Here is a 114,212-nt window from a genome sequence, read left to right on the forward strand (position 1 = left end):
CGCCTCTGCCACGAACAACGAACCCGCGACTACCGCGACACCCACCTCGCCGACGGCAAAACCAAGAAAGACATCCTCCGCCTCCTCAAACGAGCCCTCTGCCGCGAACTCTTCCCCCTCCTCTGCCGACCTTGACAAATAGAAGCTTCGAGATCCAGCCTCCAGGCGATCGCGGGTCTCCGAGGAGACATCACCTGGTTCGTATGGGGAAAGCCATGCTGATCGAGTAGCCCGCGCAGCGGGCGTATCGAGATCCACCGTCGTCGGAAGGCGAGTCTGCAGACCCGTCCTGCTGGTGATGGTGGGTCTCGATACGCCCCTGCGGGGCTACTCGACCAGCATGACGGGGCGCCGCCGCGTCCTTTCCCTCACACCACAGAGATGCGAAGCGGCTTCGCGCAGCATGAGGTGCGAGCCGCGCGAGCGTCCTACTTCTTGGCCTTGGCGGCGGCCTTGGCCGCCTGCTTCGTGGCGCGGACCTTGGCGAGGGACTCGGGCGAGACGATGTCGGCGACCGAGCGGAACGAGTCCTCCTCGCCGTAGGCGCCGGCGGCCTCGCGCCAGCCCGCGCCCTCGAAGCCGCGGCGCTTGCCGAGCAGGGCGACGAAGATGCGGGCCTTCTGGTCGCCGAATCCGGGCAGTGCCTTGAGGCGAGCGAGCACCTCGCGGCCGTCGGGGTCGTCGCGGGTCCAGATGGCCGAGGCGTCGCCGTCCCAGTCGTCGACGATCGCGCGGCAGAGGGTCTGCACCCGGCCGGCCATGTTCGCCGGGTAGCGGTGGATCGCCGGGGGCGTCCGGGACAGCTCCGAGAACCGGTCCTCGTCGAAGTCCGCGATCGCGGCCGCGTCGAAGGACGACCCCTCCTCGGCCAGGCGCTGCTCGAGCTTCAGCGGCCCCGAGAACGCCGTCTCCATCGCCACCTGCTGATCCAGCAGCATGCCGATCAGCAGGGCGAGCGGGTCGCGGGTGAGCAGCGCGTCGGCGTCGGCGTCGTCGGTGATGTGCAGGGCGGAGTCGGCGGTCATCCTCCAGGGATACCACGGACGGCGGGACCGCCGCCGAGCAGTGCCCGGACGGTGCGGTCGATCGTGCTCAGCGCGGCGGTCAGCTCGAGATCGCTCGCGCTGCCGTAGCCGAGGACCAGCGCCTCCTCCTCCGCGCGGTCGGCCAGGGCGTAGTCGTCGAGCGGAGCGACGAGGAGCCCCTCCGCCGTGAGCGCCGCCACCACCGCCCTCGCTGTGAGCGGCGCGGGCAGCCCGAGCACGACGTGCAGCCCGCCGTCGAGTCCGCGCGCCGAGCCCCAGTCGATCGCCTCGGAGAAGTCGCGGACCAGCCCGCGACGGTGCGCGTAGCGGCGCCGCGAGCGGGTGAGGTGCCGCCGGAAGCCGCCGCCCGCCATGAAGGCGGCGAGCGCCTCCTGCGTCGGGCCCGAGACGGAGGCGTCGCGCTCGGCGTCGACCTCCCGCACCGCCCCGTGCAGCCACGACGACGGCGGCAGCGCCAGGTACGCCACCCGCAGCCACGGCGACACGGTCTTCGAGAACGAGCCGACGTGCGCCACTCCCCCGCCGCCGTCGAGCGACGCGAGCGCCGGCAGCGGTGCGCCGACGTAGCGGAACTCGCTGTCGTAGTCGTCCTCGATCACCAGCAGCCGCTCCGTCGCCGCGCGGCGCACCAGCTCGAGCCGGGCCGCGAGCGCCAGGCGCCCTCCGGTCGGATACTGATGCGACGGAGTGACGACCACGACGTCCGCGCCGCTCGTCGCGAGCGCGTCCAGGTCGATGCCGTCCGCGTCGACCGGTACCCCGACGACCTCGTGGCCTTCCGCGCGCAGCCGCCGCCGCACCGCCGGGTAGCCCGGGTCCTCGACCGCGACCCGCACCGGACGGCCGAGCGCGGCGGCGGCCGCCCGCACCAGCAGAGCGACGGCGTCCGCGGTCCCGCTCGTCACGAGGACGTCCTCCGCCTCGACGTCGATCCCGCGCGAGCGCCGCAGCTGCTCGGCGATCCGCCTCCGCAGACCCGCGTGCCCCACTGCCGACGGCAGCTCCGAGGGCGGAGCCGAGAGCGCCGGCCGCCAGGCGGCTCGCCACTCCGGCCCGTCGAGATCACGCGTGTCCGGGCGCCCCGGCCGCAGATCCAGCCGGACCGTCGCCGGCATCACCGCCGGCTCCGCCCGCTCGACCCGGGACCGGATCGGCACGACCACCCCGTCGGCTGCCACCGTCACCGCTGCGCGCGGGTGCGCCACGAGGTAGCCCTCGCCGACCAGCTGGTCCACCGCGGCGACGACCGACCCGCGCGAGACCCCGAGCTGCTGCGCCAGCACTCGGCTGGACGGGATGGCGTCGCCGGCCCCGTAGCGCCCGTCGAGCACCGCCGCCCGCAGCGCCTCGGCCAGCCCGGAGCGGACCGCTCCGCGCTCCGGCGCCCGCAGCAGCAGCGGCACCTCGAGATCACCGGACGCCATGGACTCCCCCGTTCTGGACCACTCGACCCGTGGCTCCCTGGCATTCTCGCAGATCCAGTGCAGACGCGATCCTCGGACCATGGACACCCTCGACACCACCGACCGCACCCGCGTCACCCGGCTCCGCGACCGCCAGGTCCTCGACCGCGGCGCCCTGGACGCCCTGCTCGACGAAGCGCTGATCGCGCACGTCGCCGTCGTTCGCGAGGGGGCCGCGATCGTGCTGCCGATCCTCTTCGCCCGCGACGGCGACGACCTCCTCCTGCACGGCTCCAGCGGCGGCGGCCTCCTGCGCGAGGCCGCGCGCGGCTCGCTGCTCACCGTCGCCGTGACCCTCGTCGACGGCCTCGTCGTCGCCCGCTCCGCCTTCGACAGCTCGATGAACTACCGCTCCGCGATGATCCTCGGTCGAGCCGAGCCCGTCGAAGGCCCCAGCAAGGCCCGTGCCCTCGATCTGCTCACCGAGCGCTTCCTGCCCGGCCGCCCCGCCGAGACCCGCCCGAGCACCGCCCGCGAGATCGCCGCCACCCTCGTCCTCCGCCTGCCCCTCGCCGAGGCGAGCCTCAAGATCCGCGCCGCCGGCCCCTCCGACGACGACGCCCAGACCCCCGGCGTCTGGGCGGGCACCGTCCCCCTGGTCACCCGCACCCTCCCCGCGGCGCCGGCCCCCGGCTCCGCTCCCGAGCTGCCCGCGTCCGTGAACGCCTTCACCAGCACGGTCGACAGCACGGTGCCGCCCTTCCGCTGATCCCGCACCGTCCTGGGAGGACGAGCCTGCAGACCCGCCCCGCTGAGGACGGCGGGTCTCGATACGCCCCTCCGGGGCTGCTCGACCGGCATGGTTGCGGCTCTGCGGGGCCACTCGCCCAGCATGCCTGCGGCGCCGTCATGCTGATCGAGTAGCCCGCGCCGCGGGCGTATCGAGATCCACCCGAGTCAGAAGACGAGTCTGCAGATCCTCCCGGTTGACGACCGCGGGTCTCGATACGCCCCTCCGGGGCTGCTCGACCAGCATCGGGAGCCCTCAGCCGAGCACGAGGCGCGGGTGCGGTGCCTCGTCGCGGCTCCTGGCTCGGGTCTGGCGGGCGCGCCGCAGGCGCGCGGGAAGGAGCCGTGGCGAGGTACCGCACCCGCGCCGTCACGCAGTGACGCGCCGCCCCGGCCGCACGTGCACCGTCGCGAAGCGACGCGCCGAAGTGGACCCTACTTCGTGTCCTGCCTCGGGAACACGACCTTCTGCACCACGATGATCACCGACGCCGCCACGGGGATCGCCACGAGGGCCCCCAGCACACCCGCGAGCGTGCCGCCCGCGACCGCCGCGATGACGACGACGGCGCCGGGCACGGACACGGCGCGGTTCATGATCCGCGGGCTGAGGACGTACGCCTCGACCTGCATGTAGACGAGGTAGTAGATCGCCGCGACGAGCGCTGTCACCGGCGAGGCGAGCAGGCAGGCGAGCGAGATGATGACGGCGCCCGAGATCGTACCGACGAGCGGGATCAGCGAGCCGAGGAAGGCCACGCAGGCCAGCAGCGCCGGCACCGGGCCGCCGATGATCAGCAGCAGGATGAAGGTCAGCACGCCGTTGACCGCCGCGAGCGAGACCTGGCCCACGACGTAGCGGCCCACCGCGCCGGTGATCTCCTCGCCGACCTCGCGCGCCTTCGGGCGGTGGGAGGCGGGCGCGAAGCGGTAGGCGACCGACTTCATCGAGCGCAGCGAGGCGAGGAAGTAGAGGGTGAGGATCAGCACGATGATCGCGCCGGTCACGCCGCTCGCGATGCCGCTGCCGACCGCGAGGATGCCGCCGCCGAGCGAGAGCAGGTTGTTCGGGTTGCCGATGAAGCTCTGCACGTTGCCGATGAGCGAGTCGACGTCGACGACGCCGCTGAGCTGCCGCTCCAGGTCGAGCACCCACGGCTGCGAGGCGATGTCGGAGACGATCCGGGGAGCGCTCGTCACGAAGATGGTGAGCTGCTCGATCAGGATCGGGATGATGTAGAGGAGCAGCCCGGCGAAGATCAGCAGCACCGAGGCCAGCACGATCGTGATCGCCAGCGCGCGCGGGATCCTCTTGCTCTCCAGCCAGGAGACGAGCGGGTCGAGGCCGAGGGCGAAGAACAGCGCGACGAAGACATAGGTGAGCACCGTGCTCAGCGAGACGACGAGCCCGCCGACCACGAGGGCGACGAGCACGCCGAGACCGCCGAACAGGCCGATCCGGAACGAGCGGATGGTGAACTGCGGTCGCTCCGGGTCGCTCGACACCACGATGTCGGGTTCGACGACGGGCTGGGCCGGCGCGGCGGCACGCCGGCGGGAGCGGGCGAAGGCGCGCGGGGTGATCATGCGTCGAGCGTAGCGGGGCGCGGACGGCCGCCCGCGCCGCGGGAGAAGGCTTGACGGACGCGCGCGGGAGGGGTGGCCGGCCGCACGGCCGGCGGCCCGCTCAGTGCTCGGGATCGTGCTCGTCGACGGCGGCGTCGTCGCGGTGCAGCTCGGCGTGCCGGTCCCACTCGGCGAGCAGCTGCTCGATCGCCGCGTGGAAGCGGGCGGTCGCGGCTCCGGGGCTCGTGTCGCCGAAGTAGTGGGCGACCCAGCGCTCGAGGCGCTCGACCGCCGCCTCGTCGTGCTCGACGCTCTCGAGCCGGGCGACGATCGCGGCGGCGTCCTCGGCGCGCAGCCACTCCGCATCGCCGAGGTAGCCGGACTCGTCGACCTCGGCCGCCGGGCTGATCGGCCGGGTGACCAGCAGCGGGCGGCCGGTCGCGAGCCGGTCGTAGACCATGGCCGAGACGTCCAGCACCGCGATGTCGGCGGTGAGCTGCCAGCCGAGCTCGGCGGAGGTGTCGTGCACGTGCCGGGCCGCCGGATCCGCCGCGTTCGCCGCCGCGATCAGCGCGACGATCTCGCGGTCAGCCGCCCCGTAGGCCGGGTCCACGGCGCCGCTGCGCGGGTGCGGCCGGTAGACCAGGCGGTAGCCGGGGTCGGCCACCAGGGCGCGGGTGAGCGCGACGCCGTGGGTGCGGATCGAGCCGTAGCCGGCGGCGGGGCGGTCGCCCTCCCAGGTGGGCGCGTAGAGGACGACGCGGCGCCCGTCCGCGGGGTACGGGGTGCGGCCGGAGACGTGGTCGGCCTGCGGGCGGCCGATGGCGAGGGCGCGCTTGTCGAAGTCGAAGTCCCAGAGCACGCGGCGCAGGCGCGCGAGCGCGGCGTCGCCGGCGATGAAGCTGTAGTCGTACGCCTTGAACTGGTTGGTCGTCATGTACATCTTGTCGCTCTCGCCATGGTTGACGAAGACGTGCCAGCGGCGCCCGTAGCGCATCATCTGGAAGTTGCGCGCGTTCTGGTTGACGTAGAGGACGATCCGCAGCGGCTGCTCGTCGATGGCGGTCTCGAGGTCGGCGACGGAGCGCACGTGCGCGACCGGGATCGGGCTCTCGCGCAGCAGCGCCCGGGTGGCGGTGGCGTTCCGGGAGAGGAGGACGACCGGATGGGTCTTCGCTAGCTCCTGCAGCGGCGCGTACCACTGGCGCAGCTGGTAGAGGTTGATGTCGCCGTCGGCGAAGTAGACGCCGATCTCGAAGACGCCGGGTGTCAGCGGCGCGCGGTCCGCGAGCTCGCGGGCGACGTCGCGGCGGGCCCGCCGCGCGGTCAGCAGGTCGCCGGCCACTCCGCGCGCCAGCGTCGCGTCCCGGAGCAGGCGGGAGAGGACGGCGCGGGGTGCGGGTGTCATCGGACCAGGGTACAAGCCGGGTTTGAGCATGCTGATCGAGCAGCCGGAGCGGTGTCCACCATGCTGATCGAGTAGCCCGCGCAGCGGGCGTATCGAGATCCACCGCGGCCTGAAGGTCGGCTCTGCAGACCGGCGTCCGTGCGACGGTGGGTCTCGATACGCCCCTCCGGGGCTACTCGACCAGCATGGATGGCACCGCGTGCTGGGGGACGCCGGGTCTCGATACGCCCCTCCGGGGCTACTCGACCAGCATGTGATGGGCCCCTTCGGGGCTACTCGACCTGCAGGTGAGGGGCCGGGGTCACGCGCAGCCAGACGAACTGCAGGGGGGCGAGGCGGAAGCCCTCGCGGAGGTCGACGGCGATCTCGGTGACAAGGTCGACCGCCTCGGGGGCGAAGCCGCCGAAGCGCTCCGGCGCGACCTCCTGCGCCTCGTCGGAGACGTTGGCCAGAACGAGCACGGCCTCGCCGTCGCCGGGGCGCTGGTAGCCGAGCACGTGGTCGTTGACCGCGTCGAAGACCGTGAGCGCGTTGCCCGCGAAGAGGTCCGTCCGCTTGCGGATCGCGATCAGGTGCAGGAGCCCGCCGAAGATCTCGGCCGCGTCGGCGCCGGGGGTCTCGCGCTCGGCGTAGCGCTCCGCGGGCCGCCGCGGGCGGTTCACCCAGCGGGAGTCGCCCGCGGTGCTCGGGTCGTCCAGGTAGCCGTGGTCGTTCAGCTGTCCCACCTCGTCGCCGAGGTAGAGCAGCGGCAGACCGCCGGTGCTGAGGGCGATGGAGTGCGCGAGCAGCACCCGGTCGATCCCGTAGGGGTCGCCCGCCTCGACGCCCGCGAGCGAGGCCGTCGTCCCGGACACGCGCCGGTCGCCCGTGCGCGGGTTCTCCTGGAACGGCACGCCGCGCGCGAACGTCCCCTCGAATCGGTCGGTGTAGAAGTCGTTGAGGAAGCGCCGGTGCCCGGCCGCGTCGATGCCGAGCTCGGCGGCGTCCTCGTCGGCGAAGGTCCAGCCGATGTCGTCGTGCCCGCGGACGTAGTTGACCCACGCCGTTCCGGCCGGCAGCGCGTGCCGCCGCTCGAGCGCCTGGGCGAGCAGCCGGACGTCGCGGGTCGCGAGCGCCTCCCAGGTCAGCGCCATCTGCAGCGGGTTGTAGGAGAGCTGGCACTCCTCGAGGTCGATGTACTCGATCACCTCGTCGGGGTGCACGATCGCCTCGGACTTGAACAGCAGCGACGGCGCCGCGAGCCGGCAGACCTCGTTGAACGCGCGCAGCAGCACGTGCGCCTCGGGCTGCGACTCGCAGGTGGTGCCGAGCTCCTTCCAGATGAAGGCGACCGCGTCCATCCGCAGCGCGTCGACGCCCTGGTTGGCGAGGAAGAGCATCTCGCCGGCCATCGCGCGGAAGACCTCGGGGTTCGAGTAGTTGAGGTCCCACTGGTAGCGGTGGAAGGTCGCCCACACCCAGCGGCCGTCCTCGAGCTGCACGAAGGAGCCGGGGTGGTCGTCGGGGAAGATCTCGCGGGTGGTGCGCTCGAAGGCGTCCGGCTGCTCGCGGTCGGGGTAGATCCAGTAGTAGTCCTCGTAGCGCTGCTCGCCCGCGAGCGCCTTCCGCGCCCACTCGTGCTCGTTCGAGGTGTGGTTGAAGACGAAGTCGACGACCAGCGCGATGCCGTGCTCGCGCAGCTCGGCCGCGAGCAGGCGCAGGTCGTCCATGTCGCCGAGGTCCGGGCGCACGCGGCGGTAGCTGGACACCGCGTAGCCGCCGTCCGACTCCCCCTCCGGAGCGTCGAAGACCGGCATCAGGTGCAGGTAGTTGAGCCCGATCTGGCGGAAGTAGGGGATCTCGGCGCGCAGCCCCGCGAGGTCGCCGGCGAAGCGGTCGACGTAGCAGACGCCGCCGAGCGCCTTGTTGGAGAGGAACCAGTCCGGGTGCTGCCCGCGGGCACGATCGAGCGCGCGCAGGTCCTCCGGGCGCTCCTGCCAGGAGGTCGCGGCGAGCTCGACCAGGGCGACGATCTGCTCGACGAGGTCGTCGCGATGCGCGTAGACCGCGGCGAGCAGATCGACCAGCCGCGGGAGGCGGGCGTCCAGGCGCGACTGGAACTCCGGATCCTCGACCGGTCCGCCGAGGGCGTCCACGCGGGAGCGCACGTCCGCGATCAGGTCGTCGGGGGTGGGTACCGGCTCGGCCAGCACTGCACCGGGCAGAGCTGTCGAGGGGAGTTGCGTCGAATCGAACACCGTCGTCCTTCCGAGGGGCGTCCGCCCGGCGGGGGCGGATTCCCCGATGCTAGACGATCGGGGGACGCCCGGCGACCGTCATGCGCAGCAGCGTCCGGCCTGCCAGAATGCGGCGCTCCCCGGGGTCGGCGGTCCAGCCCTCGCGCCAGCCGGCGAACCAGGCCCGGAGCGCCGCACGGTCGTTCCGCCAGCGCAGGCACTGGATCGCGGTCCACGAGCCGACGTAGGCGAGCGCGAGCGGAGCCGGCAGCGAGCGGCGGGCGAGCCACACCCGGTTGCGAGCGTTCAGCCGGTAGTAGTCGGCGTGCCGGGTCGGCTGGATCACCGGGTGCTGGGCGACGAGCTCGCCCGCGTACCAGGTGCTGCGCCCGGTGTCCCAGACCCGCCAGGCCAGCTCGATGCCCTCGTGCGCGTAGAAGAAGGGAGCGGCCCAGCCGCCGGTCTGCTCGAAGACGTCGCGGCGCAGCACCACCGCACCCTCCCAGACCGAGAAGACGGGTCCGGAGCGGCGCGGGTCGCCCTTGAGGATGCGCGGGGTCCAGCGCCGGGGCGCGGGTGCGCCGTCGACACTGTCGACGCGCGGCTGCACCATGCCGATCCGGCGCGGCGAGGCGAGCAGCGCGATCGCGTCGCGGAGGAAGCTCGGCGAGGGCACGCGAGCGTCGTCGTCGAGGAAGAACAGGTACTCCCCCGTCACTGCGGGGACGCCGGCGTTGCGGCCGGCGGGGATGCCGAGGTTCTCGGGGAGGGCGAGCGCGCGGACGCCCTCGGGCAGTCCCTCGGGCGTCCAGCCGTTGCCGACGCAGACGACGTCGAGCTCGACGCCCTCCTGGGCGAGGACGCTCGCGAGCCCGGCCGCGAGGTCGTCGCGCCGCGTGCCCTGGGTCAGGACGACGACGCCGACGCGCGGCAGCCCGCCCGGCTCAGGACCGGACACGCTTGGACGCCATGATCGCGACGAAGTGGCCGACGAGCGCGAGGAGCGCGAGCGGCAGCAGCGCCGACACCAGCACCCGGTCGGCCGTTCCGGCGCCGACGACCAGCCCGACCAGGCTCGCGGCGAAGGCCAGCATGGTCAGCTCGACCGAGTGGTACAGCCGGTGGAACGGCAGGAACCGCGCGGCACGGCGCAGGCGGGCGAGAGCGGAGGAGGACGGCGTCGCCTCCCCCTTCGTGTCCGCGAGCTTCGTCAGCCCGGCGTTCGCCCGGGCGACGTGCACCATGTCGTTGAGCGCCTTGTTCAGCACGATCACCAGCGCGAGCGCGAGGCCGATCGAGGTCCAGAGGAAGTCCTCCGGAGCGTCGAAGGGGATCCCGGCGGCGCGCAGTCCGAGCGCGATCGGGATCAGCGACTCGGTCGTGTAGTGGCCGACCTTGTCGAGGAAGACGCCGGCGGGCGACGAGGTGCGGCGCCAGCGCGCGACCTCGCCGTCGCAGCAGTCGACGAGCATCTGCAGCTGGCCGAGGATCAGCGCGAGGGCGGCGCCGGCGATCCCGGGGATCAGCAGCGCCGCGGCCGCGCTCCAGCCGACCAGGATCATCAGCCCGGTCACGCCGTTGGCCGAGATCGAGGTGCGCAGCAGCTGCATGGTCAGGTAGGGCGAGAAGCGCCGCAGGTAGAGCGAGGCCGTCCAGTGCTCGGCGTTGCGCCGCCCGCGGACCTCGGGCGGCTGGGCGACCGCGCGGAGCTCGGCGATCGATCGCGGTCTGGCGGTGCTGGTCATGCGTCCCTCGCGGAGTCGGCGGCGGAGTCGGCCGCGGGGTGGTGGCGGTGCGCCGCGATGTTGCTGGTGAGGCCCGCGAAGCCGAGCACGAATCCGGTGCCCCAGGCCACGTGGATGGCGGGGATCACGACGAGGAACCACAGCATGGCGCGCGGTCCGTCGACGCGGGCGACGGCGATCGTGGCCGCCGCCACGAGGGCGAGGTAGCCGACCGGGACGACGAGGCCGATCAGCAGCCAGGGCGCGGCGCCGAGCAGCGCCTGCAGCGCTCCGGCGACCCCGGCGAGCAGGCCGAGGGCGAGCAGCGCCACGAGGACGGGGGGTGCGAAGTAGCGGAGGGACCGCGAGGCCGGGAACAGCCGGGTCAGCTCGCCCCGCCACATCCCGGTGGAGAGGAACTGCCGCAGCAGCGCCCGCATCGACGGCCGGGGCCGGTAGGTGACCGTGAGCCGCGGCGTGAACCAGACCAGGCCGCCCGCCTCGCGCAGCCGGCGGTTGAGCTCCCAGTCCTGGCCGCGCTTGAAGCGCTCGTCGAAGAGCCCGGCGCGCTCGAGGGCGGAGCGGCGGAAGACGCCGAGGTAGACGGTGTCGGCCGGGCCCTCCTCGCCGCCGACGTGGTGCGGGGTGCCGCCGAGGCCGATCCGCGAGCCGTACGCCCGGGCGACGGCGCGCTGGAACGGCGTCAGCCCCTCGGCCGCCATCACTCCGCCGACGTTCGCGGCGCCCGAGCGCTGCAGCGCCTCGACGGCGATCCGCGCGTAGTCCGGCGGGAGGACGGAGTGCGCGTCGACGCGGACGACGACGGGGTGCCGCGAGGCGCGGATCGCGGCGTTCAGCCCGGCGGGAGTCGAGCCGACGGCATTGGCCACGACGCGGATCCGCTCGTCGGCCGCGCTGAGCTCGGCGACGAGCCGCTCGGTGCCGTCGATGCTGGGCGCGAGCGCGAGGACGACGTCGAAGGGCCCGGTGTAGTCCTGAGCCAGCAGGGAGTCGACCGCCGCCCGCACGTGGGTGACCTCGTTGAGCACGGGCATCACGTAGGAGACGCCGGGCAGATCGGGGAGGTCGTCCGTCGGGGTCTCGGGCTGCATGGGTCCAGTTCGTGAGGCGGGGCCGGGCGTCCTGGCCGGACGCGGGCGCCCCACACTACCAGCGGGTCGCGCACCGCCCCGCGGACGCGGAGCAGCCCCCGGGGACGGATCCCCGGGGGCTGCCGCTCACTGCGGAAGGAGTCAGCTGGTGGCCATGGTGCCGAGCGTGACGTCGACCTCGAAGGTCTTGCCGCTGCGCACGTAGGTCAGCTTCACATCGGCGTTCGCGGCCTGCGCGCGCACCTGGGCGGTGAGGTCCGAGGCGCTCGTGATCGGCGTCCCGGCCACGCCGGTGACGATGTCGCCCGCGGCCAGGCCGGCGGCCTGCGCGGCACCGCCGCTGGTCACCTCCTGGATTTTCGCGCCGAGGACGTCCTGGGTGGAGTCCGAGACGCTCGCGCCGAGCAGGCCGTGCGTGGCGGAGCCGTTCGCGATGATCTCCTTCGCGACGCGCTCGGCGATGGCACTCGGGATCGCGAAGCCGACGCCGATGTTGCCGGACTGCCCGCTCGAGCTCGAGGACTGCCCCGCGCTCGCGATCGCCACGTTGACGCCGATCAGCTCGCCGTCGCTGTCGAGCAGCGCGCCGCCCGAGTTGCCGGGGTTGATCGCCGCGTCCGTCTGGATGACGGGCAGCGAGATGGTGCTCGTGGCCGGCGTCTGCTGGGTCTGGCCGGGGATGTCGAAGTTGAACGGGCTCTCGGTGCTGCCGCTCGAGCTGTCGCCCGAGTCGTCGGGGGCGGCGGAGGAGGCGACCTGGATGCTCCGGTTGAGCGCGCTCACGATGCCGTCGGTGACGGTGCCGGAGAGGCCCAGCGGCGCGCCGATCGCGACGGCGGTGTCGCCGACGTTGACCTCGGTCGAGTCGGCGAAGGTCATCGGGACCAGGTCGGTCGCGTCGGCCAGCTTGATCACGGCGAGATCGAGCGTGGGGTCGGTGCCGACGATGGTCGCGGTGAAGATGCGGCCGTCCTGCGTGGTCACGGTGACCGCGCCGTCCGAGATCTGGCCGTCGAGGGTCACGACGTGGGTGTTGGTGAGGACGTAGCCGTCCTTCGAGAGGACGATGCCCGAGCCGGTGCCGGACGAGGAGCTGCCGGCGACGGCGATCGTGACGACGCTCGGCGTGGCCTTGGCGGCGACGGCGGTCGCGGTGGTCGCGTCCTCGGCGTTGTTCACCGTGATGGTCTGCGAGCCGCTCGAGGAGACGACGCGGGTGCCGGCTCCGTTGGAGGCGGACCAGAGGCCGAAGACGCCGGCCCCGGCGACTCCGCCGACGACCGCGCCGATCGCGAGGGCCGCGACGACGCCGACTCCGGCGCGGCGCTTGGTCGCGGTGGGCGGGCCGACCGGGGGCTGGCCGCCGCCGAACGAGCCCTGCTCGCCGACGGGCGGCTGCTCGGTGCTCTGCACGGTGTGCGCGGCGGGAGGGGCGAACTGGCCGTAGCGCGGGGTCGGCGGGACCGGCTGGGCCTGGTTCCCCTCCGCCGAGTTCGACGTGTAGGACGGGAGGGGCTCGGTGGGCCCGGTGGACGACGACGGCACTCCGGTGCCCGAGGGGTACGTGGGCTGTCCGGGGGTGTGCTCGCCGGAGATGGGCTGGTTCGCCTCGTGGCGGCGATCCTCCGGCGTGCGGGGATCCTCCGGCTGACGAGGACCGTCGTGACTCTCGGTCATGGGTGGTGCTCCTTCCAAGCGGGGATAGCTTGACCAGGGAACCTGTGCGTTCCTTATGACGCGCCTGCGAGCGGCACGCCAATGCCCGCCGGTGCGCCCGCGGGGCCCCAGCCGCCAGACTGGCGGGGTGAGCATCCACGGATCCTGGACCCGCGCCGCCGCCGGCGCCGGTCTTCTCGGCCCGAGCGGCGAGGTCGCCGCCACCGTCTTCAGCGAGATGAGCGCCCTCGCCGCGCGGACCGGGGCGATCAACCTCGGCCAGGGCTTCCCGGACGAGGACGGGCCGCAGGAGGTGCTCGAGGCGGCGCGCGCGGCCATCTCCGCGGGCCTCAACCAGTACCCGCCCGGGCCGGGCTTCCCGGTGCTCCGCGAGGCCGTCTCGGCGCACCAGCGGCGGTTCTACGACCTCGCCGTCGACCCGGACGGCGAGGTGCTGGTCACCACCGGCGCCACGGAGGCGCTGGCGGCGACACTGCTCGCGCTCCTCGAGCCCGGTGACGAGGTCGTCACCTTCACTCCGCACTACGACGCCTACGGCGCGCTGATCGCCCTGGCCGGCGGCGTGCACCGCACGGTCCCGCTGCGGGGGACGGACTTCCACGTCGACCACGAGGAGCTGACGGCCGCGGTGACCGACCGCACCCGGGTCATCCTGGTCAACGACCCGCACAACCCGACCGGCTCGGTGCTGCCCGCTGAGACCCGGGAGCTGATCGTGCGGCTCGCACACCGGCACGACGCGCTGATCGTCACCGACGAGGTCTACGAGCACCTGCGCTTCGACGGCGGCCACGTGCCGATCGCGACGCTGCCCGGCGCCCGGGAGCGCACGCTCACCGTCTCCTCCGCGGGCAAGACCTTCAGCACCACCGGCTGGAAGATCGGCTGGATCACCGGGCCGCGCTCGCTGATCACCGCGGTGCTCGCGGTGAAGCAGTTCCTCACCTACGTCAGCGGGTCGCCGTTCCAGGGCGCGGTCGCCGTCGGCCTCGGGCTGCCCGACGCGTTCTTCACCGGCATCGCGGCGACCCTGGAGCGCAAGCGCGACGTGCTCTCCGCCGGGCTCGCGGCGGCCGGCTTCACGGTGTCGCCGTCGGCGGGGTCGTACTTCGTCGTCGCGGACGCGGCTCCGCTCGGCTGGGACGACGGGGTCGCCTTCTGCCGGGCGCTGCCCGGGCTCGCCGGGGTGGTGGCGGTGCCGGTGTCGGCCTTCTGCAGCGCCGAGGACGCGGACGCCTACCGCTCGCTGGTGCGATTCGCGTTCTGCAAGCGCTTCGAGGTACTGGACAGCGCGGCGGAGCGGCTAGCGGGACTCGCGCGCCGCGGCTGACCGGCGGCCGGCCCGGACGGGGCGGACCTCGAAGCGGCGCAGCGCGAGCGCGGGGTTCTTCTCCCGGGCCGAGGCGATGCGCTCCTGCGAGAGCCAGGCGACCGCGACGTCCTCGACCTCGCCGAGCGTGGCGATCTCGACACCCATCGGGTCGACGATCATGCTCGTCCCGACGCCGATCGGCGGAGTCTGGTCGGCGGCGACGAGGTAGATCGTGTTCTCCAGCGCGCGGGCGGTGACCAGGGTGCGCCAGTGCGCCTCCTTGAGCGGGCCGCGGACCCACTCGGCGGGGGCGGCGACCACGTCGGCGCCCGCGTCGACGAGCCAGCGGGTCATCTCCGGGAAGCGCAGGTCGTAGCAGGTCTGCAGGCCGACGACGAGGCCGCCCACCTCGAAGGTCTGCGGCACGCCGATCTCGCCGGGCGCGACCCAGTCGGACTCGGTCTGGCCGAAGGCGTCGTAGAGGTGCAGCTTGCGGTAGGTGGCGACGACCGCTCCCCCGGGCTCGACCGCGACGAGGGTGTTGGCGATCCGCTCGCCGTCGCCGACGGACTCCACCATGCCCGCCACCAGGTGGACGCCGAGCTCGCGCGCGATCTCGCCGAGTCCCTGGACGAACGGGCCGTCGAGCGCCTCGCCCGCGGCGACGAGCTCGGGGCCGAGCGGGTCGACGAAGAACGAGCTGTACTCGGGCAGGACGACGACGCTCGCGCCGCGCTGAGCGGCGACGCCGGCGAGGCGGCGGATCACCGCGAGGTTCGCCGCGCGGTCGTCGGTCGGAGCGAACTGCGCGACGGCGAAGCCGACGGCCGCCGCGCTCGCGGGCCGAGCGGCCTTGCGCGTGGAGGCTCTGCGCTGCGCCGCCATCAGCTCGGCGGGTAGAGGAAGAGCGGGACGCTCGAGGCCGGGATCGTCCGCGCGTGGTACGCGTGGTCGTTGCCCCAGTTGTACTCCTCGAGCGAGACGGTGCCGTCGCCGTTCACGGACTGCACATAGGCGACGTGGTTGCCGTTGAACCAGGCGACGGCGCCGGGGACGGGCGTGGTGCTGGTCTCCCAGCCGTGCGAGGCCCACTGGCCGGCCCAGGCGTAGGCGCTGCCTCCGCCCGGGGTCAGGTTGCCCCAGGTCCACTTGAACGGGGCGCCGGTGGAGCCCTGGTCGCGGTTCAGGCGCCAGGCGACGAAGTCGACGCACTCGCGGTAGTAGTAGCGCAGCGGCGAGAGCCCGCCGCCCTGGTCGTCGGTCAGCGCGTCGCGCCAGGGGTAGTCGTCGCCCTCCTCGCGGGGGGTGACGGAGCTGCTGGTGCCGCCCGAGCGGCTCGTCGCGGCAGCGCCCGTGGACGTGCCGGAGGCCTCCTCGGCGGCGGCCGCGGCGGCTGCCGCTGCGGCATCGGCGGCGGCCTTCTCCGCGGCGGCGGCCAGGGCACGCGCCTGCGCGGCGGCCTCGTCGAGCTGCGCCTGCGTCGGGGCGGTGAAGGAGTCGCGGATGACCTGCTCCTGCACGGCGGTCGAGGCGACGGTGAGCTTCTGGTTGCCGAGCGCCTGGATGCGGGCGGCGGCCTCGATCGCGGCCTGCGAGTCGGGGGCGGTGTCGAAGGAGTAGGCGGGCAGGGCCATCACGGCGACCATGCCGGCGATCGCGGCGGCCGCGACCGTGCTGACCGTGGTGCGGAGGACTCGGCCACGGCGGCGGCGGACGGGCGCCACCGTCGCGAGGACGGGCGTGCGCACCGCGACGGGAGCGACGGGCACCGGGCGGGTGCGGGGAGTCGGACGCTGAGCCTGTGCGGCGGATTCGGCGTCCCGCCGGCTCCGGCGGGTGAGGTGGATCCCCTCGCTCGGGGACCCGTCCCGGGTCGCTCCTGCGGTCTCGTCCACCTGTTCGTCGCTCACACCAGCACCCTTCGCATCCCGGACGAGGATAGCGTGCGCCCCGGCCCGACACACCGAGCGACTCGGGGCCGGGCCGGAGGTCCGGCGGCGATGGGGCCTCCTGGGAAGGATCAGCCAGTGCGCAGGGAGAAGCCATGCTGATCGAGTAGGCCGCGCAGCGGGCGTATCGAGATCTACCGGCGTCAGAACGAGAGTCTGCAGACCCGCCCTGCTGGTGACGGTGGGTCTCGATACGCCCCTGCGGGGCTGCTCGACCAGCATGCCGGGCCGCGCCGCAGCGTACTCCCGGGCAGAGCGGCCCGCGATGCGGGCCCTTCATCTCGAGCAGCCCGCGATACGGGTCCTCCACGAAGAACAGTCCGCGAAGCGGGTCCTCTACGAAGAGCAGCCCGCAAAACGGGTCCTCCATGCAGCATCCGCGGAGCAGGCATCTCATGCTGATCGAGTAGCCCGCGGAGCGGGCGTATCGAGATCCACCGGCGTCAGAACGAGAGTCTGCAGACCCGCCTGCTGGGGACGGCGGGTCTCGATACGCCCCTGCGGGGCTACTCGACCAGCATGCAGTCGCAGTCGCAGTCGCAGTGCAGCGTGCTCCTCGTGATCCACCTGCCGGCGGAGTAGCGTCGCGCGCAGGACGCGGCGACGGCGCTGCGCGGACGGGAGTGCGGTCATGATCCGGAGCGAGCGGGCCTTCAGCGGGTTCAGTGTGCGGGACGTCGAGGCGGCGAGGGCGTTCTACGGCGACGTCCTCGGGCTGGAGGTGTCGGTCAACGCGATGGGGATCCTCGACATCGCCCTGCCCGGCGGCGGGAGCGCCATCGCCTACCCGAAGCCGAGCCATGTGCCGGCCGAGTTCACGATCCTCAACTTCGCCGTCGAGGACGTCGACGCGGCGGTCGCGGCGCTCAACGAGTCCGGCGTCGTCACCAAGATCTACTCGGACGGCGAGATGCCGACCGACGAGAACGGCGTCATGCGCGGGCGGGGGCCGACGATCGCCTGGTTCCGAGACCCGTCGGGCAACGTGCTGAGCGTCATCGACGCGGCCTCGTAGCGCCGTGGGACGCCGCCGTTAACGACGAAAGCCGGCCGCTTTCGCGACCGGCTTCCGTCTTCTTGTTGCGGGGGCAGGATTTGAACCTACGACCTCTGGGTTATGAGCCCAGCGAGCTACCGAACTGCTCCACCCCGCGGCACAAGAAGAGACATTACACGGGGATCAGGACCGATGCAAATCGAGCGGGCATCCGGAGCGGGCAGCGCCGTGTTCGGCGGCTCAGACGGGCTTCGTCGCCGTCCACGCGACACCGTCGAGGGCGCTCGCGGCGACCTCGAGACCGGTCACCCGGAGAGCCTCCGCGACCTGGTCCGCCGAGCGCTCCCAGGTGCGCACCGCCGGGTCGTCGACGCGCGGCCGCGCCTGCGCGCCGATCACCGCGGTCCCACCCGGTGCGACGAACCACTCGACGATCCGCGCCCACTCCTCGAGATCGGGGAGCCAGGCGACCGCGTCCAGGGTCGTCACGACCGCGTCGAAGGCGTCGGGCTCGGGCAGCATGTGCCGCAGCTCGTACAGGTTCGCGCAGACGAAGCGGGTCCGCTCGGCGAGACCGCGCTCGCGCGCCGCCTCGCGGGCCCGCCGGATCGCCGGCATCGAGAAGTCGACGCCGATGACGTCCTCGCCCCGCTCGGCGAGCAGGAGCGCGTCGGCTCCGGCACCGCACTGCAGGTGCAGGACCCGCGCCCCGGCCGGCACTGCCGCCCCGAACGCCCGGAGGGGCGCGCCGTCGCCGGCACGCCCCTCCCAGTACTCCCGGTTCGGATCGAGCCACTCCCCTGCACGCAGGTGCTCGCCACGATCGACCTGGACCATCGGCCTACTGCTGTCCCTCGGCCGCCAGCGCCCGCTGGAGCGCCTCGGTGAGCTGCTCGTCCGCCGCCGCGAAGGCGGTCAGGTCGCCGGCCTTCAGGGCCGTCTCGCGAGCGGCGAGAGCCGTGCTCGCGTCGCTCAGCGCGGCCTGGAGCTCGGTCTGGTCGCCGGTCGGAGTCGTCCCGCCGGTGCCCGTGTCGCCGGTCCCGGTGCCGCCCGCGCCCGGATCCGCCGTGTCGGTCGGCGTCGGGGTCGGAGTGACCACCGTGCCGGTGTCACCCGCGTCCGCTCCCGAGTCGCCGCCGAAGAGGCTGTCGAGGGCGGCGTCGAGGGTGTCCTCGAAGGCGATGTCGTCACCGAAGGCGACGAGCACCTTCTGCAGGAGCGGGAAGCTCGTGTCTCCGTTCGAGCTGACGTAGATCGGCTGCACGTAGAGCAGACCGCCGCCGACGGGCAGGGTGAGCAGGTTGCCCCGGGTCACCGTGGTGTCGCCGCGCTGGAGCAGTGCCAGCTGGTTCGCGACGGTCGGATCGGTGTTGAACGCGTTCTGCACCTGACCGGGGCCGGGCACCGTGTCGTCGCTCGGCAGCTCGAGCAGCCGGAGCGTGCCGTAGCCGTCGGCCACCGCGCCCTCCGTCGAGCCCGCATCCGAGTCGGCGACGAGGTAGCCGGTGAGCACGTTGCGGCTCGCCGCACTGCCGGGTGTGCTCGCCGGGATGTAGGTGGAGTACAGCGAGTACGACGGCGTCTCGACGTCGGGCGTCTGCAGCGTCAGGTAGTACGGCGGCTGCAGCGTGTCCCCGCCGCCGACGGCGGCCGTGCTCGCTCCACCCGAGGTCGGGTCGTTCGGCGTGGACCAGGCGGCCTCGCGGGAGTAGAACGAGCCGGCGTCGGTCACGTGGTAGGTGCCGAGCACGGCGCGCTGCACCTTGAAGAGGTCCTCCGGGTAGCGGACGTGGCTGAGCAGGCCGGCCGACATCTCGCTGATCGGCTCGACGGTACTCGGGAAGATCTTCTGCCAGGTCTGCAGGATCGGGTCCTCGGTGTCCCAGGCGTAGAGCGTCACGCTGCCGTCGTAGGCGTCGACCGTCGCCTTGACCGAGTTGCGGATGTAGTTGACGTCGTCGGTCGGGAACTGCTGCTGCGTGTTGGTGTCGGCGATCGCCTGCGAGAGGCTCTGCACCTCCGAGTACGGGTAGTCCGCGGAGGTGGTGTAGCCGTCGACCACCCAGACGACGCGGCCGTCGACGACGGTCGGGTAGGCGTCCGAGTCGAGCGTCAGGTACGGCGCGACCTTCTGGACGCGCTGGACCGGGTCGCGGTCGTAGAGGATCTGCGACTGGTCGTTGACGCCGTCCGAGAGGAAGATCTGCTCGGACTGGAACTTGATCGCGTAGACGAGCTTCTTGAAGACGTTGTCGAGCGAGGGGCCGCCGTTGCCGTCGAAGGTCGTGTAGGTCTGCTGCTCGCCCTCGGTGCCCGACGGGTAGTCGAGCTCGATGTTGCGGTCGCCGTCGCCGCCGACGATCGAGTAGCCGGGCGAGTTCTCGCCGAAGTAGATTCGCGGCTCGTAGTCGCCGAGGTCACCGGTCGTCGGGACGCCGGACTCGATGAAGACGGGCTCGCCGTCGGACGAGCGCTGGTTGCCGTAGGCGGCGACCAGGCCGTAGCCGTGGGTGTAGACGAGGGTCTGGTTGTACCAGGTCTGGTTGGTGCCGAGGCCGTTGAGGTTCAGCTCGCGGACGCCGACGACGGCGTCCTGCGTCGAGCCGTCGATCGAGTAGCGGTCGACGTCGAGCGCGTTCTGCTGGTCGCCGAAGGAGTAGTACTGGCGGAACTGCTGCAGCTGCGAGAACGCGTCGGTCACGACGGCGGGGTCGAGGATGCGGATGTTCGCCGTGGTCTCCGCGTCGGAGCGGAGCGCGCCCGGCTCGGCGTCGGTGGTCGCGTCGTACGGGATGACCTGGACGTCGGAGACGCCGTAGGCCTGCCGCGTCATGTCGATGTTGTCCTGGATGTACGTCGATTCGAGCGTGCGCTCGTTCGGCTCCACCTGGAACTTCTGGACGACCCACGGGTAGAGCGAGCCGACGAGCAGGCTCGCGACGATGAGGAGCGCGGTGCCGATGACGGGCAGGCGCCAGCGGCCGATGAAGGCCGTGATGATGAAGAGGACGGCGATCAGCGCGGAGATGGCGGCGAGGATCTGCAGGCCGGGGATCGTGGCGTTCACGGAGGCGTAGGTCGCGCCGGTGATCCGGGTGCCCTGGCGGCTGAGGGTCGCGTACTGGTCGAGCCAGAGGCTGACCGCCTGCACGAGCAGGTAGAGCGCCGCGATGATCGCGAGCTGGATGCGCGAGGACTTCGAGATGCGGATCTCGCGGCCGTTGATGCGGATCGCGCCGTAGAGGTAGCCGGTGGCGAGGGTGGCGAGCGCCGAGATGATGAGCACGGCCGAGGCGAAGCCGACGATGCTCTGGTAGAAGGGCAACTCGAAGAGGTAGAAGGACGTGTCGAGGCCGAACAGCGGATCGACGTCGCCCGAGGGCGTGCGGTTCCAGAAGGTCAGGCTCGTCTGCCACCGGGTGGAGGAGGAGACGCCGGCGAAGAGGCCGAGGACCGCCGGGATGCCGAAGGTGGCCAGGCGCCGCAGCGGCTCGACGACCTGCTGGTAGCGGTCGATCTGCGAGTTGAGCTTCGCGTAGACCGGGCGCAGCCGGTAGGCGAGCGTCAGGCTCACGAACACCGGGACGGCCATGGCGACGAAGCCGATGACGAAGAGCCCGCCCGCGGCGAACCACTGCGTCGTCAGCACCGAGAGGAACCCGAGCTGGTCGTACCAGAGGATGTCGGTGTAGAGACCGGCGAAGACGAAGAACGCCACCACCAGGACGGCGACCACCACGACCGTGACGGCGAGAACGCTCCGTCTCTTGCGCGGCGGGGCTTCGGTTGCTGCAGAACTCACGGATAAGCCTCTTGATGTGGAGATGTGACGGGAGGCTCCCCATGGTAGGCGACGACCAGCGAGGGGACCTGAGCGTCGCCCTCAGGGAGCGGCTCGGCGGCTCCGCCCTGAGCGGACAGGGCGGTTCGGCCGGGCGGTGGATCTCGATACGCCCGCTCCACGGGCTGCTCGATCAGCATGCGGCGGACGCTCGGCGACTCGGTGGCCGCACATGCTGGTCGAGCAGCCCCGCAGGGGCGCATCGAGACCCGACCCGTCAGTTGATCGGGGTCGCGCCGTCGCAGGTCGGAAGGGCGTCGGTGTCGCCCGCGGCGACGCCCTTCAGGGCGGCGAGGGAGTCGTCGAGGGTGGCGACGCTGAAGACCTGGAGGCCGTCGGGCACGTGGCCGACGACCTCGTTGCAGTTGTCGGCGGGCGCGAGGAAGTACTGCGCGCCCGCGTCGACCGCGCCGAACATCTTCTGGCGGATGCCGCCGATCGCGCCGACCTCGCCCGCGGCGTCGATGGTGCCGGTCCCGGCGACGGAGGCGCCGCCGTTCAGCGCGCCCTCGGTGAGCTTGTCGATGATCCCGAGCGCGAACATCATCCCGGCGCTCGGCCCGCCGACGTCGTCCAGTTGGATGTCGACCTCGAACGGGAAGTCGAAGGCCGCTCCGGCGACGATGCCGATCACGGCCGCTCCGTCGTTGTCGACCGGGGTGACCTGCACGTCCTGCTCGGCCCCGCCGCGCTCGACGGTGAGGGTGACCGGCTGCTGGGTGCCCGAGGCCTGGACGGCGGTGCGGAGCGCGGTCACATCGGCGACCGGCTCCCCCGCGACGGCGAGGATCTCGTCGCCGGCCTCGAGCGCACCGGCGGCGGGCGAGTCGTCCGGGATCTGCACGACCGAGACGCGCTGCCCGATCGGGTAGCCGAGCTCGGTCAGCGCCGCGGCGATCGCCTCCTGCTGCGAGTCGGTCATCTCGGCCTGGTTCGCCTGGTCCCGCTCCTCGACCGTGGAGGACGGCGGGAAGATCTGCGCGACGGGCACGACGGCCTTGGTGCGGTCGAACCAGGCGCTCGCGACCTCGATCCAGGTCGGCAGGCTCTGCGGGTTGCCGACGACCGAGACGGTGAGCATGTCGAGAGTGCCCTCGGTGGGATAGGTCGTCTCGTCCGGGATGGAGATCAGCGGAACGTCCTCGCCGCTCGTGCCGAGGGTGTCGAAGACCGGGCCCGGCTGCTCGATCACGTAGGGGGCGGGGGTGACACCGAGCCCGACGACGAGCGCGACGCCGGAGAAGAGGACCGCGGGCCCGACCCAGGCGCGCCGGCCGCGCGGGGAGGAGGGGCGCGGGTCGACGGAGAACAGCAAACGGGGGCCTCTCTGGGGACGTGCGGGGCGGCGGCGCCGGCGTGTTCGCGGCGGGCGGAAGCGGGTCGGGGCCGGGCGGTCGACTTCACGTCGTGGCTCCGGACGCTCGGGCTAACGTAGCTTGCACGACTGGGAGTCGTGTCACGATCCGTCGCCCGAACCGGGTGTGCAGAGGCCGGCTCCGTGCGATGAGAGAGGGCTCCCCGAATGGCCGAAGGCGACAACGCGGACCGACCGGGCGGCGGCTCGGAGGACGAGTTCCGCGACATGCTCCGGCAGTTCCTCTCGGGGAACGGCCCGATCGACCCGAGCCAGCTCGCCGGCGCCGCCGGTCTGCCGAACGACCCGGTCGCGCTGCAGAACCTGCTCTCGCAGCTGCAGAGCGCGATGCAGCAGTCGGGCGGCGGGATCAACTGGTCGCTCGCGCTCGAGCAGGCGAAGCAGCTGGCGCGCGCCGAGTCGGTCCCGGTGACCGACGCCGTGCGTGCCCCGCTCGACGGCGCCTTCGGCGTCGCGGCGCTCTGGCTCGACGAGGTCGCCTACGTCTCCGAGCTGAGCCGTCCGCCGCGCACCATCAGCCGGCTCGAGTGGATCACGCTCACCATGCCGGTCTGGACGCAGCTCGCCGAGCCGGTCGCCCTCAGCATCTCCGACGCGCTCACCGGCGTCATGCGCGACCAGGCCCCGGAGGAGATGAAGGCGATGATCGCCGGCGCCGAGGACATGATGCGCGGCATCGGCGGCACCCTCTTCGCCCTCCAGCTCGGCCAGGTGGTCGGCCAGCTGGCCGCCGAGGTCGTCTCCGGCGGCGACATCGGCATCCCGCTGCTCGAGGAGAACGACGCGGCGATCGTGCCGCAGAACGTCGCCGCGTTCGGCGAGGGCCTCGACATCCCGATCGACCAGGTGCAGATCTACCTCGCGGTGCGCGAGCTCGCCCACGCGCGGCTGTTCCGGCACGGCAAGTGGGTCCGGCTCGCCCTGATCTCGCAGATCACCGACTTCGCCCGGGGCATCACGATCGACACCACCCGCCTCGAGGAGCTGGCCGAGAACTTCGACCCGTCCAACCCCGAGGAGCTGCGCGACGCGATGACCTCCGGCGCGCTGATCCCGCCGAAGACCGAGGAGCAGCTCGCCGCGCACGGCCGCCTCGAGACGATGCTCGCCCTGATCGAGGGCTGGGTGGACGTGGTCACCGCCGCGGCGACCACCCGCCTGCCCAGCGCCGGCGCGATCGCCGAGACCGTCCGCCGCCGTCGCGCGTCCGGCGGGCCCGCCGAGTCGGCTTTCGCCACCCTCGTCGGCCTGGAGCTGCGGCCGCGCCGCCTCCGCGAGGCCGCCGCGATGTGGCAGGCCGTCACCGACGCGGTCGGTCCGGAGGCGCGCGACGCGCTCTGGTCGCACCCCGACGTGCTGCCCGGCTCGGACGACCTCGACGACCCGACAGCCCTCGTCGCGCGACTGAGCGCCGAGGCCCGCGGCGAGACCCCGGAGCCCGACGAGATGGACCGCGCGCTCGAGGAGCTGCTGAACGGGACGACGCCCGCGGCGCCGGAGGGCGAGCAGCCCGAGGCCGGCACCGACGGCGGCCGTCCGGACGACGACGGCACCGCTCCCACCGGCGACCGACCGGTCTGACCCCTGCGCGGGAGGGGTCCACGACCTGTGGACAACTCCCGCGCCGCCCGGCCGCTCTCGGCCATGATCTCCCGATGGTCCTCCGGCTCGATCCCCGCTTCCCCCTGGTCTGGCGCTCCGCGACCGCGATGCAGGTCGGACTCGACCACCCGCGGGTCGTGCTGGAGGGCGTCGGCTACGCCGAGGAGCTGCTGGTGCAAGCCCTGCGGGTGGGCACCAGCGCGGGCACGGCGCGGCTGATCGCGACCCGCGCCGGCGCCTCGGACGCGCGCGTCGACGAGCTGCTCGCCACGCTGCGCCCGGTGCTGCTGCGGAGCATCGACCCGGATCCGCCCGCGCCGCCACGGGTGGTCGTCGAGGGCGTCGGCTCGGCGGCCGACGCCCTGCGCAGCCTGCTCCGCGGCGAGGGCTGCGAGCTGGTCGGCGAGGACGCGGTGCCCGCTCTCGCGGTGCTCGTCGCCGACTACGCCGTCGCTCCGGCGCGCGCCGCGCACTGGCTCTCGAGCGACGTGCCCCACCTGGCCGTGGTCTTCGGCGACGAGGCGGTCCGCATCGGCCCCCTCGTCGAGCCGGGCGGCGGGCCCTGCCTGCACTGCGCCTACCGCGACCGGATCGACCTCGACCCGGAGTGGCCGCGGCTGGTGATCCAGGTCCTCGGCACCACCGCATCGACGCGCACCGCCCTCTCCAGTGCCGCGACCGCGGTCGCGGCGGCCGACGCGGCGCTCCGGCGGCTGCACGCCGGCTGGACCGGGCTGCGCGCTGTCGAGCGCACCTACTCGGACGCCTCCGGCTCGTTCAGCGAGCGGCGGCTGGAGCCGCACCGCGGGTGCGCGTGCCGATCTCTGCGAGGAAGCGCGACGGCTCCCGCCGCGTGACCCGGCCCACGGTGGACTGCGACCAGGAGAGCCGCAGCCGCTGACGCGCGCGGGTGATGCCGACGTAGAGCAGCCGGCGCTCCTCGTCGATCGCCTCGAGGCCGCTCGCGTAGGAGATCGGCAGCAGGCCCTCCGTCAGGCCCATCAGGTGCACCGACTCCCACTCGAGGCCCTTGGCGGAGTGGAAGGTGGCCAGGGTGACGGCCGCGCGGTCCGGCTCGTGGTGCACCTGCTGGCGGGCGAGGAGGTCGTCGGTGAACTGCTTGAAGCTCCAGCCGGCGGGCGCCTCGTCGACCAGCCGGGCGAGCGTGTCCAGCGACTCCCAGCGCTCGCGCACGGCGCCCGGTGCCGACGGCGGCTCGGCGCTCCAGCCGAGCGAGCGGAGGACGTCGCTGACCGACTTGAACAGCGGCTCGCCCGAGATGGAGACCGAGGCCGCGCGCAGCTGCATCACCGCCTGCTTCACCTCCGGCAGGTCGAAGAAGCGCTTGCCGCCGCGCAGGTGCGCCGCGACGCCGCGCTCGTGCAGCGCGCGCTCGAGGATCGCGGACTGCGAGTTGGTGCGGAAGAGGATCGCGATGGCGGAGGGGCGCACGCCCGCCTCGATGTCGGCGGCGACGCGGGCCGCCACTCCCCGGGCCTCCGCGACGTCGTCGGGGTAGGCGTCGATCGCCGGCTCCGGGCTCTCGGCGGCGGCGGGGGCGCTCGCGACGGAGTGCAGCACGAGCGCGCCGGGCCGGCCGCGCATCAGCCGGTTCGCGGTCTGCACGATCGGCGGGGCCGAGCGGTAGTTCTCCTCGAGGCGGACGACCGTCGCGGCCGGCCAGCGCGAGCCGAAGTCGAGCAGGTAGTCGGCGCGGGCGCCGGCGAAGGAGTAGATCGTCTGGCTCGCGTCGCCGACCACGCAGAGGTCGCTGCGGTCACCGAGCCACAGCTCGAGCAGCCGCTGCTGGAGCGGGTTCACGTCCTGGTACTCGTCGACGACGAAGAAGCGGTACTGCTCCCGGACCTGCATCGCCATCGCCGGCTCGGACTCGAGCATCCCCGCGGTGACCAGGAGGACGTCCTCGAAGTCGATCTGCCGGCGCTGGTCCTTCAGCCCCTCGTACTCGTCGACCATCGCGACGGTCTGCTCGAGGGTGAGCCGTCCGGGCAGCGCACGGGTCCGCGCGGCCACCGCGTACTGCTCGAGCGAGAGCGCGGACACCTTCCGCCACTCGATCTCGGCGGAGAGGTCGCGCAGGGTCGCGGTGTCCAGCTTCAGCCGGAGCCGCTCCGCCGCGTGGCCGAGCAGCCGCGCCTTGCCGTCGAGCAGCTGCGGCATCGTGCCGCCGACCAGCTGCGGCCAGAAGAAGCCGAGCTGCGAGAGCGCGGCGGCGTGGAACGTCCGGGCCATGACGCCGCCCGCCCCCAGGACGCGCAGCCGGGAGCGCAGCTCGGCGGCCGAGCGGCTGGTGAAGGTGAGCGCCATCACCCGGGCCGGCGTGTAGACGCCCGTCGCGACGCCGTGCGCGATCCGGTGGGTGATGGTCCGCGTCTTGCCGGTGCCCGCGCCGGCCAGGACGCAGACCGGGCCGAGCAGCGCCTCCGCCGCCTCGCGCTGCCCCTCGTCGAGTCCGTCGAGCAGGGTCACGCGACGATGGGGCCGTTCTCGAGCGCTCCCCCGTACCAGTCCTCGATCATCGCGCGGGCGATCGACGAGCGGCCGGGCAGCAGCACCGACTCGAGCGAGTCGTGCAGCTGCTGGCGGGTGAACCAGCGCAGGGCGACGATCTCCTCGCCGTCCGGGAGCAGGTCGGCGGGGGCCTGGTCCTCGGCGAGGCGGGCGGTGAAGCCGATCATCAGCGAGGCGGGGAACGGCCAGGGCTGCGAGCCGAGGTACTGCGGGTCGACGACGCGCATCCCGGACTCCTCGAAGATCTCGCGGACGACCGCCGCCTCGAGCGACTCCCCCGGCTCGACGAAGCCGGCCAGGAGCGAGAAGCGGCCGGTGCCCCACATCGCGTTCGAGCCGAGCAGCAGGCGGTCGTCGGCGTCGAGGACGCAGACGATGATCGCCGGATCGGTGCGCGGGAAGACCTGGCTGCCGTCGACGGGCGAGCGGCGGACCCAGCCGCCCTGCTCGATCACGGTGGCCTCGCCGTTGCGCGGCGAGAAGCCGTGCGAGGCGTGCCAGTTGACCATCGCGAGCGCCTCGGTGAACAGGCCGGCGTCGCGGTCGCTGAGGTGCTCGGCGAGGGTGCGCAGGGCGCCCCAGGCGGCGTCGTCGGGCTCGAGGGCGCTCGCCTGCTCGTCCGTGAGCACGGCGGCGGCGACGGGCGTGCCCGCGGGCTCGCCCTCGGCGTCGACGGTGGTGCGGCCGAGGTAGAGGCGGAGGGCGCCCGCCGGCACGTCGGCGGCGGGACGCAGGGCGAGGCGCTCGCCGTCGACCAGGGCGCGGTCGCCGCGCAGGAGGACGACCCGGGTCGCCGGGTCGGCGTCGAGCTCGTCGAAGAGGTCGGCGCGCGCGCGGGCGAGGTAGTCCCGGTCGACCGCCTGGCGGGCGAGCGGGAGGCGGTCGGAGAACGACGGGGTCATGCGGGCTCATTTCGAAGCAGTGCCGGGGGGACGGGCGGTGCGGGGCCGAGGAGGTGGCGGGCCGGGCGGCGGCCGGGAGGAGCGCGGCTCCTCGACGGCATCGGCTGGTCAGCGCGTGGCGACCGGCCGGTCGGGCGCCCGGCGACCTACCCTGGTGAGCATGGCCAGATCCCATCTCACTCTAGCCGCGCTGGCCACTTCGGCCGTCGAGGGCCTCGACGTCCGGACCGCGCGCGAATTCACGCACTCGACGCACGGGGACTTCGACTCCGCCCTGCTGACCACGCGCGACGGCGCCCGGCTGGTGGTGCGCGTGCCGACCTCGCCGCTGGCCGAGCAGGAGCAGCTCGGCGACCTCGTCGCCCTGCGCGCGCTCACCGCCGGCATCCGCAGCCGCCTGCCGTTCGATCTGCAGGAGAGCATCGGGCAGACGCCGTACGACGGCACCCGCGGCGTCGTCTACGAGTACCTCGAGGGCGACCGCGTGCTGATCGACGACGTCGAGGCCTCCAGCGGTCTCGCGGACTCGGTCGGGCGGGCGATCGGCGCGATCCACTCGCTGCCGGCGTCCTTCGTGCAGGAGGCGGGGCTGCCCGTCGCCTCGGCCCGCGACAGCGTCAACGAGACGGTCGCCGTCATCGAGCGCGCCGCCGACACCGGCCACGTGCCCGCCGCGCTCGTCGCGCGCTGGGAGTCGGCCTCCTCCGACGAGGCGCTCTGGCAGTTCGACCCGACGGTCGTGAACGGCTCGATGACCTCCGACTCCTTCCTCCGCTCCGGCGACTCCGTCAGCGCCGTGCTCGGCTGGGCGGCGCTGCGCGTGGGCGACCCGGCCCGCGATCTGCACTGGCTGCTCAGCGCCCCGGGGGCCGGCACGGCGTTCGCCGCGTACTCGCGGATGCGCGCCGGCGCGGTCGACCGCACCCTCCGCCAGCGCGCTCAGCTCTACGCCGAGCTCGAGCTGGCCCGCTGGCTGCTGCACGGCACCGAGACCGAGGACTCGGCGATCGTCGACGACGCGGTCGGGATGCTCGACCTCCTGGTCGACAGCGTCCTCGGCGATCTGTCCGCGCCGCTGTCGACCGACACCGGACCGGTGCTCGAGGTCTCCGAGGTCGAGGAGCTGCTGAACCGCACGCCCGGCGCGCGGACCGGCTCCTCCGCTCACGGCCGCGGGCTCGCCCCCGTCGCCGAGGAGAGCGACTCCGAGAGCTCGCGCTCCGAGTAGAAGCGCTCGGGCCGCAGCACGAGGTCGTCGGCGACGAAGTAGAACACCGCGTCGACGCTCTCCAGCGGCACGCCCTTCCAGCGCGAGTAGGCGAGGCGGTACAGCGCGAGCTGGAACTGCTTGAGCTCGAGATCGGCCGCGTCCTTCGGGGCGCGGCCGGTCTTCCAGTCCACGATCTGGAAGCCGTCCTCCGTCCGGTAGACCGCATCGAGCTTGCAGACGACGACGTGCCCGGCCAGCTGGAGGTGGATCTCGATCTCGACCGCCTCGGGGCGGCGGTCGGCCCACTCCGAGCGCTCGAACGTCTCGATCAGACGGGCGAGCTGCTCGCCCTCCGCTCCGGCCGCGGTCGCTCCGCCGTCGTCGAGCTCGTCCGGGAAGGTGTCGACCGACTCCGCCTCGCCCTGGATGCCGAAGCGGTTCTCCACCCAGGAGTGGAACGTCGTGCCGAGCCGGGTCTGCCGGTACGGCCGCTCGGGCATCGGCCGGCGCAGCTGTGCGACGACCTCGGCGGGCGTGCTGACGATGTCCTTGAACCGCGAGGCCGGGATGCGGGTCGGCAGGCCGACGCGCTCGCCGCCCGCGAGGCGCACGGCGCGCTCGGCGAGCAGCAGGCGGATGTCCGCTCCGCGGGCGCCGAGCAGCGCCGGCTCGGCGACGCGCACGCGCTCGGCCGCCGCGCGCACCCGGTCGCCGCGGGCTCCGAGCGGGTCGTGCGGCCAGTGGAAGGTGCGCGGCGCCTGCTCGAGCGGGTTCTCGAGGTTCGACGGCTCGACCGGCAGCTCCGGGAGGGTGCGGGCCTCGGCGAGGTCGCGGAGGAAGACGCCGGGTCCGCGCGGCTTCGCCTGCCCGGCCCACCAGGAGCCGCTCAGCAGCAGGTGGTGCCGGGCCCGGGTGACCGCGACGTAGGCGAGCCGGCGCTCCTCGGACTCGTTGCGCTCGCGCAGGGTGTCGCCGAAGTCGGCGATCGCGTCGACGACCTCCTTCTGCGTCGTGCAGCCGCGCCAGGCGAGGTCCGGCAGCTCGGCGGCGTCGCCGCGGAAGGCGTAGGGCATCGCACCGAGGCGCACCCAGCCGCGGAAGCCCTCCACCGGCGTGCCGGGCAGCTCGCCGTCGACCATCCGCGGCACGGCGACCAAGTCCCACTCCAGGCCCTTCGAGCCGTGGATCGTCAGCAGCTGGACGGTGCCGGGCTCCGGGTCCTCGGGCCGGGGCGCGAGGCCGTCGCGCTTGTCCGCCAGCACGAGCCAGCGGAGGAAGCCGCGGAGCGACGAGCCGGTGCCCGCGCCGCGGTCGTCGGTCTGCAGGTAGCCGGACACCGCCTCGCGGAACGCCTCGAGGTTGGCGCGGCCGTCGCTGCGCGACTCGTTGGCCTCCACCTCGATGTCGAGGCCGAGCTCCTGCTCGACCAGCGTGACGAAGTCGAGGAGGTCCAGGCCTGCCCGGGCTCGGAGGCGCGCGAAGAGCGTGCCGGCGTCGTGCAGGCGGCGCAGGCCCTCGTCGCTGAACGAGGACAGCGCGGAGTGGTCGAGCCGGCCGTCCTCGCCGGGGCGTCGCGAGGCGATGAAGTCGAGGGCCTCGATGATCGAGCCGCCCTCGCCCTCGGTGACGGAGGCGCGCATCCGCTCGCGCACCTCCTCGGGCAGCAGCCGGTGCGCGTGGTCGCGCGAGGCGAGCCAGGAGGCGAGGTCGCGGAGCGCGCGCAGGTCGCGGACGCCGAGGCGCCAGCGCGCGCCGGCCAGGAGGCGGACCAGCTCGCTGCCCGCCGCCGGGTCCTCCACCACGGTCAGCGCGGCGACGAGGTCGGCGATCTCGGGCTGCCGCAGCAGGCCGCCGATGCCGAGGATGTGGTACCGGACGCCGTGCCGGGAGAGCGCGGCGGCGAAGCGGTCCATGTGCGCACGGACGCGGAAGAGCGCCGCGGCCGACGGCGGCGCCTCCCCGCGCTCGGCGTTCTCGGCGAGGCGGCCGGCGAACCAGCGCGCGACGTCGTCGGCCTCGTCCTCGATCGTCTCGGGGAAGGTGAGCTCGACGGCGTGGTCGGAGGCGCCCGGTCCGGCGGCGAGGCGGTCGACCGGCACGGCGCTGCCCGCGGTGAGCGGTGCGACGACGGCGTTCGCCGCGGCGAGGACCCCGTGCCCGTTCCGCCAGCTGGTGGACAGCGAGAAGCGCGCCGCGGAGCCGAAGTCGAGGGCGAAGCGGCCGAGGCCCTCCGCGCTCGCGCCGCGCCAGCCGTAGATCGACTGGTGCGGATCGCCCACGGCCATCACGCCCTGCTCGGCGAAGAGCCGGGCGAGCAGGCGGGTCTGCAGCACGGAGGTGTCCTGGTACTCGTCGAGCAGCACGACCCGGTAGCGGGCGCGGTGCTCGTCGACGACGCGCGGCACGCGCTCGATGATCCGCAGCGCCAGCGCCACCTGGTCCGAGAACTCGACGAAGCCGCGCTCGGCCTTCGCCTCCTGGAACCGCTCGGCGAGCGCCGTCAGCACCGGCAGCGCGCCGACGGCCTGCAGCGCCTTCTCGAGCTCGCGGTAGAGACCGGAGCCGCTGGAGCCGCGGGGCAGCTCGCCGAGGCGGAGGAAGTCCTCCGCGAAGCCCGCGGCCTCGGCCGGGTCGGCGAGGTTGTCCGCGAGGTCGTGCGCGAGCGCGACGGTGAGATCGGTCAGGCGGTCGATGCTCGCCTCGACCTCGAGGATGCGCGGGTCGGCGGTGTCGGCGACGACCCCGCGCGCCAGGTGCCAGGCGGAGGCCTCCGAGAGCACGGTCGCGTCGCCCTCGCGCCCGATCAGCGCGGCGTTGTCGCGGAAGATCGTGTTCGCGAAGGCGTTGTAGGTCGAGACGGTGGCGGCCTCGAACGGGTCGGGCTCGGTCTGGCCCTCGCGCAGCGGCAGCAGGCCCGCGGCCCCCAGCTGGTCGATCCGGCGGCCGATCCGCTCGCCGAGCTCGGCGGCGGCCTTGCGGGTGAAGGTGAGGCCGAGGACCTCGGAGGGAGCGGCGAGCCCGTTGGCGAGCAGCCAGAGCACGCGGTTCGCCATCGTCTCGGTCTTGCCGCTGCCGGCGCCCGCGACGACGAGGGCCGGGGCGAGCGGCGCCTCGATGACGGCGCGCTGCTCGACGGTGGGCGGGCGGAGGTCGAGGGCCTCGGCGATGGTCAGGGCGTCGATCACGGGCGGGGTCCCTCCTCGGGGGTCGCGGCGGAGTCGGGAGCGGGGTCGGCGGCGGGATCCGGGTCGGCGGCGTCCAGGGACGAGTCCTCGGGAGCCGCGGTCTCCTCCTCGTCCGTCTCGACCTCGTCGAGCGCCAGCCGGCCGTCGCCCGACACCTCCGGCACCGCGTGGATCCGGTACCGCAGGGCGTCCCCCGGGGAGAAGGGGACAGCGTCGAGCAGCCCCGAGAAGCCGGCCGAGGCCATCCCCCGCGCGGCGGCGCGGACCCGCTCGCGCAGCGCCTCGAGCTCCTCCTCGCCGAAGCGGGGCTGGACCACCTCGCGGTAGAGCGACCCGCGGACGCCCTTCGCGACGAAGAGCAGCTTCGCGCCGCCGCCCTCGTCCGCGCCGGCCGCCTCGATCGCGCCGCTCGCGACGGCGAGCTGGTAGCTGCCGAGCTGCGCGTGCTCGGCGATGTCGGCCTGGCGCGGAGTGCTCCGGCCGGTCTTGAGGTCGACGATGACGACCGAGCCGTCCGGCGCGCGCTCGACCCGGTCGATCGAGCCGCGGATCCGGGCGGGCGGCACGTCGATCTCGAACTGCTGCTCGCGGCCGAGCACCGCCCCGCCGCCGCGCTCGAAGTCGGCGAGGTAGGCGGCGAGGCCCTCGACCAGGCGCCGGGTCACCCGCAGCTGCCGCTCGCCGAGCCAGGGCGACTCGAAGACCAGCTCGGGCCAGCGCGACTCCAGCTCGGCCCAGAGCGCCTCCGGCTCCGTGCTCGACGCGTTCTCGAGCACCCAGTGCACGAGCGTGCCGACTCCCATCGCGGTGCTCGTGGTCGAGCCCGACACGGCGTCGACGAACCAGTCGAGCGGCGAGCGCTCGAACGCCTCGAGCCGGCTGGGCGAGACCGAGACGGGCCGCTCCGGGTCGTCGAGGTCGAAGAGCGGCTCGGTGGTGGACGATTCGAGGACGCCGTACCAGGAGGCCGGGTCGGCCCCCGGCACCTCGGCCAGCGTGAGTGCGCGCAGCCCGCGGATCGCACCGGGCGCCTCGGCCGAGTTCGGCGTCGTCGCGGTCCGGCGGAGCCCCGCGACCGCCCCGCGCAGGGTCAGCGGCACGGCCGAGGCCGCGTCGAGCCGGGGCGCGTCGGGCGGCGTGAGCCGGAAGAAGAGGGACGGGGTCTCGTCCTCGCCCGCGACGGCGCTGAGCACGAGCTGGCGCCGGGCCCGGGAGGCGGCGAGCGCGAACATCCGCAGCTCGTCGTCGAGGGTGGCCTTCCGGCTGTCGAGCGGCAGGTCGCCCTCGCCGCGCGCGTGCCGGATCAGCCCGTCGGGGTCGAGCAGCGAGCCGCGCTGGCGCAGGTTCGGCCAGACGCCGTCCTGCAGCCGCGCGACCACGACCACGTCGAACTCGAGGCCGACGACGGAGGAGGGCGTGCCGATCAGCACCGCGTCCTCGACCGAGCGCGGCGCGAGCGTGTCCTCCGGCACCTCCGCCTCGAGGATCTCGGTGACGAAGCCGATCGCCGAGTGACCGGGCGCCCGCTCGACGAAGCGCCGCGCCGCGCTGAAGAGCGCGACGACGCCGTCGAGGTTGCGGTTCGCCTCGGCCGCGGTGAGACCGGTGCCGAGCGCCAGCTCGCGCCAGGAGGACGCGACGCGGCTCGACTCCCAGGCCGACCAGAGCAGCTCCTCGATCGAGCCCTGCTCGGCGTGCAGTCGGCGCACCCGGTCGATCGTGACGGCGAGGCGCTCGGCCTGGCGCGCCGGGCCGGAGTCGATCGTGGCGAACCGTCCCGGTGCCTCCAGAGCCTCCACCAGCAGCGGATCGCTCGCGCGGATGCCCCCGCCCGCGAGCTCCTCCGCCCGCAGAGCGAGCCGCAGCCGTCGCAGGCCGAGCCGGTCGACCCCGCCGAACGGGCCCAGCAGCAGCTCGGCCGCCAGCTCCGCGTCCAGCGGACGCTCGCCCACTGCGACGCCGATCAGCACGAGCAGCGCCCGGGCGGCGTGGTCGTCGCGCAGGGCACGGCCGGCCAGCACGGAGCGGGTGGGCACCTCGGCGACGGCGAGCGCCTTCAGCAGCGGCTGCACGGCTGCGCCGGAGCGGACGACGACGGCCATCCGCCGCCACGGCACGTCGTCGCGCAGGCGGCGCTCGCGGAGCAGGCGCGCCACCGTCGCGGCCTCGCGCGCCGCGGTCGGTGCGTGCAGCACGAGCACGGGAGCGGGCGCCCCCTCCTCGTCGGCGGGGGCCTCGGCGGCGCGCTGCCGACCGGCCGCGGCCGTGCCGATCCGCTGCGTCGCCGCGGAGACGAGGGCGCGCAAGGCCGCCCCGTGCCGGTGCACCCGGCCGAGGACCAGCGTCTCGGCGTCGCGCACGCCGATCGCCGGGCCGAAGCGGCCGAGGGTGTCGGAGGCGGCGCCGCGGTAGGCGCTCGTCGCGACGTCCGGGTCGCCGAACGCGAGCACGGTGACGCCGCGCGCGGCCAGGGCTCGCAGCAGCACGACCGTCGACTCGCTCGCCTCCTGCATGTCGTCGACGACGACGAGGCGGAGCGCCCGGATCCGCTCGCCCCCGCCGCCGTCGCGGATCGTCTCGGCCGCGAAGGCCGCGAACTCGGCGGCGTCGAGCTTCGTCCCCGCCTGCGGCGACATCCAGTCGACGACGTCGCGGAACTCCTCGAGCACGGCGGCGGCGGCCGACCACTCGCCGCGGTCCGCGTCCACGGCCAGCCGGCGGATCGCGGCGGTGTCGAGGCCGTGCTCGGTGGCCCGCATCCCGAACTCGCGCAGCTCGGTGCGGAAGGTGCGCAGCCGCAGCACCTCGGGGCTGAACTCGTCGGGCCAGCGCGGCCCGGTGCCCTCCTCGAGGTGCCCCTCGAGCAGCTCGGAGAGGATGACGTCCTGCTCGCCGCCGGTGAGGAGGGTCGGCCGGTCGATCCCGAGCTCCTTCGCCGCGGCGGTCACCGCCTCGAAGGCCAGCGAGGTGGCGGTCCGCGCCAGCGGCCCCCGCGTGGGCACGCCGAGCCGCAGCGCGAGCACGTCGCGCAGCGCGGTCGCGGCGGTGCGGCTGGCGGCGAGCACGGCGATCGACTCCGGCTCGTAGCCGCGCTCGAGCACGCGCTCGGCGACGAGCTCGACGATCGTGCGGGTCTTGCCCGAGCCGGGGGCGCCGAGCACCGCGGCGCTGCGGCCGTCCGGCAGGGCGAGGACGGCGCGCTGCGACGGGTCGAGGACGAGCCCCTCGCCGGCCGAGCCGTCGCGAGCGGGAGCCTCGTCGGAGGCGGGTGCCGGGGTTCGAGGAGCGCTCACGCGACCACGCTAACGAAGACCGCCGACACTGCCGAGCGCCCTCGGGCGGCCCCTCCCGGGCCGGGTCCGCTCAGCGCGAAACCGGCGTCGGCCGCGCCGCCTGGTCCCGTATCCTGACAGCCACGTCCCCTCCCGAAAGGCACTGCTGGTGGAAATCCGTATCGGAATCGTCAACACCCCGCGCGAGCTCAACTTCGAGTCCTCGCTGTCCGTGGCCGAGGTCGAGAAGACGGTGACCACCGCGCTCGAGGCGGGCGCCAAGGTCCTCCGCCTGCGCGACGAGAAGGGCAAGATCTACATCGTCCCCACCGAGACCATCGCCTTCGTCGAGGTCGGCTCCGAGGAGTCGCGCCGCGTCGGCTTCGTCGCCTAGCCCCTCCCGCACGGTCACGTCGTGGAGCTCCTCTTCGTCACGCTCGGCGGGATCCTCCTGGGCCTCGCCGCCCGCTACGGGCTGCCGCACCGGCACCTGCACGGGTCGGTGCTGATCCCCGCGCTCGGCGGCGTCGTCGCCGCCGTCGTCTGGGTCGCGCTGACCTGGGCCGGTCTGCCCTGGGACGGCGGACTGATCTGGATCCTCGCGCTCGGCCTCGCGGCTGTCGCGGTCCTCACGGCCGACGTCGCGCTCGGCCGGGCGCGCACCCGCCGCGACGACGCCGCCCTCGAGGCGATGCTCGCCGGCCGGGTCGCCCCGGACCGCGTCGCTCCCTGAGCGCCGCCCACCACCACGCGAAGGCGCGGGAGTCCTGGACTCCCGCGCCTTCGTCGTCCCCGGGTCCGCCGCCTCAGGCGGGCAGGGCCCCGACCGGGGTCGTCGCGGCCAGCGCCTCCGCCACCGCCGCGCGGATCGGCTCCACGATCGGCAGCACCCCGGCGAACTCCGCGGCCAGCCGCTCGGCCGCCGCGCTGAGCGGCCCGCCGCCGATGATCACCGCCTCCGCCCCGGCCGCCTGCGCCCGCAGCACCGCGGCGTGCAGCTCGCCGTGCAGCCGGTCCGGGTCCTCGAGCTCCTCCGCCGGCGACGCCGTGAGGAAGCAGCCCGCATAGGCGCCGAGGCTCCCCGCGTCCGCGACGAGCGCCCGGAGCACCGGCTCGAGCCGGCCGGTCGTCGTCGCGATCGCGAACCGCCGGCCGCCCGCGCTCGCGGCGCGCACGGCCGCGGCTCCGATGCCCACGACCGGCAGCCCCGTGGCCTCCGCCGCCTCGGCGGCACCCGGATCGCCGAACGCGGCGACCACGATCGCGTCGGGTGCGTGCAGCAGCACTGCGCGTCGAGCCGCGGTCACCACGTGCGCCGCCGCGGCGGAGAGAGCGGAGGGCGTCGTGATGATCGAGGGCCCCTGCGCCACCGTCTCCCCCATGATCCGGACGTCCTCCCCGCGCACCGCGTCGCGGGCGACCGCGACGAGGAGCCGGGTGGTCGCGACCGAGGTGTTCGGATTCACGACGACGACCGTGCGCTGCACGCTCAGTCCTCCGCCATCGGGCGGCCGACGGTCTCGCGCGGGAACTGCACGGCGATCGCGCAGATCGCGAACAGCCCGGCGAGGAGGGCGAACATCCCGCCGACCCCCGAGGCGTCGAGCACGGCGCCGGCGAGGAGCGGGAACAGTCCGCCGGAGAGCGAGCCGAGGGCGAGGATCACCGAGGTGCCGAGGCCGCGGATGCGCGTGGGGTACTGCTCCGGAGCGAACAGCCAGATGGTGGTGTTGAGCACGATCACCGAGAAGTTGAAGAGGAAGCCGAAGACGAGCACCAGCGCGACGGTGGTACCGAGGAAGCCGAAGCCGAGACCGGCGCCGATCCCGAGCAGGGCCGCGACCGTGAGCGTGAGCTTGCGCGGCAGCCGGCGGGCGGCGAGGGCCGCGACCAGCGCTCCGACGAGGGAGCCCGACTGCATCACGAGGGTATACCAGAGCGCACTGGTGATGTCGAAGCCGCGGGAGGTGAGGATCAGCGGGATCAGGGTGAGCATCGAGATCTGCGCGGCGTAGGACATGCAGACCGCGACGCCCAGGGCGATCGTGGTGCGGCGGTGGCGGCGGCCGAAGAGCTCGGTCCAGCGCGGGGTGCTCACGGCGGTGACGGGCCGGTCGGCGGCACCGCCCAGGTAGTCGACCTCGTCGGTCACGGGCCGGTGCAGACGGCCCTGCGCGAGCCGGTTGATGACGGTGTTCGCCTCGGCGACGCGGCCGCGGGCGGCGAGATAGCGGGGAGTCTCGGGCAGCGCGCGCCGGTAGACCACGACCGCGAGGGCGGGGATCACCAGGATCCCGAAGAGCCAGCGCCAGCGGTCGTCGCCGGTGAAGACCGAGAAGACGATGACGCCGAAGAGCGGGGCGAGCATGTTGCCGAGTCCGGCCGCGGCGACGTTGATCAGGCCGACGGCGGTGCCGCGGTGCTTGGCGGAGAAGAACTCGGCGAGCATGATGACCGCCGTCGCGATCTCGCCGCCGAGGCCGAGGCCGACCAGGAAGCGCGCCGCGACCAGGATCTCGTAGCTGGGCGCGAAGGCGCAGAGCAGCGAGCCGACGGCGAAGATCATCAGGTTCGCGCCGAGGAGGGTGCGCCGCCCGATCCGGTCCATCACCACTCCGGCGAGGACCCGGCCGAGCGCGACCGCCGTGAAGGTCGCCGTGTTGAGCAGGCCGATCTGCGCGCCGGCGAGTCCCCAGTCGGCGGCGAGGATCGGGCCGGCGACGCCGACCGTGTTCTGCTCGATCGCGTCGAAGAAGACGCCGAAGAGGATCATCGCGACGATGCCCAGGTGGGCGCTCGTGACTCCGATGCGCGAATAGGCGGCCTCGATGCGGTCGCCCATCGTCGTGGCGGGGGGCGGATTGGTGACGGTGCTCATGGGGCGGGTCCTTCCGGCGGAGTGGCGAGGGGGCGCTCGGTATACCGAGGCACGTCGATCACGGTAGATCCGATCCGGCGCCAGGTTGTTTCGGGCAGATGAAGACGGCGTTACAAGGGCCGACGGGTCTCTCCTGCACCGCCCGCTACCCTTCGAGGACGGAGAACGGGTAGACCATAGGAGCGCCGATGCCGACGAAGAGTCCCGCGCAGACGATGTCGCAGCGGGTGTACGAGGAGCTGCGCGCGCGCATCCTCGACGGCCGGCTGCCCGCGGGCGAGCCGATCCGCGAGCGCGATCTCGCCACCGAGCTCGCCGTCTCGCGCGTCCCGATCCGCGAGGCGCTGCCCTGGCTCGAGCTGGCCGGCCTGGTCACGGTGCGCCCGCGCAGCACCGCCGTCGTCTCAATCGTCCGGCGGCGCGACGTCGAGGAGCTCTACGACATCCGCTCGGCACTCGAGCCGCTCGTGGCCCGCAAGGCCGCGGAGGCGGTGGCCCGCGGCGCCGACGCCTCGGCCCTGACCGCAGTGGTCGCCGACGCGAGCGCCGCCCTCGCCGCCGGCGACCTCGCGCGCTTCCACTCCGAGAGCGGCCGCATCCACGGCGCGATCGAGACGATCGCGGGCAACCGGCTCCTGATCACCACGATGCAGCCGCTCGACGAGCGCAGCAACCGTCTCAACATCGCCAACATCCAGGCCGAGCCGGGCGTCCGGCACGACGAGCACGTGCGGCTCGCGGAGGCGATCGCCGCCGGCGACGCCCCGCTCGCCGTCTCCGTCGCCCACGCCCACGTCGAGTGGGGCCGCGCCCGCACCGTCGCCACCCTGACCCACGTCCCCGGCTTCATCGACGACTGACGCAGCGGCGGCGCACGTCCTCCGTACTGATCGACCGGCCAGCGGCGGTCGCCTCCATGCTGATCGAGTAGCCCGCGCAGCGGGCGTATCGAGATCCACCACCGCAGGGAGTCGGGTCTGCAGAACCCATTCTCCGGAGGACGTGGGTCTCGATACGCCCCTCCGGGGCTACTCGACCAGCATGAGGCGCGGCACAGGCCGAGCTCCGGCACGCGGATCTCCCTCGGGCACGCGGGAACGGGCGAATCCCGCGAGCCGGAGGTGATTACGCGAGCCGGAGGCGACGGACCCCGTTCGACAGCCGCGCCGGGGCCTCAGGCCGTCAGGCCGAGCGCGTCCATCCGGCGGGTGTGCGAGGCGATGAGCTCGGTGAAGACCGGCTCGATCCGGGACTCGTCGGAGTCGGGGTTGCCCGAGCCCATCAGCGCCGAGCGCGCGACGAGCAGCGTGTCGCCCACCAGCCGGCGCCCCCAGACCGCGAGCCGGGAGCCGAGGCGCTCGTCCGCGGCGATCTCGCGGCGGAGGATCGCGACCAGTCCGTCGACGCCGGTGTCGGCGCCCAGCGTCTGCGCCATCCGCGGGCCGACGTCGTTCGGCAGCCCGCCGGTGAGCCGGATGAAGAAGTCGTCGAGGAGCCCGGCGGTGATGTAGGCCGACAGCAGCGTCTCGTGCAGGTCGGCGCCGCGGGTGAGGTGCTCGAAGGTGTCGATGGCCGGCCGGAACGGTGCCATGGCCTCACTCGGCTCGACGTCGCGGCGGCGCAGCTCGGCGACGACCGCGTGGTGCTTCGCCAGCGCGGTGCCGGCGGCGGCCGAGATCGCCTCCTTGTCGGCGAGGTCGTCCGTGCCCGCCACCCCGCGGGCCAGCGCCTCGAAGACGGCCAGCTGGAGATACGCCACCTGCCCGAGGTAGGGCAGCAGCTGGGGGCTCAGGTCGGCCAGATCGACGCGATCGCGCTTGCTCGTCGACTCTCCGCGCGGGGTCAGTCGGGGGGCTTCGCCGAGCGGACGTCGACGTCGGAACCAGGCTGCCATCCGATCAGTGTAGAGCGCGCGCCGCCCGCGGTTCCGGGCCCGAGGACCCCCGTGGCGGTAGACTCGCCGGGATGTCACCGGCGCTGGATCGGTGACCCTGCGCCCGAGTCGTACAGGGGCGTGGACCGTTCGACACGACAGGCGCTTCACTCCGTGACTTTCTCCGACCTCAACATCGACGACGACATCGTCGCCGCACTCGCCGCCAAGGGCATCCTCGAGCCGTTCCCCATCCAGGAGCAGACCATCCCGCTGGCCCTGCAGAAGCAGGACATCATCGGGCAGGCCAAGACCGGCACCGGCAAGACCTTCGGCTTCGGCCTCCCCCTCATCCAGGCCCTCGGCAACGACCCCGAGCCCGGCGTCAAGGCGCTGATCGTGGTGCCGACCCGTGAGCTGGCCGTGCAGGTCACCGAGGACATCGAGCTCGCCGCCTCGAACCGGCCGACCAAGATCGTCTCGATCTACGGCGGCAAGGCCTACGAGGGTCAGATCGAGCAGCTCAAGGCCGGCGCGCAGATCGTCGTCGGCACCCCGGGCCGCCTGCTCGACCTCGCCGGTCAGCGCCTGCTCTCGCTCGCGAGCGTGCAGACGATGGTCCTCGACGAGGCCGACAAGATGCTCGACCTCGGCTTCCTCTCCGACATCGAGAAGCTCTTCGCGCAGACCCCGGCCACCCGCCACACGATGCTCTTCTCGGCGACGATGCCCGGCGCGATCGTCGCCCTCGCCCGCCGCTTCATGAACAAGCCGATCCACATCCGGGCGACGGACCCCGACGAGGGCATCACGCAGGCGAACATCAAGCACATCGTCTACCGGGCGCACTCGCTCGACAAGGACGAGGTCATCGCCCGCATCCTGCAGGCCGAGGGCCGCGGCAAGACCGTCATCTTCACCCGCACCAAGCGCGCGGCCGCCCGCATCGTCGAGGAGCTCAACGACCGGGGCTTCAACGCCGCCGCCGTGCACGGCGACCTCAACCAGGAGCAGCGCGAGCGCGCGATGGCCGCGTTCAAGGCCGGCAAGAAGGACATCCTGATCGCGACCGACGTCGCCGCCCGCGGCATCGACGTCAACGACGTCACCCACGTGATCAACCACACGATCCCGGACGACGACCAGACCTACCTGCACCGCGTCGGCCGCACCGGCCGCGCCGGCAAGACCGGCATCGCCGTCACCTTCGTCGACTGGGAGGACCTGCACAAGTGGGCCCTCATCAACCGCGCGCTCGAGTTCGGCCAGCCCGACCCGGTCGAGACCTACTCCTCGTCGCCGCACCTCTACGAGGACCTCGCGATCCCCGTCGGGACGAAGGGCCGGCTGAAGCCGACCCCGATCCCCGCCGAGGCGAAGGCGGACGCCCGCCCCGAGCGTGCTCCCCGTCAGCGCGAGCCGCGGGAGCCGCGCGAGGGCGGCCGCGAGCCGCGCCGCCGCAGCCGCGGTGACGCCGCCGAGACCGCTCCCGCCGCGACCGAGGGCGAGCCGGTGCAGACCGGCCAGGCCCCCTCGAGCGAGAGGAAGGAGCACCACGACGGCAACAGCGAGCCCCGCCGCCGCACCCGCCAGCGCCGCCGCAGCCCCCGCCCGGACGGCTCGGCGTAGGTCTCAGCGGCCGCGGATCTCGATACGCCCGCTCCGCGGGCTACTCGATCAGCATGGAGGACCGCTCCGCGGTCTACTCGATCGGCGTGCGGGACCGCTCCGCGGGCTACTCGATCAGCGTGCGGGACCGCTCCGCGGGCTACTCGATCAGCATGGAGGACCGCTCCGCGGGCTGCTCGATCGGCGTGAGAAGCATGCTGGTCGAGTAGCCGCGCAGCGGCGTATCGAGACCCGCCCCGCCGCGCCGACGTCTCGGCTCAGCCCGCCCGCGCCGCCCCGCGGATCGCGTCGACGGTCGCGCGTTCCGTCGTGTTCTCGCCGAGCCGGTTCGGCTTGCCGGTGCCGTGGTAGTCGCTCGAGCCGGTCGTGACGAGGGAGTACCGAGCCGCCAGCTCGCGCAGTCGCCGCTTGCCCGCGGCGGTGTTCTCCCGGTGCTCGACCTCGAGGCCGAAGAGCCCCGCGTCGACCAGCTCCGGCAGCATCGACTCGATCGCGATGCCGCGGGTGCTCGTGGCGGGGTGCGCGATCACGGGCACGCCGCCCGCGGCCCGCACGAGCCGCACCGCCTCGACCGGATCCGGGGCGTAGTGCGGCTGGAAGTAGCCCCCGCGCCAGTCGAGGATCCCCGCGAACGCCGCCGAGCGGTCGGTCGCGAGCCCGCGGGCGACCAGGGCGTCGGCGATGTGCGGGCGCCCGATCGTGGTGCCGGGGCTGGTCTGCGCCAGCACGTCGTCCCAGGTGAGGTCGTAGTCGGCCGCGATCGCCGCGACGATGGCCTGCGCGCGGTGCGAGCGCTCCGAGCGGATCCGCGAGGTCTCGGCCACGAGGCCGGGGTCCTCCGGATCGGGGAGGTACGCGAGCACGTGCACGCTCGCCCAGCCGACCCTCGAGGAGAGCTCCATCCCGGGGAGCAGATCGATGCCCGCCTCCTCGGCCGCCGTGATCGCCGCCGCCCAGCCGCGGGTGGTGTCGTGGTCGGTCAGCGCGACGCCGTCGAGACCTGCCGAGGCGGCCGCGCGGACGAGCACCTCGGGCGGCTCGGTGCCGTCGGAGACGAGCGAGTGGGTGTGGAGGTCGTACCCGCCTCCGGGGACATGCATCCGGCCATCGTAGACGCGCGTCCTGCGGACTCCCCGGGACCGATGCCCTAGCCTGGGCCGGGATGGGGACACGACTGGTCAAGTTCGCGGTGGCGCTCGCAGTGGCGATCGTGCTGCTGGTGGTCGCGGCACCCGGCTTCTTCGGCCTCGCCGGTCAGACGCCCTTCGCGCAGCTGGTCTCGTTCCGCGCCGCCACCGCCCTGGCCGCGGTCGCCGGAGCCGTCGTCCTCGTCGTCGTCGCGGTGCTCGTCGAGCCGGTGCGCCGGCTCGCCCTCGTCCTCGGCGCCCTCGCCGTCGCCCTCGCGCTCGTGCTCGGCGGCCTGCAGGCGGTCCGCGGCAACGACTCCGCCCCGCCCCGCGCGCACCGCCTCGGCGATCTGCGCGTCCTGAGCTGGAACCTCCTGCACGACGGCGTCCCCGCGGAGACGGTCGCCGCGCTCGCGAACGCGAACGCCGCCGACGCGGTCGCGCTGCTCGAGGTGTCCCAGGAGCGCGCCCAGCAGGTGGTCGACGTGCTCGCCGCCGCCGGCCGGCCGATGACCCTCCACCTCGTCGCGGGCTCCGGTCCCAGCGACGGCACCGCCCTCCTCCTCTCTCCCGCCCTCGGCGGCTACTCGGTCGACGCCGCGAGCACGCCGACCGCGACCAGCGCGTCCCTCGTGGCCCGCCCCGACACCCCGGACCGCCCGGTGATCGCCGCCGTGCACACCACCGCTCCGCTGCCCGCTCAGGCGACCGAGTGGCGCAGCGACCTGGCCAGGCTCGCCGACCTCTGCACCGCCGAGGAGGACCTCGTCGTCCTGGGCGACCTCAACTCCACGCTCGACCACTGGTCGGCTCTCCCCGGCGACTCCGACCTCGGCGGCTGCGCGGACGCCGGCCGGCTCGCGAACGCCGCGGCGGTCGGCAGCTGGCCGACGAGCCTCCCGCCGGCCCTCGCCGCCCCGATCGACCACGTGCTGTTCTCCGGTCGCTGGGACGTCTCCGGCTTCGACGTGCTCAACGACCAGGACGACGCCGGCAGCGACCACCGCCCGGTGATCGCGCAGCTCTCGGTCCGCGGGATGGTCAAGGAGTCGTCCTGACCGCTGCCCCGGCCGCCTGACCCTGCCCCCGGTCGCCGTGTCAGGCGCAGGGAGGAGAATGGCGGCATGACGAACACGGACGAGCAGACCACCACCGCCGCACCGGAGACCGTCGCCGCCGCCCCCGCGCCGCGCGCGACCACGAACCGCTCCACGACCCCCGGCTCCGACCGGTTCCGCGACTTCATCGCGTCCGGCTGGGCCGAGCGCGAGGACGCTCTCCCCGAGCCGCGCGAGCAGGCCGTCTTCGCCGCGCGCCGCCGCGAGCGCCTCTCGGCCCTGCACACCGGCGTCCGGCTGATCGTGCCGGCCGGGCGGCTGAAGCAGCGCGCCAACGACACCGACTACCCCTTCCGCGCGCACTCCGCCTTCACCTGGCTGACCGGCTGGGGCTCGGACTCGGAGCCCGGCGCCGTCCTGGTGCTCGAGCCCGCGGGCGAGGGCCACACCGCGACGCTCTACTTCCGCGAGCGGGCGGGCCGCGACTCCGACGAGTTCTACGCGAACTCCGAGATCGGCGAGTTCTGGATCGGCCCCCGGCCCTCCCTCGCGCAGGTCGCAGCCGACCTCGGACTCGAGACCCGCGGCATCGCGGAGCTCGACGCCGTCCTGGACGCCGGCGAGGCGCCGGTCGCGGTCCTCCGCGAGGCGGACCCCGTGGTCACCGCGCGCGTGAACGCGCAGTCGCCCGGCGCGGAGACCCGGGCCAACGAGCGCGGCGACGCCCTCGAGCGCGACCTCTCCGAGCTGCGCCTGGTCAAGGACGAGTACGAGATCGCCGAGCTGCGCGCCGCCGTCGACGCCACCGCCCGCGGCTTCGAGGACGTCCTCGCCGACCTGCCCCGCATCGTCCGGCACGAGCGCGGCGAGCGCCTGATCGAGGGCGTCTTCAACGGCCGCGCCCGCGCCGACGGCAACGCGGTCGGCTACGACACCATCGCCGCCGCCGGCGCGCACGCCTGCATCCTGCACTGGACCCGCAACGACGGGCCGGTGCGCCCCGGCGACCTGGTGCTCCTCGACGCCGGCGTGGAGCAGGAGAGCTACTACACCGCCGACATCACCCGGACCTTCCCCGTCGACGGCCGCTACACCGAGGCGCAGCGCCGCGTGCACGAGACGGTGCGGGAGGCGGCCGACGCCGCGTTCGCGATCGTCCGGCCCGGCATCCGCTTCCGCGAGGTGCACGCCGCCGCCATGGCCGTGATCGCCCGGCGCACCGCGGAGTGGGGACTGCTGCCGGTGAGCGCCGAGGAGGCGCTCGAGGCCGACAACCAGCAGCACCGCCGCTACATGGTGCACGGCACCAGCCACCACCTGGGCCTCGACGTGCACGACTGCGCGAAGGCCCGCCGCGAGATGTACCTGGACGGGATCGTCGAGGCCGGCATGGTCTTCACGATCGAGCCGGGCCTCTACTTCCAGCCCGACGACCTCACCGTCCCCGAGGAGCTGCGCGGCATCGGCGTCCGGATCGAGGACGACGTCCTCGTGACCGCCGACGGCGCCGAGAATCTCTCGGCCGGCATCCCCCGCTCCGCCGACGACATCGAGGCGTGGATGGCGCGGCTCGCCGGCTGAGGCCCTACCCGGACGGCTCCGGGTCGGGTCCGGCGTCGCTCAGGCGGCGACGGCCTCGACCGGGTTCTGCCGGGCGACGGCGCGGGCGAGCCCCTCGAGCAGGACGGCGAGCTGCCCGGCCGGCGCCGCCGGGTCCTCCGGGTGCCACTGCACGCCGACGATCGGCGCTTCGCGGTGCTCGAGCGCCTCGACGACGCCGTCCTCCGCTCGGGCGACGACCCGGAGGCCCGGGGCGAGGGCGTCGACCGCCTGGTGGTGGGCGCTCTGCACGGCGAGCGCCTCCGCGCCGAAGAGGCCGCCGAGGGTCGAGTCCGCGGCGAGCACCACGTCGTGCCGGTGCATGCGCTCGTGCACCGGTGCGTCGGCGTTGAGGTGCCCGGCCTCCGGGCCGAGGTCCGGGACGAGCGTGCCGCCGAGGGCGACGTTGACGATCTGGAGTCCGCGGCAGATGCCGAGCAGCGGGGTGCGGCGGGTCAGCGCCCGGCGCACCAGGGCGATCTGGGCGGCGTCGGCCTGCTCCGCGTGCGGGCCCTCGCCGGCGTAGCCGCGGGCGACGCCGTAGCGCTCGGGGGCGATGTCCTCGCCGCCGGCCAGCACGATCGCGTCGGCGCCGAGCGTGCGCTCGAGCAGCCGCGCGGTGCCGAGGTCCTCCGCGGCGAAGCGCTCCGCCTCCCAGCCGAGCTCGCGGGCGAGGCCGAGGATGCGGCCGTTGAGCATCTGCACGTAGGCGTGGTACTCGTCGCGTCCGGGGCGCGCCGAGGCGACTTCGACGATGGCGAGCGTTCCTGGCATGCCTCCATCCTGGGCACGGGCGGGCAGCGGGTCGAGTCGCGACGACACGGTCGGTAACACAGGCCCCGTACGATCACGGAGTGACCTCGCCGCCCCCGTCCCTCCCCGAGCGGCTGCACCGATCCCGCGCCGATGTCTCCGTCCTCGCCGGCACCACCTCGGAGCGGCAGGTGCGTCCGCTCCGCGAGGCGATCGAGGCGGCCGGCGAGCGCGACGACGCCGCCGCGGCTGCGCTGCTCGACGCCGCCGAGGCGCAGACGGTGCTGCTCGAGCGCGCCGAGACCCAGCTGAGCGCGCTGGAGCGCTCGGTGCGCGACGACCTCGACCGCGCAGCCACCCTGACCGGCGTCCGGACCACCGCGCAGCTCGCCTCCGCCGCCGACGTCGCGACCGCCTGCGCCGCCGCGACCGGCCTGCTGCTCAGCGCCGACGACGCGCGCGCCTCGGACGTCCGCCACGACCCCTCCGCCGTGCTCGCCCTGCTGCTGGAGGCCGACGCCGCGCTGGACGCCGTGGTGGCGGGCTATCGCGAGCCGCGGGCGCAGGCCGAGCGGCAGCTGCTCCTGGTCGAGGGCGCGCGCACGGTCGCCCTGCTCGGGGCCGACGCGGTCGCCCTGCTGGCGGCCGTGCACGGCGAGCGGATCACCGCCGCGCCGCGCATCCTCGCCGAGGAGACCCGCGCCCAGCTGGACGCCGCCCTGCACCTCGCGGCGGCCGATCCCGCCGCAGCGCTCGAGCAGGCGAGGGCGGCCGACGACCGCGCCCGCTCCGCGCTGGACGAGGCGCTGCTCGACCTCGACGGTCCCGAGGCGCCGTCCGCGGATCCGCTCGCGGGCGTGCCCGGCGAGCTCCCCGCGGCCTGATCGGGCGGAGCCTCGGCCCCCGCGAGCCGCGTGCCATAGTGAGAGCCATGGCCTCCTTCCTCGTCGTCCCCCAGTGGCAGGGGTCCGCCTCGACGCGGGCCATGCGCCTCGTCGACGGAGCCGAGGCGATCCGCGGCGATCTGCCCTCCTCCGCCACGGTCGTCGTCGACGTCCCGCCGGAGGCGGGCGACGCGCAGGACACCGGAGTCCGCCGCTACGCGTCCGTCGCCGTGACCGCCGAGCGGGTCCGCGAGGCGCTGGCCGGCCGTCCCGGGCCGATCGTGACGATCGGCGGCGACTGCGGCGTGGAGTTCGCGGCGATCGGGCACGCGGTCCGCTCCTCCCCCGAGCCGGTCGCCCTGGTCTGGCTCGACGCGCACCCCGATGCGAACACCCCGGAGACCTCGCCGAGCGGCGCGTTCTGCGGCATGGTGCTCTCGGCCGTCCTCGGCCGCGGCGTCGGACTGCTCAGCGCGTCCGCCGCGGACCGGATCGCCGACGAGCACGTCGTGCTCGCGGGCGTCCGCGCCTCGGACCCGGGCGAGCTCGACGGACTGCTCGAGCGCGGCGCCACCCACCTCGGCGTCGACGCGCTCCATCCGGAGGCGCTCGTCGCCGCCGTCGAGGCGACCGGTGCCGGCTCGGTCTACGTGCACATCGACCTCGACGTCCTCGACCCCGCCGAGGTCGCCGGCCTCTTCGACCCCGTGCCATTCGGCGTCCCTGCCTCGCGGCTGGTCGAGTGCCTCGCCGCGCTGCGGGCCCGGTTCCCGCTCGCGGGCGCGGGCCTCACCTCCTTCGCGCCGTCCTCGCCGACCGCCGCGGTCGACGACCTGCCGACGATCCTCCGCCTGGTCGGCGCGACGACCCGCGGCGTCTGAGCACTCCGCGCCGTCCGAGCACCGGCCGGCACGTCGTCGGCCTGAGCGGCGACTCCGAATCGGCGCCCCGCCGCGACCCGGTGTCGGCGGCACCGGGCAAGATGGACGGACGCGACCCGAGCGGAGGACCGATGAGCGACGACCGGCGACGTGTGCGCACCGAACGGCGCGGGCACGTGCTCGAGATCGTCCTCGACCGGCCCGAGAAGCGGAACGCCGCCGACTTCCGGCTGCTGAGCGAGCTGGCCGCCGCCTACGGCGAGCTGGACCGCGATCCGGAGCTCCGCGCGGGCGTCGTCCTCGCCGAGGGCGCCCACTTCACGGCCGGGCTCGACCTGGCCGACATCGGGCCGCGGCTCGGCGGCGACGGCCTGGACTTCGTGCCCGAGGGCGGCCTGGACCCGTGGGCGATCCGCACCCGCCCGGTGGCCAAGCCCGTCGTGATCGGTCTGCAGGGCACCTGCCTCACCCTCGGCATCGAGCTGGCGCTCGCGAGCGACGTCGTCGTCGCCGAGGAGTCGGCCCGCTTCGGGCAGATCGAGGTCGCGCGCGGCATCCTCCCCTTCGGCGGTGCCACGCTGCGCTTCCCGCGCGCGGCCGGCTGGGGCGACGCGATGCGCTGGATCCTCACCGGCGACGAGTTCGACGCCCGCGAGGCGCACCGGATCGGCCTGGTCCAGGAGGTGGTGGCCGACGGCACCGTCGCCGAGGCGGCCCGAGCGCTCGCCGAGCGGATCGCCGCGCAGGCTCCGCTCGCCGTCCAGGCGGCGCTCGCGAGCGCCCGCCTCGCCGTCGCCTCCTCCGACGCCGAGGCCGCCGCTGCGCTGCCCGCCGAGCTGGCACGCCTCGCCGCGTCGGACGACGCGCGGATCGGCATGCAGGCCTTCGTCTCCCGCACCCGAGCGGAGTTCACCGGCCGATGAGCGAGCAGGCACCCGTGACCACGTCCGTCCCGACCACCACCGGCACCGCCGATCCCGCGGCCCGGCAGCGGTCCGTCCTCGATACCCAGCGCGAGCGCGCGGCCCAGCAGCTCGAGGTCCGCCTGCGCTACGGCGACCAGGTCTGGGAGCTGCGCGAGGTCGACCACTTCGCCGTCTTCTCCCGCCGCTCGAGGGCACGCCGGGCCGGGCGGGCGCTCGTCGCCTCCGGCTTCGAGATCGCGATCTCGCGCCTGCGGCTGCGCCTCGTGCTGGTCGCGAGTCACCACGCCGCGGTGGACGAGGAGGCGACGACCGCCTTCCTCCGCCAGGTGATCGAGGTCGTCGAGCGCGAGGGCGGCCGCTACGACGGCTGGCGCGCCGAGATCGTGCCCGCGCACTGAGGACGTCCTCCGGGCCGCACGGCGCCGGAGTCCAGGACAGAACGGGCGATCCGCCCCCGAGAACGATCCGGAGAGACCATGACCACGCCGAGCACCGACGCCGCCAGCGAGACCGCAGCGACCGACACCTTCGATCTGATCGTCATCGGCGCGGGGCCGGTCGGCGAGAACATCGCCGACCGCGCCGTGCAGGGCGGCCTCACCGCCGCCATCGTCGAGAGCGAGCTGGTCGGCGGCGAGTGCTCCTACTGGGCCTGCATGCCGTCCAAGGCGCTGCTGCGCGCGCCGATGGCGCTGCGGGCCGCCCGTGACCTCCCGGGAGCGGCGCAGGCCGTCACCGGCGGCGTCGACATCGCCGCGCTCCTGGCGCACCGCGACTCCGTCACCAGCGGCTTCGACGATCACGGCCAGGTCCAGTGGCTCGAGGGCGCCGGCATCGAGCTCGTCCGCGGCCACGGCCGCCTCAGCGGCGTGCGCGAGGTCAGCGTCACCGCCCCCGACGGCTCCGTCCGCGTCCTGCACGCCCGGAGCGCCGTCGCCGTCGCGACCGGCACCAGTGCCGTCGTCCCCGACATCCCGGGGCTGCGCGCCGCCTCGCCGTGGACCAGCCGCGAGGCGACCAGCGCCGAGATCGTCCCCGACCGCCTCGTCGTCATCGGCGGCGGCGTCGTCGCCTGCGAGATGGCGACCGCCTACGCCGGCATGGGCGCCACCGTGACCCTGCTCGCCCGGAGCGGGCTGCTCGCCCCGTTCGAGCCGTTCGCCGGCGAGCTGGTCGGCGACGCCCTCCGCGAGCTGGGCGTCGACGTGCGGATCGGCGGCTCCCCCGCGTCCGTCGAGCGCCGCGCCGACGGCACCGTCGCCGTGACCCTGGAGGGCGGCGACGTCGTCGAGGCCGACGAGATCCTCGCCGCCACCGGCCGCGCCCCGCAGACCCGCGACATCGGCCTCGAGGTCGTCGGCCTCGAGCCGGGCGACTCTCTGAAGGTCGACGACACGATGCTCGTGCTCGGCGAGGACGGCTCCCCGGTCGGCTCCGGCACGCCCTGGCTCTACGGCGTCGGCGACGTCAACCACCGCGCGCTGCTCACCCACCAGGGCAAGTACCAGGCCCGCGCCGCCGGCGACGTGATCGTCGCCCGCAGCACCGGCGGCGAGGTGAAGGACGCGCCCTGGGGCGCCCACGTCGCCACCGCGGACCACGAGGCCGTACCGCAGGTCGTCTTCACCGACCCCGAGGTCGCCTCCGTCGGCCTCACCGCCGCCGCGGCCGAGAAGGCGGGCTACCGCACCCGGGTCGTCGACTACGAGATCGGCTCGGTCGCCGGCGCCTCGCTCGCCGCCGTCGGCTACAAGGGAACAGCCCGGATGGTCGTCGACGAGGACCGCGAGGTCCTGCTCGGCGTCACCTTCGTCGGCAAGGAGGTCGGCGAGCTCGTGCACTCCGCGACGATCGCCGTCGTCGGCGAGGTCCCGCTGTCCCGCCTCTGGCACGCGGTCCCCTCCTACCCGACGATCAGCGAGGTCTGGCTGCGCCTGCTCGAGACCTACGGGCGCGACAGCGCGTGAGCGCCCTGCGGCGCGCGGTCGCGGTCGTCGCCCTCGACCCGGCGATCACCCGACCCGGCTACCTCTTCGCCTGCGCGGTCGGGCTGGCCTGGGGCGCGCTCTGGAGCACGGGCCCGATCGAGCGCCGCCACGGGCTCGTCGTCTTCACCGGCCTGCCCTCGTGGGCCTTCGGCCGCGGCGGTTCCTGCGTCGGCACGAGCTACCTGACGGACAGCAACGTCTCCGACCGCGTGCTCGAGCACGAGGCCGTGCACAAGGTGCAGTGGCGCACCTTCGGCATGTGGTTCCCGCTGATGTACTTCGTCGCCGGCCGCGACCCGCTGCGCAACCGCTTCGAGATCGAGGCCGGCCTCGAGAAGGGCGGCTACGTCCGTGGTCGCTGATCAGACGGGGCGCGTCGTCGTCCTCACCGGGGCGAGCTCCGGCATCGGACGGATCGCCGCCGGCGCGCTGGCCTCGGCCGGAGCCCGCGTCGCCGTCGTCGGGAGGAACCCGGAGCGGACCCGCGCGGTCGCGGCGGAGATCGGCGGCGATCCGTTCCTCGCCGACTTCGACCGCCTCGACGACGTCCGCGACCTCGCCGCGGCGCTGCTCGCCCGCTACGACGGCATCGACGTGCTCGCGAACAACGCGGGCGGTCTCGTCTCGCACCGCGGCGAGACGGTCGACGGGCACGAGCGGACGATCCAGAGCAACCACCTGGCCCCGTTCCTGCTGACACGGCTCCTGCTCCCCCGCCTGATCGAGACCGGGCGCGAGCGCCCCGGTGCCCGCGTGGTCTCCACCGCGAGCGCCGCCAACCGCATCGGCCGGCTCTCGCTCGACGACCTCGATCGCCGGCGCGGGCCGTGGCTGGGCGGCTGGCGCGCCTACGGCACCTCGAAGCTCGCCACGATCCTCTTCGTCCGCGAGCTGGCCGAGCGCCTGCTGCCGACCGCCGTCGACGCCTACTCGTTCCACCCGGGCGTCGTCGCGACCGGCTTCGGCGCCGATTCGCGGCTGATGTCGCTGCTGTCGCTGAGCGGGTCGCCGGGCATCTCCGCCGAGGCGGGCGCCGTCCCGCTGATCACGCTGGCGTCCGAGCCCGACGTCGGCGCGGCGAGCGGCAGCTACTTCGACGGACTCCGCGCCGGCGGCTCCGTGGCGGCGCAGGCCCGCGACCGTCAGCTCGGCCGCGACCTCTGGACACTCTCCAGCCGCCTGGTCGGCGTGCCCGCCGCACTCTGAGGGCGGAGGGGACTCGGCGCGAGGCTAGTTGGCCTCGGAGCGTCCCGTCCGCCAGTAGCCCATGAAGGCGACGCGCGTCCGGTCGACGCCGAGCTCGGTGACGAGGCAGCGGCGGATGAGCTTGATCGCGCCCGCCTCGCCGGCGATCCAGGCGTAGAGGCCGGGGTCGGTGCGCTCCGCGGGCACCTCCCAGAGGATCTCGCTGTCGACGTCGACGTCGGACACCTCGACCCCGCGGTGATGCGCCGTGAGGAATCGGGTCGCCCAGCCGCGGACGGAGTCGCCGAGCTGCGCGCCCGGCGTCGTCCCGGTGCGCACGAGCCAGTGCACGCGGACTCCGGCGGGGTGCTGGAGCGACAGGACGTCCGCCGCGCTCGGCACCTCGAGGAAGGCGGCCCCCGTCGCCGAGGCGGGGAGGCTCTCGAGGATCGCACTGATCGCGGGGACCGCGGTCTCGTCGCCCGCCATCAGCAGCGTCGTCGCCGCACCCGGGTGCCACTCGACGCCGCCGCCGGCGAGCTCCGAGCGGGTGTCGGGCGCGATGATGACGACCTGCGCGCCGACGCGGGCCGACTCGACCCAGGCGGAGGCGGGACCGGTGTCGCCGTGTGCGACGAAGTCGACGTCGACCTCGGCCTGCTCGGGGCGCGTCGCGCGGATCGTGTAGGTGCGCAGCGGGTTCCGCAGCACGTCCGGCAGCTCGCGCCAGCGGGTGTACCAGTCGGGAGCGAGGCCGTCCGGCCCGCTCTCATCCGCGACCGAGGCCATGAAGTCGTGTGCGCTCGAGGTCGGCGTCGGCACGACCAGCTTGATCCGCTGGTCCGGGCCGGTGCAGCCGACCGAGCCGAGATCGTCACCGGTCAGCGTGATCCGGATGAAGTGCGGCGCGATCCGGGTCGCGCGGGCGACGGTCGCGAGATACGGCCGGTAGGCCGGGCGGGCGGGGGCTTCGGTCAGCGGAGGCACCGGACCAGTCTCGCAGAGAAGGTAAGCCTTACCTAATCCTGAGTGGCTCTCAGCGAGCGGCGTGCTCCGCGGACACCCGCAGGCGGGCGTCGACGTCGGCGGCGAGCTCCGCGACGACGGCACCCTCTCCGCCGATCCAGGCGCAGAAGTCGTGCCGGTCGTCCGCCCACGGGTAGTCCCCGTCGACGACGGACATCTCGCCCATCCAGGCGCGCACCGCGCGGTCGAGCGCGACGCCGCGCGCGCAGGCGAGGCCGGTGCCGGGAGCGCCGGAGCGCTGCGAGCGGCCGAGCCAGGTGACGCCGACGCGGCCGGGCGCCGAGAGCGGCGGCAGGCCGCGGGCGTCGTCGACCTCGACGAAGACCTGGCCCCGGGCATTCGCGGGGAGCGCGTCGAGCATGCTCTGGATCCAGGGCACGACGGTCTCGTCACCCGCGATCAGGAACTGCTTGACGTCGACCGGCTCCGAGCCGTCTCGTCCCTCGAACATGCACATCGGAAGTAAGTATAGGCATGCCTAACCTGACCGGCCAAGGGTGCGGACCTGCCCGTTCGCCGGGTGTCGGCGGCGCTCGGCTCCCCGGGCCTCACCACTGCGGCGGGTGCCGCCGCTGCCAGCGCGCCCGGCGCTCCAGCTGCGCGCCGATCGACAGCAGCACCGCCTCACCGCCGGGGCGCCCGATCAGCTGGATCCCCATCGGCAGGCCGTCCGCCGTGACACTCAGCGGCAGCGCGATCGCGGGCAGGCCGCTCACGTTCACGAACGAGGTGTACGGCGTGTAGCGCACCTGCTGCTCGAAGTTGCGCTCCGGATCCTCGGCGTCGTACCAGCCGACCGGCCGCGGCGTCATCGTCATCGACGGGGTGAGGATCGCGTCGAACGGCGCGAAGGCGGCGATGACCGCGCGCTCGTGAGCCGAGAGCACGCCCGCGGCCTCCACGATGTCGCGGGCCGATCGCCGTCGCCCCTCGCGCACCAGCCACTGCGTGAGCGGCTCGAGCAGCTCCAGCTCGTCGCCCTCGACGGGGAGCGTCGACGCCCCGCTCTGCCAGAGCGCCCGGAACGCATCCGGGTAGGCGGCGGACGGCGGCAGCACCGCGTCGTCGAGCCCGTGGCCGAGCGCCGACAGGGCGGCGATCCCCTCGTCCAGAGCGGCGCGCGCCTCCGGAGCGAGCCCGATGTCGTACTCCTCGTCCCACGGCGAGGCCGTCAGCACGCCGATCTGGAACCGGCCCTCGCCGCGCACGGCGGCACCGAGGAAGGAGCCGTCGCCGTCCCCCGGCGCGGTCAGCGCCGTGCGCTGCGGGACGACGCCGTTGCGACGCTCGAGCATCCCCTCCAGCAGCATCCCGGCGTCCGCCACCGAGCGCGTCAGCGGACCGGCGACGACGAGGCCGCCCACTCCCCCCACTCCGGACAGCGCCGGCACCCGGCCGCGGGAGGGCTTGAGACCGACCAGACCGCAGGCGGCGGCGGGGATGCGGATCGAGCCGCCGCCGTCGGAGCCCGGCGCGAACGGGAGCAGACCCGCCGCGACCGCGCTCGCCGCGCCGCCGCTGGACCCGCCCGCGCCGCGCGAGGTGTCCCAGGGCGTGACCGTCGGCGGTCCGACGAGGTTCTCGGTGTAGGAGGGCATGCCGAACTCGGGCGCAGCCGTCTTGCCGAGGCTGATCGCCCCCGCCGTGTCGAGCACCTGGACGATCTCGTCGGAGGCGTCGGGGACGAACGACTCGCGCAGCCGCGAGCCGAAGGTGGTCCGGACGCCGGCCCGGCGCCAGAGGTCCTTGTCGCCGCTCGGCAGCCCCCAGAGCAGCGCGGTGCGCGGCACGGAGTCGATCGCGGCCGCCCGGGCCCGCGCCGCGTCCGCGGTCACGGTGGTGAAGGCGCCGAGCTCCCCGTTCCAGCGCTCGATCCGGGCGAGGTAGTGCTCGGTCAGCTCGAGCGGGGTGATCTCGCCGCGCTGCAGCCAGTCCCACTGCTCCTGAGCGCTGAGGTGATGGAGTTCGAACATGGAACGACCCTATTCCGCCGCCTCGGTGCCGCTCTGGGAGCGCCGAGGTCGGGCGGAACAGGGTCGTGGGGTCGTGCAGGCCTACGCTGCGCGGCGGCCGATCTCGCGGACGCCGTCGTCGGTGCCGAACCGGCTGCCCGGGGTGATGACCGTGTCGCGGTCGACCCGCGCGCCGGTCGCGACGACGGCCGAGCCGCCGATCCGCGAGTAGCTGCCGATGCGGGCACCGGGGCCGATGATGGCCTCCGGGCCGACGTGGACGTTCGCGCCGATGAAGGCGCTGTGCCCGATCATCGCGTCGCGGTCGACCCAGCTGCCGGCGCCGATCCACGCCCGCTCCCCGACGGTGGCGCCGGGTTCGACGTAGGCGCCGGTCTCGACGTACGCCGACGCGGAGACGCGCGATCCCGGAGCGACCATGCCGCGTCCGTTCGCGTGACGGCGGTAGACGATCTCCTCGTCGGCGCCGCGCACTCCCCGTCCCTTGCTCATTCCTGTTCCTGCCATCTGCCTCGAGCTCCTCCGAGCGATCCGATGGGCGAGGCACTCGGGCCCCACCCCGCTATCGAGGACAACAGCGCGCGGGGGTCGTGCATTCCCCGTGCGGGGGGCACTCAGGCTCGGGGCTCGACGACGTCCGCGACGGCGGTGACCACGGTGCGGAAGCGCTGCGGCGCGTCCCGGATCCGGCGTCGGGCCAGCACCCCCGCGAGTGCGGACGAGGCTCCCGACGCGACCAGCTCGCACTCGACCCGCGAGCCCTCCTCGTCCGCCAGCACCCGCCACTGCTCGAGGCCGACGACCGGCAGCCGCCGCTCGAGCCCGTCCGCCGAGCGCGCGAACGCCGGCCCGTCGTCGGCGGCGAGCACGTCGGCGAGCGCGGCGAGCACCACGGCGGGCTCGGCGTGCAGGATCGAGGCGAGGGCGAGAATGCTGCGCATCGCGGCAGTCTCCCACGCCGGACCGGCCCCCCTGCTGCTCGAGCGGCCCCGGCCCGTGCTGGTCGAGCAGCCCCGGAGGCCCGCCTCATGCTGGTCGAGCACCCCTGCAGGGCCACTCGATGCTGGTCGAGTAGCCCCGCAGGGGCGTATCGAGACCCGCAGGCGGTCGCCGTCAGGAGCGCTCGTCGAGCACGCGCCGCAGCCAGTCGAACGAGGCCTTCGGCACGCGGTCGCGGCTGCGGGAGTCCAGCGCCACCAGCCCGTGCGGCCGGGTGTAGCCGTGCTGCCACTCGAAGGCGTCCACCAGCGTCCACAGCTGAACGGCCTCCAGCGGCAGGCCCTCGTGCACGGCCTCGGCGAGCGCCCCGAGGTGCGCGCCCAGCCAGCGGATCCGCTCCGTGTCGACGATGGCGCCCTGCCGGTCCGGCAGATCCGGGTAGCTCGCGCCGAGCTCCGTCAGCACCAGCGGCGGCAGCGCGTCGCCGTAGCGCTCGACGAGGCTCCGCAGCACCGCCACCGGCGCCCACGGCGCGAACGGCGAGCCGTCACCGGTCCGGTCGAGCTCCGGCCACGGCCGGGCGTGGAACGGCAGAGCGGGCGGAGCACCCGGCCCGGTCGGCAGCGCCGGATCGCGTCCGGCGGCGATCCGCTGCGGGGCCAGCGGCGCGACCCCGTAGAAGTCGAGCGGGGCGCTGATGCGGGCGAGGTCCACCGGGTCGACGCCCGCGAGCGGCGCGAGGAACGGCGGCAGCTCCTCCGGCCCGGACGGATAGACGCCGGTGAGCACGGCGTCGGCGACGAGCCGGTTCTGCAGGACGTCGGCGAGCGCCGCCCACGCGCCGTCCCGCTCCGACTCGCTCGCCGGCTCGACCACGGCCTGCGCGTCGACGAGCCCGATGCGCCCGGCGAGGTCGGCGGAGCGGAGCGCCTCGACCGCGACCGCGTGCCCGAGCAGCTGGTGGTGCAGCGCGGGCAGCGCGCTGAACAACCGCCCCGCGCCCGGCGCCTGGTTCTTCAGCGCGTAGCCCTCGAGGAACACGGTCGACGGCTGATCCAGGGTGATCCAGTCCGCCACCCGGTCGCCGAGCCGCGAGCCGATCTCGAAGGCGACGTCGCCGAAGCGGAAGGCCGTGTCGCGGTTCATCCAGCCCCCGCTGAGCGCGGAGGGGGTGTCGCGGTGCTGCAGGGTGAGCGCGATCCGCAGCCCGGCTCCGGCGAGCTCGTCGAGGAGGCGGTCGTAGAAGCCGAGGCCGCCGCGGTCGATCGGTCCGCGGCCGTCCGGCTGCAGCCGGGTCCAGGAGATCGAGAGCCGCAGCTCGTCGACGCCGAGGTCGACGAGCAGGGCGAGGTCCTCGCGCCAGCGCAGGACGAAGTCGGTGGCGAACTCGGGCGTCGCCTCCTCGGCGATCGTGCCGCGCCGCAGGGCGAAGTCGTCCCAGACGGAGCGGCCGCGACCGCCGGCCTCGAGCGAGCCCTCCGTCTGGAAGGCGCTCTGCGCGAGTCCGATCCGCAGTCCCGGAGGCAGCAGCCGCCCGAGCTCCCGCGGGTCGTCGAAGCGCGCGGTCTCGGCGCGCACCTGCTGCCGATCGCGTCCGCGTGCTGCGTCCTCGCTCATCTTTCCTCCGACTCGTCGATGGGTATATTGTCGCGGAAGCGCTCTCCCGCTCCGACCAGCCGCTCCCCCGGGCGGAGGAGGCCGATCCGCCCTTCGGTGTACATCCGGCAACGGGGGCGCGCCGCGCTTGACACCACCCGTGCGCCCCCGTGCAATGGACGCACCGTGATTCCGAGTGTCGCCGCGTCTGTTCCGGGGGGTTCCGCGACGAGGGGTCCGTCGGCCGTGCCGACGGGTCGCCTCCGCCGCTCCCCCCGTTCGTCGCGCCGCCGTCCGGCCGCCCTCCTGCTCGTGCTGCTCGTCGCGCTGGGCGCCGCCGCCGGCCTGACCGCGCCGAGCGCGCTGGCCGCCGCACCCCTCACGATCACCTCCCCGGCCTCCGGCACCGTGCTGCCGAGCGGCGCGGTCACCGCGACCGGCACCGGCACGGCCGGCGATCAGATCCAGATCGGCCTCACCGGCAGCAGCGAGCCGCTCTGCATCACCACCGTCGAGGCCGACGACACCTGGAGCTGCCTGCTCGACCTCGACGACGGCCGGATCCGCCTGAGCGCCGTCGAGCTCCTCGCCGCCGGCGGCACCACCTCGGCCCGCACCGAGGTCGCCGTGCTCAGCGCTCCCGTCATCGAGTCGGTCGACGGCTCGGCGACGTCGGCCGGATCGGTGAGCGGCACCGCCTACCCGGGAGCGAGCGTCGCCGTCACCTCCGACGGCGGCGCCTCCTGCCTCGCCACCGCCGACGGCGCGGGCCGCTGGTTCTGCCAGCTCGCGCCCACCCCAGCCCCCGGCAGCTACCGGGTGACCGCGACCCAGTCCGCCTCCTTCGCCGGGAGCACCGTCTCGCCCGCCAGCGCGGCGGTCTCGCTCGTCGTGGACACCGCGGCTCCGGTCGCGCCGGTCCTCGCCTCCCCCGGCCCGGGCGCCGCGCTGCCGCTCACCGGCGCCGTCTACTCGGGCACCGCCACCGAGGGCACGCGGGTCTACGTCTACGTCGACCTCGTCAACACCTGCGACGCGCCGATCACCGGCGGTGCCTGGAGCTGCACCGGCGGCACGGTGACGGCCGGAGCGCACCGCGTGTCGGCGATCGCCGGCGACGCTGCCGGCAACTACAGCTCGCGCAGCCCGTGGATCGACGCCACCTTCTGGGCGGCGACCACGACGCCCTCCGCCACTCCCTCGGCGACAGCTCCCGGCACGAGCACGGCGACCCCCGGCGGCGGCACGCCGACCACCGCACCCGGCTCGCCGACCGCGCGGCCGACGACGCCGGGAAGCACCGCGACGCCCTCCCCGGCGCGCCCGGGCCAGACGGCGACCGCGCCCGAGGCGGCCCCGTCCGACGGCGCCACCGCTGCACCGGCGCCGGGAGCCGCTCCGAGCGACCCGCCCCCCACCGCTCCCGCTCCCGCCGACGGCGGCTCCGCGCCCGGTGGCTGGAGCGCGGCCACCGGGATGACCACGGCGCTCTCCTCCGGCGCTCCGATCGGCACGATGGCCGACTGGATGCGCTCGCTCGCGCTGGCGGTCGCCTCCCTCGCCCTGCTCGTCGTCCCCGCCCGCCTGGCCGTCGCCGGCCGGGTGCCGCGCGAGCCGCGCACCTGGCGCCTGACCGGCCGCAACCGCGCGAGCGTGGAGTACGACGACAGGCCGGACCCCGCGCCCGTCTCCGCGCGGACGATGGTGGTCGGCATGATCGGCTGCGCAGCCGGCCTCGTGCTGCTCTCCGGCCGGATCGACGGGCAGCCCGCGTACCTCCGTCTGCTGATCGCGGTGATCGTCGCGGTCGCCGTGGTCAACGCCGTCGCCGCAGGGGTCCCCGCCCTGGTCGGGCGCCGGCTCGGCCTGCCGGGCATCCGCATCGTCGCCTCGCCCCGCGCACTGCTGCTGGTGGCCGGTGCCGCACTGCTCTCGCGGTTCGCGGGCCTCGACCCGGCCTTCCTCTTCGGAGTGGTGATCGGGCTCGTCCTGCCCGAGGGTGCCTCGGCCGTGTCGCGCGCCAAGCTCGCGACCGTGCGGATCGTCTCCCTGCTCGGCCTCGCCGCCGTCGCCTGGGGAGCCTCCGCGGCCGTCCCCGCCGACGGCTCCTTCGCCGCCGTCCTCACCACCGAGATCCTCAGCGCGACGACGCTGCTCTCGGTCGGCTCGAGCGTCGTGCTGCTCTTCCCGGTCGGCCGGCCCGCGGGGCAGAGCATCCTGCGCTGGTCGCCCGTGCTCTGGCTCGGGCTGACGCTGCTGGCGAGCACCGTGCTCTTCCTGCTCCTCACGCCGACGATCGCCGCCTGGGCGACCGACGGCGGCGGCGGGCCGGCGCTCTTCGCCGTGGTCGCCTTCACGGCCGTCTGCACGTCGATCTGGGCCTGGCGGCGCTTCGTCGACGTCGGCGAGTAGCGGCGGGCCGGGCTCCGGCCGCGTGGCCCGTGTGCGGGCTCAGCCGATCGCGGCGAGCTCGCGCACGTCGTCGTCCGGCAGCACGTCGACGACGGCGCCGACGGTCATGTCGGTCAGGGTCGCGATGCCGTCGTAGACGCTGAGGAACGCCGTGTCCGCCGCGTCGCGGCCGGTGGCGATCCGCACCAGGCTCGACCGCGGCGCCAGCGTGGTCGCGTCGACCACCCGCCAGGAGCCCTCGATCCAGGCCTCGGCGACCGCGTGGAAGTCCATCGGCGCGAGTCCCGGCGCGTAGACCGCGACCAGCCGGGCCGGCACGTCGAGCGCACGCAGCAGCGCCACCACGAGGTGGGCGAAGTCGCGGCAGACCCCGCGGCGGGCGAGCAGCGTCCGCTCCGCACCGTCGGTGGGGAGGCTCGAGCCGGTCACGTAGGCGAGCCGGGTGCCGACCCAGGAGCTGACCGAGGCGAGCAGGGCGGCGCCCTCGAGGCCCGCGAACTCGGCACGCGCGGTCGCCCACAGGATGTCCGACTCGGCGTAGCGGCTCGGCCGCAGGTAGCGCAGGCGGTCGACCTCCTCGCCGGGCACCGGCTCCAGCACGCCGTCGACGCTCGCGGTGTAGTCGACGACGAGGCGTCCGACGCCCGCCTCGAGGACGTGCAGGCGGGTGCCGTGCTGGTCGAGCACCTCGCGGGCGGCGACCTCGCGCCCGTCCAGCTCGAGGGACAGCCGCTCCGGAGCGCCGTAGGCCTCTGCGACCGCGATCGAGAAGACGAGCGTCGCGGGTCGCGCGACGTCGAGGGTCAGCCGGGCGGAGACGTCGCGCTTCACGCGCCCTGCTCGCCCTTCGGCGGCGGGGTGGGAGCGGCGTCCGGCTCCTGCACGAGCTGCAGCCCGCCGGAGGAGTTCGCGGAGACCGTCAGCAGGTCGATCCAGGTGCGGTTGATCGACGGCACCCGGCCGCCGAAGTACTTGAAGTAGAGCGGGACCGACGGGTCGAGCCAGATGCTGGAGCGGCCGTCGCCGACCGCCGGGTCGTCGCGCCAGGAGAAGAAGAAGCTCTCGCGGCGGCGCAGCTTGTTGGCGATGACGATCTGGACGTGCGTGAGCGTGCGGTCGTCGAACTCGATCTCGACACCCGAGGCTCCGTAGAGCAGCTTCCCCATGGAGGCCTCCCGACCACCCGTCGCCGGGTGATGCATGACAGTGCCCGAGGGCACGAGAAGAAGGAGACGCCACGAGGCGCCACCGGGACGCCCGCCCCCGGGACGGCGGCGCGAACGCTCCGTCCGGGCGAGGACCGCCCGGCGACGACTCTATGCGAGGGCGGGCGCCGGCGTAGCGATTGACAGGAACGGACACGGCCCGATGGCCCGGATCGGAACTCTCGCACTCCCGCGCGACTCACCGTCCGCGCATCGCGGCGATGTCGGAGGTCGGACGTACGGTACCCGCATGATCGAATGCGGAAGCTGCGGAACCGATGCCGTCGTCCTGGACCGCTCCGGCGGCGAGGACCCCGAGGGTCTGAGCTCTGAGGAGCTCGTCGTCCTCTGCGCCGAGTGCACCCCCGGCGAGATCACCGCCGCCCTCGAGGCGGCCCTGCTCGACGAAGCGAGCCTCGAAGGGGCGCTGCCGGCTGCGGCGCTCGAGAAGGCCGCGCACGCACGCGCCGCGTAACAGCCGCGGAGAGAGTGCCCCCACTGGGACTCGAACCCAGACTGAGACGATTTTAAGTCGTCTGCCTCTGCCGATTGGGCTATGGGGGCGACCACCGGGCGGCGTGATCACTCACACGCCGCCCGAGGGTGCTGTCAGGCCTTGGCGGGCTCGCCGCCCACGGTCACCGGCGCGCCGGCCGGGCCGGGGGTGCCGGCCGGAGCCGACTCGGCGGCCGGGGCGGCCGGACGGGGGCGCGACGCGTAGGTCTCGAAGGAGCCGCGCGGGTACTCGCGGGCCTCGATCGAGGCGATGTCGCGGCCGAGCCAGAGGTTGTTCCACCAGCCCCAGACCACGCGGAACTTGCGCTCCCACGAGGGCATGGCGAGCCCGTGGTAGCCGCGGTGCATGACCCAGGCCGGGAAGCCCTTGATCGCGATCTTGCCGGACTGGAAGACGCCGATGCCGATGCCGAGACCGGCGACCGCTCCCGCGTTCTTGTGGAAGTAGTCCTTGGGCGCCTCGCCGCGGAGGACCGCGATGATGTTGGTCGCCATGAGCTTGCCCTGGCGGACGGCGTGCTGGGCGTTCGGCACGCAGAAGCCGCCGACGCCGCCGCCGGTGAGGTCGGGGACGGCCGACACGTCGCCGGCGCCCCAGGCGCCCTCGACGATGACGTCGTCGTGGCCGACGCGGAGGTCGGCGCGCACGCGCAGACGGCCGCGCTCCTCGATCGGGAGGTCGGAGTTCTTGATCGACGGGTTCGCCATGACACCGGCGGTCCAGATGATCAGGTCGGACTCGAAGGTCTCGCCCGTCGACAGCTCGATGACGCCGCCCTCGGCGGACTTCAGCTGCGTGTCGAGGTGCACGGTGGCGCCGCGCTGGTCGAGGTTCTTCAGGACCCAGTGGCTCGTCTCGAGCGCGACCTCGGGCATGATCCGCCCCATCGCCTCGACGAGGTGGAACTTGGTCTCCTCGAAGTCGATCTCGGGGTAGCGCTTGAGCAGCGCGCTCGCGAAGGAGCGCAGCTCGGCGAAGACCTCGATGCCGGCGAAGCCGCCGCCGACGACCGTGACCGTCAGCAGGCGCGAGCGCTCGGGGCCGGCCGGCAGGGTCGCGGCCTTGTCGAAGTTGGTGAGGATGCGGTCGCGGATCGCGGTCGCCTCCTCGATCGTCTTGAGGCCGATCGCGTTGTCGGCGACGCCGGGGATCGGGAAGGTGCGCGAGACGGAGCCCGCGGTGACGACGATCTGGTCGTAGACGAACTCGTAGGGCTCGCCGACCGTGGGGGTGATCGTCGCGGTCTTGGACGCGTGGTCGATCTTGGTGACCTTCGCGGCGAGGATCGCGGTCTTCTTGAGGTGGCGGCGCAGCGAGACGATCGCGTGGCGCGGCTCGATGGAGCCGGCGGCGACCTCGGGGAGGAAGGGCAGGTACGCCATGTAGGGCAGCGGGTCGACGATCGTGACCTCGGCCTCGTTGGCGCGGAGGTACTTCTCCAGCTTCCACGCGGTGTAGAAGCCGGCGTAGCCGCCTCCGACGATCAGGATTTTGGGCACGGTGAACACTCCAGAGGGATGGACAATGCGAACACCCTGCTACTCGCGAAGTGCCCGCTCTCGATGCGGGTGGCAGCACTGACCCCGACTGGGAATCAGCCTAGCGAACCGCGCGTCGAATCGCGTCGACCCGCCGGTCCGCGGAGTCGGTCAGACCTCGAGCGGCCGGCACTCGCAGCGCTCGGGCGACCAGTCGGCGCGGGCCAGCGCGAGGTCGCCGATCGGGTTCACTCCGGGGCCCGCGGCGAGCGCGTGGCCCGCGAGGGCGTGCAGGCACTTCACGCGGGTCGGCATGCCGCCGGAGGAGATGCCCGCGATCTCGGGCACGACGGCGATGCTCTCGCGGTCGGCGAGGAAGGCGCGGTGGGCCGCCGCGTGCGCGTCGCGCAGCGCCTCGTCCTCGGCCAGGAGTGCGTTGTACTCGACCATGACCTGCGTCGCCTCGAGCTGCGAGATCGCGGCGGTCGCGGCGGGGTGGGTCAGGTAGTAGAAGGTGGGGAACGGCGTCCCGTCGCTCAGCCGCGGGCTGGTGGAGACCACCGTCGGGTTGCCGCAGACGCAGCGCGCGCTGATGCCGACCACGTCGCGGGCGGGGCGGCCCAGCTGGGCGGAGACGACGGCGATGTCGTGCTCGGTGGGCGGGTCGAACGGGGGCGTGGTCACGGAGGACTCCAGGGGGCGCGGGGACCGGAGGGAACTCTCCAGTGTAGGCGGCGGCCGGGCGGGGGGCCGGGGTCAGGGAGCGGGCGTGAGCTCGGCCGTCGTCGGATCGCCGAGCCCGGAGACCGCGATCGAGGAGAGCAGCGAGCCCGCCCAGTCGCTCGGCGTCTTCTGCACCGAGTTCGACGCCGGCTGCGCGGCCTGCTGCGCGACGGCGATGTCGTCGAGGACGAGGTAGCTGACCTCGCCCGGCATCACGAAGTACAGGCGCTCGCGGGCCTGGGCGCGGATGAAGGCGGGGTCGGACCAGCGCACGCGCTGCTCGTCGAGGTTCTGCGACTGGGTCTTCGCCGCATCGACGGAGCGCTGCAGCTCGGCGATCTCGGCGCGCTGCTCGACGAAGTTCTTCACGCTGGGCGCCAGGACGACGACGGCCAGGATCATGATGCCCATCACGAGCAGCGTGAACCCGGAGCCGCGGACGCCGGCGACCCAGGCGGAGGACGGTGTGACGGGAGGCTGCTTCGCGCGGGGGGTGCGCGAGGACTTCGGGGCGGAGGATCCGGGCTTCGCGCCGGGGCGCTTCGAGGCGACGGACGACGAAGTGGCGGGCTTCGACGCCGGCTTCTTCGCTGCTGACGGCGTCGAGGCACTCGACGTCGCGGCGGCGGGCTTCGAGGACCCGGGCTTCGAGGGCCCGGGCTTCGAGGGCCCAGGCTTCGAAGCGGTCGAGTCCGGCGTCTCGGCGTCGGCCGGGCGGCGGGGCGCGCTCCCGGGAGCGGAGGGCCGGCGGGGCGGTCGAGCCATGGGCGGGTGCCTCCTCGAGCGGTGGAACGGATGAGGGCGGAACGGGAGCGGCCCCGGTGCCGGCACCGAGGTGCTGGGCTCCGGGGCCGCTCCGGCGGGGAGAGACTACGCGGTGAAGCGCGGGAAGGCGGAGCGACCCGCGTACGTCGCGGCGCCTCCCAGGATCTCCTCGATGCGCAGCAGCTGGTTGTACTTCGCGACGCGGTCCGATCGCGCGGGGGCGCCGGTCTTGATCTGGCCGCCGTCCACCGCGACCGCGAGGTCGGCGATGGTGGTGTCCTCGGTCTCGCCGGAGCGGTGCGAGAGGATCGCGGTCATGCCGCTGCGCTGGGCGAGGGCCACCGCGTCGAGCGTCTCGGTGAGCGTGCCGATCTGGTTCACCTTGACCAGGATCGAGTTGCCGGCCTTCTCGGCGATGCCGCGGGCCAGGCGCACCGGGTTGGTGACGTAGAGGTCGTCGCCGACGAGCTGCACCTTGTCGCCGATCTCGGCGGTGAGGTGGGTCCAGCCGGCCCAGTCGTCCTCGTCCAGCGGGTCCTCGATGGAGACCAGCGGGTAGTTGGCGACGAGGTCGGCGTAGTACGCGGAGAGCTCCTCGGCCGAGAGCTTCTTGCCCTCGAAGGTGTACTTGCCGTCCTCGTAGAACTCGGAGGAGGCGACGTCGAGCGCGAGGCCGATGTCCTTGCCGGGGGTGAAGCCTGCGGCCTCGACGGCCTTGAGGATGAAGTCGAGCGCCTCGCGGTTGGTGGGCAGGTCGGGGGCGAAGCCGCCCTCGTCGCCCAGGCCCGTGGCGAAGCCGGCCTTCTTCAGCTGCGCCTTGAGCGCGTGGTAGATCTCGACGCCCCAGCGCAGGCCCTCGGAGAAGGACTCGGCGCCCAGCGGGACGGCCATGAACTCCTGGATGTCGACGCCGGTGTCGGCGTGCGCGCCGCCGTTGATGATGTTCATCAGCGGGACGGGCAGGGTGTGCGCGTTCGGGCCGCCGACGTAGCGGAAGAGGTCGAGGTCGGCCGACTGCGCGGCGGCCTTGGCGACCGCGAGGCTGACGCCGAGGATCGCGTTCGCACCCAGGCGCGACTTGTTCTCGGTGCCGTCGAGCTCGATCAGCTCGGCGTCGACGAGGCGCTGGTCGGTGGCGTCGAAGCCCTCGATGGCCGGGCCGATCTCGTCGATGACGGCGTCGACGGCCTTCTGCACGCCCTTGCCGAGGTAGCGCTCGGCGTCGCCGTCGCGCAGCTCGTAGGCCTCGAAGGCGCCGGTGGAGGCACCGGAGGGGACGGCCGCTCGCGAGGACGCGCCGTCCTCGAGCAGGACCTCGACCTCGACCGTGGGGTTGCCACGGGAGTCCAGAATTTCTCGGGCGACGACTGCCTCGATAAGGGCCACAACTATCTCCTCTTGACGGGTGGGCTCCCGGAGGGCGGGAGCGGTCGGGAAGGAGTCTACTGACCGCCTCGGAACGGGAGGCGTCCGCGAGGCGTCGGTAGACTCCCAGGGCCCTGACGGCAGCCGCGCCGCACGGCCGCCGATCCGCTCCCGCACCACCGGAGGACCCCGTGACCAGCACCGCCGCCGCCCTCGTCGAGCGCCTCACCGAGGTCGTCCCCGACTTCCCGAAGCCCGGCATCCTCTTCCGCGACCTCACGCCGGTCTTCGGCGACGGCGAGGCGCTGCGCGCGGTCGCCGACGCGCTGATCGAGCCGTATCGCGGCCGGATCGACGCGATCGCCGGGGTCGAGGCGCGCGGCTTCCTCCTCGCCGCGGCCGCCGCCTACTCCGCGGGCCTCGGAGTCGTGACGATCCGCAAGCCCGGCAAGCTGCCGCGGACCGTGCTGAGCGAGCAGGCCACGCTCGAGTACGGCAGCACGCAGCTCGAAGTGCACGAGGACGCGGTGCCGAAGGGCGCGCGCCTGCTGCTCGTCGACGACGTGCTCGCCACCGGCGGCACCCTCGACGCGAGCTGCCGCCTGATCGAGCGCGCCGGCTGGTCCCTCGAGGGCATCGCCGTGGTGATGGAGCTCGACGGCCTCGGCGGCCGCGACCTCCTGTCCCCGCGCCGCATCGACGCGATCGTCACCGTCTGACCCGTCCCTCCCCGCTTCCGCGAGATGCCACTTGTGCGCGCGACACGCCGTGTCGGGCGTGCACAAGTGGCATCTCGCGGAGGGGAGCAGACGTGCGTCAGGAGAGGGAGAGGGACATCCGGGAGAGGACGAAGGTCTCGACGACCTGGACGACCATGTAGAGGATCAGCGAGACGCCGGTCACGAGGACGACGGCCGACCAGATGTCGTCGAAGCGGGCCTGCGCGGTCCAGCCGGCGATGCCGCCGCCGATGCCGTCGCCGGTGGAGAGCCACTCGGCCAGCAGCGCGCCGGTGATCGCTCCGGGGACGGAGACGCGGATCGCCGCGAAGAGCGAGGGCAGCGCTCCGGGAATGGCGACCTTGCGGATGGCCGTCAGCGTGGAGCCGCCGTAGACCGAGACGACGTCGAGCATCTGCGGCGAGGCGTTGTTCAGGCCGAACGCGATCGTGACCAGCGCCGGGAAGAGCACGACGATGCCGCCGACCACGGCGACCGAGGCGACCGTCCCCTGGCCGAAGACCAGGATGATCAGCGGCGTCATCGCGATCAGCGGGACCGAGCGCAGCAGCAGCGCGAACGGCATCAGTGCGTGCTCGACGCCCTTGGACAGCCGGAAGAGGATCGCGACCAGGATCGCGACGATCAGGCCGGCCGCGAAGCCGATGAACGAGTCGACCATGGTGACGGCGAAGAGCCCGCCCAGCTCGGCGCGGTTCTCGGCCGCCGACTCGTCGGTGACCAGGTGCGCCCAGACGTCCCACGGACCCTTGATCACGTACGGCGAGACGCCGCTGAAGAGGATCACGCCGATCCAGATCGCGAGGACGATCGCGACGGTCGACAGCGCGATCAGGAGGCTCTTGCGCAGGCTCTTCAGCGTGGCGCCGAGGGCGGCGCTGCGCAGCTGACGGCGGAGCTCGTCGACCGCGATGATCTGCGTCGGGCTCGACTGCTCGGTGCGGTCGGGGATCGTGGAGGTCATGTCATGCCCGCTTTCCGGAGGACCACGGGGCGACGAGGCGCCCGATCAGGCCGACGAGGCCGTAGCCGATCAGCGCGACGGCGGCGCAGAGGAGGAAGAGCGCCCAGACGCGCGGCGAGTTCAGCGAGACCTGCGCCGCGACCAGGATCGGCCCGACCCCGGTCTCGATCTTGCCGAAGTACTCCCCCAGGATCGCGCCCAGGAACGCCGCGGGAACGGCGATCTGCAGCGCGGAGAGGATGTTCGGCAGCGCCGCGATGGCGCGGACCTTCCGGAGCTGGGTGAACTTCGTGCCCCCGTAGACGGTCACGACGTCGAGGGAGGCCTTGTCGGCCGCCTTGAGGCCGAGCAGGCTGCCGACGACGGTGGTGAAGAAGACCGAGAGCCCGGCGAGGAAGATCGCGGTGTCGCTCGGCCGCCCCGGCGCGTCGGAGCCGCCGAGGATGAGGAGCACGAGCGTCCCGATCGCGACGATCGGCACGCAGTAGGTGACGACCGCGAGCTGGGAGACGATCCCCTCCAGCCACGGCACGATCAGGACGAGCGCGGAGAGCACCAGGGCGATGAGGTTGCCCCAGAAGTAGCCGACCGCGGCCTCGCCGATCGTCACCGAGAAGTTGGCCCAGTAGAACGCGGGCCCGTCCTCGGCGATCGTCTGCGCGACCTGGATCGGCGTGGGGACCGGGGCGTAGGTCGTGCCGCCGGTGGGGGCGGTGACCAGGGCGATCAGCCACCAGACGGCGATGATGCCGACGATGCCGATCAGCCCGGAGGCCCAGGGCGGGAGGGAGCGCGAGCGGCGCTCGGTCGGCGGGACGGGAGCGGGGAGCAGGGTGGCCACGGGGCGCCTCAGTGGTCGTCGGCGGCCGCGCCGCCGTCGCCGAACAGCAGCTCGGACGCCTGGTCGACGTAGGCGTGGAACTCGGGGGTGCGCTGCATCTCCGGCGTGCGCGGGCGGGGCAGGTCGATCTCGATGATCTCCTTGACCCGGCCGGGCCGCGGGCTCATCACGGCGACCTGGTCCGAGAGGAAGATCGCCTCCGAGATGCCGTGGGTGACGAGGAGGGTCGTGGCCGGCTTCTCGGTCCAGATCCGCAGCAGCTCGAGGTTGAGCTTCTGCCGCGTCATTTCGTCGAGCGCGCCGAACGGCTCGTCCAGCAGCAGCACCTCGGGCTTGAGGATGAGGCAGCGGGCGATCGAGACGCGCTGGCGCATGCCGCCGGAGAGCTGCGCCGGCTTGGCCTTCTCGAAGCCGCGCAGGCCCACCAGGTCGATCAGCTCGTCGATGTAGGACTGGTCCACCGACTTGCCCGCGATCTCGAACGGGAGGCGGATGTTCGACATCACGCTGCGCCAGGGCAGGAGCGCGTGGTCCTGGAAGGCGATGCCGAGCTTGTTGTCGCGGCGCAGCTCCTTGGGCGTGCGGCCGTCCACCCGGATGGAGCCCGAGGTGGGCTCCTCCAGCCCCGCGAGGATCCGCAGGATGGTGGACTTGCCGCAGCCCGAGGGGCCGAGGAGCGCGAGGAAGCTGCCCTGGTCGGTGTGCAGATCGGTGTCCTGCAGCGCGGTGACGCTGCGAGAGCCCATCCGGAACGTCTTCGACAGGCCGTGGATCTGGATGCCGGTGCCGCCGGCACCCTGCTCGCGCAGAGTGCCGGCGTCGGTCGTGTCGGTCACGAGTGGTGCCCTCCGTGGTGCTGCATGTGTGGTGGCGCTGGTTCGAGAGCCGGTGTCAGGCGGCGTACTTGACGAGGTCGGGGTTCTCCTCGTAGACCTCGGCGAGGAGGCTCATGTCGAAGAGGTCGGCGGCGTCGACCTCGATGCCGGCGCCCGAGAGCGACGCGAGCGTCTCCTCCTGGAGGCTGTCCGAGATCGTGAAGAGGCCGTTCGCGACGGTCTCGTCCGAGACGACGAGCTCCTCGGACTGGATGGTGGAGCCCTTCTTGGAGGACTCCTCGTCGAGGCCGAGGTCCTTGCCGTAGGTCTCGAGGGCGAGCATCGCGCCGGCCTCCGGGTCGTTGACCGCGTCGGTCCAGCCCTTGATCTCGGCGACGAGGAACGCCTTGAGCGCCTCGCGCTTCTCGGAGATGGCCTGGTCGGTGACGGTGAAGGTCTCGGCGACGAACGGGAGGCCGTTGTCGGCGAAGGGCAGGTTGACGACCTCGTAGCCCTCGGCGGCGACGGTGATCGCCTCGTTGGTCAGGTAGGCGATGAAGCCGTCGACGGTGCCGTTGATCAGGACCGAGGGGTCGTACTCGACCGGGACGACGGTGACGTCGGACTCGGCGAGGCCGTTCGCCTTCAGCAGCGCCTGGAAGAGCGAGGTGTTCGACGCCTGGACGCCGATCTTCTTGCCGGCGAGGTCGGCGGGGGTGGCGATGTTGCCGGCGGTCGCGATCGAGAGGACCGTGAACGGGTTCTTCTGGTAGGTCGCGCCGATGATCTTGAGCGGCGCCTTCTCGTTGGCGACGACGGTGCCGACCGAGACGGCGTCGCTGAGCGCCACGTCGGCCGAGCCGGACAGCAGCTCGGCGGTGCCGGTCGAGGGGCCCGCGGTCAGCGTGACGCCGGAGAGGCCGGCCTCGGTGTAGTAGCCCTTGGAGTCGGCGAAGAACTCGCCCGCGAACTCCTCGTTCTTGATCCAGGAGAGCTGGACCTTCAGGGTGCCGAGGTCGCCGCCGTCCTCGGCCGAGGCGCCGGAGGAGTCGGAGGCGCAGGAGGCGAGGACGGAGACGCCGCCGAGGGCGAGACCGGCGACGCCGGCCATGCGCAGGACGCTGCGGCGGTCGAAGGTCTGCGAGGTGCGGAAGGGCGACAGGGGCAAGGGGGACTCCTCGGGTAAGGCGGTGGAAGCTGCTGTGGTGCGCGGTTCGCGACGGGTGCCCCACGGGGCGCGCCAAGCCGCGCCGATCGGGGTGCCTCGACGCTATCCTCGGGAGATTTCTCCGGTGTGTCCGCAGATTTCGCGGGTATTAAGGGTCTCACGGATCCGACAACGATCCGACCGCTCCGCCCTTCCCTCCCGGCGGATCGGCTGAGGCCCCTCTCAGCTCAGCCGATCGGCTTGAAGGCGAGATCCGCGGCCGCTGCGGCGTCGCGGGGCACGAGTGCGAAGCGCGTGAATCCGGCGGCGGCGGCCCGGTCGAGCAGCGGCGTGAGGTTCTTCGCGCGGCGCTCCAGGCGCACACGGGAGCCGCCGGCGATCAGCTCCTGCTTGAGCGCGAGCAGCACCTCCGGGGCCGCGTCGCGCTCGTGCACGAGGACGACCGCGTCCGGCCGCTCGTCCAGCGGCACGTCGATCAGCTCGACGATCCGCTCGAAGCCGATGGAGAAGCCGCAGGCCGGCACGTCCTGGCCGAGGAAGCGCCCGATCATGCCGTCGTAGCGGCCGCCGCCGCCGACGGACGAGCCGGAGGAGGGGTGCGCGATCTCGAAGATGGTGCCGGTGTAGTAGCCCATCCCGCGCACGAGCGTGGGGTCGAAGCGGAGCGAGACGCCGGTCGGCAGCGACCGCAGCGACCGGGCGAGCGTCTCGAGGGCGAGCACCGCCTCCGGGTCGATGCCCTCGGGCAGCACGCCGAGGATCGCCGACTGCTCGAGCGCCACTCCCCCGGCCGCGACGGCCGCCTCGATGCGGGCGAGGTAGCCGCCGAGCACGGCCGCGGCGTCCGGACCGTCGGCCTCGAGCTCGGCGACGACTCCGCTCGCCCCGATCTTGTCGAGCTTGTCGATCGAGATCAGCGCGGGGCCGAAGCGCTCGGGGGCGAAGCCGCAGTGCTCGAGGATGCCGGTGAGGATCCGGCGGTCGTTGATCCGGATGGTGCAGTCGCGGAGGCCCAGGGTGTCGAGGGCGGCGGCCGTCGCGGTGATCAGCTCGACCTCGGCGAGCTGCCCCGGCTCGCCGATGATGTCGATGTCGCACTGGACGAACTGGCGGTAGCGGCCCTTCTGCGGGCGCTCCGCGCGCCAGACCGGTGCGATCTGCACGGAGCGGAAGACGGTCGGCAGTTCGGCGCGGTGGCTGGCGTAGAAGCGGGCGAGCGGGACGGTGAGGTCGAAGCGGAGGCCGAGGTCGGCGAGGCCCGAGGCGTCGTCCGCCGCGGCCGCCGCCGCGAGGTCGTCGTGCGAGAGCCCGCGGCGCAGCACGCTGAAGGCGAGCTTCTCGTTGTCGCCGCCGAGGCCGGAGTGCAGGCGCTCGAAGTCCTCGACCACCGGGGTCTCGATCTCGTCGAAGCCGTGCGCCGCGTAGACCCGGCGGATCACTCCGAGCGCGTGCTCGCGCTTCGCCTTGTCGGCCGGGAGGAAGTCGCGCATGCCGCGGGGCGGGGTGATCGCAGAAGCCATGCGGCGATTCTCCCAGACCGTCGACCGGTGTTCTCCGGCCCTCCGCGCCGCGGGCGTCCGGCCGGTCGGGGGTGTCGGCTAGGCTCGCGGCGCTCGCGCGGTCAGGGGGATCGCCGCGGACCGACGAGGGGGACTCGATGGACACGCACGCTGATGCCGGCATCGTCGCGGAGGGGGTGTCGCGGGCGTTCGGGCCGGTGCACGCCGTGCGCGACGCCAGCTTCGAGGCCCGGCCCGGTGAGGTCACCGCGCTGATCGGGCCCAACGGCGCGGGCAAGACGACGCTGATGCTGCTGCTCGCGACGCTGCTGCGCCCCGACGCCGGGCTGCTCCGCGTCGCCGGTCACGACCCTGTGGAGGAGCCCGCCGCCGTGCGGGCCGCGCTCGGCTGGATGCCCGACGTCCTCGGCTCGTGGGCGAGCCTGACCTGCCGGGAGACCCTCCGGACGACGGGGCAGCTGTACGGGCTGCCGCGCCCGGACGCCGAGGCCCGGGCGGACGAGCTGCTCGGGCTCGTGGATCTGGTCGAGTTCGGCGACCGGCCGACCCGGGTGCTCTCGCGCGGCCAGAAGCAGCGGCTCAGCCTCGCCCGGGCGCTCGTGCACGACCCGTCGGTGCTGGTGCTCGACGAGCCGGCCTCCGGGCTCGATCCCGGGGCGCGGATCGCGCTGCGCGACCTCGTGCTGCGGCTCGCCGGCGAGGGGCGCACGGTGCTGGTCTCGAGTCACGTGCTCTCCGAGCTCGACGAGATGGCGACCGCGGCGGTCTACCTCGACGGCGGGGTGACGGCCTCGCAGGAGGCGGTCGCGCGCGCGTCGCGGGCGCTGCGCGCCTGGCGGATCGACGCGGTGCGGCCGCGCGGGGCGGAGCTCGCCGAGGTCGTCGAGCGGCTGACGGGCGTGCCGGTCCGAGTGGAGCGCGATGCAGCGCTCGTGCCGGTCGTCGACGATGCGGCGGCGGCCGAGCTGCTCTCGCGGCTGGTGTCGGCCGGGGTCGCGGTCAGCCGCTTCGCGCCCGCGGTCGGGGAGCTGGAGCACACCTTCTCGGACCTGACCCGCTCGGCCGGGGAGCCGGGAAGTGCCGCGGGGCCCGGCCGGCCCGCGGAACCGGGCACCGAGAACGAGGAGGACGCCCGATGAGCGCCGAGACCACCGCCCGGCCGCTGCCCTTCCTGCAGGGCGTCGGCATCGTGCTCCGCCTCGAGCTCGCGCAGCGGGTGCGCGGGACCTCGTCCTTCGTCCTGCTCGGGCTGTTCTTCCTGCTGGTCGGCGCGGTCACCGGACTGCTGGTCGTCGCGACCGGCGTCTTCTCGGGCAGCGGCGCCGTCGTGGGCGGCTTCCTCTACTCGACCCTCGTCTACTTCGTGCTGCTGCTGGGCAGCCTGGTGACGCCCGCGCTCTCCGGCACGGCCGTGAACGGCGACCGCGACGCGGGGACCCTCGCGACGACGCAGGTCACCCTCGTGACCACGGCGCAGCTCGTGCTCGGCAAGTTCGTCTCGGCCTGGCTGGTCGCGCTGGCGTTCCTCGCGAGCACCGTGCCGTTCCTGCTCGTCGCCGTCGGGGTCGGCGGGGTGTCGCTCGCCTCCGCGTCGGTCTCGGTGCTCGTGCTCGCGGTGCAGCTGGGCGTCGTCGCGGCGATCGGAGTGGGTCTCAGCGGGATCCTCGACCGGCCGCTGATGTCGGTCGTCACCACCTACCTGCTGGTCGCGGCGATGAGCGTCGGATCCTTGATCGCGTTCGGGCTGCTGACGGCGGTCACGACCACGGAGCAGCAGACCGTCTTCGTCGACGACGAGCAGGGGATCTGCGGACCGGACTACGAGACGCAGGTGGCGCGGGCCGACTACTACTGGGGGCTGCTCGCGCTCAACCCGTTCGTGGTGCTGGCCGACGCCGTCCCGCCGCAGCTCGACGAGTACGGCTCGCCGGAGGACCTGTTCACCGGGCTCTCGCTGCTGGTGCGGCAGGCACAGATCGCGCCGGAGCCGGTCGTCGAGCTCTCCTGCTCCGGCTACACCGGCTCGACGCGGCCGAGCACTCCGGAGGAGGTCTTCGACGCGACCGTCCCGTCCTGGTTCGTCGGCCTGACGCTGCAGCTGGTGCTGGCGGTCGGCCTGCTGCTCGGCGCGATCCGCCGCACGGCGACGCCGGCGGCGCGCCTGCCCCGCGGGCGCCGCGTGGCCTGACCGACGGCCTTCCTGCTGATCGAGCAGCCCGCGCAGCGGGCCACTCATGCTCATCGAGTTGCCCCCGCAGCGGGCCACTCATGCTCATCGAGTAGCCCCCGCAGCGGGCCACTCATGCTGATCGAGTGGCCCGCGCAGCGGGCGTATCGAGATCCACCGTTCTGGAGACGTGGGGTCTCGATACGCCGCTCCGCGGCTGCTCGACCAGCATGAATCACGCCGCACTGTGCAGAGCCTGCCACCCCTGTTGATCGAGTAGCCCGCGGAGCGGGCGTATCCAGATCCCCGCCATCAGCACTCGAGGCGACAGCTACCCCTCCCGACGCTCCAGCTCCACCGCGCGGATCTCGTCCTGCAGGTCGCGGGTCGCCGTGCGCAGCGCCCGCTCCGCATCGAGCCCCTGCGCCCGCGCCGAGGCGACGATCGCGAGCAGCAGCGGGCCGAGGTCCTCCTCCGACTCGATCGGCAGCGGCCCCTCCCCCGCGTCGACGATGCCGAGCGTCGTCGCCTTGCCGATCACCTTGTCCGCCAGCGCCAACGCGGGCATGCCCTGCGGGATCCCGTCGAGGACGCTGGTGCGGTGCGGCTTCTCGGTCTTCTTCAGCTCGTCCCAGACGGCGATGACGTCGTCGGCGGTCTCCGCGGTCGCGTCGCCGAAGACGTGCGGGTGACGGCCGATCATCTTGGCGTTCATGTGCGCCGCGACGTCCTCGATGGTGAACGGCTCCGGCCCGTCGGCGGCGAGGTCGGAGTGGAAGAGCACCTGGTAGAGCACGTCGCCGAGCTCCTCGATCAGGTCGGCCCGGGCGCCGGCCTCGATCGCGTCGACCAGCTCGTGCGACTCCTCGATCAGGTAGCGCACGAGCGACTCGTGGGTCTGCTCGGCGTCCCACGGGCAGCCGCCCGGGGCGCGGAGGACGTGGACGGTGCGGATGAGCTCGTCGAGCCGGGGATGCGCGGTCACCCGGCCATCCTCGCATCCGCTCGGCGAGCGGAGGTCGGGAGGCTCAGGCGCGAGCGAGACGCCGGCGGGCGATCAGGAGGCACCCGACCGCGACGACCGGGACCGCCGCGAGCAGGCCCGGGGCCGACGCGACTCCCACCGCCGCGGCGCCCGTCACCAGCACGCCGGCGAGGTTCCACAGCAGCACCGCGGCGCCGGCCCCGTCCCCGATCGGCAGCGGGATCGGCCCGAGCAGCGAGGGCGGGAGCGGGCCGCGGGTCGCGTCCATCGCCCGGGCGGCCACCGCGACCACCGCGACCGCGACGGCGGGCCACGCGGGCCCGGCGGCGAGAGCGCAGGCCGCGACGACGATCCCCACGGCGAGCAGCAGCGGCAGGATCCCGTGCAGCAGCAGCAGCTCGAACGGCGCGGGTGCGAGCAGCGCCGGCTGGCCCGCGGTCGCGGCGGCGTGGCGGAGGCCGTCGCTCCAGACCCCGGCGCCGCAGTAAGCGAGGACGCCGGCCAGTGCGGCGGGGAGCGCGAGGAGCGAGGGCGGCGCCACGGCCGCGACGGCGAGGGCCAGCCCCGCGGCGGCCAGCGCGGCGACCCCGGCGACGGAGCGGCCGGGCGTGCGCAACGCGCCGATCGCGTCTCGGAGCGGCACGGCGAGGGCGAACGGGGCGACGCGGACGGCGTCCAGGCGGCGGAAGCGGCCGGGCCGGGCGCGGTAGCCCTCGAGGGCGTCGGCGACCTCGCCGATCGCTCCCCTGCTCCGGGCCGACCGCCACTGCCGCGACTGCGCGACGACGACGCCGCCGCGGACCGTGTCGAGCAGGCGCGGGACGACGGCGAGCGCGAGTGCGGCCAGGGCGGTCAGCACCGCGGTACCGGGCAGGGCTGATGGGTCGGCCGTCGTCAGCGCGCGGCCGAGGAGGGCATCCGGACCAGCCGGGAGCGCTGCTGCGGCGACCAGCACCCCGGTGAGCAGGGCCGCTCCTCGGCCGGGGAGGCACTGGCCGGCGAGCCAGGCGACGGCGAGGAGGACTCCGAAGGCCGCTCCGGCACCGACAGCGACGAGCGGTGCACCGCCCACGGCGACGGCGATGAGCAGGGCGGCCGCGGCGCTCGCGAGCACGGCGGCCGTCCCCGCGATCGCCACGGGCCGGCGCAGCACGAGGTGGCGGGGCAGGTCGGTGGCGAGCAGCACGGCGGTGGTGTGCGGTTCGCCGACCGCCGGACCGCGGACGCGGCCGAGCAGCACGGCGGCGGGCAGAAGCAGCCCGGCGGTGAGGCCGACGACGGTCGTCGGGTCGAGGGCGGCGAGGGCGGGGTCGGGCTCCGCGGCGAGCAGGACGACGGCCCGGAGCACGGGCAGGACGACGACCAGGAGGGTCATCGCCGCGAGGTAGCCGGCGTAGGCGCCACCGCGCTGCTCGGCCGCGGCGCGGGACCGGTGCAGAGCGCGGACGGCGTGGACTCGCTCGCTCGGGCCGCCGACCCGGAGGCGCCTGACACCGACGCGGCCGGCCCTCATCGGCCGCTCAGCTCGAGGACGCGGGTGGCCAGTGCGCTCGTCAGCAGCGGGTTGTGGGACGCGATCAGCACCGCTCGACCGCGGGCGGCCTCGCGAAGGACCTCGATCACGAGCGGCACGCGGTCGACGTCGAGCCGCTGCTCCGGCTCGTCGAGCAGCAGCACCTCGCCGGGCCGGGCGAGCACGAGCGCGAGGGAGAGGAGCTGAGTCTGCCCGGAGGACAGCTCGTGCGGGAACCGGCGGGCGAGAGCGCCGAGGCCGAGCGCGTCCAGACCGGCGACGGCCGTGCGGCGCGCCTCGGCGAGCGGTGCTCCCCAGGACAGGGCGACCATCTCGAGGTGCTCCTCGAGCGTGAGGTCGCGCTCGAAGGGCGGGGTGCCGACGAGGGCGGCGACCCGGCGCCGATGCTGGCGGTCTCGCTCCGTGACCGGGCGGCCGGCGATCTCGACGGTGCCGGAGCTCGGCGGCGTCAGGCCGGCGACCAGGCGCAGCAGCGTCGTCTTGCCGCTGCCGTTCGGACCGGTGACCGCAAGGGTCTCCCCGGGCTCGACCTCGAGCGAGAGCGGCGCGAGCAGCTCCGTCTCCCCCGCGCGGACGGCCGCGTCGCGCAGGCGCACCATCGGCGCGGGGCCCGGCTCGGATGCGGGACGACGGCGGGGAGCGAGCAACGGCATGACCTCATCCTCTCAGCGGGTGCGCGAGCGACCGCGGTGGTGCGCGGTCTCGGCCGGTCGGGCGGGCGTCGTCGCGGGCCGCACATCCGCCGGTCATCGGCGCGTAACACGCGCCGACTACGGTGACCGCGGGGCGCGACCGCGGCCCGGAACAGGAACGCCACCGTGACCCTCACGCCTCCCGCCACCGGCACCGCCCTCGATCGCGGAGCGCCGCCGAGCGCCGAGCTGCACATCCACATCGAGGGGACGATCGAGCCCGAGCACATCGTCGAGATGGCGCGCCGCAACGGCATCGCACTGCCGACCGAGGACCTCGACGCCCTGCGCGCGCGCTACGCCTTCGAGGACCTCGCCTCGTTCCTCGAGCTGCACTACTCGAACCTCACGGTCCTGAAGACGGAGCGCGACTTCTTCGAGCTGGCCACCGGCTATCTCGATCGCGCGAAGCTCGCGAACGTCCGCCGCGCGGAAATCTTCTTCGATCCGCAGACGCACCTCGGCAACGGCGTGCCGCTCGACGTCGTGATGGCCGGGCTCACCCGCGCGCTCGGGCGGAGCGAGGAGACGCACGGCATCTCGACCGACCTGATCATGTGCTTCCTGCGCGACCTCGGTGCCGACGCGGCGGACGAGATGCTGACCGCGATCCTGCCCTACCGCGAGCACATCATCGGCGTCGGCCTCGACTCGAACGAGGTCGGCTTCGGGCCGGAGCTCTTCATCGACGTCTACGCGCGGGCCGCGGCGGAGGGCCTGCACCTCGTCGCGCACGCGGGCGAGGAGGGCGGCCCGGAGACGGTCGCCGAGACCCTCGAGCTGCTGAAGGTGGAGCGGATCGACCACGGCATCCGCGCGATGGAGGACCCGGCCGTCGTGGCGATGCTCCGCGTGCAGGGCGTGCCGATCACGGTCTGCCCGCTGTCGAACGTGGCGCTGCGCGCCGTCGACACGATGAAGGACCACCCGCTGCCGGCGATGCTCGACGCGGGGCTGATCGTCACCGTCTCGAGCGACGACCCGCCGTACTTCGGCGGCTACGTCGACGCGAACTACCGCGCGCTGGTCGAGGAGCTCGGGATGGACGACGCCCAGCTGGAGCGCCTCGCGCTCAACTCCTTCGACGCCGCCTTCATCTCCGACGAGGACCGCACCCGCTGGCAGGCCGAGGTCCGCGCCCACTTCGCGTCCTGATCCCCGCCGCGAGATGCCACTTGCGCACGCGACACGCCGTGATACCCGTGCACAAGTGGCATCTCGCGGGGAGGGCTAGCCCTCGGGGTGCGGGGCGAGGTCGGGGGTCGCGCGGTCGAGGTCGGCGGCCTCCTCCTCGGGGCGGGGGGCGATCGTCTCGTCCTCCTCGAGCTCGGGGATGCTCGGCTCGTCGGGGCCGGGGATGCGCGGCGGGACGGAGTGCTCGTCGGAGGCGGTCATGATCGTCCTTCGTTCGGGGTCGGTGTCGTCGGGGTCGGTGTCGTCGGGGTCGGAGTCGTCGGGCGGCGTCCGGAACGGTGGCGCCGCCCGGTCGAGAGGGTTGCCGGCGGTCAGCTCGCGACGGCGGCGGGCTCGGGGAAGAGCGCGTCGAGCAGGTTCGCGACCCAGTCGATCAGCGCGCGGTCGCCGAGCGGGACGCCGTCGAGCACCGGCATCGGCACGACCACGGCGTTCGCCTGCTGCAGGTACTTCGCGGTCGGGTACATCCGGCGCAGGCGCACCTGGATCGAGTCGGCGAGGTGCGCCGGCGCGACGCGGACGTTCGAGCCCATCGCGACCACGTCGCTGAGACCGGCGCGCTGCGCCCGCATCCGCAGCCGCGAGACCAGGACGAGGTTCTCGACCGCCTCGGGCAGCTCGCCGTAGCGGTCGGTCAGCTCCTCGACCACGAGGTCGACGCTGCCCTCCTTCGCGGTCGGCGAGGTCGCCGCGGACAGCTTCTGGTACGCCTCCAGGCGCAGCCGCTCGCTGTCGACGTACTCCTCCGGGATCCGCGCGTCGACCGGCAGCTCGAGCCGCAGCTCGGTCTGCCCCTCCGCCACCTCGCCGCGGAAGCCGTCGACGGCCTCGCCGATCATCCGCAGGTAGAGGTCGAAGCCGACGCCCTGGATGTGGCCGGACTGCTCGCCGCCGAGCAGGTTGCCCGCGCCGCGGATCTCGAGGTCCTTCAGCGCGATCTGCATGCCGCCGCCGAGGTCGGAGTTCGCGGCGAGCGTCTGCAGGCGATCGTGCGCGGTCTCCGACAGCGGCTTCATCTCGTCGTAGAGGAGGTAGGCGTAGGCGCGCTCGCGGCCACGGCCGACGCGACCGCGCAGCTGGTGCAGCTGCGAGAGGCCGTACTTGTCCGCGCGGTCGACGATCAGTGTGTTCGCGTTCGGGATGTCCAGGCCGGTCTCGACGATGGTCGTCGAGACGAGCACGTCGAACTTGCGCTCCCAGAAGTCGACGATGATCCGCTCGAGCTGCGACTCGCTGAGCTTGCCGTGCGCGACGGCGATGCGCGCCTCCGGCACCAGCTCGGCGAGCTGCGCGGCGACGCGGTTGATCGTCGAGACGCGGTTGTGCACGAAGAACACCTGGCCCTCGCGCAGCAGCTCTCGCCGGATCGCGGCCGAGACCTGCTTCTCCGAGTACGGGCCGACGAAGGTGAGGATCGGGTGGCGCTCCTCCGGCGGCGTCGCCAGCGTCGACATCTCGCGGATGCCGGTGACCGCCATCTCGAGCGTGCGCGGGATGGGTGTGGCGCTCATCGAGAGGATGTCGACGTTCTTCTTCAGCGCCTTCAGCTTCTCCTTGTGCTCGACGCCGAAGCGCTGCTCCTCGTCGATCACGAGGAGGCCGAGGTCCTTGAAGACGATGTTGTCGCTGAGGAGGCGGTGGGTCGCGATGACCATGTCGACGGTGCCGTCGGCGAGGCCCTCGATCGTCTCCTTCGACTCCTTCGCGCTCTGGAAGCGGCTGAGGGCGCGCAGGTGCACCGGGAAGCCGGCGAAGCGCTCCTGGAACGTCTCGAGGTGCTGGCGCACGAGCAGGGTGGTCGGCACGAGCATCGCGACCTGCTTGCCGTCCTGGATGGCCTTGAACGCGGCGCGCACGGCGACCTCGGTCTTGCCGAAGCCGACGTCACCGGAGAGCAGGCGGTCCATCGGGATCGGCCGCTCCATGTCGGCCTTGACCTCGTCGATCACGGTCAGCTGGTCGGGCGTCTCCGCGAACGGGAACGCCTCCTCCAGCTCGCGCTGCCACGGGGTGTCCGGCGGGAAGGAGTGGCCGCGCGAGGCCATCCGGGCGGAGTAGAGCTTCACCAGCTCGACCGCGATGTCGCGGACCGCGCGGCGCGCCTTGCTCTTCGCCTGCGCCCAGTCGCTGCCGCCCATCTTGCTCAGCGCGGGGGCCTCGCCGCCGACGTACCGGGAGAGGAGGTCGAGCTGGTCGGTCGGGACCAGCAGCTTGTCGCCCGGGAAGCCGCGCTTGCTGGGCGCGTACTCGAGGACGAGGTACTCGCGCCGGGTCTTCACGGCGTTGCGCCCGCCGCTGGAGACCTCGCGCTGCGAGAGCTCGACGAAGCGGCCGATGCCGTGGGTGGCGTGCACGACGAAGTCGCCGGGGCTGAGCTGCAGCGGATCGACGACGTTCTTCCGTCGCGAGGCGAGCTTCTTCACGGCGCGCGAGTCGTAGCCGACGGTGCGGCCGTAGAACTCCGTGTCGGTGAGCAGCGCGACCTTGGCGCCGTCGACCTCGAAGCCGTGGTCGACGTTGGCCTGCAGCACGTAGGCGAGGCCGGGCTCGAGCTCGGCGGGCAGATCGGGGACGATGCGGGCGGCGACCTCGTGCTCGGCGAGCACCTGGTCGGTGCGCTCGACGGTGCCGGTGCCGGGGGCGGTCAGCACCACGCTCCAGCCGTCCGCCAGGCGGGCGCGCACGTGCGCGAGCGCGCCCTCGACCGCGCCGCCGAAGCCGGGCACGGGCTCGCCGTCGACGCGGACGGCGAGGATCTCGTCGATCCCGAGGTCCTCCGGCAGCACCTCGGCCTCGCCGGCGGCGGGACCCTGGCGGAAGGTGCTCATCGTCCACCACGGGTGGTCGGGCGTCTCGGCGCCGGGAGCGCTGAACTTCACGGCGTCGCGGAGGGCGCCGAGCGAGATGAACTCGCCGGAGGCCAGGTCGATCGGGGCCTCGGCGCCGGCGGTCGCGGCGCTCCACGCGGCCTGGAGGAACTCGCGGTTCGTCTCGGCGAGGCTGATCGCGCGGGTGGCGACCCGCTCCGGGGCGAGCACGGCCACCGCGGCGCCGGCCGGGAGGTAGTGCGAGATCGGGACGAGGCGCTCCAGCAGCGCGGGCGCGAGCGACTCCATGCCCTCCACCGGGATGCCCTCGGCGATCTTCGCGAGCATCGCGGAGAGGCTCGGGAACTCGTGCAGCATCTCGCGGGCGCGCTGGCGGACGGCCGGCACGAGCAGCAGCTCGCGGCTCGGCGGCAGCACGACGGAGTCGGCCTCCCCCGGCAGCGAGCGCTGGTCGGCGACGGAGAAGCCGCGGATGGAGTCGACCTCGTCGCCGAAGAAGTCGATGCGGCTGGGGTGCTCGGCCACGGCCGGGAAGACGTCGAGGATGCCGCCGCGGACCGCGAACTCGCCGCGCCGGGTGACCATGTCGACCCGCGAGTAGGCGAGGTCGACCAGCTCGGACGAGATCCGGCCGAGGTCGTAGCCGCGGCCGCCCTTGACCAGGCGGATCGGCGCGATGTCGGCGAGGTTGTCGGCGACCGGCTGCAGCGCGGCGCGCACCGAGGCGACGACGACGAGCGGCTTCTCCCCCGACCAGGTCTTCATCCGGCGCAGAGCGTCGAGGCGGCGGCCGACGATCTCGGCGCTCGGGCTGAGGCGCTCGTGCGGCAGTGTCTCCCAGGCCGGGAACTCGACGACCTCGGCGTCCGGCAGCACGCAGCTGAGCGACGCGCGGATGTTCTCGGAGTCGCGCCCCGTCGCGGTGACGACGAGCGCGGCCTGCGGACGGTCGGCCTCGGCGCGGCGCTCCAGGAGGCCCGCCAGCAGGGGGACGCGGAGGCCGTCGGCCACGGAGAAATCGGCGTCGCGGATCGCGAACGCGAGAGCGTCGTCGAACGTGGAGGCGCGCGAGAGCGCCGAGATGATCCGGTTGAGAGGCACCGGAGGAGTTTACTGCCGACCTCCGACGTGCTCGCTTTCTGCGCCGGTCTTCGCCCGGCGCAGCGCAGTCGGCTGTGCGACGGGGTGCGTTCCGCAGAGCGTCCTGCGTTCGGCTCTTCGAAATCGCTTGGCACACGATTTCGAATTCGCCTGCCGGGTGGTCGGCTGGTCTGCCGGGTGGTGGTGCTCGATCCGTCAGGAGTGGTCGCTCGGGAGGGGCTGGAGCAGCCGGTTGCGACGGATCGGCGCCGGGAGCGCGGGCGGAGCCGCCGCGCTGGGGAGGTCGGTCTCGATACGCCCCTGCGGGGCTACTCGACCAGCATGGAGTGCGCGCCCCTCGCGAGGTCGCGGCAGCCGCAGCATGCTGGTCGAGGCGGCCGCCCAGCGGTCGTCTCGACGTACCGCACTACGGGGTCGTGTGGACCTTCAGCTGGGCGGCCTGGAGGCCGGCGTCGGCGATCAGCTCGACGGCGTCGGCGGCGTCGGCGATCAGGATCGGCAGGTTCTCGTGCTCGGGGCCCGCGAAGTCCTTGAGGACGAAGTCGGCGGCGGGCTGGCGGCCGGGCGGGCGGCCGATGCCGACGCGCACGCGGAGGAAGTCGGCGCCGTCGGTCGCGGCGAGGATGTCCCGGATGCCGTTGTGGCCGCCGTGGCCGCCGCCGTTCTTGAGGCGCAGGGTGTCGAAGGGGATGTCGAGCTCGTCGTGCACGACGATCAGGCGCTCGGGCGCGAGGGAGTAGAAGTCGAGCAGCTGCGCGGTCGGGCCGCCGGAGAGGTTCATGAAGCTGTTCGGCTTGCCGAGGATCAGCTTCGGTCCGCCGGGGCGGAGGAAGCCCTCGGCGACCACGGCGTTGGCGCGGTTGTGCCGGCGGAACGAGCCGCCGATCCGGGTCGCGAGCTCGTCGAGCACCATCTGCCCCACGTTGTGCCGATTGCGCGCGTACTGCGCGCCCGGGTTGCCCAGTCCGACGACCAGCCAGGTCTCGCCCATCTCGTTCCCTCTTCTCGATGCGCTCAGCAGCGACGTCTTCCGCGGGGCGAAGCCCCCGGACGCGGAACGGGCCCGCTCGCGATCGCGGCGGGCCCGTCCGTGCGGGTGGTGCTCCGACTACTCGGCGGCCTCGGTGGGCTCGGCCGGCGTGGTGGGCTCGCCCTCCTCGCCCAGGTCCTGCTCGACCTCCTCGGTGACGTTCACGATGAGCGCCTCGGGGTCGGTGAGCAGCGTCGCGCCCTCGGGGAGGGTGACGTCGGCGGCGGTGATCTGCGTGCCGGCCTCGAGTCCCTCGACCGAGACGACGACGTTCTGCGGGATCTTCGTGGCGTCGACCTCGAGCGAGAGCGTGTTCGCCTCGGTGGAGACGAGCGTGCCGGGAGCGGCCTCGCCCTCGACGTGCACGGGGATGTCGACCGAGACCTTCTCGCCGAGACGGATGACCGCGAGGTCGATGTGCTCGATGATCTGGCGGACCGGGTCGCGCTGGATGTCCTTGACCAGCGACGTCTGGGCGACGCCCTCGATGTCGAGCTCGAGGATCGCGTTCGCCTTGCGGGTCAGCAGGAGGATCTGGTGGCCGGGCAGCGTGACGTGCACGGGCTCGGTGCCGTGGCCGTAGAGGACCGCGGGGATCTTGTTCTGGGCGCGGATCTTGCGGGCCGCTCCCTTGCCGAACGAGGTGCGGACCTCGGCGACGACCTTGTTGGTGAGTTCTGCCATGGTGTTCTCCTGGACGGCGCCGTGCGCCGCCTGCTCGGGTCCCGGCCTGGGGCCGCGGACGGGGTTTCGACTCGAACGCGTGTCTGCGTGAGGAAAGGTCCGCGGCGCTCCTTCCGGAGCTCCACCTGGTTCCACCGCGTCGATCACGGATGCACGGGGCATCCCTCGCCGAAGTTCAGCTGCCCACCCTACCGGCCGCGCGGCCGAGCCGCCACCCGCGGGCGCCCCTACCGCGCCCCCAGCCGGGCTGGCTAGCGTGCGGGCATGACTTCTGACGACTTCGGCTCCTACGTCGAGAAGAACGGCTTCCACCGCGACACCAACTACATCCCGACCCGCATCACCGCGGACGGCCGCGACGGCTACCCGGTCGAGGCGGGCCGCTACCGGCTCGTCGTCTCGCGCGCCTGCCCGTGGGCGAACCGCGCCGTGATCGTCCGCCGCCTGCTCGGCCTCGAGGACGCGCTGTCGATGGGCATCTGCGGACCGACGCACGACAAGCGCAGCTGGACCTTCGATCTCGACCCGGGCGGCGTCGACCCGGTGCTCGGCATCCCGCGACTGCAGGACGCGTTCCTCGCCCGCTTCCCCGACTACCCGCGCGGCATCACGGTGCCGGCGATCGTCGACATCCCCACCGGCCAGGTCGTCACCAACGACTACCCGGTGATGACGCTCGACTTCTCGCGGGAGTGGACGGAGTTCCACCGTGACGGAGCCCCGGACCTCTACCCGGAGGAGCACCGCGACGAGATCGACGAGGTCGCGGAGCTGGTCTTCCAGGACGTCAACAACGGCGTCTACAAGTGCGGCTTCGCCGGCTCGCAGAAGTCGTACGAGCGGGCGTACGACGCACTCTGGGCGCGACTCGACTGGCTGGAGGAGCGGCTCAGCACGCAGCGCTACCTCGTCGGCGACACGATCACCGAGGCCGACGTCCGTCTCTTCACGACGCTCGCCCGCTTCGACGCCGTCTACTACAGCCACTTCAAGGCCAACCGGAACCTGCTCTCGGCGATGCCGGCCCTCTGGGGCTACGCCCGCGACCTGTTCGCGACCCCGGGGTTCGGCGACACGATCGACTTCACGCACATCAAGTCGCACTACTACGAGGTGCAGCGCGACATCAACCCGACCGGCGTCGTGCCGAAGGGCCCGGACCTGTCCGGCTGGCTCGTCCCCTCGCACCGCGAGGAGCTCGGCGGCCGCCCGTTCGGCGACGGCACCCCGCCCGGCCCGCCGATCCCCGCCGAGGTCGTCCCCGAGGGCCACGGCGCCTGAGGTCTGAACGGCCGTGCGTCGGAGGGAGGACCTCCGTGCACGGCCGCTCCCGGCTGCGCGTCCGACCCCGGCGCTAGCCTGGATCCGTCAACCCTGAACGTGTACGTCGAGGAGAACCGTGTCTGACCAGCCCACCGCCACAGCCAACATCGGAGTCGTCGGTCTGGCGGTGATGGGCTCGAACCTGGCCCGCAACCTCGCCAGCCGCGAGGGCAACACCGTCGCCGTCTACAACCGCTCGTACGGGCGCACCGAGACGCTGATCACCGAGCACCCCGAGGCCGGCTTCGTCGCCTCGGAGACCATCGAGGCCTTCGCCGCCTCGCTGAAGACCCCGCGCACGGCGATCATCATGGTCCAGGCCGGCCGCGGCACCGACGCCGTGATCGAGCAGCTGACCGCCGCGTTCGAGCCCGGCGACATCATCGTCGACGGCGGCAACGCGCTGTTCACCGACACCATCCGCCGCGAGAAGACCGTCCGCGAGACCGGCATCCACTTCGTCGGCACCGGCATCTCCGGCGGCGAGGAGGGCGCGCTCAAGGGCCCGTCGATCATGCCCGGCGGCTCGGTCGAGTCGTACAAGACCCTCGGCCCGATCCTCGCCTCGATCGCGGCGGTCGCCGAGGGCGAGCCCTGCGTCACCCACATCGGCACCGACGGCGCCGGCCACTTCGTCAAGATGATCCACAACGGCATCGAGTACGCCGACATGCAGCTCATCGCCGAGGCCTACGACCTGCTCCGCACGGTCGGCGGCCACGAGCCCGCCGCCATCGCCGACGTCTTCGACGCCTGGAACAAGGGCGACCTCGAGTCGTACCTCATCGAGATCACCGCGGAGGTGCTCCGCCAGGTCGACGCCGACACCGGCAAGCCCTTCCTCGACATCGTGCTCGACCAGGCCGGCTCCAAGGGCACCGGAGTCTGGACCGTGCAGAACGCGCTCGACCTGGGCGTGCCCGTCGGCGGCATCGCCGAGGCCGTCTTCGCCCGCGCCGTCTCCTCCAAGCCCGCGCAGCGCGCCGCCGTGCAGAAGCGCGTCACCTCGCGCCCGACGCCCGTCGCCCTCTACGACGGCTTCGAGGACGACGTCCGCGCCGCCCTCTACGCCTCCAAGGTCGTCGCCTACTCGCAGGGCTTCGACGCGATCATCGCCGGCGCCGAGAAGTACGGCTGGGAGATCGACAAGGGCGCCGTCGCGAAGATCTGGCGCGCGGGATGCATCATCCGCGCCCAGTTCCTCAACCGCATCGTCGACGCCTACGCCGAGAACGCGGAGATCACGACGCTGCTCGAGGACCCGTACTTCGCCGAGGCCGTCGCAAACGGCGAGGCCGCCTGGCGCCGCATCGTCTCCACCGCCGCGCTCTCGGGCGTGCCGATCCCCGGCTTCGGCGCCGCGCTGTCGTACTACGACTCGCTCGCCTCCGAGCGCCTGCCCGCCGCCCTCGTGCAGGGCCAGCGCGACTTCTTCGGCGCGCACACCTACCAGCGCGTCGACAAGGAGGGCACCTTCCACACGCTGTGGTCGGGCGACCGCACCGAGGTCGAGCAGGACCCGTCCACGCACTGACCCGCGGACGCACCCACGGGTGCACACGCAGAAGGCGCCCCCGCCCGTCGGATCCTCGGATCCCGCGGGCGGGGGCGCCTTCGTCGTGCGGAGCGATGGAGCGACGGGTCAGCGCAGCCAGACCGTCGTGGCCGGCGGCAGCAGGCGCCCCTCGAGCGGCGCGCTCGCTAGCAGCACCTCGCCCTCGGGGAGCGCGACCGGCTCCTCGCCGAGATTGGTCACCGAGTGCCAGCCGTTCGGGCGCGCGAAGTGCAGCACGCCGGGCTGCGCGTCACGCCACTCCAGGCTCTCGTCGGTCTGCAGCTGGTGCCGGAGGGCGAGGGCGCTGCGGTAGAGCGCGAGCGTCGAGTCCTCATCGAGCTCCTCCGCTTCGACGGAGGAGTCGGCGAACCAGGCGGGCTGGGGCAGGTGCGCGCCACCGGGGCCGAAGCCGAAGGAGTCGCCGGTCGCCTCCCAGGGCAGCGGGACTCGGCAGCCGTCGCGGCCGACGTCGGTGCCGCCGCTGCGGAAGAACGTCGGGTCCTGGCGGTCGGCGTCCGGGATGCCGGCCACCTCGTGCAGGCCGAGCTCCTCGCCCTGGTAGAGGTAGGCCGAGCCGGGCAGGGCCAGCAGCAGGAGGGTCGCGGCGCGGGCCCGGCGGAGGCCCAGGGCGCGGTCGAGCACCGGCTCCGCTCCCCCGCTGAGCAGCCACTGCTTCGCGGGGGCGGTCTCGGCCGCGCCCTTCTGCGGGAGCCCGTAGCGGGTCGCGTGCCGGACGACGTCGTGGTTGGAGAGCACCCAGGTCGTCGACGAACCCGACTCCGCGGCCAGCTCGAGGTTGAAGGTGATCAGCCGGCGGAACTCCTCCGCGTCGAGGTCGGCCTCGAGCAGGTCGAAGTTGAACGCCTGGCCGAGCCCTTCCGGGCTGGCGTACCGGGCGCGGCGGGAGGCGTCGACCCAGGCCTCCGCGACGGCGGTGCGCGGCGGGTCGTAGGAGTCGAAGAGGGCGCGCCACTCGGCGTAGACCTCGTGCACCTCGTCGCGGTCCCAGAACGGGTGGCTGCCGTCGATCCGCTGGCCGTCGATCTCCGCCGCGGCGGGGAGCGGCTCGGTGAGGTCCTTGACAAGCGAGTGCGCCACGTCGATCCGGAAGCCGTCGACGCCGCGGTCAGACCAGAAGCGGAGGGTCTCGAGGAAGTCGTCGCGGATCTCGCGGTTCGCCCAGTTCCAGTCGGGCTGCTCCTTCGCGAAGAGGTGCAGGTACCACTGGCCGTCGCCGACCGGCTCCCAGGCGGGGCCGCCGAAGACGGACTCCCAGTCGCTCGGCGGCAGGGCGCCGTCCTCGCCGCGGCCGTCGCGGAAGACGTAGCGTTCCCGGGCGGGCGAGCCCTTCGGGGCGGCGAGCGCCTCCTGGAACCACGGGTGCAGGTCGGAGGAGTGGTTGGGCACGATGTCGACGATGACGCGGATGCCGCTCTCGTGCAGGCGGGCGGTCAGCTTGTCGAACTCGGCGAGGGTGCCGATCCGCGGGTCGACGTCGCGGTAGTCGGCCACGTCGTAGCCGCCGTCGGCCAGCGCGGACGGGTAGAACGGGCTGAGCCAGACCGCGTCGATCCCGAGCTCCCGCAGGTACGGGATCCGCTCGAGGATGCCGGCGAGGTCGCCGATGCCGTCGCCGTTCGCGTCCGCGAAGCTCCGCGGGTATATCTGGTAGACGGCCGCCTGCCGCCACCACTGGGCGTCCTCGGTCGAGCCGCTCCTGCTGAGTACCGTGTCCGTCACGGGTGTCCTTCCGTTCGTCGTGGTCTGTGGTCTGGTCTGGTGGTTCGTCGTCGGCCGCGGCCGAGCGCTCGGTGACGGCGGGTCTCGATACGCCCCTGCGGCGCTACTCGACCAGCATGTTCGGGGCCGGCTCGTGCGCAGCACGGCACCCTCGCCTCCCGAAGACGAGCCCGCGGGTCTCGGGGTGGTCGGCTGCAAGGCGGAGGAGGGAGGCGTAGCGGAGCTACGGCGACCGACGACAACGCCGCAGACGGCCGCCCCGAGGCCCGCGAGCCCTACTTGATGGCGCCTTGAGTAACGCCCGACATCACCCAGCGCTGGGTGAACAGGTAGACGATGATCGCCGGGGCCATCGCCATCAGGTAGGAGGCGAAGGCGACGTTGTAGTCGTTGCTGAACTGGGTCTGGAAGATCTTCTGCAGCACCGGGAGCGTCTGCAGCGACGGGTCCGAGGTGATCAGCGACGGCATCATGAAGTCGTTCCAGGAGGCGAGGAAGGCGAAGATGCCGACCGTCGCGCTCATCGGGGCGAGCAGCGGGAAGACGAGCCGCCAGAAGACCTGGTTGGTGGTCGCGCCGTCGAGCCGGGCGCTCTCCTCGAGCTCCTCGGGCAGCGAGCGCAGGAACGCCGTGAAGAGCATCACGCTGAAGCTCAGCTGGAACATCACGTGCAGGATCGCGACGCCGAGCGGGTTGTCGAGTCCGACGAGTCCGGTGAGCGAGACCTGCGACAGCGCGAGCACCGGGAACGGCAGGAACATCGCCGCGAGCAGGTAGAAGAACGACCAGCGGTAGAAGCGCTTGCCCCAGTTGCGCGAGATCGCGAACGCGGCGAGGGCCGAGAGGACGATCGTGCCGCCGACCGTGATCGCCGAGACGAAGACCGAGACCGCGAAGCCGCGGGGGAAGTCGGTGAGGTTCCAGGCCTGGACGAAGCCGTCGACCGAGAACGGCAGCGGGATCGAGAAGGCGTTGCCGTCCACCGCCTGGGCGCCGGTCTTGAAGGCCATCGTCAGCGTCACCCACAGCGGGCCGATCACCGAGAGGGCGCAGACCACGAGGACGAGGGTGAGCAGGAGGCTCGAGCGCCGCCGCTTCCCCCCGCGACGGGCGTCGGCGTCGACGGCGGCGCGGGTGCCGGGGAGGGACGGGGCGAGGGGGACCTGGCTGGTCATCAGAAGGCCGCCTTTCCGCGCGAGACGCGCAGCTGTACGAGCGCGATCACGAGCGCGATGAGGAAGAAGATCGTGGCGTTGGCCATCTGGTAGGCGTAGTCGCCGCTGGTGAAGCCGGAGAAGATCGTCATCGCGACGCTGCGGGTCGAGGTCCCGGGGCCGCCGTCCGTCAGGCCGACGATGATGTCGTAGGAGTTGAGGAAGTTCTTGAAGCCGATCACGAGGTTGATCACGACGTAGCCCGCGACGAGCGGCAGCGTGATCGAGCGCAGCTGCCCCCAGCTGGACGCGCCGTCGAGCGAGGCGGCCTCGTAGACGTCGCCGGGGATCGAGAGCACGCCGGCGATGTAGATCAGCAGTGCGGAGGGCACGGCCTGCCAGGCCGTCACGATCACGATCGCGAGCCAGGCCAGGTTCGGATCCGCCAGGATGCTGCTCGCCAGCGGCGTCGCTCCGACCGACTGCGCGAAGGCGGGCAGCGAGTTGGAGAAGAGGAAGTTGAAGACGAACGCGATGATGATGCCCGAGACGACCATCGGCAGCACGAACACGGCCCGCAGCGCGACCTTGCCGCGGATCTGCGAGGTGAGCGCGATCGCCAGGAGGAACGCGATCACGTTCACCGCGAGCACCGTGACCAGCGCGAGCCCCACGGTGAAGCCGTAGGAGGCGAGGATCGCCGGGTCGGAGAACAGCGCGACGTAGTTCGTGAGGCCGATGAAGCTCCACTCGCCGAAGCCGATCGAGTCGGTGAAGCTGAAGAAGATCCCCATCAGCGCGGGCAGGGTGATCGCGAGCGTGAAGAGCACGAGCGCGGGGAGCAGGTAGAGCAGGAAGGTGCGGTCGGTGCGCGGCTTCCGGCGCGGGGCGACGGCCGCGCGGGGAGTCGCGACGGTGCGCTCCTCCGGGCGGGCGGGGGCGGAGAGGGCCATGGTGTCTCGTCTCTGAGAGGTGGTCGGGGAGGTCTAGGAGCGGAACGCGATGCGCGCCCAGTCGGCGTCGATCGTGCGGAGCGTCGCGGCGGGGTCGGAGCCGAGGGCGACGCCCTGGACGTAGTTCTGCAGCGGGATGTTCTGCGGCACGAGCTGCGAGGCGCCGAGGCTGAACGCCGCCCGGTCGTAGAACTCCTGGAGCTCGACGAGGGTGGGCTGGGTGACGGCCGGGGCGTCGGTGGTGACGCCGAAGGCGTTGTTGTCGGCGTTGTAGGCGTCGATGATCTCGGGCTGCATCAGGAAGGAGAGGAACTCGCGCGCCGCCGCCTTCTTGGTCGAGGCCTCCGGGATCCAGAGCGCGAGGTCGACGTTCACCCGCACGCGGCGCTCGTCCGGGTCGTCCGTCATCGGCAGCGGGAAGGCGCCGATCGAGAGGTCCGGGGCGGTCTTCGCGATCTCGCTCAGCGCCCACGGGCCCTGGAAGTACATCGCCGCCTCGCCGTTCGAGAAGGCGAGGTTGCCGTCGCCGTACGCGCGGCTGGCGGCGTTCGGCTGCGCGTAGCCGGCGAGCTGCACCATCTGGTCGACGGGAGCGGCGAAGTCCTTCTCGAACGAGACCGGCGAGGAGGGGCCGACGTCGGCGCCCTGCTCCTTCAGCTGCGAGAAGAAGGACTCGAGGTCGACGGTCCCGCCGACGGAGTAGTCGAACAGCCCCTGCGCGACGGTCCACGGGTCCTTGTAGGTGCCGTAGATCGGGGTGATGCCCGCCGCGGTCAGTGCGTCGCAGACCGCGAGGAACTCGGTCCAGGTGGTCGGCACCTCGAGGTTCTGCGCGGCGAAGATCTCGCGGTTGTAGAGCACCGCCGACATCATCAGCGAGTAGGGCAGCACGCTGGTGCGGCCCGGGTAGGACGCGGTCTGCTCGATCAGCGGCTGCAGGTCGGGGTTGATCCGCTTCGCCTCGGCCATGTCGGACAGGTCGCTCAGGGCGCCCCGCTCGACGAACCGCGCGACCTCGAAGTTGTAGTTCAGGCAGCCGAGGTCCGGCGGGTTGGTGCGGACGAAGCCGGCCGAGAGGTTGGAGGAGAAGTCGTGCACGACCCGCACCCGCGACTGCGCGGCGTGGAAGCGGTCGATGACCTCGTCGAAGTAGCCGATCACCTCGGGCTTGGACTGGAAGAAGGTGATCTCGGTGACCCCGCCCGAACCGGAGGGGGAGGCGCAGGCGGCGAGGCCGAGCGCGGCGGCGCCGGCACCCGCCGCAGTGAGCAGGGTGCGCCGGCTGAGGGCGGTGGTGGTGAGGGGCACGTCGTCGTCTCCCGGGTTGCGGATAAGTTGCTTCAGTGACTAAATCTAGGTAGTAGATCTAGTACGCGATGTACTGTTGCAGCCGATCCGGCCGAGGTCAAGGGGAAGGGGGACTCGATGTCCGAGAGCAGGCTCTCCGTGAGCACCGGCTCGTTCCAGCGCCGGCGCAGCGCGCTCGACGTGCTCGAGCGCGCCTGGACCGGCGAGGCGGTGACCGCCTCCGCTCTGATCGAGCGCACCGGCCTCACCCGCTCCACCGTCATCGCCGTCTGCGACGACCTGATCGAGCTCGGCTGGCTGGAGGAGCTGGAGAACCAGCGCGCCGCCGGCGACTACGTCAAGGGGCGGCCTGCGCGCCGGTACGCACTCCGCCGCCGCGCGGGCGTCGTCGTGGGCGTCGACGCCGGACAGCACAGCGTCGGCGTCTTCGTCGCCGATCTGCTCGGCGAGACCCTCGTGCGGCACGTCGAGGCCGTCGATCACGAGCTCGTCGAGGACCTCCCGCACGAGCGCCGCGTCGCCGACATCGATCGGGTGCTCGACCGCGCCCTCCTCCTCGCCGGCGTGACCGACGACGAGGTCCTCGCAGTGACCCTCGGCGTCCCGGCTCCCGTCGACGCGCTCGGCCACTCCCCCGCGGGCGACAACGGCTTCTGGGGCGCGATGAACCCCGGGCTCGTGAACCACTACTCCGGCCGCGGCTGGTCGCCGGTGGTCGACAACGACGCGAACCTCGCCGCGCTGGCCGAGGGCTGGCGCGGCGCGGCGATCGGCTGCGACGACTACCTGGCGCTGCTCTCCGGCGAGCGGCTCGGCGGCGGGATCGTGCTCGGTGGCTCGCTGCTGCGCGGCGCCCGCGGGCTCACCGGCGAGATGCGCTACCTGGACCTGGTCGAGGGCGTCGGCTCGGCGGAGGGCATCGCCGCCCTCGCGCGGACCTGGGCCCGCGAGGCGCTGGCCGTGGCGGGCCGGCCGGCGTCGCTCCTCGACGCCGTGGCGCAGCCCGGGGCCGCCGAGGTGCTGGCCGCGGCCGACGCGGGCGATCCCCTGGCCTCCGCCGTCGTCGCGCGGCTGATCGACCGCCTCACCGCCATCACCGCGACCGTCGCCAACCTGCTCGACGTCTCCCTGATCGTGGTCGGCGGAGCGCTGGCGGCCTCGGCCGGCCCGCTGCTCGCGGCGGTCTCCGAGCGCCTGGTGGGCGAGGTGCACGCTCCGGCGCCGCAGATCCTGCCGTCGACGCTCGGCGATCAGGCGGTCGCTCTCGGCGCGGTCCGCTCAGGACTCGGGCGGGTGCGGGCGGATCCGCTCGCACTGCAGCTGCCGAGTCGGCCGGTCGAGACCGCCGCGCTCGCCTAGGGGCCGCTAGCGCCGGAAGGCGCGGACGATGAGCAGCAGCGCGAGCAGGACGGCGACCGCGGCGGCCGTCGCCGAGGGCAGCGCGAGCAGGAGGACGAGCGCGCCCGCCGCGGAGACGATCGCGGGCCACCGCGCGCCGGCGACTCCGCGGTCCAGCCGGCGCAGGATCAGCGCGATCAGCGAGGCCGCGACCGCGAAGGCGAGCAGGGCGTCGGCGTCGAGGACGACCACGGCGAGCACCGACACCAGGCAGACGGCGAGCTGACCGGCCGCGGGCACGCCCGTACGGCGGTTGCGGTGGGCGAAGGGGCCGGGAATCTCGCCCGCGTCCGCGAGCCGGACCAGCGCCGAGGCGTCCAGCCGGGTCAGGGCGACGAGCGCGAGGAGGGCGGCGAGCACGGCCGCGATGCCGACGAGGGCGGCGGCGGGGGTCCCGGCTGCGACCGCGGAGAGCGAGGCCGGGACATCGGCGAGCTCCTGCGGACCGACGAGCAGGAGCAGCCCGACGCCGATCACGGCCGCCACGAGGGTCGTGACGCCGATCCCGAGCAGCGATCGGCCGAGCGTCGGAGTCTCGCCGGGCGAGGCGGGCGCGAAGAGGACGAGCAGCAGGGCGGCCGCCGTTCCGGCCCCCTCCGCGCCGCCGATCACCGTCTGGGACGGGATCGCGGCGGGGTCCGCGAGGGCGACGATCGCGGCCGAGGCCAGCAGGAGGAGCAGCACGAGCCCCAGGAGCAGGCGCGCGAGGCCGGGCGGGACGGCGCCGCCGCGGAGCACGAAGAGGGTGGTGCCGACGATCAGGAGCACGGCGACCGGGCGCGCGCTCGCGCCGACGATCGAGTCGGCGGCGGTCAGTGCGAGCGCTGACGCCGCGAGCGCGCGGCCGGCGAGCCCGAGCCACTCCCCCGTCGGTCCGTCGTGCACCTCGCGGCCGGAGTCGGCGACTGCGCCGACCACGGCCATCGCCGCCGCGAGCCCGAGACCGAGCAGCAGCCACCAGCCGGCCTCGTGCGCGGCGGGCGACCAGACCAGGAAGAGCGCGGCCACGGCGATCGACGCCCGCGACAGCTCGGAGGCGCGCAGCAGACCCCCCGTCCGGGTCTGATCACCATGCATGCGCATTCACTCATGCTAGGGCGTCGGACGCTCCCCCGAGCGAGCCGAAGGCCGCTGACCGCGGACGCCCCTGCTGATCGAGCAGCCCGCGCAGCGGGCGTGTCGAGATCCACCACCGTCAGACGCGGGTCCGCAGACCACCCCGCGGGCGACGCCGGGTCTCGATACGCCGCTCCGCGGCTACTCGACCAACATGGAACGGCACTGAGCCGCTCGCGCGCGAGCGGCGCCGCACCATGTTGATCGAGTAGCCCGCGCAGCGGGCGTATCGAGATCCACCACCGTCAGACGCCGGTCTGCAGACCGCCCTGCTGAGGACGGCGGGTCTCGATACGCCGCTCCGCGGCTACTCGACCAGCATGTGGCGCGCAGAGCCCGGACGTCTCCGGTTGCGGCCTACGCGTCGCCGTCGAACATGGAGGTGACGGAGCCGTCGTCGAAGACCTCGTGGATCGCGCGGGCGAGCAGCGGGGCAATCGGCAGGATCGTCAGGCGGTCCCACTTCTTCTCCTCGGGCAGCGGCAGGGTGTCGGTGACGACGACCGAGTCGATGAACTCGGAGCTGAGCAGCTCGCGGGCCGGGTCGGAGAAGACGGCGTGGGTCGCGGCGACGACGACGCCGATGGCGCCGGCGGCCTTGAGCGCCTCGGCGGCCTTGGCGATGGTGCGGCCGGTGTCGATCAGGTCGTCGACGAGGAGGCAGACGCGGCCGCTGACCTCTCCGACGATCTCGTGCACCGAGACCTGGTTCGCGACCTTGGGGTCGCGGCGCTTGTGGATGATCGCGAGCGGGACACCGAGCTTGTCGCTCCAGATGTCGGCGACGCGGACGCGGCCCATGTCCGGCGAGACGACGGTGAGGGTCGAGGGGTCGAGCTTCTCGCGGAAGTGCTCGAGCAGCACCGGCATCGCAAAGAGGTGGTCGACGGGGCCGTCGAAGAAGCCCTGGATCTGCGCGGCGTGCAGGTCGACCGACATGATGCGGTCGGCGCCGGCGGCCTTGAACAGGTCGGCGACCAGGCGGGCCGAGATCGGCTCGCGGCCGCGGCCCTTCTTGTCCTGGCGCGCGTAGGGGTAGAACGGCGCGACCACGGTGATCCGCTTGGCCGAGGCGCGCTTGAGCGCGTCCACCATGATCAGCTGCTCCATGAGCCACTCGTTGATCGGCGAGGTGTGCGACTGCAGGACGAAGACGTCCCCGCCGCGGACCGACTCGCCGTAGCGGACGTAGAGCTCGCCGTTCGCGAAGGTGCGCCCCTCGGTGGTGACCAGCTCGGTGCCCAGCTCGTCGGCGACCGCTTCCGCCAGTGCCGGATGCGCCCTCCCCGAGACCAGGACCAGGCTCTTCTTGTTGCTGGCGGTGATGCCCGTCACTGTGCTCCGCTTCCTCCGGTCGCGCGGTCGGTGCCCTCGGGCTCCGACGCCTGGGCGGCCTCGGCGGCGGTGGCCGACGCGGTTCCCGGACGATGGGTCTGCACCCATCCGGCCATGTTGCGCTGCGGAGCGACGGTGATGCCGAGGGCTCCGGCGGGGATGTCCTTGCGGATGACCGTGCCGGCGCCCGTGTACGCTCCGTCACCGATTCTAACGGGGGCGACGAAGACGTTGTGCGACCCGGCGCGCACGTGCGACCCCACGACGGAGGACGCCTTGTTCACCCCGTCGTAGTTGGCGAAGATCGAGCCGGCGCCGATGTTGGACTCCTCGCCGATCGTCGCGTCGCCGACGTAGGAGAGGTGCGGCACCTTCGAGCCGGCGCCGATCGTCGCGTTCTTGGTCTCGACGTAGGTGCCGATCTTGCCGCGCTCGCCGAGGACGGTGCCCGGGCGGAGGAACGAGAACGGGCCGACCTGCGCCTGCGCGCCGATCACCGCGAGCGTCGCATCCGAGCGCTTGATCACCGCGTCCTCGCCGACCTCGCAGGAGTCGAGGGTCGTGTCCGGCCCGATGATCGCCCCGGAGGCGATGACAGTCGGCCCCTTGATCTGCGTGCCGGGGAGGATCTCGACGTCGGGCGAGAGGACCGCGTCGACGTCGATCCAGGTGGTGGCCGGGTCCTGGATCGTGACGCCCTCCAGCTGCCAGCGGCGGACGATCCGGGCATTCAGCTCGAGCGCCGCGTCGGCGAGCTGGGCGCGGTCGTTGATGCCGGCGACGAGCCAGCGGTCCTGCACGGGGACGGCCTCGATCGCACGGCCGGCGGTCTTCAGCGCGGCGGCGGCGTCGGTGAGGTACTTCTCCTGCTGGGCGTTGTCGGTGCCGATGGCGCCGATCACCGCGCGGAGGGCGGCGGCCTCGAAGGCGTACACGCCGGCGTTGGTCTCGGTGAGCGCGAGCTCGGCGTCGCTCGCGTCCTTCTGCTCCACGATCGAGGCGAAGCCGCCGTCGACGCCGCGGACGATGCGGCCGAAGCCGGTCGGGTCCTCGAGCACGCAGGACAGCATCGTCAGGGCGTTGGCCGCCGCGAGGTGCTCGTCGACCAGGCGGCGCAGCGTCGGGGCGTCCAGCAGCGGGACGTCGGCGCTGAGCACCACGACGGTCCCGTCGAAGTCGTCCGGCAGCGCGGCGAGGCCGAGCTCCACGGCGCGGCCGGTGCCGGGCACCTCGTCCTGATCGACGACGAGGGCCGCGGGCGTGTGGTCCAGGACCGCGGCGGCGACCCGCTCGCGCTCGTGCCGGACGACGGTGACGACGTGGCCGGCGTCGAGCGAGGCGGCCGTGTCGAGGACGTGCCCCAGCAGCGGGCGCCCGGCGAGGCGGTGCAGGACCTTGGGGGTGCGGGACTTCATCCGGGTGCCCTGGCCTGCGGCCAGGATCACCACCGCGAGCGTGCTGTCGACCATGGTGCGCGTGCTCCTCCGTCCGGCACCGGTGCTCGGTGCTCGAGCTCCGCCACCAGGATTCGAACCTGGACCGGACAGCTCCAAAGGCTGCCGTGCTGCCGTTACACCATGGCGGACCGCGCTCTCGCGCGCCGTCCATCCTGCCATCCGCCCGCACCCGCCGTCGCCGTGGCGTCCCCGTCGAGCGGCTCCCGGCGACTCCCGGGGCGCGCACCCGCCAGAATGGACGGGTGAGCGCGAATGACGAGGTGGACGGCATCGTCGACGCCTGGGTGCGCGAGCGGCCCGACCTCGACTTCACTCCCCTGCAGGTCTTCTCCCGGATGCGCCGGCTCGCCAAGCAGCTGGAGCGGGCGCGCGGCAGCGCGTTCGGCCGCTCGGAGCTCGAGACCTGGGAGTTCGACGTCCTCTCCGCCCTCCGCCGCGCAGGGGCGCCCTACCGGATGAGCCCGAAGCAGCTGCTCCAGGCGACGATGGTCACCAGCGGCACGATGACCAACCGGATCGACCGGCTGGTCGAGCGCGACCTCGTCGAGCGCCTCGACGATCCGAACGACGGCCGCGGCGTGCTGGTGCAGATGACGCCGTCGGGCCTGTCCCGGGTGGACGCGGCGATCACCCGGCTCGTCGACGCCGAGCAGGAGCTGCTCGGAGCCCTCACGCACGCGCAGCAGGAGCGGCTGGCGCAGCTGCTCCGCAAGCTCTCGCTCGACTTCGGCTGACTCCGCTGCAGAACATCAGCTGAGACGGGGGTCCCTCCCCCCACAGCGGAGGCACCCCCTTCTCAGCTGATGTTCTGCGCCGCGCTCAGCCCTCGAGCAGCTCCGACAGCTCCAGCCAGCGCAGCTCGAGCCCGGCCGCCTCGTCCTGGTGCTCGCGCAGCTTCGCGTTCAGGCCCAGGATGCCGTCGTAGTCGTCCGGGTCGTGGGTGGCCATCTTCTCGTGCACCGCGGCGGAGAGCTGCGTGAGCTTGTGCAGGCGCCGGTCGATCGCCGACACCTCCTTCTCGGCGGTGCGCCGCTCGGCGCCGCCGAGGCCGGACGGAGCCGGAGCGGATGCGCCCGTCGAGCCGCCCGCGGGCGCGCCCTTCTCCAGCGCGCGGCGCAGGTCGAGGTACTGCTCCACACCACCGGGCAGGTGGCGGAACGCGCCGTCCATCACGGCGTACTGCTGGTCGGTGACCCGCTCGAGCAGGTAGCGGTCGTGCGAGACGACGAGGAGCGTGCCCGGCCAGGAGTCGAGCAGGTCCTCGATCGCGGCGAGCATGTCGGTGTCGAGGTCGTTGGTGGGCTCGTCGAGGATCAGCACGTTGGGCTCGCTGAGCAGGATCAGCAGCAGCTGCAGCCGGCGGCGCTGGCCACCGGAGAGGTCCTTCACCGGCGTCGAGAGCTGCGCGCTGGAGAAGCCGAGGCGCTCGAGCAGCTGCCCGGGCGTCATCTCCTTGCCGCCGATCGAGTAGCTGGTGCGCTGCTCGGCGATGATCTCGCGGACCGGCTGGTGCTGCACCTCGGTCAGCTCGCGCAGCTGCTGGTCGAGGATCGCGACGCGGACCGTGGTGCCGCGCTTGACCTTGCCGCTGGTCGGCTCCACACTGCCGGCCACGAGACCCAGGAGCGTCGACTTGCCGGCGCCGTTCACGCCGAGGACGCCGGTGCGCTCGCCGGGAGCGATCCGCCACTCGATCCGATTGAGCACGGTCCGCTCGCCGTAGCGGACGGTGACGTCGAGCAGGTCGACGACGTCCTTGCCGAGCCGCGAGACGGCCAGCTGCGACAGCGAGACGGAGTCGCGCACGGGCGGCTCGTTCTCGATCAGCTGGTTCGCCGCGTCGATGCGGAACTTGGGCTTGGCGGTGCGGGCCGGAGCGCCGCGGCGGAGCCAGGCCAGCTCCTTCTTCATCAGGTTCTGCCGCTTCGACTCCATGGTCGAGGCCATCCGGTCGCGCTCGACGCGCTGCAGGATGTAGGCCGCGTAGCCGCCCTCGAAGGGCTCGACCAGGCGGTCGTGCACCTCCCAGGTCGCGGTGCAGATCTCGTCGAGGAACCACCGGTCGTGGGTGACGACCGCGAGGCCGCCCGAGGTCGCGGCCCAGCGGCGCTTGAGGTGCTCGGCGAGCCAGGCGATGCCCTCGACGTCGAGGTGGTTGGTGGGCTCGTCGAGGAAGACGACGTCCCAGTCGCCGACGAGCAGCTTGGCCAGGGCGACGCGGCGGCGCTGGCCGCCCGAGAGCGCGCCGACGACGCCGTCCCAGGGGACGTCGCGCAGCAAGCCGGCGATGACGTCGCGGGTGCGCGCGTCCCCGGCCCACTCGTGCTCCTCGAGGCCGCCGACGACGGCCTGGGCGACGGTGAGCTCCTCGTCGACGGTGTCGGCCTGGTCGAGCATGCCGAGCGTGACGCCGCGGCGGTGGGTGACCCGGCCGCCGTCCGGCTCGATGCGCTGGGCGAGCAGGCGGAGGAGGGTGGACTTGCCGTCGCCGTTCCGGCCGACGATGCCGATGCGGTCGCCCTCCTCGATGCCGAGGGAGACGTCGTCGAAGATGACCCGCGTGGGGTACTCGAGGCGGAGCGACTCAGCGCCCAGGAGATGTGCCATAGGGGCCGAGTTTACCGGGGGCCGCCTCCGCGGATCCCCACGGGCGGACGCGGTGCGCTCAGGCGACCGTCACGGTGCGCATGTGCCAGCCGGTCGCACCGTCGGGGGCGGGCGGCGCCTCGTCCTGGGTCTGCACCAGGCCCTCGGAGTCGGTGGCGCGGACCAGGACGACGTGGTCGCCGGCGATCGCGTCCCACTCGTAGACCCACTGGATCCAGGTGTCGGCCGTGACGGCCTCGGCGAGGCGCGCGGTCTGCCAGGCACCGCCGTCGATCTGGACCTCGACCTTCGAGATGCCGGTGTGCGGCGCCCAGGCGACGCCCGCGACCGCGACCGTGCCGGCCGGAACGGCCTGGCCCTGGCGGGGGACGTCGATCCGGGACTCGACCTTGATCGGGCCGCGCTCGGTCCAGCCGCGGGTCGACCAGTAGGCGACGTCGTCCTCGAAGGTGGTGACCTTCAGCTCGGTGACCCACTTGGTCGCCGAGACGTAGCCGTAGAGGCCCGGGACGACCATCCGCACCGGGAAGCCGTGCTCGACCGGAAGCGGCTGGCCGTTCATGCCGACGGCGAGGAGGCTGGCGCGACCCTCGTCGGTCAGCACCTCGAGCGGGCTGGAGGCGGTGAAGCCGTCGATGCTGCGGGAGAGCACCATGTCGGCACCGGCGGTCGGGCGAGCACGGGCGAGGAGCTCGCGGATCGGGTAGCCGAGCCAGAGCGCGGTGCCGATCAGGTCGCCGCCGACCTCGTTCGAGACGCAGGAGAGGGTGACGAGGTGCTCCTCGAGCGGGAGGGCGAGGAGCTCGTCCCAGGTGAGGGTGATCTCCTCCTCGACCATGCCGGTGATCTTCAGCGACCAGTCCGCCGGATCGACGCTGGGCACGGAGAGCGCGGTGTCGATCCGGTAGAAGTCGTCGTTGGAGGTGACGTAGGAGCTGATGCCCTCGATGTCGTCGAGGACGCCGGTCGCGGAAATCGGCGCGGCGGTGGCGGCGGGGGTCGGCAGCACGACGGCCTCGCGGACCGCGGTGACGGCGGAGGCGGCGGCGGTGACGACCCGCGCGCCCACGCCCGCGACGACAGCGGCGGCACCGGCGATGCCGACCAGGCGGAGGAAGGAGCGGCGGTCGGTCGAGCCCTGGGCGGGCTCCTCGTCCCAGGCGCGCAGGCGGGCGGAGGCGGCGCGCAGCACCATCGCGCCGGCGACCATGCCGACGACGCTCGGCGCGGCGTCGATGCCGGAGGCGCCCTCCCGGCTGACGGCCGCGAGGGCTCCGAGGCCCGCGACGGCGGCGAGGACCAGGACGCCGAGCGGTGTCTTGCGGTACTCGAGCAGTCCGGCGGCGATCGCGAGCAGGGCGACCGCGATCCCGAGGGAGACGAGGAGGACGAGCTTGTCCCCGGTGCCGAACAGGGCGATGACCGTGTCCTTGACGCCGGGCGGGACGATGTCGATCACGAAGCCGCCGACCGCGACGAGAGGGCTGCCGCCGGCGCCCGTGAAGACGGCGACGAGCTCGGCGGTGGCGAGGGTGACGGCGGCCGAGACGAGCCCGGTGAGGATCGCGAACAGTGCTACTCGTCTGGGGGCCATGAGCGGCACTCTAGGCCACGAGATCGAGCGTTCTCTGCGGACGGCGGGTAGGTCTCGATACGCCGCTGCGCGGCTACTCGACCAGCATGGTGAAAGCCGGTGCCCCGCACATGCTGATCGAGCAGCCCCCGCAGAGGGCGTCTCGAGATCCACCGTGTCCAGCAGGGCGGGTCTCGATACGCCGCTCCGCGGCTACTCGACCAGCATGGTGNNNACATGCTGATCGAGCAGCCCCCGCAGAGGGCGTCTCGAGATCCACCGTGTCCAGCAGGGCGGGTCTCGATACGCCGCTCCGCGGCTACTCGACCAGCATGGTGAAAGCCGGTGCCCCGCACATGCTGATCGAGCAGCCCCCGCAGAGGGCGTCTCGAGATCCACCGTGTCCAGCAGGGCGGGTCTCGATACGCCGCTCCGCGGCTACTCGACCAGCATGGGTGGGCCGCTGCGCCGCTACTCGACCAGCATGCCCCGACGGCATGCCTCAGGTGGAGAGGAGGCGGGCGCCGTGGACCGGGCCGGAGACGCGGACGGCGCGCAGGCGGGCGGACGTCAGCTCGAGCTGCAGGTCGAGCGCGGCGTCGGCGTCAGGCAGGAGGAAGGCGACCGTCGGGCCGGAGCCGGAGACCAGGCCGCCGAGGGCGCCGCTCTCCTCGCCGCGCTCGAGGATCCGCGCGAGGCCGGGCTGCAGGTGCAGGGCGGGCGCCTGGAGGTCGTTGTGCATCGCATCGGCGAGCATCGCGGCGTCGCCGGCCCGGAGTGCCTGCAGCACGTTGGGCTCGATGCTCGGCGTCGCGGAGATCGGCCGGAAGTCGTGCAGGTGCCGCTCGCGGTGGCGGTCCAGCTCGCGGTAGACCTCGGGGGTCGACAGGCCCTGCTCCGAGAGCACGAGCACCCACTCGAAGCGGCCCTTCGCGAGCGCGGGGCTCAGCTCGTCGCCGCGGCCGACGCCGATGGCGGTGCCGCCGGTGAAGGAGAACGGGACGTCCGCGCCGAGCCCGGCGGCGATCCCGAGCAGCTGCTCGCGGGTGCAGGCGGTGCCCCAGAGCGCGTCGCAGGCCAGCAGCGTCGCGGCGGCGTCGGCCGAGCCGCCGCCCATCCCGCCCGCGATCGGCACGTTCTTCTCGATCTCGAGGTGCACGCCGCCGCGGTAGCCGGTCGCCCGGGCGAGGGCCCGCGCCGCCTTGATCGCGAGGTTCGACCCGTCGACGGCGAGGCCGCGGGTGTCGATCGAGCCGGAGAACTCGACCGAGAAGTCGGGGGCGTCGCTCGCGCGGACGTCCTCGTAGAGCGACAGCGACTGGAAGGCCGTCGCGAGCTCGTGGTAGCCGTCCTCGCGGACCGCGCCGACCTTCAGGTAGACGTTGATCTTGCCTGGCGCTCGCGCGTGGACCCGGTTCGACGTCGTCGCGCGATGGGCCATGCGACCACGCTACAGGGTGGCGGAGCCGCGCTCGTCCGCGGCGGGAGCGCTCTCGTCGACGGCCTCGCCGGCATCCTCGTCGACGCTCTCGCCGTCGTCCTCGGGCCCTGTCGCAGTTGGCACCGCGCCACCGCGGACCGGCACCCGCGCCGGGTCGAGCGCCCGGCCGAGGGCGGTGAACGCCGCGACGTCGAGCTCCTCGCCGCGGGCCGTCTGCGGCACGCCGGCCGATTCGAGCGCGGCGATCGCGGCCGTGCTGTCGCCGAAGAGCGCGGCGAGCGACTGGCGGAGCATCTTCCGCCGCTGCGCGAACGCCGCGTCGACCACCGCGAAGACAGCGCGGCGCAGGGTCTCGTCGCCCGGCTCCTCGCCGCGCTCGAACGAGACGAGGACGCTGTCGACGTTGGGCACCGGCCAGAAGATCTGCCGGGACACGGTGCCGCCGGTCGTGAACGAGCCGAACCAGGACGCCTTGACGCTCGGGCCGCCGTAGATCTTGGAGCCCGGGCCGGCCGCGAGGCGGAGGCCGACCTCGGACTGCACCATCACCACGCCGGAGCGGATGCTCGGGAAGTGCTCGAGGAAGTGCAGCAGCACCGGCACCGAGATGTTGTACGGGAGGTTCGCGACGAGCCGCACGGGCTCGCCCGGCAGCTCGAGCACCTTCATCGCGTCCGCGCGGATCACGGTGAGGTCGGCGGCGGGCGCCATCAGCTGGACCGTGCGGGGCAGCTGCTCTGCGAGCCGGCCGTCGATCTCGACGGCGACGACCCCGGCGCCGGCCTCGAGGAGGCCGAGGGTGAGCGAGCCGAGCCCCGGGCCGATCTCGACGACGCTCTCGCCCCGCTCCACGCGGGCGAGCTTGACGATGCGGCGGACGGTGTTGGCGTCGTGCACGAAGTTCTGGCCGAGCTTCTTCGTCGGCGTGACGTCGAGCAGCTGGGCGAGATCGCGGATCTCGGCGGGTCCGAGCAGCTTCGGGACGGCGACCTCCTCGGCGGCCGCCTCCGCCGCGTGCCGGCCGGTCATGCCAGCTGCCCGACCGGCTCCGACGGCTCAGAGCCGACCTCGCCACCCCACTCGCCGTAGACCTGCTCGGTGTTGGAGGCGATCGTGGCGGCCAGGTGCCCGACGTCGGTCTCCAGCGTCGCGGCCATCGAGCGGAGGGTGTGCGGGATCAGGTAGGGCGCGTTCGGGCGGCCGCGGAACGGCTCCGGAGTGAGGTACGGCGCGTCGGTCTCGACGAGGATCAGGTGCCGCGGAGTGGCGACCAGCGCCTCGCGCAGCGACTCGGCGTTCTTGAACGAGACGGTGCCGGCGAAGGAGAGGTACCAGCCCTCCTCCGCGCACATCCGCGCCATCTCGGCGTCGCCGGAGAAGCAGTGGAAGACGGTGCGCTCGGGGGCGCCGACCCGGCGGAGGGTCTCCATCACCTCGCGGTGCGCGTCGCGGTCGTGGATCTGCAGCGCGGTGCCGGTCTCCTTCGCGATGCGGATGTGCTCCTCGAACGAGCGGAACTGGGCGGCGCGGCCGCTCTCGCCGGTGCGGAAGAAGTCGAGGCCGGTCTCGCCGACGGCGCGGACGCGCGGCTGGGTGGCCAGCTCGGCGATCACGGCGAGGGCGTCGTCGAGCTCGCCGCGCTCCTCGAGCGCGGGCGCCTCGTTGGGGTGGATCGCGACGGCGGCGAGCATGCGCGGCTCGGAGGCGGCGCGCTCGGCCGACCAGCGGCTGGTCTCGACGTCGGTGCCGACCTGCACGACGCCGCGGACGCCGACCGTGGAGGCGCGGTCGAGCTGCTCACGGTAGTCCAGGGGCTCGAGGCCGTCGCTGATCTCGAGGTGGGTGTGGTTGTCGTAGACGGGGACGACGAGCGCCTCGGGCAGCGGCGGGTACGTCAGGTCGCGGCCGGACGTGTTCTCACGGGCGCGGACGTGCTGGCTGTCGGTCATGCGTCCAGGCTACCGGGGCGGGGCGGCGGGGCCCCGGCGGGCGGATCTGGAGAGTGCGCGCTTGCAGAGGGCGGATCTCGATACGCCCGCTGCACGGGCTACTCGATCAGAATGAAGGGCCCGCTGCGCGGGCTACTCGATCAGCATGAAGGGCCCGCTGCGCGGGCTGCTCGATCAGCATGGAGGCGCAGCCGTCGGCTGGGAACGCGTCCGCCTGCTGGTCCGGCCGCCCTCCGCAGGGCGGCCCACCATGCAGGTCGAGTAGCCGCCGCAGGCGGCGTATCGAGACCCCGCGTTTGCAGACGGCGGATCTCGATACGCCCGCGCAGCGGGCTACTCGATCAACATATGGGCGCCCGCGGAGCAGGCTCCGTGACCCTCGGAAGGCGCCCGCGCAGCGGGCTCCGCCAGCATGAAGGCGCCCGCGGAGCGGGCTCCGCGATCAACGGCCCGGACGGGTCAGGACTCCGGGACCTCGATGCGGGGGAAGAGCGGCGCGAGGGTGCCGACGGTGGTGCCGACGGGCAGCTGCCCCCACTCCCCCGCCGCGCGCAGCGGCTGGGCGGTGAGGGCGCCGAGCGCGTCCTGCACGCCGAGCGCCTCCCAGAGCGCCGTGGTCGCGCGGGGCACGACCGGCGAGAGCAGCACCGCCAGGGCGCGCAGCCCCTCCGACGCCGTGTAGAGCACGGTGCCGAGGCGCTCGCGCTCGTCCTTCTTGGCCAGGGCCCACGGCTCCTGCTCGGTGATGTAGCCGTTGAGCTCGTCGACGATCGTCCAGACGGCGGTGATCGCGTCGTGGATCGCGAGGGTCTCGATCGAGCGGTCGGCCGCGGCCGCCGCCTCCGCGACCGTCGCCCGCACGCGCTCCTCCGCCTCGCTCACTGCCGAGGGCTCGGGCACGACGCCGTCGTAGTAGCGGTGCAGCATCGCGATGACCCGCGAGGCGAGGTTCCCGAAGCCGTTGGCGAGCTCGGCCTGGTACCGCGCCGCGAGGTCCTCCCAGGAGAAGGAGCCGTCCTGGCCGAAGGTGATCGCCCTCATGAAGTAGTAGCGGAACGCGTCCGAGCCGAAGGTGTCGGTGATCTGCTCCGGTGCGATGCCGGTGAGCTTCGACTTCGACATCTTCTCGCCGCCGACCAGCAGCCAGCCGTGGCCGAAGACCTGCTTGGGGACGTCGAGCCCGGCGGCCATCAGCATCGCGGGCCAGATCACCGCGTGGAAGCGGAGGATGTCCTTGCCGACGATGTGGGTCGCCGGCCAGCGGCGCTCGAACTCCGCCTCATCCTGGCCGTAGCCCACGGCGGTGATGTAGTTGAGCAGCGCGTCGAACCAGACGTAGACGACGTGCGAGTCGTCCCAGGGCACCTTGACGCCCCAGTCGAAGCTCGAGCGCGAGATCGAGAGATCGGCGAGGCCCTGGCGCACGAAGCTGACGACCTCGTTGCGCGCCGACTCGGGCTGCACGAAGTCGGGGCGCTCCTCGTAGAGCGCGAGCAGGCGCTCGGTGTACTCGCTCATCTTGAAGAAGTAGTTCTTCTCCTTGAGCAGCTCGACCGGCTTGGAGTGGATCTTGCAGACGTACTGGCCCTCGTACTCGCCGGTGCCCTCGTCGAGGTCGGAGAGCTGCTTGTACTCCTCGCAGCCCACGCAGTAGTAGCCCTCGTACTCGCCGGTGTAGATCGCGTCCTCGTCGTAGAGCTTCTGCAGGAACTTCTGCACGTTGACCTCGTGGCGCTGCTCCGTGGTCCGGATGAAGTCGTCGTTGGCGATGTCGATCGTCGACAGCAGCGGCTTCCACGAGTTCTGCACGAGCCGGTCGGCCCACTCCTGCGGGGTCGTCCCGTTCGCGGTGGCGGTGCGCAGGATCTTCTGGCCGTGCTCGTCGGTCCCGGTCAGCAGCCAGGTGTCGTCGCCCGCCTGGCGGTGCCAGCGGGTGAGGACGTCGGCGGCGACCTCGGTGTACGCGTGCCCGATGTGGGGGACGTCGTTCACGTAGAAGATCGGGGTCGTGAGATAGAAGGAGGCGCCGTCGGACATGGCGACCATCCTAGGGTTCGCCGCCGTGGCCTCCCGCTGTGTGACGGAGCGGTGCGGACGCGACCCGGGCCGGGGCTCAGCCGCGGCGGGAGGCGAGGGCCGCCTCGTACAGCGCGCGCTTGGAGAGGCCGGTCATCTCCGCGACCTCGGCCGAGGCCTCCTTGAGCCGTGCGCCGGCCGCGACCCGCTCGAGCACGTCGGCGAGCCCGTCCTCGAGGGAGGACTCGCGCTCGGGAGCGCCCTCGACCACCAGGCAGATCTCGCCGCGGAGGCCGTCGGCCGCCCACTCGGCGAGCTCGGCCGCGGTGCCGCGGCGGACCTCCTCGAACATCTTGGTCAGCTCGCGGCAGACCACGACCCGTCGCTCGGGCCCCATCGCCTCGACGAGATCGGCGAGGGAGTCGCCGATGCGGTGCGGCGACTCGAAGAAGACCATCGTCCGGCGCTCGTCGACGAGCGAGCGGAACAGCGTGACCCGCTCGCCGTGCTTGCGCGGCAGGAAGCCCTCGAAGCTGAAGCGGTCGGTCGGCAGACCGGAGACGGCGAGCGCCATCAGCACGGCCGACGGGCCGGGCAGGGCGGTCACGCGGACACCGGCGGCGACGGCGGTCTCGACGAGGTGGTAGCCCGGGTCCGAGACGGTCGGCATGCCGGCGTCGCTGAGGACGAGGAGGTCCTCCTCGCGGGCGAGCTCGACCAGCTCGGCGGAGCGCTCGCGCTCGTTGTGGTCGTGCAGGGCGTAGAGCTGCGGACGGTTCTCGATCCCGAGGGCGCGGAGCAGCTGGATGGTGACGCGGGTGTCCTCGGCGGCGATGTGCCGGGTGCTCTCGAGCGCCTCGACGAGCCTCCGCGTCGCGTCGCCGAGATTGCCGATGGGCGTGCCGGCCAGGATGATCATCCGTCCATCCTCCCAGTCGGCGCGCGTCGGCGGCCGAACACGGCCCGGCGGCGGATCCGCGCGCCGTTAGCATGGCCGGGTGACGGACCGACCGCAGCGCGACTTCGACGACCTGCTCCTCGACTCCGCGGGGGCCTCGCGCGCCGTGCCGGTCGGGCCCGCGGACGGGAGCACCGCCGAGAGCACCGCCCGCGGCACTGCCGCGAGCACCGCCGAGAGCGCCCCGACGACGCGCGTGCGCGAGAGCGCGCCGGACCTGCCGCGTGGCTCCTGGTTCGACGACGTGCACGACCGCCTCGTCGCGACCACCGCGCGCCGCCGGCTCTGGGAGCTGGGGCTGCCGGTCCTCGTCGTCGTGGTCGCCGCCGTGCTCCGCCTCTGGAACCTCGGGCACCCGCGCTCGCTGGTCTTCGACGAGACCTTCTACGTCAAGGACGCCTGGACCCTCTGGAACCTCGGCTTCGAGGGCGCCTGGCCGGAGAACCCCGACCCGGGCTTCGCCACCGGCGCCGTCGACGTCTTCACCGGAGCGCCGTCCTTCGTGGTGCACCCGCCGCTGGGCAAGTGGATCATCGGGCTCGGGATGGGCCTGCTCGGCGCGGACGACAGCGTCGGCTGGCGCCTCGCCACCGCGATCGTCGGCATCCTCGCGGTCGCCCTCGTGATCGTGATCGGGAAGCTGCTCTTCCGCTCCACCTTCCTCGCCTCGCTCGCCGGCCTGCTGCTCGCGATCGACGGCCACGCGATCGTGATGTCGCGCGTCTCGCTGCTCGACGGCATCCTGATGTTCGTCGCCCTCTGCGGTGTCGCCGCGATCCTGCTCGACCGGCGCTGGGCCGAGGAGCGGATGGCCGTGAAGGTCGCCGCGGGCGACCTGCCGAGCTGGGGACCGGTGCTCTGGTGGCGGCCCTGGCTGCTGACCGCCGGTCTGATCTTCGGCCTCGCCGCGGGAGTGAAGTGGACGGGCATCTACTTCCTCGCCGCCTACGGCGTCTACGCGGTCGTCGTCGACGCGCTGCTGCGCCGGCGCGCGGGCGTGCCGTTCTGGGTCAGCGGCGCGATCCTCAAGCAGGGGCCGGTCACCTTCCTCCTGGTCGTGCCGATCGCGCTGATCGCCTACCTCGGCACCTGGCTCGGCTGGCTGCGCACCTCGGGCGGCTGGGCGCGGCAGTGGGCGACGGAGGCCCCGGGCAACGCCTGGACCGGCGCGCTCGCCTGGGTGCCGGACTGGGCGCAGAGCCTCTGGCACTACCACGTGCAGATGTACGACTACTCGATCAATCTGCGCGCCACGCACCCCTACGAGGCGAACCCGCTGACCTGGCTGCTGATGCTGCGGCCGACGAGCATGTACTTCGTCGACCAGGCGACCGGGGTCGACGGCTGCGCGGCGGTGCGCTGCGACGAGGCGATCACCTCGGTCGCGAACCCGCTGATCTGGTACGCCGGCGTGCTCGCGCTGGTCTACCTGCTCTACCGGCTCGCCCGCTACCGGGAGTGGCGCGCCGGCTTCGTGCTGATGGGCATCGTCGCCGGGTACCTGCCCTGGATGCTGTACCTCGACCGCACCGTCTTCCAGTTCTACTGCGTCGTCTTCGAGCCCTACATGATGCTGGCGCTCGCCCTGACAGCCGGGGTGGTGATCGGGAAGCGCGGTGACGAGCGCGGCAGACGCACGCGCGGCATCGTGATCGTGCTGATCTTCGTGGTGGTCGCGGCGGCCCTGACCGCCTACTTCTACCCGCTCTGGACCGGGCAGCAGACGTCGTTCTCGTTCTGGCAGGCGCACATGTGGTTGCCCTCGTGGGTCTGATCGCCCGGATCGGGCCCGGGCTCGCGGCCTGCGCGGCCGCGGCGGTCCTGGCGTTCGCGGTGCACCTGGCGATCCCCGCCGTGCCGATGCTGACGGCCGCCGTGGCGCTCGGCATCCTGGTCGCGCAGCTGCCGGCGGCCCGCCCGCTGCTCAGCGGCCGGCTGGCCCCGGGGCTCAAGTTCTCCTCGCGCACGCTGATGCGCGCCGGCATCGTCCTGCTGGGGCTCAAGCTCTCGCTCGTCGACATCGCTTCGCTCGGCTGGGGAGCGATCCTGATCGTCGTCGCGATCGTGCTCGCGACCTTCGGGCTGACCTACGGACTCGGGCGCGCACTGCGCCTGCCCGGCCGCGAGCCGCTGCTGCTGGCCGCGGGCTTCTCGATCTGCGGGGCCTCGGCGATCGGCGCGATGGCCGGGGCGACCCGCGCGAAGGAGGAGGAGCAGGCCGTGCCGGTCGCGCTGGTCACCCTCTGCGGCACCCTCGCGATCGCGGTGCTGCCGGCACTGCGCTACCCGCTCGGCCTCACGGACGTGCAGTTCGGGCACTGGGTCGGCGCGTCGGTGCACGACGTCGGCCAGGTGGTGGCGACGGCGCAGGTCGCGGGGGCGTCGGCCCTCGCGATCGCGGTGGTCGTGAAGCTGACCCGCGTGGTGATGCTGGCGCCGATGGTGGCGGTCGCCGCTGCCGTGACGCGACGCGGCGGAGACGAGGGCGGACCGCGCCCCGCCATCGTGCCGCTGTTCGTGGTCGGCTTCCTCGCGGCGGTGCTGCTGCGGACGCTCCTGCCGCTGCCGGAGAGCGTGCTGGTCGCGGCGGACACGGCGCAGACCTGGCTGCTGGCGGCGGCGCTCTTCGCGCTCGGGAGCGGGGTGCGGCTGCGGGCGCTGCTGACGACGGGCTGGCGGGCGCTGGTCGTCGCGCTCGCCTCGTGGTTCGCGATCGCCGTGATGTCGCTGGCGGCGGTGCACGCGACGCTGTGACGGTCGTCGCGGCGCGACGCTTCGAGTGCTCGCCGCCTGGGACTGTTACGGGATGCGTCGCTCCGGCGGCCCGGTGTCGGCGGCGCCCGCTAGCGTCGATCGCATGGCAGATCGCGAGTACGGCTTCAAGACGCGGGCAATCCACGCCGGCAACATCCCCGACCCGGTGACGGGCGCGCGAGCGCTGCCGATCTACCAGACGAGCGCATTCGTCTTCGACGACACCTCCGACGCGGCGGCGCGGTTCGCGCTGCAGAAGTACGGGAACATCTACTCCCGGCTCTCCAACCCCACCGTCGCCTCGTTCGAGGAGCGGGTCGCGAGCCTCGAGGGCGGCCTCGGTGCCGTCGCGACCGCCTCCGGCCTGTCGGCGCAGTTCATCACCTTCGCGGCGCTGGTCGGCGCGGGCGACCACGTCGTCTCCTCCGCCAACCTCTACGGCGGCTCGATCACCCAGCTCGACGTCACGCTGCGGCGCTTCGGCGTCGAGACCACCTTCGTGCAGTCGAGCGACCCGGCCGACTACGCCGCCGCGATCACCGACAGGACTAAGGTCCTCTACGCCGAGACGATCGCGAACCCGTCCGGCGAGATCGCCGACATCGAGGGTCTGGCCGCCGTCGCGCACGCCGCCGGCATCCCGCTGATCATCGACTCGACCGTCGCGACGCCCTACCTCGTCCGCCCGATCGAGTGGGGCGCCGACATCGTCATCCACTCGGCCACCAAGTTCCTCGGCGGGCACGGCACCACGCTCGGCGGCGTCGTCGTCGAGTCGGGCCGCTTCCACTACTCGCAGGAGAAGTTCCCGCTGCTGCACGACGCCGTCGCCTCCTACGGGGGTCTCTCCTGGGACGGCAACTTCGGCGAGTACGGCTTCCTCACCCGCCTGCGCGCCGAGCAGCTGCGCGACATCGGCCCGGTCCTCGCCCCGCACTCGGCCTTCCTGCTCGCGCAGGGCGTCGAGACGCTGCCCTACCGGATCCAGGCGCACGTCGACAATGCGCGCCGCGTCGCGGAGTGGCTCGACGCCGACCCGCGGATCGAGGAGGTCTACTGGGCCGGCCTGCCCGCGCACCCGCACCATGAGCGCGCGCAGAAGTACCTGCCCAAGGGGCCCGGCTCGGTGTTCAGCTTCGTGGTCAAGGGCGGCCGCGCCGTCGGCCAGACCTTCATCGAGTCGGTCGACCTCGCCAGCCACCTCGCCAACATCGGCGACGCGAAGACGCTGGTGATCCACCCCGCCTCGACGACGCACGCGCAGCTCACCGAGCAGCAGCTGCTGCACGCCGGGGTGCTGCCGGGTCTCGTCCGGCTCTCGGTCGGCATCGAGGACGCGGACGACATCATCTACGACCTCGACCAGGCGCTCACCCGCGCGGTCGAGGAGCACGGCACGCCGGACGCACCGACCGAGCTCCCCGACGACGTCTCGGTGACCATCGACTCCCCGACCGTGGAGGTCTGACCATGAGCGACACCGCCACCGGCATCGCTGCCGACACCGCCGCGACCACCGAGGCCGACGACACCGTCGTCGCGCACCTGTCCAACGGGCTCAGCTGCTCCGTGCCGACGAACTCGCCCCTGGCGAAGCTGCTCAAGTCGCAGCGCACCTGGGTCGGGCCGGACGCGAAGAAGCGGCTGGACATCCTCCGCCGCGCGAAGACCGTCGCGATCGTCGGCGCCTCGCCGAACCCGGCGCGCTCCTCGTACTTCGTGTCGACCTATCTGCAGCAGTCGAGCGACTACGAGCTGTACTTCGTGAACCCGAACGCGAAGGAGATCCTGGGGCAGCCGGTCTACAAGAGCCTCGCGGACCTCCCCGTGGTGCCGGACATCGTCGACGTGTTCCGCAAGGCCAGCGACATCCCCTCGGTCATCGACGACGTCGTCGCCATCGGCGCGCCGACGGTGTGGGTGCAGCTCGGCATCTGGAACCAGGAGGCCGCCGAGTACGGCGAGTCGAAGGGCCTCACCGTGGTGATGGATCGCTGCCTCAAGGTCGAGCACGCCCGCTTCCACGGCGGCCTGCACCTCCTCGGCTTCGACACCGGCCAGATCACCTCCCGCAAGACCCTGCGCTGACGCCGCCCTCCTCCTCCGCGAGATGCCACTTGTGCACGCTTTCCACGGCGTGTCGCGCGCACAAGTGGCATCTCGCGGAGGGGGTCAGTCGCCCTTCACGTTGACGAGCTGGCGGAGGGTGTGCCGGATCTCGACGAGGTCGGCCGCGTCGGCCATCACCCGGTCGATCGGCTTGTAGGCCGCCGGGATCTCGTCGAGGAAGGCGTCGGTGTCGCGGTACTCGATGCCGGCCATCGCCTCGCGCAGCTGCTCGCGGCTGAAGGCCTTCCGCGCCGCCGACCGCGAGTACTCGCGACCGGCGCCGTGCGGCGACGAGTTCAGCGACATCGCGTCACCGCGCCCCACCACCACGTACGAGGCGGTCCCCATCGAGCCGGGGATGAGCCCCGGCCGTCCGGCGTCGGCCTGGATCGCGCCCTTCCGGCTCACCCAGACGTCGCGGCCGAAGTGGCGCTCCTTCTCGGTGAAGTTGTGGTGGCAGTTGATCCGCTCCCGCTCTTGGACCGCGACGCCGCTCCACTCGGCGAGCTGGCGGATCACCCGGTCCATCATCTCCTCGCGGTTGAGCAGGGCGAACCGCTGCGCCCAGCGCAGCTCGGCGACGTAGCGGTCGAACGGCTCCGTCCCCTCGACCAGGTAGGCGAGGTCGGGGTGCGGCAGCGCGATCCAGTGCCGCTCGCAGTACTCGCGGGCGACCCGGATGTGCGCCGTCGCGATCCTGTTGCCCACGCCCCGCGAGCCGGAGTGCAGGAACAGCCAGACCGCGTCCGTCTCGTCGAGGCTCACCTCGATGAAGTGGTTGCCGCTGCCGAGCGAGCCGACCTGCAGCCGCCAGTGCTTCGCCGAGCGCGCCGGGTCGAAGCCCGCCTCGACGGCGAGCGCCTCCAACTCGGCCACCCGCGGCTCGGCGGTCGCGACGACCTTCCGGTTCGCCGCGCCCGCCGACAGCGGCACCGCCCGCTCGATCTGGCGCCGCAGCTCGCCCAGATCGCGGCCGGCGAGGTCGCCCCGGGAGAACTGCGTGCGCACGGCGATCATGCCGCAGCCGATGTCGACGCCCACGGCCGCCGGGATGAGCGCGCCGAGGGTCGGGATGACCGAGCCGACCGTCGCGCCGAGTCCGAGGTGCGCGTCGGGCATCAGCGCCAGGTGGGGGTGGATGAAGGGCATCTCCGACGCGGTGAGCGCCTGCTGCCGCGCGTTGTCGTCCAGGATGCTCGCCCAGGAGACGAGCCGCTCCGTGATTCTCTGCATGGTCCTTCCTCTCGTGAAGGCCCGGCGGTCGCCGGGATCGGGGTGGGACGCGCTCGGGGCGGCGGGATGCCG

General features: G+C 73.3%; 96 protein-coding genes, 3 tRNA genes and 1 pseudogene. 35 read left to right on the plus strand and 65 right to left on the minus strand.

Annotated features, from left to right (window positions below):
• Positions 1–428: 428 nt before the first annotated feature.
• Together EDF43_RS15765 and EDF43_RS15770 are read right to left on the minus strand one after the other, a co-directional pair.
• Complete coding sequence (locus EDF43_RS15765; protein WP_123447563.1) at positions 429–1,025, minus strand: HhH-GPD-type base excision DNA repair protein; 597 nt, start codon at positions 1,023–1,025, stop codon at positions 429–431.
• The gene (locus tag EDF43_RS15770) at positions 1,022–2,470 is read right to left on the minus strand and encodes a PLP-dependent aminotransferase family protein (protein ID WP_165909159.1); all 1,449 of its coding nucleotides are present in this window, start codon (positions 2,468–2,470) and stop codon (positions 1,022–1,024) included. Before EDF43_RS15770 ends, EDF43_RS15765 begins: the two co-directional genes overlap by 4 nt.
• Positions 2,471–2,549: 79 nt before the next feature.
• Here EDF43_RS15770 and EDF43_RS15775 point away from each other — a divergent pair, with 79 nt between their 5' ends.
• Positions 2,550–3,218, plus strand: coding sequence for a pyridoxamine 5'-phosphate oxidase family protein (locus tag EDF43_RS15775; RefSeq protein ID WP_123737767.1), 669 nt, complete (start codon positions 2,550–2,552; stop codon positions 3,216–3,218).
• Positions 3,219–3,673: 455 nt separating this feature from the next.
• On the opposite strand, the gene EDF43_RS15780 is transcribed toward EDF43_RS15775, so the two are convergent.
• The 7 genes from EDF43_RS15780 to EDF43_RS15810 all read right to left on the minus strand — a co-directional run bounded on the left by EDF43_RS15780 (position 3,674) and on the right by EDF43_RS15810 (position 12,941).
• Entirely contained in the window at positions 3,674–4,825 is a 1,152-nt protein-coding gene (locus tag EDF43_RS15780) for an AI-2E family transporter (RefSeq protein ID WP_123705088.1), read from the minus strand.
• A gap of 100 nt (positions 4,826–4,925) precedes the next feature.
• Positions 4,926–6,212, minus strand: coding sequence for a hypothetical protein (locus EDF43_RS15785; RefSeq protein ID WP_243646348.1), 1,287 nt, complete (start codon positions 6,210–6,212; stop codon positions 4,926–4,928).
• A 272-nt stretch (positions 6,213–6,484) separates the two neighbouring features.
• A complete protein-coding gene (locus EDF43_RS15790) occupies positions 6,485–8,347 on the minus strand; it encodes an amylosucrase (protein WP_243646351.1) in 1,863 nt (620 codons plus the stop codon).
• Between the two features lie 151 nt (positions 8,348–8,498).
• Positions 8,499–9,386, minus strand: coding sequence for a glycosyltransferase (locus EDF43_RS15795; protein WP_132437765.1), 888 nt, complete (start codon positions 9,384–9,386; stop codon positions 8,499–8,501).
• Positions 9,373–10,173: a CDP-alcohol phosphatidyltransferase family protein gene (locus EDF43_RS15800; RefSeq protein ID WP_132437764.1), complete on the minus strand. Its 801-nt coding sequence runs from the start codon at positions 10,171–10,173 to the stop codon at positions 9,373–9,375. The genes EDF43_RS15795 and EDF43_RS15800 overlap by 14 nt, the downstream gene beginning before the upstream one ends.
• Positions 10,170–11,264, minus strand: coding sequence for a glycosyltransferase family 2 protein (locus EDF43_RS15805; RefSeq protein WP_132437763.1), 1,095 nt, complete (start codon positions 11,262–11,264; stop codon positions 10,170–10,172). Before EDF43_RS15805 ends, EDF43_RS15800 begins: the two co-directional genes overlap by 4 nt.
• Before the next feature lie 141 nt (positions 11,265–11,405).
• Positions 11,406–12,941 carry a trypsin-like peptidase domain-containing protein gene (locus EDF43_RS15810; protein WP_132437762.1) on the minus strand — a complete coding sequence of 512 codons (1,536 nt, stop codon included), beginning with the start codon at positions 12,939–12,941 and terminating at the stop codon, positions 11,406–11,408.
• A 127-nt stretch (positions 12,942–13,068) separates the two neighbouring features.
• Between EDF43_RS15810 and EDF43_RS15815 the strand changes: the two genes are divergently transcribed.
• Positions 13,069–14,271, plus strand: a complete 1,203-nt coding sequence (locus tag EDF43_RS15815) for a pyridoxal phosphate-dependent aminotransferase (protein WP_132437761.1) — start codon at positions 13,069–13,071, stop codon at positions 14,269–14,271.
• On the opposite strand, the gene EDF43_RS15820 is transcribed toward EDF43_RS15815, so the two are convergent.
• Both EDF43_RS15820 and EDF43_RS15825 read right to left on the minus strand, forming a co-directional pair.
• Positions 14,245–15,138: a carbon-nitrogen hydrolase family protein gene (locus EDF43_RS15820; protein WP_132437760.1), complete on the minus strand. Its 894-nt coding sequence runs from the start codon at positions 15,136–15,138 to the stop codon at positions 14,245–14,247. The two genes, EDF43_RS15815 and EDF43_RS15820, sit on opposite strands and share 27 nt — an antisense overlap.
• Positions 15,138–16,163: a CHAP domain-containing protein gene (locus EDF43_RS15825; protein WP_132437759.1), complete on the minus strand. Its 1,026-nt coding sequence runs from the start codon at positions 16,161–16,163 to the stop codon at positions 15,138–15,140. The genes EDF43_RS15820 and EDF43_RS15825 overlap by 1 nt, the downstream gene beginning before the upstream one ends.
• A 670-nt stretch (positions 16,164–16,833) precedes the next feature.
• Between EDF43_RS15825 and EDF43_RS15830 the strand changes: the two genes are divergently transcribed.
• A complete protein-coding gene (locus EDF43_RS15830) occupies positions 16,834–17,217 on the plus strand; it encodes a VOC family protein (protein ID WP_132437758.1) in 384 nt (127 codons plus the stop codon).
• 65 nt (positions 17,218–17,282) lie between these two features.
• On the opposite strand, the gene EDF43_RS15835 is transcribed toward EDF43_RS15830, so the two are convergent.
• The 4 genes from EDF43_RS15835 to EDF43_RS15850 all read right to left on the minus strand — a co-directional run bounded on the left by EDF43_RS15835 (position 17,283) and on the right by EDF43_RS15850 (position 22,355).
• Positions 17,283–17,356 (minus strand) — tRNA-Met (locus EDF43_RS15835).
• An 83-nt stretch (positions 17,357–17,439) separates the two neighbouring features.
• Positions 17,440–18,036 (minus strand): methyltransferase domain-containing protein, encoded by a 597-nt coding sequence (locus EDF43_RS15840; RefSeq protein ID WP_132437757.1) that lies wholly within the window; start codon positions 18,034–18,036, stop codon positions 17,440–17,442.
• A 4-nt stretch (positions 18,037–18,040) separates the two neighbouring features.
• Positions 18,041–21,001, minus strand: a complete 2,961-nt coding sequence (locus EDF43_RS15845; RefSeq protein WP_243646347.1) for a UPF0182 family protein — start codon at positions 20,999–21,001, stop codon at positions 18,041–18,043.
• 256 nt (positions 21,002–21,257) lie between these two features.
• Positions 21,258–22,355: a PDZ domain-containing protein gene (locus tag EDF43_RS15850; protein WP_132437756.1), complete on the minus strand. Its 1,098-nt coding sequence runs from the start codon at positions 22,353–22,355 to the stop codon at positions 21,258–21,260.
• 207 nt (positions 22,356–22,562) lie between these two features.
• Between EDF43_RS15850 and EDF43_RS15855 the strand changes: the two genes are divergently transcribed.
• Both EDF43_RS15855 and EDF43_RS15860 read left to right on the plus strand, forming a co-directional pair.
• Positions 22,563–23,996 (plus strand): zinc-dependent metalloprotease, encoded by a 1,434-nt coding sequence (locus EDF43_RS15855; protein WP_132437755.1) that lies wholly within the window; start codon positions 22,563–22,565, stop codon positions 23,994–23,996.
• Positions 23,997–24,070: 74 nt separating this feature from the next.
• On the plus strand, positions 24,071–24,874 hold the full coding sequence (locus tag EDF43_RS15860) for a hypothetical protein (RefSeq protein WP_132437754.1): 804 nt from the start codon (positions 24,071–24,073) through the stop codon (positions 24,872–24,874).
• Here EDF43_RS15860 and EDF43_RS15865 read toward each other — a convergent pair.
• Complete coding sequence (locus EDF43_RS15865; RefSeq protein WP_123705100.1) at positions 24,795–26,507, minus strand: ATP-dependent helicase; 1,713 nt, start codon at positions 26,505–26,507, stop codon at positions 24,795–24,797. The genes EDF43_RS15860 and EDF43_RS15865 overlap by 80 nt on opposite strands.
• Complete coding sequence (gene nudC, locus EDF43_RS15870; RefSeq protein ID WP_132437753.1) at positions 26,504–27,451, minus strand: NAD(+) diphosphatase; 948 nt, start codon at positions 27,449–27,451, stop codon at positions 26,504–26,506. Before nudC ends, EDF43_RS15865 begins: the two co-directional genes overlap by 4 nt.
• A 160-nt stretch (positions 27,452–27,611) precedes the next feature.
• Between nudC and EDF43_RS15875 the strand changes: the two genes are divergently transcribed.
• Complete coding sequence (locus tag EDF43_RS15875) at positions 27,612–28,679, plus strand: phosphotransferase (protein ID WP_123737691.1); 1,068 nt, start codon at positions 27,612–27,614, stop codon at positions 28,677–28,679.
• Here EDF43_RS15875 and EDF43_RS15880 read toward each other — a convergent pair.
• Together EDF43_RS15880 and EDF43_RS15885 are read right to left on the minus strand one after the other, a co-directional pair.
• Positions 28,616–31,846: an ATP-dependent DNA helicase gene (locus tag EDF43_RS15880; protein WP_132437752.1), complete on the minus strand. Its 3,231-nt coding sequence runs from the start codon at positions 31,844–31,846 to the stop codon at positions 28,616–28,618. The two genes, EDF43_RS15875 and EDF43_RS15880, sit on opposite strands and share 64 nt — an antisense overlap.
• Complete coding sequence (locus EDF43_RS15885) at positions 31,843–35,139, minus strand: ATP-dependent DNA helicase (RefSeq protein ID WP_132437751.1); 3,297 nt, start codon at positions 35,137–35,139, stop codon at positions 31,843–31,845. The genes EDF43_RS15880 and EDF43_RS15885 overlap by 4 nt, the downstream gene beginning before the upstream one ends.
• A 148-nt stretch (positions 35,140–35,287) precedes the next feature.
• Here EDF43_RS15885 and EDF43_RS15890 point away from each other — a divergent pair, with 148 nt between their 5' ends.
• Positions 35,288–35,512 carry a DUF3107 domain-containing protein gene (locus EDF43_RS15890; protein ID WP_123447586.1) on the plus strand — a complete coding sequence of 75 codons (225 nt, stop codon included), beginning with the start codon at positions 35,288–35,290 and terminating at the stop codon, positions 35,510–35,512.
• Between the two features lie 21 nt (positions 35,513–35,533).
• On the plus strand, positions 35,534–35,851 hold the full coding sequence (locus tag EDF43_RS15895) for a hypothetical protein (RefSeq protein WP_123737694.1): 318 nt from the start codon (positions 35,534–35,536) through the stop codon (positions 35,849–35,851).
• 73 nt (positions 35,852–35,924) lie between these two features.
• On the opposite strand, the gene EDF43_RS15900 is transcribed toward EDF43_RS15895, so the two are convergent.
• Both EDF43_RS15900 and EDF43_RS15905 read right to left on the minus strand, forming a co-directional pair.
• Positions 35,925–36,605: an aspartate/glutamate racemase family protein gene (locus tag EDF43_RS15900; protein ID WP_207901797.1), complete on the minus strand. Its 681-nt coding sequence runs from the start codon at positions 36,603–36,605 to the stop codon at positions 35,925–35,927.
• A gap of 2 nt (positions 36,606–36,607) precedes the next feature.
• Positions 36,608–37,996, minus strand: a complete 1,389-nt coding sequence (locus EDF43_RS15905) for an MFS transporter (protein ID WP_243583074.1) — start codon at positions 37,994–37,996, stop codon at positions 36,608–36,610.
• Between the two features lie 188 nt (positions 37,997–38,184).
• On the opposite strand from EDF43_RS15905, the gene EDF43_RS15910 reads away from it, so the two are divergent.
• Positions 38,185–38,856 (plus strand): GntR family transcriptional regulator, encoded by a 672-nt coding sequence (locus tag EDF43_RS15910; protein WP_132437750.1) that lies wholly within the window; start codon positions 38,185–38,187, stop codon positions 38,854–38,856.
• Positions 38,857–39,170: 314 nt separating this feature from the next.
• Here EDF43_RS15910 and EDF43_RS15915 read toward each other — a convergent pair whose 3' ends face one another.
• The gene (locus tag EDF43_RS15915; RefSeq protein WP_123447589.1) at positions 39,171–39,890 is read right to left on the minus strand and encodes a ferritin-like fold-containing protein; all 720 of its coding nucleotides are present in this window, start codon (positions 39,888–39,890) and stop codon (positions 39,171–39,173) included.
• Positions 39,891–40,043: 153 nt separating this feature from the next.
• Between EDF43_RS15915 and EDF43_RS15920 the strand changes: the two genes are divergently transcribed.
• Together EDF43_RS15920 and EDF43_RS21935 are read left to right on the plus strand one after the other, a co-directional pair.
• Positions 40,044–41,498, plus strand: coding sequence for a DEAD/DEAH box helicase (locus EDF43_RS15920; protein ID WP_132437749.1), 1,455 nt, complete (start codon positions 40,044–40,046; stop codon positions 41,496–41,498).
• 53 nt (positions 41,499–41,551) lie between these two features.
• On the plus strand, positions 41,552–41,707 hold the full coding sequence (locus EDF43_RS21935; RefSeq protein WP_165909158.1) for a hypothetical protein: 156 nt from the start codon (positions 41,552–41,554) through the stop codon (positions 41,705–41,707).
• Positions 41,708–41,755: 48 nt separating this feature from the next.
• Here the strand turns inward: EDF43_RS21935 and EDF43_RS15925 are convergent, their stop codons facing one another.
• Entirely contained in the window at positions 41,756–42,598 is an 843-nt protein-coding gene (locus tag EDF43_RS15925) for a PHP domain-containing protein (protein WP_132437748.1), read from the minus strand.
• A 62-nt stretch (positions 42,599–42,660) separates the two neighbouring features.
• Between EDF43_RS15925 and EDF43_RS15930 the strand changes: the two genes are divergently transcribed.
• Together EDF43_RS15930 and EDF43_RS15935 are read left to right on the plus strand one after the other, a co-directional pair.
• On the plus strand, positions 42,661–43,683 hold the full coding sequence (locus EDF43_RS15930; RefSeq protein WP_132437747.1) for an endonuclease/exonuclease/phosphatase family protein: 1,023 nt from the start codon (positions 42,661–42,663) through the stop codon (positions 43,681–43,683).
• Positions 43,684–43,749: 66 nt separating this feature from the next.
• Complete coding sequence (locus tag EDF43_RS15935) at positions 43,750–45,264, plus strand: aminopeptidase P family protein (protein WP_132437746.1); 1,515 nt, start codon at positions 43,750–43,752, stop codon at positions 45,262–45,264.
• A 39-nt stretch (positions 45,265–45,303) separates the two neighbouring features.
• On the opposite strand, the gene EDF43_RS15940 is transcribed toward EDF43_RS15935, so the two are convergent.
• Positions 45,304–46,056 (minus strand): gamma-glutamyl-gamma-aminobutyrate hydrolase family protein, encoded by a 753-nt coding sequence (locus EDF43_RS15940; protein ID WP_132437745.1) that lies wholly within the window; start codon positions 46,054–46,056, stop codon positions 45,304–45,306.
• Between the two features lie 80 nt (positions 46,057–46,136).
• On the opposite strand from EDF43_RS15940, the gene EDF43_RS22175 reads away from it, so the two are divergent.
• From EDF43_RS22175 to EDF43_RS15970, 7 genes are all read left to right on the plus strand, one after another.
• Positions 46,137–46,919 (plus strand): hypothetical protein, encoded by a 783-nt coding sequence (locus EDF43_RS22175; protein ID WP_207901799.1) that lies wholly within the window; start codon positions 46,137–46,139, stop codon positions 46,917–46,919.
• A 47-nt stretch (positions 46,920–46,966) separates the two neighbouring features.
• Complete coding sequence (locus EDF43_RS22180) at positions 46,967–47,800, plus strand: arginase family protein (RefSeq protein ID WP_207901801.1); 834 nt, start codon at positions 46,967–46,969, stop codon at positions 47,798–47,800.
• A gap of 131 nt (positions 47,801–47,931) precedes the next feature.
• Positions 47,932–48,723: a crotonase/enoyl-CoA hydratase family protein gene (locus tag EDF43_RS15950; protein WP_132437744.1), complete on the plus strand. Its 792-nt coding sequence runs from the start codon at positions 47,932–47,934 to the stop codon at positions 48,721–48,723.
• A 14-nt stretch (positions 48,724–48,737) separates the two neighbouring features.
• Positions 48,738–49,124 (plus strand): ribonuclease E inhibitor RraB, encoded by a 387-nt coding sequence (locus EDF43_RS15955; RefSeq protein WP_165909157.1) that lies wholly within the window; start codon positions 48,738–48,740, stop codon positions 49,122–49,124.
• A gap of 78 nt (positions 49,125–49,202) precedes the next feature.
• Positions 49,203–50,693: an NAD(P)/FAD-dependent oxidoreductase gene (locus EDF43_RS15960; RefSeq protein WP_132437743.1), complete on the plus strand. Its 1,491-nt coding sequence runs from the start codon at positions 49,203–49,205 to the stop codon at positions 50,691–50,693.
• Positions 50,690–51,076 (plus strand): Fe-S oxidoreductase, encoded by a 387-nt coding sequence (locus EDF43_RS15965; RefSeq protein ID WP_132437742.1) that lies wholly within the window; start codon positions 50,690–50,692, stop codon positions 51,074–51,076. Before EDF43_RS15960 ends, EDF43_RS15965 begins: the two co-directional genes overlap by 4 nt.
• Positions 51,066–51,920 (plus strand): SDR family NAD(P)-dependent oxidoreductase, encoded by an 855-nt coding sequence (locus tag EDF43_RS15970; RefSeq protein WP_132437741.1) that lies wholly within the window; start codon positions 51,066–51,068, stop codon positions 51,918–51,920. The genes EDF43_RS15965 and EDF43_RS15970 overlap by 11 nt, the downstream gene beginning before the upstream one ends.
• Before the next feature lie 24 nt (positions 51,921–51,944).
• Here the strand turns inward: EDF43_RS15970 and EDF43_RS15975 are convergent, their stop codons facing one another.
• The 6 genes from EDF43_RS15975 to EDF43_RS16000 all read right to left on the minus strand — a co-directional run bounded on the left by EDF43_RS15975 (position 51,945) and on the right by EDF43_RS16000 (position 57,454).
• Positions 51,945–52,886, minus strand: a complete 942-nt coding sequence (locus tag EDF43_RS15975) for a siderophore-interacting protein (protein WP_132437740.1) — start codon at positions 52,884–52,886, stop codon at positions 51,945–51,947.
• A gap of 49 nt (positions 52,887–52,935) precedes the next feature.
• The gene (locus EDF43_RS15980) at positions 52,936–53,376 is read right to left on the minus strand and encodes an SIP domain-containing protein (protein WP_165909156.1); all 441 of its coding nucleotides are present in this window, start codon (positions 53,374–53,376) and stop codon (positions 52,936–52,938) included.
• A gap of 97 nt (positions 53,377–53,473) precedes the next feature.
• The gene (locus tag EDF43_RS15985) at positions 53,474–54,898 is read right to left on the minus strand and encodes an amidase (RefSeq protein ID WP_132437738.1); all 1,425 of its coding nucleotides are present in this window, start codon (positions 54,896–54,898) and stop codon (positions 53,474–53,476) included.
• A gap of 81 nt (positions 54,899–54,979) precedes the next feature.
• Entirely contained in the window at positions 54,980–55,390 is a 411-nt protein-coding gene (locus tag EDF43_RS15990; RefSeq protein ID WP_133963110.1) for a transferase, read from the minus strand.
• Positions 55,391–55,512: 122 nt separating this feature from the next.
• Entirely contained in the window at positions 55,513–55,839 is a 327-nt protein-coding gene (locus EDF43_RS15995; RefSeq protein WP_132437737.1) for a hypothetical protein, read from the minus strand.
• A 172-nt stretch (positions 55,840–56,011) separates the two neighbouring features.
• Positions 56,012–57,454, minus strand: a complete 1,443-nt coding sequence (locus EDF43_RS16000) for a family 1 glycosylhydrolase (RefSeq protein ID WP_132437736.1) — start codon at positions 57,452–57,454, stop codon at positions 56,012–56,014.
• 225 nt (positions 57,455–57,679) lie between these two features.
• Between EDF43_RS16000 and EDF43_RS16005 the strand changes: the two genes are divergently transcribed.
• Positions 57,680–59,845 (plus strand): hypothetical protein, encoded by a 2,166-nt coding sequence (locus EDF43_RS16005; RefSeq protein WP_132437735.1) that lies wholly within the window; start codon positions 57,680–57,682, stop codon positions 59,843–59,845.
• A gap of 39 nt (positions 59,846–59,884) precedes the next feature.
• Here the strand turns inward: EDF43_RS16005 and EDF43_RS16010 are convergent, their stop codons facing one another.
• Positions 59,885–60,676 carry a transglutaminase family protein gene (locus EDF43_RS16010; RefSeq protein ID WP_132437734.1) on the minus strand — a complete coding sequence of 264 codons (792 nt, stop codon included), beginning with the start codon at positions 60,674–60,676 and terminating at the stop codon, positions 59,885–59,887.
• Complete coding sequence (locus tag EDF43_RS16015) at positions 60,673–61,011, minus strand: ATP-dependent DNA ligase (protein WP_068211888.1); 339 nt, start codon at positions 61,009–61,011, stop codon at positions 60,673–60,675. The genes EDF43_RS16010 and EDF43_RS16015 overlap by 4 nt, the downstream gene beginning before the upstream one ends.
• A gap of 289 nt (positions 61,012–61,300) precedes the next feature.
• Here EDF43_RS16015 and EDF43_RS16020 point away from each other — a divergent pair, with 289 nt between their 5' ends.
• Positions 61,301–61,525: a hypothetical protein gene (locus EDF43_RS16020; protein ID WP_132437733.1), complete on the plus strand. Its 225-nt coding sequence runs from the start codon at positions 61,301–61,303 to the stop codon at positions 61,523–61,525.
• A 15-nt stretch (positions 61,526–61,540) separates the two neighbouring features.
• Here the strand turns inward: EDF43_RS16020 and EDF43_RS16025 are convergent.
• The 4 genes from EDF43_RS16025 to EDF43_RS21940 all read right to left on the minus strand — a co-directional run bounded on the left by EDF43_RS16025 (position 61,541) and on the right by EDF43_RS21940 (position 64,179).
• Positions 61,541–61,614 (minus strand) — tRNA-Leu (locus tag EDF43_RS16025).
• Between the two features lie 45 nt (positions 61,615–61,659).
• Positions 61,660–63,066 (minus strand): NAD(P)/FAD-dependent oxidoreductase, encoded by a 1,407-nt coding sequence (locus tag EDF43_RS16030; protein WP_123705592.1) that lies wholly within the window; start codon positions 63,064–63,066, stop codon positions 61,660–61,662.
• Between the two features lie 150 nt (positions 63,067–63,216).
• Positions 63,217–63,729 carry a DUF501 domain-containing protein gene (locus EDF43_RS16035; RefSeq protein ID WP_123734084.1) on the minus strand — a complete coding sequence of 171 codons (513 nt, stop codon included), beginning with the start codon at positions 63,727–63,729 and terminating at the stop codon, positions 63,217–63,219.
• A gap of 72 nt (positions 63,730–63,801) precedes the next feature.
• Positions 63,802–64,179, minus strand: a complete 378-nt coding sequence (locus EDF43_RS21940; protein ID WP_165909155.1) for a septum formation initiator family protein — start codon at positions 64,177–64,179, stop codon at positions 63,802–63,804.
• Here EDF43_RS21940 and EDF43_RS21945 point away from each other — a divergent pair.
• On the plus strand, positions 64,172–64,567 hold the full coding sequence (locus EDF43_RS21945; protein ID WP_165909154.1) for a hypothetical protein: 396 nt from the start codon (positions 64,172–64,174) through the stop codon (positions 64,565–64,567). The two genes, EDF43_RS21940 and EDF43_RS21945, sit on opposite strands and share 8 nt — an antisense overlap.
• Before the next feature lie 71 nt (positions 64,568–64,638).
• Here the strand turns inward: EDF43_RS21945 and eno are convergent, their stop codons facing one another.
• The gene (eno, locus tag EDF43_RS16045; protein ID WP_123447613.1) at positions 64,639–65,919 is read right to left on the minus strand and encodes a phosphopyruvate hydratase; all 1,281 of its coding nucleotides are present in this window, start codon (positions 65,917–65,919) and stop codon (positions 64,639–64,641) included.
• Between the two features lie 170 nt (positions 65,920–66,089).
• Between eno and EDF43_RS16050 the strand changes: the two genes are divergently transcribed.
• Positions 66,090–66,617 carry an adenine phosphoribosyltransferase gene (locus tag EDF43_RS16050; RefSeq protein WP_132437731.1) on the plus strand — a complete coding sequence of 176 codons (528 nt, stop codon included), beginning with the start codon at positions 66,090–66,092 and terminating at the stop codon, positions 66,615–66,617.
• A gap of 97 nt (positions 66,618–66,714) precedes the next feature.
• Here the strand turns inward: EDF43_RS16050 and EDF43_RS16055 are convergent, their stop codons facing one another.
• The 5 genes from EDF43_RS16055 to hisS form a co-directional block, all read right to left on the minus strand.
• Entirely contained in the window at positions 66,715–67,602 is an 888-nt protein-coding gene (locus tag EDF43_RS16055) for an ABC transporter permease subunit (RefSeq protein ID WP_207901803.1), read from the minus strand.
• A gap of 1 nt (position 67,603) precedes the next feature.
• Positions 67,604–68,443 (minus strand): ABC transporter permease subunit, encoded by an 840-nt coding sequence (locus tag EDF43_RS16060; protein WP_243582213.1) that lies wholly within the window; start codon positions 68,441–68,443, stop codon positions 67,604–67,606.
• An 8-nt stretch (positions 68,444–68,451) separates the two neighbouring features.
• Entirely contained in the window at positions 68,452–69,189 is a 738-nt protein-coding gene (locus EDF43_RS16065) for an ABC transporter ATP-binding protein (protein ID WP_132437775.1), read from the minus strand.
• A gap of 145 nt (positions 69,190–69,334) precedes the next feature.
• Complete coding sequence (locus EDF43_RS16070; RefSeq protein ID WP_243598509.1) at positions 69,335–70,426, minus strand: ABC transporter substrate-binding protein; 1,092 nt, start codon at positions 70,424–70,426, stop codon at positions 69,335–69,337.
• Between the two features lie 227 nt (positions 70,427–70,653).
• Positions 70,654–71,946 carry a histidine--tRNA ligase gene (hisS, locus tag EDF43_RS16075; protein WP_132437730.1) on the minus strand — a complete coding sequence of 431 codons (1,293 nt, stop codon included), beginning with the start codon at positions 71,944–71,946 and terminating at the stop codon, positions 70,654–70,656.
• A gap of 137 nt (positions 71,947–72,083) precedes the next feature.
• On the opposite strand from hisS, the gene EDF43_RS16080 reads away from it, so the two are divergent.
• Together EDF43_RS16080 and EDF43_RS16085 are read left to right on the plus strand one after the other, a co-directional pair.
• Positions 72,084–73,085: an ABC transporter ATP-binding protein gene (locus EDF43_RS16080; protein WP_132437729.1), complete on the plus strand. Its 1,002-nt coding sequence runs from the start codon at positions 72,084–72,086 to the stop codon at positions 73,083–73,085.
• On the plus strand, positions 73,082–74,134 hold the full coding sequence (locus tag EDF43_RS16085; protein ID WP_132437728.1) for an ABC transporter permease: 1,053 nt from the start codon (positions 73,082–73,084) through the stop codon (positions 74,132–74,134). The genes EDF43_RS16080 and EDF43_RS16085 overlap by 4 nt, the downstream gene beginning before the upstream one ends.
• Before the next feature lie 310 nt (positions 74,135–74,444).
• Here the strand turns inward: EDF43_RS16085 and EDF43_RS16090 are convergent, their stop codons facing one another.
• Genes EDF43_RS16090 through EDF43_RS16100 form a run of 3 tightly spaced genes read right to left on the minus strand, consistent with a single transcriptional unit; the run spans position 74,445 to position 77,285 of the window.
• Entirely contained in the window at positions 74,445–75,098 is a 654-nt protein-coding gene (locus EDF43_RS16090) for a MazG family protein (RefSeq protein ID WP_132437727.1), read from the minus strand.
• Positions 75,099–75,141: 43 nt separating this feature from the next.
• The gene (locus tag EDF43_RS16095) at positions 75,142–76,611 is read right to left on the minus strand and encodes a hypothetical protein (protein WP_132437726.1); all 1,470 of its coding nucleotides are present in this window, start codon (positions 76,609–76,611) and stop codon (positions 75,142–75,144) included.
• Positions 76,608–77,285, minus strand: a complete 678-nt coding sequence (locus EDF43_RS16100; RefSeq protein WP_243646346.1) for an ABC transporter ATP-binding protein — start codon at positions 77,283–77,285, stop codon at positions 76,608–76,610. Before EDF43_RS16100 ends, EDF43_RS16095 begins: the two co-directional genes overlap by 4 nt.
• A 165-nt stretch (positions 77,286–77,450) precedes the next feature.
• Here EDF43_RS16100 and EDF43_RS16105 point away from each other — a divergent pair, with 165 nt between their 5' ends.
• Positions 77,451–78,479, plus strand: coding sequence for an adenosine deaminase (locus EDF43_RS16105; protein WP_123737721.1), 1,029 nt, complete (start codon positions 77,451–77,453; stop codon positions 78,477–78,479).
• Positions 78,480–78,554: 75 nt separating this feature from the next.
• Here the strand turns inward: EDF43_RS16105 and EDF43_RS21950 are convergent, their stop codons facing one another.
• The 4 genes from EDF43_RS21950 to EDF43_RS16120 all read right to left on the minus strand — a co-directional run bounded on the left by EDF43_RS21950 (position 78,555) and on the right by EDF43_RS16120 (position 84,161).
• Positions 78,555–78,719 carry a hypothetical protein gene (locus EDF43_RS21950; protein ID WP_159422277.1) on the minus strand — a complete coding sequence of 55 codons (165 nt, stop codon included), beginning with the start codon at positions 78,717–78,719 and terminating at the stop codon, positions 78,555–78,557.
• 110 nt (positions 78,720–78,829) lie between these two features.
• Positions 78,830–82,447, minus strand: coding sequence for a transcription-repair coupling factor (mfd, locus tag EDF43_RS16110; protein ID WP_132437725.1), 3,618 nt, complete (start codon positions 82,445–82,447; stop codon positions 78,830–78,832).
• 406 nt (positions 82,448–82,853) lie between these two features.
• Complete coding sequence (gene pth / locus EDF43_RS16115) at positions 82,854–83,438, minus strand: aminoacyl-tRNA hydrolase (RefSeq protein ID WP_132437724.1); 585 nt, start codon at positions 83,436–83,438, stop codon at positions 82,854–82,856.
• Between the two features lie 117 nt (positions 83,439–83,555).
• Positions 83,556–84,161 carry a 50S ribosomal protein L25/general stress protein Ctc gene (locus EDF43_RS16120; RefSeq protein ID WP_123447622.1) on the minus strand — a complete coding sequence of 202 codons (606 nt, stop codon included), beginning with the start codon at positions 84,159–84,161 and terminating at the stop codon, positions 83,556–83,558.
• 264 nt (positions 84,162–84,425) lie between these two features.
• On the opposite strand from EDF43_RS16120, the gene EDF43_RS16125 reads away from it, so the two are divergent.
• Together EDF43_RS16125 and gndA are read left to right on the plus strand one after the other, a co-directional pair.
• Entirely contained in the window at positions 84,426–85,442 is a 1,017-nt protein-coding gene (locus EDF43_RS16125) for a glutathione S-transferase C-terminal domain-containing protein (protein ID WP_132437723.1), read from the plus strand.
• A gap of 118 nt (positions 85,443–85,560) precedes the next feature.
• A complete protein-coding gene (gene gndA, locus EDF43_RS16130) occupies positions 85,561–87,018 on the plus strand; it encodes an NADP-dependent phosphogluconate dehydrogenase (protein ID WP_132437722.1) in 1,458 nt (485 codons plus the stop codon).
• Positions 87,019–87,126: 108 nt separating this feature from the next.
• Here the strand turns inward: gndA and EDF43_RS16135 are convergent, their stop codons facing one another.
• From EDF43_RS16135 to EDF43_RS16150, 4 genes are all read right to left on the minus strand, one after another.
• Entirely contained in the window at positions 87,127–88,779 is a 1,653-nt protein-coding gene (locus tag EDF43_RS16135) for an alpha-amylase family glycosyl hydrolase (RefSeq protein WP_132437721.1), read from the minus strand.
• Positions 88,780–89,054: 275 nt separating this feature from the next.
• The gene (locus EDF43_RS16140) at positions 89,055–89,954 is read right to left on the minus strand and encodes a carbohydrate ABC transporter permease (RefSeq protein ID WP_132437720.1); all 900 of its coding nucleotides are present in this window, start codon (positions 89,952–89,954) and stop codon (positions 89,055–89,057) included.
• Complete coding sequence (locus tag EDF43_RS16145) at positions 89,954–90,886, minus strand: sugar ABC transporter permease (RefSeq protein WP_123447627.1); 933 nt, start codon at positions 90,884–90,886, stop codon at positions 89,954–89,956. Before EDF43_RS16145 ends, EDF43_RS16140 begins: the two co-directional genes overlap by 1 nt.
• A gap of 33 nt (positions 90,887–90,919) precedes the next feature.
• A complete protein-coding gene (locus EDF43_RS16150; RefSeq protein ID WP_132437719.1) occupies positions 90,920–92,194 on the minus strand; it encodes an extracellular solute-binding protein in 1,275 nt (424 codons plus the stop codon).
• Between the two features lie 117 nt (positions 92,195–92,311).
• Between EDF43_RS16150 and EDF43_RS16155 the strand changes: the two genes are divergently transcribed.
• A complete protein-coding gene (locus tag EDF43_RS16155; protein ID WP_132437718.1) occupies positions 92,312–93,553 on the plus strand; it encodes an ROK family protein in 1,242 nt (413 codons plus the stop codon).
• Between the two features lie 6 nt (positions 93,554–93,559).
• On the opposite strand, the gene EDF43_RS16160 is transcribed toward EDF43_RS16155, so the two are convergent.
• The 4 genes from EDF43_RS16160 to EDF43_RS16175 all read right to left on the minus strand — a co-directional run bounded on the left by EDF43_RS16160 (position 93,560) and on the right by EDF43_RS16175 (position 97,628).
• Positions 93,560–94,675, minus strand: a complete 1,116-nt coding sequence (locus EDF43_RS16160) for a hypothetical protein (RefSeq protein ID WP_132437717.1) — start codon at positions 94,673–94,675, stop codon at positions 93,560–93,562.
• 390 nt (positions 94,676–95,065) lie between these two features.
• Positions 95,066–96,043 (minus strand): ribose-phosphate diphosphokinase, encoded by a 978-nt coding sequence (locus EDF43_RS16165; RefSeq protein ID WP_123447631.1) that lies wholly within the window; start codon positions 96,041–96,043, stop codon positions 95,066–95,068.
• Positions 96,040–97,512 carry a bifunctional UDP-N-acetylglucosamine diphosphorylase/glucosamine-1-phosphate N-acetyltransferase GlmU gene (gene glmU, locus EDF43_RS16170; protein WP_132437716.1) on the minus strand — a complete coding sequence of 491 codons (1,473 nt, stop codon included), beginning with the start codon at positions 97,510–97,512 and terminating at the stop codon, positions 96,040–96,042. The genes EDF43_RS16165 and glmU overlap by 4 nt, the downstream gene beginning before the upstream one ends.
• 44 nt (positions 97,513–97,556) lie before the next feature.
• Positions 97,557–97,628 (minus strand) — tRNA-Gln (locus EDF43_RS16175).
• A 114-nt stretch (positions 97,629–97,742) separates the two neighbouring features.
• Here EDF43_RS16175 and EDF43_RS16180 point away from each other — a divergent pair.
• Positions 97,743–98,234: a MarR family transcriptional regulator gene (locus EDF43_RS16180; RefSeq protein ID WP_123447633.1), complete on the plus strand. Its 492-nt coding sequence runs from the start codon at positions 97,743–97,745 to the stop codon at positions 98,232–98,234.
• An 85-nt stretch (positions 98,235–98,319) separates the two neighbouring features.
• Here EDF43_RS16180 and EDF43_RS16185 read toward each other — a convergent pair whose 3' ends face one another.
• From EDF43_RS16185 to rsmI, 7 genes and pseudogenes are all read right to left on the minus strand, one after another.
• The gene (locus EDF43_RS16185; RefSeq protein ID WP_123737734.1) at positions 98,320–100,107 is read right to left on the minus strand and encodes an ABC-F family ATP-binding cassette domain-containing protein; all 1,788 of its coding nucleotides are present in this window, start codon (positions 100,105–100,107) and stop codon (positions 98,320–98,322) included.
• A 58-nt stretch (positions 100,108–100,165) separates the two neighbouring features.
• Positions 100,166–101,701, minus strand: a complete 1,536-nt coding sequence (locus EDF43_RS16190; RefSeq protein WP_132437715.1) for a molybdopterin-dependent oxidoreductase — start codon at positions 101,699–101,701, stop codon at positions 100,166–100,168.
• A gap of 481 nt (positions 101,702–102,182) precedes the next feature.
• On the minus strand, positions 102,183–103,121 hold the full coding sequence (locus EDF43_RS16195; RefSeq protein ID WP_123705149.1) for a 4-(cytidine 5'-diphospho)-2-C-methyl-D-erythritol kinase: 939 nt from the start codon (positions 103,119–103,121) through the stop codon (positions 102,183–102,185).
• A 159-nt stretch (positions 103,122–103,280) separates the two neighbouring features.
• Positions 103,281–104,150 (minus strand): annotated as a pseudogene (rsmA, locus tag EDF43_RS16200) (16S rRNA (adenine(1518)-N(6)/adenine(1519)-N(6))-dimethyltransferase RsmA); the annotation flags it as partial.
• Positions 104,147–105,070: a TatD family hydrolase gene (locus EDF43_RS16205; protein WP_127887222.1), complete on the minus strand. Its 924-nt coding sequence runs from the start codon at positions 105,068–105,070 to the stop codon at positions 104,147–104,149. The pseudogene rsmA and the gene EDF43_RS16205, both read right to left, overlap by 4 nt.
• A 459-nt stretch (positions 105,071–105,529) precedes the next feature.
• Positions 105,530–107,107, minus strand: coding sequence for a methionine--tRNA ligase (gene metG / locus EDF43_RS16210; RefSeq protein WP_132437713.1), 1,578 nt, complete (start codon positions 107,105–107,107; stop codon positions 105,530–105,532).
• 76 nt (positions 107,108–107,183) lie between these two features.
• The gene (gene rsmI / locus EDF43_RS16215) at positions 107,184–108,005 is read right to left on the minus strand and encodes a 16S rRNA (cytidine(1402)-2'-O)-methyltransferase (RefSeq protein WP_132437712.1); all 822 of its coding nucleotides are present in this window, start codon (positions 108,003–108,005) and stop codon (positions 107,184–107,186) included.
• Positions 108,006–108,084: 79 nt separating this feature from the next.
• On the opposite strand from rsmI, the gene EDF43_RS16220 reads away from it, so the two are divergent.
• The 4 genes from EDF43_RS16220 to EDF43_RS16235 all read left to right on the plus strand — a co-directional run bounded on the left by EDF43_RS16220 (position 108,085) and on the right by EDF43_RS16235 (position 112,886).
• Positions 108,085–109,818: a phospholipid carrier-dependent glycosyltransferase gene (locus EDF43_RS16220; RefSeq protein WP_243646345.1), complete on the plus strand. Its 1,734-nt coding sequence runs from the start codon at positions 108,085–108,087 to the stop codon at positions 109,816–109,818.
• Positions 109,797–110,798, plus strand: coding sequence for a putative sulfate exporter family transporter (locus EDF43_RS16225; RefSeq protein ID WP_132437711.1), 1,002 nt, complete (start codon positions 109,797–109,799; stop codon positions 110,796–110,798). The genes EDF43_RS16220 and EDF43_RS16225 overlap by 22 nt, the downstream gene beginning before the upstream one ends.
• A 103-nt stretch (positions 110,799–110,901) precedes the next feature.
• Positions 110,902–112,266: an O-acetylhomoserine aminocarboxypropyltransferase/cysteine synthase family protein gene (locus EDF43_RS16230; RefSeq protein ID WP_243646344.1), complete on the plus strand. Its 1,365-nt coding sequence runs from the start codon at positions 110,902–110,904 to the stop codon at positions 112,264–112,266.
• A gap of 2 nt (positions 112,267–112,268) precedes the next feature.
• Positions 112,269–112,886, plus strand: a complete 618-nt coding sequence (locus tag EDF43_RS16235; protein ID WP_132437710.1) for a CoA-binding protein — start codon at positions 112,269–112,271, stop codon at positions 112,884–112,886.
• A gap of 84 nt (positions 112,887–112,970) precedes the next feature.
• Here the strand turns inward: EDF43_RS16235 and EDF43_RS16240 are convergent, their stop codons facing one another.
• Entirely contained in the window at positions 112,971–114,140 is a 1,170-nt protein-coding gene (locus EDF43_RS16240) for an RtcB family protein (protein WP_132437709.1), read from the minus strand.
• Positions 114,141–114,212 lie beyond the last annotated feature (72 nt).

Source organism: Rathayibacter sp. PhB179 (assembly GCF_004345345.1).
GTDB lineage: Bacteria > Actinomycetota > Actinomycetes > Actinomycetales > Microbacteriaceae > Rathayibacter > Rathayibacter festucae.

Coding starts and splice junctions, on each gene's coding strand:
- glmU (WP_132437716.1), bottom strand. CDS start 97,512: ATGGTCGACAGCACGCTCGCGGTGGTGATCCTGGCCGCAGGCCAGGGC.
- EDF43_RS16000 (WP_132437736.1), bottom strand. CDS start 57,454: ATGAGCGAGGACGCAGCACGCGGACGCGATCGGCAGCAGGTGCGCGCC.
- EDF43_RS16145 (WP_123447627.1), bottom strand. CDS start 90,886: ATGGCCCTCTCCGCCCCCGCCCGCCCGGAGGAGCGCACCGTCGCGACT.
- EDF43_RS15775 (WP_123737767.1), top strand. CDS start 2,550: ATGGACACCCTCGACACCACCGACCGCACCCGCGTCACCCGGCTCCGC.
- EDF43_RS15875 (WP_123737691.1), top strand. CDS start 27,612: ATGGCCAGATCCCATCTCACTCTAGCCGCGCTGGCCACTTCGGCCGTC.
- EDF43_RS15830 (WP_132437758.1), top strand. CDS start 16,834: ATGATCCGGAGCGAGCGGGCCTTCAGCGGGTTCAGTGTGCGGGACGTC.
- EDF43_RS16230 (WP_243646344.1), top strand. CDS start 110,902: ATGGCAGATCGCGAGTACGGCTTCAAGACGCGGGCAATCCACGCCGGC.
- EDF43_RS15990 (WP_133963110.1), bottom strand. CDS start 55,390: ATGAGCAAGGGACGGGGAGTGCGCGGCGCCGACGAGGAGATCGTCTAC.
- EDF43_RS15925 (WP_132437748.1), bottom strand. CDS start 42,598: ATGCATGTCCCCGGAGGCGGGTACGACCTCCACACCCACTCGCTCGTC.
- pth (WP_132437724.1), bottom strand. CDS start 83,438: ATGGGCGAGACCTGGCTGGTCGTCGGACTGGGCAACCCGGGCGCGCAG.
- EDF43_RS15985 (WP_132437738.1), bottom strand. CDS start 54,898: ATGTTCGAACTCCATCACCTCAGCGCTCAGGAGCAGTGGGACTGGCTG.
- EDF43_RS16020 (WP_132437733.1), top strand. CDS start 61,301: ATGATCGAATGCGGAAGCTGCGGAACCGATGCCGTCGTCCTGGACCGC.
- EDF43_RS15810 (WP_132437762.1), bottom strand. CDS start 12,941: ATGACCGAGAGTCACGACGGTCCTCGTCAGCCGGAGGATCCCCGCACG.
- nudC (WP_132437753.1), bottom strand. CDS start 27,451: ATGACCCCGTCGTTCTCCGACCGCCTCCCGCTCGCCCGCCAGGCGGTC.
- EDF43_RS16055 (WP_207901803.1), bottom strand. CDS start 67,602: ATGACCTCCACGATCCCCGACCGCACCGAGCAGTCGAGCCCGACGCAG.
- EDF43_RS15980 (WP_165909156.1), bottom strand. CDS start 53,376: ATGTTCGAGGGACGAGACGGCTCGGAGCCGGTCGACGTCAAGCAGTTC.
- EDF43_RS16195 (WP_123705149.1), bottom strand. CDS start 103,121: ATGGCCCATCGCGCGACGACGTCGAACCGGGTCCACGCGCGAGCGCCA.
- EDF43_RS21945 (WP_165909154.1), top strand. CDS start 64,172: ATGCCCATCACGAGCAGCGTGAACCCGGAGCCGCGGACGCCGGCGACC.
- EDF43_RS16095 (WP_132437726.1), bottom strand. CDS start 76,611: ATGAGGGCCGGCCGCGTCGGTGTCAGGCGCCTCCGGGTCGGCGGCCCG.
- EDF43_RS15780 (WP_123705088.1), bottom strand. CDS start 4,825: ATGATCACCCCGCGCGCCTTCGCCCGCTCCCGCCGGCGTGCCGCCGCG.
- EDF43_RS16155 (WP_132437718.1), top strand. CDS start 92,312: ATGTCCGAGAGCAGGCTCTCCGTGAGCACCGGCTCGTTCCAGCGCCGG.
- EDF43_RS15855 (WP_132437755.1), top strand. CDS start 22,563: ATGGCCGAAGGCGACAACGCGGACCGACCGGGCGGCGGCTCGGAGGAC.
- hisS (WP_132437730.1), bottom strand. CDS start 71,946: ATGGCTTCTGCGATCACCCCGCCCCGCGGCATGCGCGACTTCCTCCCG.
- EDF43_RS15930 (WP_132437747.1), top strand. CDS start 42,661: ATGGGGACACGACTGGTCAAGTTCGCGGTGGCGCTCGCAGTGGCGATC.
- rsmI (WP_132437712.1), bottom strand. CDS start 108,005: ATGATCATCCTGGCCGGCACGCCCATCGGCAATCTCGGCGACGCGACG.
- EDF43_RS16085 (WP_132437728.1), top strand. CDS start 73,082: ATGAGCGCCGAGACCACCGCCCGGCCGCTGCCCTTCCTGCAGGGCGTC.
- EDF43_RS15915 (WP_123447589.1), bottom strand. CDS start 39,890: ATGGCAGCCTGGTTCCGACGTCGACGTCCGCTCGGCGAAGCCCCCCGA.
- EDF43_RS15785 (WP_243646348.1), bottom strand. CDS start 6,212: ATGACACCCGCACCCCGCGCCGTCCTCTCCCGCCTGCTCCGGGACGCG.
- EDF43_RS21935 (WP_165909158.1), top strand. CDS start 41,552: ATGGAGGACCGCTCCGCGGTCTACTCGATCGGCGTGCGGGACCGCTCC.
- EDF43_RS15840 (WP_132437757.1), bottom strand. CDS start 18,036: ATGGTCCAGGTCGATCGTGGCGAGCACCTGCGTGCAGGGGAGTGGCTC.
- EDF43_RS15820 (WP_132437760.1), bottom strand. CDS start 15,138: ATGGCGGCGCAGCGCAGAGCCTCCACGCGCAAGGCCGCTCGGCCCGCG.
- EDF43_RS15765 (WP_123447563.1), bottom strand. CDS start 1,025: ATGACCGCCGACTCCGCCCTGCACATCACCGACGACGCCGACGCCGAC.
- EDF43_RS16185 (WP_123737734.1), bottom strand. CDS start 100,107: ATGGCACATCTCCTGGGCGCTGAGTCGCTCCGCCTCGAGTACCCCACG.
- EDF43_RS16240 (WP_132437709.1), bottom strand. CDS start 114,140: ATGCAGAGAATCACGGAGCGGCTCGTCTCCTGGGCGAGCATCCTGGAC.
- EDF43_RS16065 (WP_132437775.1), bottom strand. CDS start 69,189: ATGGGCTCTCGCAGCGTCACCGCGCTGCAGGACACCGATCTGCACACC.
- EDF43_RS16160 (WP_132437717.1), bottom strand. CDS start 94,675: ATGCGCATGCATGGTGATCAGACCCGGACGGGGGGTCTGCTGCGCGCC.
- EDF43_RS15770 (WP_165909159.1), bottom strand. CDS start 2,470: ATGGCGTCCGGTGATCTCGAGGTGCCGCTGCTGCTGCGGGCGCCGGAG.
- EDF43_RS16100 (WP_243646346.1), bottom strand. CDS start 77,285: ATGCCGTTGCTCGCTCCCCGCCGTCGTCCCGCATCCGAGCCGGGCCCC.
- EDF43_RS21950 (WP_159422277.1), bottom strand. CDS start 78,719: ATGACCGCCTCCGACGAGCACTCCGTCCCGCCGCGCATCCCCGGCCCC.
- EDF43_RS16190 (WP_132437715.1), bottom strand. CDS start 101,701: ATGGCCCCCAGACGAGTAGCACTGTTCGCGATCCTCACCGGGCTCGTC.
- EDF43_RS16120 (WP_123447622.1), bottom strand. CDS start 84,161: ATGGCAGAACTCACCAACAAGGTCGTCGCCGAGGTCCGCACCTCGTTC.
- EDF43_RS16015 (WP_068211888.1), bottom strand. CDS start 61,011: ATGGGGAAGCTGCTCTACGGAGCCTCGGGTGTCGAGATCGAGTTCGAC.
- EDF43_RS15950 (WP_132437744.1), top strand. CDS start 47,932: ATGAGCGACGACCGGCGACGTGTGCGCACCGAACGGCGCGGGCACGTG.
- EDF43_RS15940 (WP_132437745.1), bottom strand. CDS start 46,056: ATGCCAGGAACGCTCGCCATCGTCGAAGTCGCCTCGGCGCGCCCCGGA.
- EDF43_RS16080 (WP_132437729.1), top strand. CDS start 72,084: ATGGACACGCACGCTGATGCCGGCATCGTCGCGGAGGGGGTGTCGCGG.
- EDF43_RS15860 (WP_132437754.1), top strand. CDS start 24,071: ATGGTCCTCCGGCTCGATCCCCGCTTCCCCCTGGTCTGGCGCTCCGCG.
- EDF43_RS15960 (WP_132437743.1), top strand. CDS start 49,203: ATGACCACGCCGAGCACCGACGCCGCCAGCGAGACCGCAGCGACCGAC.
- EDF43_RS16140 (WP_132437720.1), bottom strand. CDS start 89,954: ATGACCAGCCAGGTCCCCCTCGCCCCGTCCCTCCCCGGCACCCGCGCC.
- EDF43_RS21940 (WP_165909155.1), bottom strand. CDS start 64,179: ATGGGCATCATGATCCTGGCCGTCGTCGTCCTGGCGCCCAGCGTGAAG.
- EDF43_RS16125 (WP_132437723.1), top strand. CDS start 84,426: ATGACTTCTGACGACTTCGGCTCCTACGTCGAGAAGAACGGCTTCCAC.
- metG (WP_132437713.1), bottom strand. CDS start 107,107: ATGTCCGACGGCGCCTCCTTCTATCTCACGACCCCGATCTTCTACGTG.
- EDF43_RS16235 (WP_132437710.1), top strand. CDS start 112,269: ATGAGCGACACCGCCACCGGCATCGCTGCCGACACCGCCGCGACCACC.
- EDF43_RS16205 (WP_127887222.1), bottom strand. CDS start 105,070: ATGACCGACAGCCAGCACGTCCGCGCCCGTGAGAACACGTCCGGCCGC.
- EDF43_RS15910 (WP_132437750.1), top strand. CDS start 38,185: ATGCCGACGAAGAGTCCCGCGCAGACGATGTCGCAGCGGGTGTACGAG.
- EDF43_RS15935 (WP_132437746.1), top strand. CDS start 43,750: ATGACGAACACGGACGAGCAGACCACCACCGCCGCACCGGAGACCGTC.
- EDF43_RS15805 (WP_132437763.1), bottom strand. CDS start 11,264: ATGCAGCCCGAGACCCCGACGGACGACCTCCCCGATCTGCCCGGCGTC.
- EDF43_RS22180 (WP_207901801.1), top strand. CDS start 46,967: ATGGCCTCCTTCCTCGTCGTCCCCCAGTGGCAGGGGTCCGCCTCGACG.
- EDF43_RS15995 (WP_132437737.1), bottom strand. CDS start 55,839: ATGCGCAGCATTCTCGCCCTCGCCTCGATCCTGCACGCCGAGCCCGCC.
- EDF43_RS15800 (WP_132437764.1), bottom strand. CDS start 10,173: ATGACCAGCACCGCCAGACCGCGATCGATCGCCGAGCTCCGCGCGGTC.
- EDF43_RS15905 (WP_243583074.1), bottom strand. CDS start 37,996: ATGAGCACCGTCACCAATCCGCCCCCCGCCACGACGATGGGCGACCGC.